Below are 113858 nucleotides of genomic sequence, written 5' to 3'. Positions count from 1 at the left end.
TCAACACCTTGACCGATCAAAGCTTCCACGAGCAAATCAGCGCCTGTTTTCGTTGCGGTTTGCTGCTCCGCACTTGCTTGTGCCTTCATTTTTTTCATCCCTCCTGTGTTGAACCTATCTTTTATGGGAAGCGGCCATTCACAATGAAGTCTCTCCGCTTTGAACCTTTCGCCTTTCGAACAAAAAAGAGACCTTCTTCCTCCTCAAATTCCTGCAACACAACAACAGTGTCGTAAGAACGTGAGGGGTGAAAAGGTCTCTCTTTACTTCCACGGTACCACCCTCATTCGTGAAGCTCTTTTAACAAGCTCCACCTCATGGGATTCAAATCCTGAACCCCTTTTGATAACAGGTGCGGTGAAACACCTGGTCCCGCCTACTGGTAGAAACGTTCAGCGTGGACACTCAAGGATGATGTCAGAATAAGATGTATTTCCGGGCTTCCAGCAACCCCGGCTCTCTGGGAATACATGAACTTATTCCTTTATTCCTTTCATCGTGTTCGTATATTTTAATTATCAAATGCCTCGTACTCCGCTCGGCTTTTCTCTACTAACTTACGTGTGCTTGATTTTTGCTGTACACTTTGTATCCGTCTGTTGTTGTTACTTTTCTGAATTCTGAAAGCAAGTGGTTTGTGACGACACCTGGACTACCATTTCCTACTTTCCGCTGGTCAACTTCCACAACGGCGATTACTTCGGCCGCTGTTCCTGTTAAAAATACTTCATCAGCGACATAAACATCGTGTCTTGTAAACGGCTGCTCCTTGACTTTGTAGCCTTTTTCTTCAGCTATATCAATGATGGCGTTACGAGTGATTCCTTCTAATGCCCCCAAGTATGTCGGAGGGGTTAAAATTGTTCCATTTTTCACGATAAAGATGTTATCAGCAGAACCCTCGGTCACATAGCCTTGATCGTTTAGCATTAGAGCCTCATCAACTCCGGCCTGATTGGCTTCCATTTTCACAAGAATGTTATTCAAGTAATTCAACGATTTCACTTGGGGCGGTAACACGTCCGGCCGGTTTCTTCTGCTCGAAACAGAGGCAAGCCGCACCCCGCGCTCATATAGTTCTTTAGGGAACAAAGCGAGTGCCTCAGCAATGACAACCAAGCGTGGATTTGCACAGCTGGCAGGGTCCAGACCCAAATTGCCGGCGCCTCTGGAAACAACGACGCGAATATAAGCGGTCTCCAACTGGTTACGGCGAACGGTTTCAGCAATAATCTCTTCGAGTTCCTCCTTACTTTGCGGGATCTCGAGCATGATCGACTTCGCTGAATCAAAAAGACGGTTCAAGTGTTCATCCAGCTTAAAAATATTGCCTTCGTAAACACGAATACCTTCGAACACCCCATCTCCATATAAGAAACCGTGATCATATACTGAAACAACGGCCTCTTCTTTCTTTACGTATTCGCCGCTCATGTAAATCCATTGGCTGCTCATTTTCAGCACTCCTTTCTTTTATAAGTTAATGTTTAAAATGGTTAAACAATGATTAAGAAAATATGGCCCCCTCTGGTAAGGAGTGATCTTACATTTTCAGGGCCCCAATCTCAGGTCTTTCGCATGAACCAACCAGACGATGAAAGTCATCGATGTAGTTGATTGAGGACTACTTTAAACCCATTTCAAGGGAAGGTCAACAGGTTTTAAGCAAATTTTCTGAACACTCAAAAGATTCGATAAACAAGTTAAGCGCTTACATCGTTGGGAGGCTTGAGATCCCGTTTCTTTTTCTCTTTTCTTTTTTTCTTTTTTATCTCAAATGAGCGTTGATTCAGGAAACCACCAGCTTTAGAACTAGGAGATCATTCGAGCTTTTTTATGAACAGTTCTTCTCTTTTGATGATTGTCTCAAATCATTAATAGTGGACGTTCGCCCTGCCTCAAAAGCCCGTCCCTTCATACAGTGTCGTATAGGAAAAATAAAGGTGGTGAAAGATATGGGCTGGTATGGTGGCTGCGGTGGATACGGCGGATACGGCGGTGGATACGGAAGCACTTTCGTTTTGATCGTTGTATTGTTCATCCTTTTGATTATTGTAGGAGCTTCTTTCTACAACTAAAACCTTTTCGTGTGAACCACCATTACCCGTAATAAGTGGTTCACACAAAAGCGGTTCGTCAACGATGACCTCCGCTTTTCAGGTGTGCATAAAAAAGAACCAGAGGTCCTCACCACCTTCTGGTTCATTGTTCGTTATCTTTGCAATTGAAAGAATTCGAGAGAACAATTGTTTTCTCAATATAGGTTTGGTTATAATAAACCAGCGAGACATATTTTCTACAACCTCTACCTGTAGTATGTCTCCCTCTTTCAAGACCAGAGCGTATTTGCTCTGGCTTTTTTTACATAAATATTTATTATACATATATAATGAGTATACTCTTTTTTGTGGGCTGGTTTCATCATGTATTTCTTCACTGCACGCCGGCCTGCCTAAACGAAAGTAATTTCAAAAACATGATCTGTTTGATAAAAATCTAATAAACACATCAAAGAAGCGAATCGTCTATGTAAAATAGCCAATTCGCTTCTTTTTTCACTGGGAAGAGTTTCAAGTCGGAATTTCTTCGTATTCATTTTCTAATGCGCACTCTCTTTGATACTCCAAGTTGATAAAAATTTGCTGCAACTCAGGCAAGGTCATCTCAATCGTCCTTTTTCCAAAGGCATCCTCTGTGTAACCTAATTCCCTTAATTGATCAATCAAAAAATACCTGTCCTGATGCGAACCTACTGGTGGATAAACTGACATGAGCATCCAATCAACTCCTGCACAAAGATTATTATACTAATGTCCTTTCTACTCCCATACCCTTTATTCCTCTTTTAAATCCTATAAAATTATCTCAATTGTCTGATTTCAACAAATAAATCGATGATATATTCAAGTAAATACGACATAAAACGAATTTCTGACCTTATTATGCTACTAAAAAAACTAATAGCATTGGGGAGACCAAGAAGATGTGCTGGAAAGACTCCTTAGAAATTAGTTCAAAAACACTTCACCTTTCCATCAGGAATTTACCAGCCCCTTGCACTACAGATGCCACCCCTGTTTATCCAGTAAAAAAAAACGCCCATAACATGGACGTTTTAGCTCTTATTTATATGTTGCCAAAGAACTTCTCCGCTTTTTCTAAATACGGCTCTTCTTCAGGCATCAATTCATACTCCTCCACAATTGCATCTACCGGACATACCGATACACACGCCCCGCAGTCTATACAGATATCAGGGTTGATGTAATATTGGTCTTCCCCTTTTTCAATGCAATCAACAGGACAAACATCAACGCATTCCCCCGCCTGTTCGCCCTCGCATGGTTGTGTAATGACAAAAGCCATATGGATCTCTCCCTATTTCCTTGATAAAACTAGTGTCTCGAATAGTAAGGGGTCTTGTCAATGTTTAAAGAGTTTACTTGGATTTAACTCATATAAGTCCCTGCAAAGAAAGAAGAGGCAGCAGACCATGAACTGTGATCAGTTGGTCGTATGGAAATTTGTGTAGTTGGAAAGCATGAACCCTTCGTCCGATTGTCAAAGGCAATAGTGACAAGTAGAATAGCTACTAACAGATATAAAGTTTTAAAATCTCGGGAACGCATGAAATCTGATTAGATCATCTGGATTTCTTGCGTTTTTTTTTCCAGTAATTGATCTGTCTTTTTGCTAGAAAAGGAAGGAGGGGTTTCCATGACTTCATGGATACGGCCTTTTCGGGGTTTCATCGTTTTGCTTGTTTTTTCGATATTTTTCATGACGGGTTGTACCGAAACCCAGCCTAGAGAAGAACATGTCCAAAACGAAACAGAACAACCACAAGATTCTGAAACAAGTGCTATTGCAGAAAAAGAAGAGGAAACACCTTTAGAAAAGGACGCTAAAGAAGAACAACAGCCTGGAGATGTTGATGCCACCGTTACAAATGTTGTAGACGGAGACACCATTGACATTGAGATGAACGGTAAACAAGAACGCGTCCGTTTGTTACTCGTCGACACACCGGAGACTGTCCACCCTAACAAACCTGTCCAGCCTTTTGGACCAGAAGCAAGCGATTTTGCAAAAGATCGATTGTCGGGTGAAAAGATACGATTCGAATATGACGGACCTAAGCGGGACCATTATGATCGTCTTCTTGGCTATGTTTGGATTGACGGAGAGAATTTCAATCAGCAACTACTAGAGGAAGGTTTCGCCCGCTATGCTTATGAGTATGATCCCCCCTACACTCATGAAGCGACCATGAAAAATGCTCAAACCCGTGCTAAACAACAAGGAAAAGGGATTTGGAGCTTGGACGGTTACGTTACGGACGAGGGATTTCGTATAGATGAATCACTGACTGACGAGGAAACACCTGTCTCTTCTTATGAGGGGCGTCTTCCATTTGATCCTCAAGGACCCGATAGAGACTGTGGTGATTTTTCATCCCAAGAAGTAGCCCAAGCTTTTTTTGAAGCTGCAGGGGGACCTGACCGAGACCCCCATCGCTTAGATGGTCACGATCAGGATGGGCTCGTTTGTGAGAGTTTAGAATAAAATTGAAACATCCCATATACTCCATGAGTCATACTTGGTTTGTTAAAGAGGGTTTCCTAGAAGGGACCCTCTTTTGTTTTGTCATTCCCACCTGTAATCGTTTCAATTTTTGCAATATTATTGTAATTATTCCATAAACAGGGTAAAATTATGTAACTATAAGGGGTTTTTTGGATTAATTGGATAAATATTCACTAATCCATCCAATTTTATAATAGGGGGTCTTCAAATGAAAAAGTATTCATGGTTGATGTTCATTCTCCTCTTCACTGTAAGCCTATTCTTAAGTGCTTGTGGCGAAAGTGGGACAAGCGGTTCAGCAGGAGAAGACGGTGGAAGTGATGGTGGAGAAGAAATGACAAACCTGACCATGGGCACAGGTAGTGTCGGCGGTGTCTACTATCCTTTAGGTGGAGAAATGGCAAACCTTTTCGCTGACAATATTGATGTTGAGGGTTTTGACATGAGTTCCGTGGAATCTGGAGCTTCTGTTGAAAACATCGCCAAAATTCAATCCGGAGATTTCCAGTTGGGGATTGCCCAGAATACGACCATGATCAATGCGGTTGAAGGAGTGGGTGATTTTGAAGGAAAAGATGTCGGAAATGTCGGGGTGATCGGTTCCCTTTATCCAGAGGCACTTCAAGTCGTCACCCTGGATTCGACAGGAATTGAGTCCATTGAAGATCTTAAAGGCAAAAAAGTAGCTGTTGGACCTCCAGGTGGAGCGACACGCGAGGCTGCTGAGATGGTCCTCTCCGCTTATGGCATTGAAGAAGGGGACTATGAAGCGTTTGAAGAAGGATTCGGCGACGCGAAAAGCAAACTTCAAAATAACACCATTGATGCTTCCTTTGCAGTTGTGGGGGTTCCATCATCAACAACAGATGAATTAGAAGCGGCTACTGGAGAAGTGAAATTCCTTAACATTGAAGGAGACGCTCTTGATGAAGTCGTCGCCAACAGCCAATACGAAGCGTACACGGTGGAACCAGGTACGTATGAGTGGCAGGAAGAACCTGTCGAAACCATTACGGCAATGGCGCTTCTTCTTGGTTCCACAAGCCAGGTCAGTGAAGACCTAGCGTACGAAATGACGAAAACTCTTTATGAAAATGCTGGCGATATGTCAATCGCTCAAGCTAAGCTGATCACGAAAGACAGTGCCTTAACTGGTGCTCAAGACCTTCCGCTTCACCCTGGAGCAGAGAAGTACTTCAAGGAAGCAGGCATATTAGAATAAAGGATAAAACGGAACCGGACATTGTTTTTGTCCGGTTCTTTAAAGCGCTCAATAAAGATCAGAATGGAGGTAAGAAGCGTGACGAAAAAAGATAACAAAGAAATCGACAAGCAGGAAATGATGAAAAAATACGATAAAGAGAGCACATTCCGTACAAACCTCGGGACGTGGGGCTGGCTGACATTGATTCTTGGTAGCGCACTAACCATTTTTCAGCTATATACAGCTTACCGCGGAGCTTACGTTTCTCTCATCCAGGGGGCGATTCACCTGGGCGCGGCGCTATGCTTAGTCTATCTTCTCTATCCGATCAAATCTTCTTTGACAAGCAAACGTGGCATTCCATGGTATGATCTTATCTTTGCTGCGGTCGCCCTTTATTCAAACTTTTACATCATTCAAAATTATGACCGCCTCATCAATGAAGCGATTATCTTCGGATTCACCTATATGGACCAAATTGTCGCGACAGCCGGCATTCTTTTGCTACTTGAAGCGACAAGGCGAGTCGTCGGCCTCCCTATTGTCATCATAGCTATTCTCGCGCTGCTTTATGGGATGTTCGGAAACTTCATCCCTGTGATCGGTCACGCCGGGAATGACTGGCCAACGCTCGCAACGAAGATGTTTTTCAGTTCCAGCGCTATTTTCGGTATTCCAATTCAAATATCTTCGACCTATATTTTCCTATTCCTATTTTTCGGAGTCATTCTCGTCAAAACGAATATTGGTCAGTTTTTCAACGATCTCGCCCTCCGTTTAACAGGAAAATATACGGGGGGAACGGCAAAAGCTGCAGTTGCAGCGAGTGGTCTTCAAGGCATGGTAAGCGGAAGCTCTGTTGCCAATACTGTAGGATCTGGATCATTTACGATCCCAATGATGAAAAATGCAGGGTTTAAACCGCACTTCGCTGCCGCCTCAGAAGCCTCTGCCTCAACTGGAGGACAGCTCATGCCGCCGATCATGGGTGCCGCAGCATTCATCATGGCATCTTATACGGGGATTCCTTATAACGAAATTATCGTCATCGCGATTATCCCTGCCCTCTTATATTTTTCAGGCGTCTTTTTAGGGACTCACTTTGAAGCAAGGAAACAAAACATCCGTGGTCTTTCTAAAGAAGAACTTCCTCAGACAAATAAGCTGGTCAAAAGGCTGGACTTGTTCCTTCCGCTCGTCATTATTATCGGATTTTTACTTGCGGGACGTACACCGACATATGCGGCATTATTTGCAATCGTAACCGCTTTTGTCATCAGTTTCTTCCGTAAAGAAACACGAATGTCCTGGAAAGGGATCATCAAACTGCTCGAAGAAGGAGCGCGCGTCGCCCTCCCTGTCATTGCTGCCTGTGCGACTGCAGGAATCATTGCAGGTACAGTAACGACTACAGGACTAGGACCTAAAATTGCCGGAGGAATCATCGATCTTGCCCAGGGTCAATTTTTCCTTGTTATGTTCTTCACCATGATTGCCTGTATTATTTTAGGTATGGGACTTCCTACGACAGCGAACTATGTCGTAACCGCTACAATGGCGGCACCTGCCTTGTTAGCTTTTGATGTTCCGGTCATTGCTGTTCACATGTTTGTCTTTTATTTCGGGATTGTTGCAGACATCACCCCACCGGTTTGTCTCGCTGCTTATGCCGGTGCAGGAATCGCTGGAGCTAATCCGATGAAAGCTGGAGTAACCGCAGTAAAACTTGCCATTGCTGCGTTCATCATTCCATATGTGTTCGTGACCAACCCGTTATTACTGCTGCAGGGAGACGTCAATGCAATCAACTTGTCCATAAGTGTCATCACAGCATTACTAGGGATGGCGGCCATCAGCTCCGCGCTGATCGGATATTTCGCCACAAAAGTCACCTGGATCGAACGAATTGCCCTCGTCATTTGTGGACTTATGCTCGTTTATCCAAACCTGATCATATCCCTCATCGGGTTAGGAGTGTTTGGAGCTATTGCTGCCTTCCAATATGTAAAAAACAAAAAAGAGGATTCCTCGAAACAACAAGCTGTCGTATGATCCGGAGCCAGGCCTTTCATTTCAAGGTCTGGCTTTTTCTTGCCGATCTTCCTTTTAAAAATAAACTTCCCCACTCATTGATAAAAATAGCTGCAACGATCAAAATCACCCCTAGCCACTGAATCAAGGTAACAGATTCAGAAAGAATGATCATCGCTGAAACGATCGCCACTGGTAATTCAATAGAACTCAGGACATTTGCAAGCCTTCCAGAAATCAAAGGGGCCCCTTGTGCAAAAAATAAAGGTGGGATGACTGCCCCGACTAAAGCGACTCCTGCCCCAATACTCCACAGCTGGATATCGAATAGTGGGAGTGTTGGAAGATCTTGAACAAATACCAGCAACACAAGGATGAATGAACCGGTCACCATTAGCGCACTTCTTGCAATCGGATCGGTTTTTGTTGCGACCTGTCCGCTAAAAAAAACAAAACCTGCATAAGAAAATCCTGAAAGCAGTCCAAGCAAAAGACCTGCGAGTGGAAGATCAAAAAACCCACCCCCGATCACACCCGAAGCGCACACAACCCCTAAGAGGGTCACAACTAAAGAAAGAGCATTGATTTTTGTAGGAATAACTTTCTCAAAGATCCATTCGTAAATCATACCAATCCATACGAATTGGAAGAGAAGAATAATGGCAATCGAGGCTGGCAAAAATTGCATCGCCCCATAATAAAAGATACTGGTCAATCCAACGGACGTGCCCGTCAACATGATTTTAAACAGATCTCTCCTTCTTGTCCCTCTTAGAGAAATCCTTTTGAAGAGACTGATCCCCCATAAAAAAACAAAGGCAATCAACATTTGGATAATGTTCAATTCCCCAAGCGTGTAGCCAAAAGAAAAGCCTGTTTTCACGAAAATGGGCGTGAACCCAAAACTCGCCGCCCCAATCAATACAAGCGTTATCCCTTTTCCCTTCATGCGTTCCCCTCCCCACATTTCCACCCTTCATTCCACTCTCATTATTCTAACATTCTCATCCATACGAAAAGGGGCCCTCTACAAAAGAGCGCCCCTTCCTATGTTTTTGAATTATACAATTCTCTTAATCAATTTTCCTAACGTACGCGGAATGAATAAGAGAATATCTACGATTGTATGGATTAACGAGCGGATCATATTCATTTTCATTCCTCCTTTTTTGGTATATAAATGGATACCTCAAAAGCCGAAGAATTAAACTACTCTATTTAAGATGTATGGAAAACCATTTAAATGTTCGTAAAATTTCAACATTCCTTATTCTGTTGTTTCTACTCTCCATATCGAGTATGATAGAAATAGCGATTTTTTTTAAAGAGGAGCGTATTTATGAAACGATCCATTTACGGATTGACGTTTGACCAACTGACAGCTTGGCTTATAGATCATGGTGAGAAAAAGTTCCGCTCCAAGCAAGTATGGGACTGGCTCTACCAAAAACGTGTAACAGACTTTTCACAAATGAAGAACGTGAACCAATCCTGTATTGACCTTCTTCATGAACACTTTACGATTGAGACACTTTCTGAAGAAATTAAACAAGAATCACAGGACGGTACCGTTAAGTTTCTATTTAAATTGGAGGATGGAAACGTTATTGAGACCGTACTAATGCGATTCAACTATGGGTTGTCCGTATGTGTAACCACACAAGTGGGCTGTAACATCGGCTGTTCCTTCTGTGCGAGTGGAATTCTCCGCAAAAACCGAGACCTTTCCAGTGGCGAAATTGTTGAACAAATCATGCAGGTCCAACAACACTTGGATAAACAAGGGAACGATGAACGCGTCAGCCACATCGTGGTTATGGGGATCGGCGAACCGTTCGACAACTATGAGAACCTCATCGATTTCTTGAAGGTCGTGAACGATCAAAAAGGGCTGTCCATCGGAGCCCGCCATATTACCGTATCTACAAGTGGTATTGCACCGAAAATGTATGAGTTCGCAGATGAAGGCATCCAGATTAATCTGGCCCTTTCCATTCACGCACCAAACAATGAACTGCGTACCCAAATTATGAAAATCAACCGTGCTTATCCACTAGAAAAATTGATGCCGGCCATTGACTACTATTTAGAAAAAACGAACCGCCGGATTACCTTCGAGTATATTTTACTCAAGGACGTCAACGACCATAAAAAGGAAGCGGAAGAGCTTGCTGACTTATTGAAGGATAAACGCCATTTATCCTACGTCAACTTGATTCCGTATAACCCGGTCGCCGACAACCCTTATGAGCGAAGTGAAAAAGAAGCGATCCTAACCTTCTATCAAACGTTGATGGACCGCGGGATCAAATGTGGCGTCCGTACAGAACACGGAACGGATATTGATGCCGCCTGCGGACAGTTGCGCAGTAAGCAAATCGAAAAAGAAAAGGCACGCAAAAAGAAAAAAATGCCAATGAACGAAAAAGCGTGAGGCTCAAGCCTCACGCTTTTTTTTTGCTTTTAACCATTCAAAGAACTTCTATACTCCAAATCAAGTCTTGAGCGATTAAACCTACCCTTTTACAACGTCAAAACGACCCAAAAGTTTATACAACAAATCACAGTCGTTATAACATTTTACACTTCCTACTATTGTAAATTTGAATCATTGATTGATATAAAACAAAAAAATTGGTTTTAATTGTAAAAATATAGGTTATAGAAGAATATACAAAAATAACCAAGAGGTGATGGGAAATCTATCAAAAAGGAGCTTTTCCAAAATGAAAAAATTCTTAGCTTTCTTGTTCGTTTTGACCTTCACTTTTGGCAGTACAGGTTTTGTAAGTGCGGATAACCATGACGGAGACAAAAACTGCAGCGACTTTGATTCTACAGCAGAAGCTGAGCAATACTGGGAAGAAAATGGGTACGATGAAAACAACGATCCGGATGGTTTAGACAGGGACAAAGATGGTGTTCCATGTGAAAGCCTAGGTAATAGTTCTTCTGATAATAGCTCTGGTGATTCAGAAGCATCTGAAGACGAAGCAATGGAAGATTCTGAAGAGAACGGAACTGAAGAGGAATCCTCTGACGAAGAAGGCGGGGAGCTTCCAGAAACCGCAACGCCGTATGCTACATATGCGTTACTCGGGATGGGGCTGTTTCTCTTGAGCGGTGGACTGTTGTTTGTACGTCGGGAAAATTAAATGACCTTCCCTCATCACCACCACATCAGCGAGCTGTTACAGCTCGCTTTTTTTAACGTTGTTGTCCATAAAAAAAACAGGTCTACCCATTTCAGGGTAGACCTGTTATGATTTCTGTGCTAAACCGTGCATGATGAAGTCAATCGTATAGTCAATTTCCTTATCATCATCCCAATGTAAATCAGGAGCAATAATAAAACGAGTGACCAAAAACCCGACAACGGAAGAGATAATCATACGGATCATGGATGCATTGGGAATTTCCACAAGTTTTCCTTTTTCCTTTAAATGATCCAGGGCCTCTTCAAATTTCGGGAAGATTTCTTCCAAAAACACTTCCTGAAATTTTTCTTGAAGCTCAGGATGAAAAGCCATTTCCTGGATCACGATCCTCAACAGTGGAGCGTTCTCCTTGGCAAATTCGAATCGATTCTTCAAAAGGGTTCTCAATAACCCTTCCAATCCCTCCGGAGGCTCCTCAAAAACCTTTTTGGCAAAATGTGAGGCAAAGAAAGGAAGGGTGAACTTAGTCATAAAAGGGGTCACGATCGATATTAACAATTCTTTCTTTGTCTTATAATGACGGAAAATGGTCCCTTCAGCCACGTTTGCTTTTGCAGCAATTTCACTCGTGGATGAAGAAGCATACCCCTTTTCCGCAAAAATTTCCACAGCAGCCTGCAGAATCTGTGCTTGTTTCGGTGTTAGCTTTTTATCACGAGCCGTTGATTCCTCCAACGCACCCAACAAATCCTCGAATTCGTTCATCTCTGTTTCCTCCTCGACGTTCATTGTACCATTATAAACGCCGGTGCTTCTTCAATGCCAATATGTTCAATGTAGTGAACAGTGCTGTGAACCCGAGTAAAATATAAACTTCCACTTGTATATCTGCTAAGGACGCATCACGCAGCATAATCCCTCTCATCGCTTCTGCTCCATAGGTTAAAGGCATGATGTCTCCTATGACCTGCACCCATGTTCCAAGCCCCTCTGTCGGAAATAAGCCGGAGAAAAACACCTGAGGAACAATGATCAAAGGGATGAATTGAATCATCTGAAATTCATTTTTCGCAAAGGCTGATACCAATGTACCGAGGCTTAAAGCCGTCAGAGCAAGAAGGATAGTGACGATCAATACATAAAAGAAATTTCCTTTCATGAACACATCCAAAATATTAATGGAAAAAGACGCAATGATGAGGGACTGAAGGATTGTAAACAAACCAAACCCCGCTAGATAGCCGAACACGATTTCAGATCGTCTGATTGGAGTAGCCAACAATCTCTCCAATGTTCCTTGCGTACGTTCTCTCAGAAATGAAACACCACCCACAATAAAGACGAAGAAAAAGACGAAAAAGCCGATGAGGACGGGTCCTACGTAGTCGAATAACCCAAGGTCCTCTGATCCATGGTGGTACTGAACGTCAATAGAATTTTGTTGATTTCCCTTCAACGATTGCAATTCTTTTTGAATGGCCCCAGCCGTGTTTGGATCACTCCCTTCAAGAAGCAGTGACAGTTCCTGATCTTCAAAGTATAAAACAGCATCCAGTATTCCCTCTTCGATCTGTTCTTCTGCTTTTGAAGGAGAGAGTGTTTCAATAGCAAGCGTCTCAGAAGACAATTTCTCAAGCACCGATGATGGAACGTTGACGGCGCCCAGTTCCAAGTTACTTTCATCATGATCCAGCACCATCCACATAAGGGATAATACAAGGAGAGGTGCCACCACCATAAGAGCTACGCTTCTTTTATCCCGCCTGAATTGACGAAGGATTCTTTTCATAACATGGAAGGTATTCATGCTGTTCCACCTCCGTAGTGTAAAAATACTTCTTCAATAGACGTAACATTCACCTTTTCTTTCAACCCTTCCGGTGTATCCATGGCAATCATTTTCCCTTCTCTGAGCAGAGCCAGACGATCGCATTTTTCTGCCTCGTCCATGACATGGGTCGTAACGATAATGGTAACACCCTTCTTCTTTAAATGATTTAATTCATCCCATATGGACTGACGCAGAACAGGATCAATGCCAACAGTAGGTTCATCAAGAATGATAAGGCTTGGTTGATGAATGAGAGCTGCCGCTAACGATAACCGCCTTTTCATCCCTCCAGAAAATGTTTCGACAGTCTGATTTTCTGAAGAGGACAAATCCACCATTTCGAGAACTTCTCTGATTCTTTCCCTTCTCTTTTTCCTTGGCAATTTGTAAATGGAGGCAAAAAAATCAAGGTTCTCCCATGCTGTCAACTCTTGATACAAAGCATCCGATTGTGCCATGAAACCAAAACTTTTCATCTGCTTGAGATGACTTAAAGCTGAACCATCAAGTGAAATGCTACCTTCTGTAGGCTGTAGGATTCCTGCCATTAATTTCACCAGTGTGGTCTTCCCTGCTCCAGAAGGTCCTAGCAAGCCAAAAATTTCACCTTTCTGTATGGCAAGGTCCACACGGTCAATGATGGTAGCCTTACCGTATCGGTGTATCACGTTCTTCAATTCAACGATTGCATTCAACTTAACCCCTCCAATGTGAGTGATTACTCACTTTTATTATACATGGGTTGATGAACATGTAAATAGAGATATCACAATTTCCCCAACTATAGAAACCGTTTATTCTGTTCAATCATTATTTATGATTAGATATCCATCCTGCTATTCAACTGCTATAATATTCTCAATCTGCAAAGGGAATGTCTGTTCGATAGGTGAAAGGAGTAAAAAGATGAAAAGCTATGATGATCACCCATACCTCTGTTTCTTCATTTCAGGTATAACGTTCCTTTCTTTTTTGGAGGCATTTTTTTAGCCGGTTGGTTAACAGGTACGGACTGGAGTTCCTATGCCATTAAATTCAGTTGGAGCATGTTGAATACCGAAACGCTGAAAGATATTTTCACAAACTGATTTCAGGTTCTAATATGGGTGCTTGTACGATACAATACATCGATCATCTTTTGGAGGAGAAGTTCATGGAAGAATGGATCATTTGGATGATGGAACAGTTTGGGTATCTTGGCATCTATACATTGATGACGATTGAAAACCTCTTCCCTCCTATTCCCTCAGAAGTTATATTGCCACTCAGTGGGTTTATGACTGGAAGGACGGACATCACAATAATGGGGGTTATCTTTTATGCGACATTCGGTTCTTTGACCGGTTCCCTTCTGTTGTATGGAATAGGAATGGTCATCAGCAGAGACAAACTCGAGGAGTGGGTGGATCGTCATGGAAAATACTTGCGCCTCACGAAGTCGGATGTAGACAAAGCGTTTCACTGGTTTGAATCTTATGGATCTTGGACCATTTTTTTTTGCCGCATGCTTCCGCTCGTCAGAAGTTTCATTTCCCTGCCTGCAGGGATGGCACGGTTCCCCATTGTCCCTTTTCTAATGCTTACCGTTATGGGAAGCTTCATTTGGAATACAGCTTTGATTTATACAGGGGCCATCCTAGGCGACTCCTGGCGCGAAATCGTGCACCATATGAAGGTGTACTCTACTTGGACATATGCCATCATCATCGCTGTCGCTTTTCTTACACTATTGTGGATCCATAAAGGAAAAGGTGCACGCTTATGGCGATGATGGAGTTCATCAAAGTTGTCATCCTTGGAATGTTTGAAGGTTTGACAGAGTTCGCTCCTGTCTCATCTACTGGTCATATGATTCTCGTTGATGAGATGTGGCTAAAGACGGACAGGTTTCTAGGGGACTATGTAGCGAATACGTTTAAAGTGTTTATTCAGCTGGGATCTATTCTTGCAGTGGTTGTCATCTTCCGCGATCGCTTCAGGGAACTATTACACTCATCTGGAAAACGCAAAGGTGTCCGTTTAAAATGGTCACATATCATCATAGGTCTCCTTCCCGGCGCTCTTTCAGGTTTCCTCTTCGAAGATCTCATTGATGAGCATTTATTTACTCTCGAAACCGTTTTGGTTGGATTAGGAGCAGGATCTGTATTTATGATTGCAGCTGATTTGCATCAACCAAAAGACTGGAAGGAAACTGTTGATCAAATCAATCATACCCAGGCTTTTACGATTGGGATTTTTCAATGTTTATCCCTTTGGCCTGGTTTTTCCCGGTCTGGTGCTACGATATCAGCAGGGGTTTTACTGGGATTGAGTCACAGAGCTGCCGCAGATTTCACATTCATCATGGCTGTCCCGATTATGCTGGGAGCCAGTGTCCTGTCCATTATAAATAACCTGGCCTATTTCCAATGGACGGCTGTTCCTTATTTTGCCGTCGGTTTCCTAAGTGCTTTTCTTTTCGCTCTCCTGTCCATCCGTTTCTTTCTGAAGCTGATCAATCATGTAAAATTAATTCCATTCGCAATTTACCGTTTCATCTTAATTGTGGTTATCTGTTTCTTATATTTTTAATGCGAAAAAGGACTAAGCTGTGAGAGCTCAGTCCTTTTCTCCCTCTTCTTTTTTCTCTAAAAAATACTTAACCCCTGCAACTGTACCAATACCAAGCAAAGCATACTTCAACCCTTCCACCGTTGCTGAAGGTGAGATCCCTTGCTGCCAATAGGAAAAGGCGACTCCTAGAACGACAGCGATGATCGGGATGTATCTGTTTGGGACACGCTTTGTCCGCCTCATGGCATACAACAATACGGCGAGTCCAGCATAGGGGGTGAAATCTGCCATGACCGTCATGAAATCCATAGGTCGATCTCCTTTATAATGAATTAAGACCTTATACCATAGTATTCATAACGCCAGAGATGAAGTACTTTCAAAAAAAATAGCGCCTCGCCCTTCCAGGGGACGAGACGCTCTATTCTAATTTATGAAACATAGGACTTCGGCCCGAGAGCTTTCTCCACTTCCAAATAATTTAGTCCATGAGCTTCTGCGACCTCACGGTAAGTCACACTGCCATTTACTACGTTTACCCCTTTTAACAAGGCGCTATTTTCCATACATGCTTTCTGAATACCTTTGTTTGCAATTTGAATAGCATAAGGAACTGTAACATTCGTCAGTGCAAGTGTGGACGTTTGCGGGACAGCTCCTGGCATATTGCCGACCGCATAATGAACCACTTCGTGTTTTACATAAGTGGGATCATCATGTGTTGTAACATGGTCTACCGTTTCGACAATGCCCCCTTGATCAACAGCAACATCAACAATTACACTTCCTCGACTCATCGACTCTACCATTTTTTCTGTTACGAGTTTAGGTGCTTTGGCTCCTGGAATTAAAACCGCTCCGATAACCAAATCGGATTCCTTCACAGCTTCGCTTAAATTCAACGGATTTGACATGAGTGTGTTGATGGAAGAGCCGAATATATCATCAAGCTGCCTGAGCCGGTCCGGATTCAGGTCGATCATCGTCACGTCCGCGCCCAGACCAATAGCAATTTTCGCAGCGTTCGTGCCTACGACACCGCCACCAATGATTGTAACCTTCCCGCGTTTCACACCAGGCACACCTCCAAGGAGAATGCCTTTGCCACCATGGGTACGCTCTAAATATTGCGCCCCTTTTTGTGTGGCCATTCTCCCAGCCACTTCACTCATCGGTGTTAGCAGAGGCAGAGACCCATTCTCAGCCTGGACCGTTTCATAAGCAATGGCGGCCACTTTTTTCTTTGCCAATGCTTTTGTCAATTCTTCATCTGCAGCAAGATGCAAATACGTAAATAAAATCAATCCTTCATAAAAGTAACCGTACTCCTCAGCAAGCGGTTCTTTCACTTTCAAAACCATCTGTTGAGCCCAAGCCTCCGAAGGTGTAGATACAATCTTCACTCCCACCTCTTCGTATTGTTCATCTGAAAAACCAGATCGATCCCCAGCTTTTGACTCGATCACGACTTCGTGTCCTTCATTGATTAGATTAACCGCGCCAGCTGGAGTGATGGCCACGCGGTTTTCATTATTTTTGATTTCTTTTGGTATCCCGATCCGCATTCTAGGAACCTCCCATTAAGGTCATATCGACTGAATCGCTTCTACAACAGTATCTAGTAAGAAAGATAAATCTTCTTCTTCAATAGATAATGGGGGAGATAGTGTAATGACATTGTTGAACCCTGCCACTGTCATTCCATTTTTCCCAATGAGTACTCCTTTGTTTTTGCAATAGGCAATGATTTGGTTGACTTTCTCCACAGCCAGTGGTTCCTTCGTTTCTTTGCTTTCAACCATTTCAATACCGATAAGCAAGCCCTTCCCTCTCACGTTGCCCACATGGGAATGGTTTTGAAGACGAGTGTTCAAATCATTCTTCACTGTTTCTCCCAGTTCATGTGAACGCTCAAATAAATTCTCTCTTTCCATAATTTCAATATTCTTGAGCGCTACGGCACAAGCAGCCGGATGTCCCCCGAATGTATTAATATGACGGAAAAAGTCGTACGTGTCGTCTCCGCAAAACGCTTCATACACTTCCCGTTTAACAGCCGTTGCCGAAAGAGGAAGATACGCACTTGTTATCCCTTTCGCCATAGTAATGATATCCGGCTTCACCCCATAATTCATAAAACCGAATGGCTTACCAGTGCGTCCGAACCCACAAATCACTTCATCTACAATCATGAGGGCCCCGTGTTTTTCACAAATGGCTTGAACCTCTTTCATATATTCTTCCGGCGGGACAATCACACCACCACCTGTAATGATCGGCTCCATGATTACGCCGGCAATAGATTCACTATATTCCCACGTCATCACATCATCGATTTCCTTTGCTCCCCACCGGTCTTTTTCACTGTGCTCATTTCGATAGTCATCAGGCGGTGCCACATGCAAAAATCCGGGGCCGAGAGGTTCATATTTGTATTTCCGCTGCGCCTGACCCGTCGCCGCTAACGCACTCGTGGAATTTCCATGATAAGCTCTATACCTTGATATAAATTTTGTTCGGTAGTGATCCCCTTTTTGCTGATGATATTGACCGACCATCTTAAATGCTGCTTCATTTGCTTCCGATCCACTGTTTGAGAAAAAAACGACATAATCATCGCCCAGCAGCTGATTAATTTTTTCTCCTAATTGAATGGCTGCTTCATGACTTTGTGTAAGCGGCATATAAGAAAGATTCTTGATCTGTTCATAAGCGGCTTCCGCAAGTTCTTCCCGTCCATAACCAATGTTCACACACCATAAACCAGACATCGCGTCCAAGAAACGGTTTCCGTCAATATCAGTGATCCAGGATCCTTTCGCACTTTTTGCCACCATGGTCGCATCAGGGTTATAAGGTTTCATCGAGTGCCAAACATACTTCTCGTCTTTTGAAAGCATTTCGCTTTTTACATCAGCTTTAGTCAACGGAGATTCCTCCTCATTGATTATTAGTTAGAATTATCTTAATTATCTAACATTTTAGACGCCCTTTCATTAGACATTGTGTCAAACAGTCACCTTTCCACTTTCACATAATGACAAGACACCCTCTTCAACAATCTGGCAGGATTGTGTAAGACTTGATTTCGAGACTTTTGTGAGTGTGGATCGGGGCTGCGGGGAATGACTCGCTTTCCGCGGGAGCGCGGTGAGCCTCCTCGGAGCCTGTGGGGTCTCACCCTGCACTTTTTTCCCGCAGGAGTCTCGCCATTCCCCTCCGCCCCTTTACCATCGGAGACTCTCGAAATCACTTCTGGAAGAATCAGCTTGTATGATTGAATAAAGAGGAGAATATTAACCTCTCCGCGCCGGGTATTCAGGACCTAAAAGCTCGATACATAGCGCGTCATGCCTGCGTAGGAGGGAAGAGTGTCCTCTACTACATTGGTGTTAGGAATAATGATTAACACCCTCCTCTCCATGTAGGTAAAGCAGCTTATCTTGGCAGTAGTTTCGAGATCCTCTTATGGTCAAGGGGCGGAGGGAAACGGTGAGACTCCTATGGGACGTGTGGGACAGGTGAGACCCCGGAAGGCGTAGCCTGAGGAGGCTCACCGCCCGCCCCATGGAAAGCGAACGGTTTCCCGGAGCCCCTAAACTCACCCAAACATCTCGAAACTGAGTCTTCCACAATCGGGAGCTATAGTGGGAGAAGGGTAGAAAAAAACACTTATTCGGTAAAAGAATAAGTGTTAAAATGACGATTAAGTAACAGCTCTTTGATATTCGTATGCGAGAAGTGCAAACTCGATGACCTGCCTTTTTTCACATTCCATAAAATCAGGTCCCAACAGTTTTTCTAACTTCTCTAAGCGATGATATAACGTCTGTCGGACAACAAATACTTTGGAAGCGGTTTCTTTCTTAGATCCATTGCATGCCAAATAGACCCTTAGCGTCTCAAGGAGGTTGGTGTTATTCTTTTCATCATACTTGATTATCGGCTCTAAGTATTCTTCCACTAACCCATCAAGGTTGCTATGCTGATGGACGAGTGAGATCAATCGATACATGTGAAGGTCATCGTAAAAAAATTTCGACTGATTATCAGGAAGTTTTTCTTGTAATGTTAAGGTCTCCTGTGCCGTTTGAAAACTTTCATGCAATTTGAAGAGGTCTCTCACGTATTTACCAACCGCGATTTGAAACGATGATATACATGAATCATTCAAGAGACTGATTTTCTGCAAACGCTCGACTCCTCGTTTCACCCGCTTCTTCCAATCTTCTGTTCCTTTTCTGTTCAATAGAATGAAAGTCAGCTGATGCCGCTTCTCTACTGGAAAAACATAATAGCCATTCTGGTCAAAGATATTGTGGATCAGCATATTCATATACGTGACGTCAGGGTTTGATTTCTGTCTGTCTACCATATTCAGCTTAATGGTGAGAACAATCGCCCCTTCGACTGTTTTATCTAGTTTGTAAATGGCCAGCCGATCACGAATTTCCTCTTCTTCGTGCTCTCCCTGCAACCACTCTGTCAGCCACTCTGTTTCTTTTGCTTTCCTTTTTTCCTCAGTGTACAGTTCCCTTAATAAGTATTGCGCAAGGGCAGTCCCAGTTCTGTCCAACAATAAAGATTCAAATTCTCCGAACTCTCGTCGATTGGACAATAAGTAAATGTTCGCAAACTCTCTCTCAAATACTTGTACCGGTTGTTTTAATACCCTTCTTGATCCACCCTCAGGTTTGCTAAGTTCAATTAATACTTCTTCCCGTTCTTTCTCTCTCAATGCCGGGATCGTGACGACCGTATGATCCTTGGCAATATAAACGAGTTGGCAATTGACGTATTGTTGCAAGTTCTTTAAAATATCGAAGTAGTTGTCAATGGATAATAGCCGCTTATTCAACCTTTGAGAATAGTCTTCTAAATTTGTTATGAATTCATATTGCTGGTTAATGAGATCGGCATGAATATCTTGAGTGATTTCCACAAACGACACTTCTTTTTGGAATATTATGATCGGAAAGTTGTTTGTTTCTGCATAGTCGATCGCTTCCGGGCTTATGTAATCTACGAAACTTCCAATTTCTATGCAAATTCCAGCTACTTCTTTCTCAACCAATTGTTTTAATAGATGAAGAAAGAGTTCATCATCATCCTTCCAGCCAAATCCTGTTGAAAGGACAAGCTCTCCACCCTTCAAATTCTTTCTCACTTCGATCATTTCATAAACGTGAACCCATTTGACCAGCCGGTCGATCCCCTTATGACCAGCAATGACTTCTGCAGAAGCGAAATGGTCCCTTTTCAGGATGTTTTCAATCGACAAGTGTTCGTTCATTGAATGACCCCTCTTTTAAAGTACAACAATATTTCAGAAAAATCTAATAGATTGTGAGATTTTCTTACAAAAGAGTTTTATAGTCCTACTCATATCTAACAATTCCCCCAATCTTAACAAAAGAGCTTATTCGGAAGATGTAGATGAAATAAAAAAAAAGAGGATCGGCATGGCCCGCCCGATCCTCTTTCTTCTATTTAACACTCTGTTTTTTCTGTTGCTGAACGAGAATCGTAGAGAAATATTTTCTCGTATCCGGGTGGAGGATATGGAGACGTTCTTTACCATTTTTATCCGAATCATTCCCCTTGTATTCGAACTCCACGAAAGCCCCACTTAAATTTTCAGTGACTCCACTGATGACATACCCCTGCTCCAATAGAAAATCAATTTTTTCACGTTCTGCTTCAAACTCGCGATGGTCTGACATTTCGTTTCCTCCTTGTTACGCATCTATTTTCTGTGGTGACCCTTCTGTACCAGTTTTCTGTCCCAGCTTTTCTTCTACGTATTTCTCACCAATTACCCAATCACGGCCGACAGTGATGCCAAGGTATTCATCGTCACTTGGGTCATCGATTTCTGCTTGTGGATGCTTTTTAAAATACCAATGTTTGGCTAATAAGTAATAGCACAATGCACCTACTCCAAATCCGACAAAGAAAGAATAGGTTGAAAACGTGTAAGCGAAAGCACTTCCGATCACCCAGGAAATGATACCGGCCCAGTTGACACCTCCGTCATATCGGAATTGGCCTCCTTGTTTGTACAAATCGTAAACGTTCATTCTCCGCTTTCTTAATAAGTAATAGTCTGCGAAAATGATTCCGACGATGACAGAGAGAATGGCTGCAGCAATCAATAATACCGGAATCAATAAGTTAAAAATGTTCCATGGCTGGATGACTGTTCCTACGAGACCTGCAATGAAAACACCTGCCCAAAAAGGAAGTTTCGGCCCACCGACATTTGAAAAGATGGTGGCTGCAGGTACAATGTTCGCTGACACGTTGGTTGACCACTGGGCAAGAACGATCATCAGCAAAAGGATACCTAAGACAAGGCCGCTCGCCGACTCCTGCAATGCAACGACAGGGTCGAAGTTGGATACGGCAATATAAGAGACGGCACCGAGAACTACGATGAATGTCTGTGTTAAAGGCAGGGCCACAAGGCTTCCTACGAGAGCCCCTTTGTTCCTCTTCACCCAATTCCGTTCCAGCTTCGGCGCTTTTATAAAACGAGAGATGGAAGATATATCAGCTGCGAGTGTTGACCAATACCCCATGTTTCCAACTACGACGACAACGAATGCAGTAAAAGCTGCTCCACCTGTGACAGGACTTTCCACCCATGCCCAGATGTCTCTGCCCTGCTCCGTTGCTGTTCCAGCCAAAGTGAAATACATCCACACACCAATCAAAATAATGATCGGTGCAGCCAGGTCAGCGAACTTCTCCACCGCTTTGATCCCTAATGCCGTGTTGAATAATTGGAATAAAGCAAAAAGGATGTAACAAACAAACCAATTATCAAAACCAAATAAGATGTTTAGAATACCGTTGATTGCTGTCGATCCAAAAAACGTATTAATCCCGAACCACATCGATGCAGCGACACCACGGACAATCGATGGAAAATGGGTACCCACTGTACCAAAAGGGGCCCTCATATAGACCGGGAATGATATGCCATGTTCAATTCCAATATCCGCCGTGAGCGTAATCGCAAGACCGATTAGAATCGTTCCCAATAATGTTCCAAGTACAACCCAGATCAAAGAAATTTCCTGCACACCCGCTCCACCAATAGCGAAAGCGGCCAATACGACAGCCATTCCGACCCACATGAAGGAAAAACCGAGGGTACTGATTTTTTTCTCATTGTGGGGGATGGGCATTAAATCAGGGGACATTAAATGATTTGTCTTTTTGTCCATGTTTGGACTCCTCCTACCTATACCTGTTTTTTAAAAGGCTGCCTGGCTTTCAGCAAAGCGAGGCAGCCTACATTCCATGGCATACGAACAGGTTACTTTTGATAAAGTTCTTCTCTGGAGGATGTGAGTTCCCCGTAACGGGAGCGTTTCAAGTAGTTTCCTTTGCCAAGTATACCGACAAACTCTTTATTCTTAATGACAAAGTCACCACGGGATAAGACGCTGACTGGCTGTCCTGTCACCTTCATTCCTTCGAAAGGATTGTAGTCGGCAGCCATGTGACTCGTTTCAACGGAAATCGTACGTTCTACATTCGGGTCGAAGATGACGATATCCGCATCTGCGCCGACCGATATCGTTCCTTTTTGCGGGAACAAACCAAATGTCTTCGCGATTTTCGTTGATGTAATGTCTACGAACTCATTTAATGAAATTCTTCCTTTTTTCACGCCTTCAGAGAAGAGAATACTCACACGATCTTCGATGATCGGGCCGCCGTTCGGAATTTTTGTAAAGTCTCCTTTTCCTAAGTCTTTTTGCCCTTTGAAATCAAAGGAACATTGATCTGAACCAAGTGTTTGTAGATCCCCTGTCTTAAGTGCCTTCCACAGCACTTCCTGATGGTGCTTTTCTCGAAGTGGTGGAGACCACACATATTTCGCTCCTTCAAAATCCGGTTTTTCTAAGTAACTTTGATCGAGAACCAAATATTGCGGACATGTTTCTCCCGTGACGTTATAGCCTTTTTTACGTGCTTTCGCGATGGCTTCTACTGCTTCCTCACAAGTTACGTGAACCACATAAAGCTGGGAGTCCGCAAGCCCTGTTAATTCTGCTGCACGGCCTGTCGCTTCTCCTTCTACTTCAGGTGGACGTGTCAGCGCGTGATAAATTGGATCGGTTTGTCCAGCTTCCAAAGCTTTGTTGACTAAATGATCGATTACATCTCCGTTTTCTGCGTGTACCATGACCAAGGCACCAAGTTTTTTCGCTTGTTCTAATGTACGGAAAAGAGTGCCATCATCCGCTTGGAAGACATTTTTATAGGCCATAAAAACTTTGAATGACGTAATGCCTTCGTCTTCGATAACACTTGGCAGCTGCTCAAGGACATCATCGTTCATTTCACCGATCATTAAATGGAAGCTGTAATCGATGACAGATTTGTCTTTTGATTTTGTGTGCCACTGATCAATAGAGTTCTGTAGTGGCTTACCTTTGTCTGTCAAACAGAAGTCGATGACTGTAGTCGTTCCCCCGTGAGCAGCTGCGATGGTACCTGTTTCAAAATCATCTTTACTGACCGTTCCTCCAAATGGCATTTCGAGGTGCGTATGCGGGTCAATCCCTCCAGGGAAAATGTAATGCCCTTCCGCATCCACAACTTCTGCTGCAGAATCGGTCAAATCTTGACCGATCAGAGCAATTTTTCCATTTTCGATAAGAATGTCTGCATTGTACGTATCAGCGGCCGTCACGATCGTTCCGTTTTTGATGATTTTCTTCATCTTATCCCTCCGTTACAATTATTTGATTAAATTGACATCACAAGAAGAAGCGGCACCAATCGCTGCTTGTCTTTCGTTCCATGTCATCGGTGGCTTGCCATTGGCATATTCGACCATGTCAATGGCACCATCTACCGGGCAGACGATGCTACAAAGGTTACACCCGACACAATCTTCTTCACGCACTTTTAAAATGTCGTTGCCATCAGCATCTTTCAACATATCAATACACTGGTGGGAGGTATCCTCACAGGCGATATGGCACTTATTACAATTGATACACACATCGTTATTGATTTGCGCAACGACCTGGTGATTGAGATCTAAATTGCCCCAGTCGCTGTACTTCTCTACAGACTTCCCAACAAGGTCCATCACAGAATCGATGCCTTTTTCATCGAGATAATTGTCAAGACCTTCGACCATATCTTCAATTATGCTGAATCCATGGTGCATCGCAGCTGTACAGACTTGAACCCCAGTTGCTCCCATGAGCATAAACTCGACAGCCTCTCTCCAGCTCGATACTCCCCCCATTCCAGAGATCGGAACATTGATTTTTGGATGACGCGCACATTCAGCCACCATGTTTAATGCAATGGGTTTAACGGCAGGCCCGCAATAACCACCGTGTGCACCTTTACCAGCAACGTTCGGAATCGTATCCCAAGAATCGATGTCAACACCAGCAAGACTGTTGATCGTGTTGATCATACTCACCGCATCCGCACCTCCATTAACGGCCGCTTCTGCTGTGAAAGTAATGTCGGTAATGTTCGGTGTCAGTTTTACGATGACAGGCGTTTGCGCGACTTCTTTCGCCCACGTCGTCTGCTTCTCAACAAGCTCTGGAACCTGCCCGGAGGCTGCACCCATGCCTCGTTCCGCCATTCCGTGCGGACAGCCGAAGTTCAATTCAAGTCCGTCCACCCCGACATCTTCGACACGTTTGACGATTTCATGCCATTTTTCCTGTGTCGGTTCAACCATCAATGAAGCAATGATGGCGTGATCCGGAAACCGTTTCTTCGTTTCATAAATTTCTCTTAAGTTCACTTCTAATGGCCGGTCTGTAATAAGCTCAATATTATTAAAGCCCGCCACTTGTTTTCCATTAAACCCTACAGCAGCAAAGCGTGAAGATACGTTCAAGATCGGTTCACCCAGTGTTTTCCAAACGGCTCCGCCCCATCCTGCTTCAAAGGCACGTTGGACCTGATAACCCGAGTTTGTCGGAGGTGCAGACGCGAGCCAGTATGGATTCGGCGATTTTATTCCTGCTAAATTCAAACTTAAGTCAGCCATGTATGTTCCTCCTTGTTGAAAGGTTTATAGGCATTCGTCGGTTCAGGTGCCAGTTGTTTATGGATCGCCATCGCTGCCTCTTTTCCTTGCTGAGCAGCTGTTACGACCATTGCTTCTCCCTGTCCTTTGGCAAAGATGACATCTCCTGCTGAAAAAACTTTCGGGTTCGATGTTTGCAAGGTTTCTGGATCGACGGTAACAACGCCACCCTCATGATCCAGTCCAAATCCTTCGATTAGATCCGTATAACGGCTCTGCCCGATGGCTTTAATGACAGCATCCACTTCCATGACGAATTCAGAGCTTTCTAAAGGGGAAGGTCGGCGGCGCCCGTCCGCATCAGGTTCACCTAGGGCCATCTTCACACATTTAAGGTGTGTGACCCTTCCGCTTTCGTCTCCAATAATTTCAATAGGCTGTGTGAGCCAGTTGAATTCGACATCATCCTGCTTGGCAAAGTCATATTCGAACTCATACGCCGTCATTTCATTTCTTGTTCTTCGATAGACGATTTTCACATCACCCGCGCCTTTTCTAGCAGCACAGGTAGCTGCATCAATGGCTGTGTTTCCGGCTCCGACAACGACGACATTCTTTCCAAGGAGTTCATCAGTAATCGGTCCAGACTTCGTGCTTTTTACAAACTCAATCGCGTCATGCACACCTACCAGATCTTCACCATCAATGCCAAGCATAGGAACATTTCCCATTCCGATCGTCAACACAATCGAATCATAATTGCTTGTCAACTCCTCAAAAGATACGTCTGTGCCTACGCGTGTGTTGGTCCGAATTTCAACATCCAACTTCTCGACTTGATCGACTTCCCAGCGCGATATATCCTGCGGAAGACGGAAGGAGACAATTCCATAAGTATCAAGGCCGCCTGCTTCTGCCTCTGCCTCAAAGATCGTCACGTCATACCCGAACCTTGCCAGTTCTCTGGCTGCGGACAACCCTGCAGGTCCTCCACCAACAACCGCAACTTTTTTCCCGTTCTTCTTACCAGGTTTGAACAAAAGCTGTTCATTTTTTATTGCCCAGTCTGTAGCGAAACGCTGCAAATCACCGATTAGAATAGGATCTGTCGAATGATTCAAAACACAAGCGCCTTCACACAACTCTTCGGTTGGACAGACCCTGGCGCAAGTCGCACCAACAGGATTGGACGACATGATCGTTGTCGCCGAACCTTTCAGATTACCTGAAGCGATCTTCTTAATAAATTTCGGAATATCGATGCCTGTCGGACAAGCCTGAATACACGGGGCATCGTAACAATACAAACAGCGGTTCGACTCTTCCATCGCTTCCTGAGCATTCAGCCCATCATGGACTTCGTCGAAGTTCACCTTCAAATTTTCCAATGAGATCCCTTTGCTCTTTAACTGGGTCAAGGTGTTTCCCTCCTTTAATTAAAGAGAGGCTGCATCATTAGCCTCCTAATAAAAAAGTTCCACATAGAGAAAATGGTTCATTTTCTTTTGCTCTATGCAGAACTTCTAGTTTGTGTCTGATTGTTCATGTTTAAGGGAGAAGCTCAACCATGTTTTCGTAAGTTTCAGGACGGCGGTCACGGTAGAACTGCCACGTATCACGTACTTCTCGGATAAACTTCTTGTCCATCTCTGCAATAACAACTTCGTCTTGATCACGGCTGGCGGTTTTTACGAAATTGCCGCGTGGATCAACAAGATAGGATTGTCCATAAAACTCACCCATGTTCCACGGTCCTTCATATCCTACACGGTTGATGGCACCAAGATAATACCCATTTGCTACCGCATGAGCGGGCTGCTCGAGTTTCCATAGATATTCCGAAAGTCCAGCTACAGTTGCTGATGGGTTGAAGACCACTTCCGCCCCATTCAAACCGAGTAATCGAGCACCTTCAGGGAAATGGCGGTCATAGCAGATATAAACGCCCACTTTAGCAAAGGCTGTATCAAATACAGGATAGCCTAGGTTTCCCGGCTTAAAATAATACTTCTCCCAGAAACCATGGCCCTTATCCCCTACTGCGACTTGAGGGATGTGATGTTTGCGGTATTTACCTAAGTAAGAACCATCCGCATCTATGACGGCTGCTGTGTTATAGTAAGTCGATATGCCTTCTCTTTCATAGATAGGTAGGACGATAACGACACCCAGTTCTTTAGCCAGTTCCTGGAAACGTTTCGTTGTAGGACCATTTGGAATTTCTTCCGCTGAGTCGTACCATTTTGGATTTTGTTCTGAACAAAAGTATGGGCCATAGAAAATTTCCTGAAGACAGATGATCTGCGCCCCTTTTTCCGCTGCTTCTTTCACTAGTTTGATATGTTTTTCAATGGAGTGTTGTTTATGAACCTCAACAGGTTCACTCCCATCCACATCATGAGAAGCTTGGATCAAACCGATTTGGACTTTATCAGACACTCAAATTCCTCCTTATGTAATGCTTTTTTGGTTGTAAATCCCCTCTGAAATCAAATCCCCCAAGAATTATGATTTCTTGAATCCGCCCCCTTTGATTGAATTTTCTTTATTTACTGAATTTTTAAATAACTACCTATACTTTACATCATAAATTGAAAAATTCCATTATACATAATGTTAAATGTTGCACTTCTCTTTTAGATTTTTTGTAAGATTGGCAGGGAATTTGTGGGATTTATAGTGGGAGGTGCACGAAACATCTAGGATTCCGCGCACCTGTAAAAATCAGTACCAGCGTTGTGTAAGCATTTTGCGCTTCGTATAAAAGTTGAGTCCATCTTTGCCGTTGGCGTGGAGATCGCCATAGAAAGACTTCTTATTTCCAGAGAACGGGAAGAATGCCATCGGGGCGGGAACGTTGACGTTGACACCAAGCATCCCGGCATCCATCTCTTCTCTGAACTGTTGAACCGCTTTTCCACTTGATGTATACAGGACAGCACCATTAGCGAATTCAGATTTGTTAGCCGTTTCAATAGCTTCATCAAGTGTATCTGCACGAACAATACTAAGTACGGGAGCAAAAATCTCATCTTTCCAAATCTTCATTTCGTCAGTAACATAATCGAAAATCGTCGCACCAAGGAAATAACCGGACTCGTTCTCACGGAGCTCCACTCGCCCATCACGGACAAGTTTCGCATTATCCTGCTCCCCTGCTTCGATATAACCGAGAACACGCTCCCGGTGAGAGTCACGGATCAGTGGTCCAAGATTCGTTTCCGCATCTAAACCATTTCCTACATTTAATTGGTCAGCCGCTTCTTTTAATTTGGCAACGAGATCATCCGCCACATCTCCGACAGCTACAACAACAGAACAGGCCATACAGCGCTCACCCGCACTTCCGAAAGCAGCGTTGATGATTCCTTCCACTGATTTGTCTAAGTTACAGTCCGGGAGCACGATGGAGTGGTTCTTCGCTCCTGCTAACGCCTGGACACGCTTGCCGTGGTTGGCCGCAGTTTTGTACACGTATTCCGCAACGGGTTGAGAACCGACAAATGAAATGGCGTCAACGTCGTCATGCTCGAGCAATCCGTTTACGACGTCATGGGCACCATTGACAACATTGAGCACACCTTCTGGTAGCCCCGCTTCATGAATGAGCTCAACTAACATCTTCGCAAGAATCGGTGTGCGTTCAGAAGGTTTCAATACAAATGTATTTCCACACACGATCGCAAGTGGGAACATCCATAATGGGACCATCATCGGGAAGTTGAATGGGGTGATTCCTCCAACGACACCAACGGGATAACGGTACATGCCAGAATCGATTCCTTCAGCAATATCCGGAAGAACGTCGCCCATCATAAGGCTTGGTGCACCTGCTGCGAATTCCACGCACTCTATGCCTCGCTGCACTTCACCGGTTGCATCTTTCATTGTCTTTCCGTTTTCCTGTGTGAGTGCCTTTGCCAACTCCTCCCGATTTTCTACGAGCAGCTGATGATACTTGAACATCACTCTTGCCCGTTTCGGTACCGGGACCTTTTTCCACGTTTTGAAAGCTTCTCTAGCAGATTGGACTGCTTTATCTACATCCTCTTTCGATGAAATGGGAACTTGTGCAATGATCTCTCCTGTCGCAGGATTAGGTACATCCTCCACTTGCCCGCTTACCGACGATACCCATTCGCCTCCAATGAAGTTCTGAATGGTTACCTGATTCTTCTTTGAGAAAGTTGTCTCCATTTTTTCACCTCTACTCGTAGATTCTGTTCCTTTACACCCTTCAAATATAGTATAAATTCAGAAAATTCCTACATCAATGGACGAAGTGTCAAATCAACGCCCTGCGTTTTTGACAAAATGACCTTATGTTGTTGAGGAATATTCTTTTTGGATATTACTGGATGACCTGGACATCCTAAAGTTGGATGACCAGGTCATCCAGTATTTTACATATAGGAGGGTTCAGATGAGCGGTCAGAAGAAGGAAATTCAACCGAAGCAGCACCAGGAACGACAGCCGGGATTTGAATATGAGATGAAACCACTGCCAGAATACGTGGATCCGAACTATAAAGGGAGCGATAAATTAAAAGGAAAAGTGGCCGTAATTACAGGGGGAGACAGCGGGATAGGACGTGCAGTCAGCCTCTATTTCGCCAAGGAAGGTGCGGACATTGCTGTTTTATACTTAAACGAACAGGAAGATGCGGAGAAGACAAAGCAGTTAATCGAAACAGAAGGTCGCACGTGCCATCTTTATAATGGCGATATCGGTAGTGCAGAATTTTGTGTAGGAACCGTAGAGCGAATCAAGAAAGACTTCGGAAAGATTGATATACTCGTAAACAATGCAGCGGTGCAGTTTCCACAGAAAGACCTTCTCGACATTACGAATCAGCAGTTAGAAAAGACGTTTCGCGTGAATTTCTTCTCCTATGTATATATGGCGAAGGCCGTCCTCCCTCACTTACAAAAAGGAAGCACAATCATCAACACCTCATCTGTCACCGCATATGAGGGAAATGAACAATTGATTGACTACTCATCAACCAAAGGGGCCATCACAACATTCACCCGTTCTTTGGCAAAGTCTTTGGTGAAAAAAGGCATACGCGTCAACGGCGTGGCACCTGGACCGATTTGGACACCTTTGATCCCTGCGAGCTTTGATAAACAAAAAGTGGCGGAGTTCGGATCGACAAATCCGATGGCACGTCCAGGCCAACCGTATGAACTCGCCCCTGCATATGTTTACCTTGCTAGCCATGACTCCACTTATGTGACCGGTCAGATGATTCATGTCAATGGTGGTGTCCCTGTGAACGGATAGAGAGAAGCGGCTTTAGGAGCCCTTCTCTTTTTACAAGATGAGCTACCCCAAACCATGATATAATGAGCCAACACTAGAAGAAAAAGGTTGGTGTCATCATGGTCAAAAGTTTTTGTCACTGCTTCAGCAATCAAGAAGAAATCATGGCGGGAATTACCTCAGAAAAATCGTACCACGCTTTCTGTATTGTCTCCGGAGATCAAGGAGCAGTAGAATTCAGTTTTAGGACAGGCTATATCGATCACGAATCAGACGCTCCTTTTGCTACATTCTACAACGTCAAACAAGAATGCGAAGAAGATAACCAAACCTCAAAAAAAATAAGGATTCACAGTAAAGAACCGCTCGCTCCTAACAGTGAAGCCCCTGCAGAAAAACCTTTCTTGAGGAGTCCAGAACGTTTCTACTCCTACAAAATTGCGCTTCACCTACATAAGTTACGCTCTTTCAATGACAACCATGACGCATACTTAAGGACCATTCATTCCAAAGACCTTTACGAGGAAATGAAAGCTGTCTATGCCAACATTTTCAAAGAAGCCCCGAGAGCAACACAAGATAACCATTGGTTAGTCCTAGTAGATTGACTACTCCTTCGCTTTTTTTTAATGCTTGCAGAACCAACCTGAAAAAGGTGGAAGCTTTCACAGGCCAACCTGTGCTGACATAGGCTATTGAGGATATAAAGTAAAGACAGGGGGAAAATGAATGTACTCCAATATTAACCACGGGCCTTATGGTTATCCCTATCCATATGGGGCAAATTCCTACCAACCTTATTCTCGTTATGCCTACCCTCAAACCTATGGAACCCATGCAAACTACTATGGGTATAACCTGAGACAACCGGTGCGCGGCCAGGCCACATGGACAGAAGGTGGAGAAGTGACCAAGTGCGGGATTCCATGGTCGAACAACAGATATATGACGGCTGCTGTTGGTCAGAATTCACCTTACCAATGCGGGCAAACAATAAAAGTTAAGAACGTGTCCAATCAACGTGTCGTCTTAGTCACAGTCGTTGACCAAGTCCCTAATTTCCCGGAAAACAAAATCAATCTTCACCGAAACGCATTCGAAACGTTAGGAGCCAGTATGGATCTTGGTGTCATCAATGTAGAGATCACCCCAAACCCTCAATTAGAAGAAGAAAAATGGGGCAAATACCTCTTAGAGATCGCGCAATCAGCATACCCGAATTACAATGCTACCGATTATAGTAAAGTAAGCCAAACCCAGCAAAATGGGAACGTGAAGGAAGTTTACAAGTTTGTCATGGAATCTCCCCAGGAAAAGATCAGCATTGAAGGAGCGGTCATCTACAATCCTACGACAGACCGAATCATTTCCATCAACGTCAAAGAAGTATCCTAGCGCTTATTCTATTTTTTGAGACAGAACTTTTCTGTCTCTTTTCTTATGAGGGCAACTAGATCAGTTGTCCATTTTTCTGTAATCTCAAAAAAAAAAAAAGAAATGACGCAGCCTCTCCCTGGATGAGAAACTACGCCATTTCGGCACTTAGTATGGATGATTCCGATTGGGCTCGAACCAACGACCTCCACCCTGTCAAGGTGGCGCTCTCCCAGCTGAGCTACGGAATCATATGTAGAATTTTGTCGACTTTTTGCTGACAAATAATAATATACTACGGAACAAAAAAAGTGTCAATGAAATTTTAAGAGTTTTTTAAGTTCTTGTAAAAGCATCTTTTTATCCCTACTCATATCGGTCATACTAAGAATCATACCCCTTACAAGAAAGTAGGTATTTCAATGAACAAAGGAAAGATTTGGATCAACGTCAGGGACAGCTTTTGGTTTCTCCCTACGATATACAGTGTCCTATCAATTGTTGCTGTGGCAATAACCGCACTCATCGATTCATGGATCATATCAGAATATAAAAGCAACATCCCTGCGCTCTTTTTGACGAAGTCGTCTGTTGCTCAAACGCTATATGGTTCAATGGTGACATCCATTTTAACAATGACAACGATTAGCTTTTCAACCATCATGGTTGTCCTGACAACGTACACTACACAATTTTCACCACGCACCCTTCAGGATTTTATGAAGAGTCGTGTGACTCAACATGTCTTGGGCGTATTTTCCTTTGGCTTTATATTTTCTCTTATCAATCTATTCCTATTAGGAAAAGAGCCCGGTTTAGGACTAGTAAGCCCCCTCTTTACAGTCATTGTTTCTATTATTTGTTTAGCCTTTTTCATATTATTCATTCACCATTCATCGCGTTTCCTAAAAGTGAATAATCTAATTGGCGCCATTAGAAAAAGCACCTCAACGCTCATCGCAAAAACATTTAACGAAAAAGATTATCAAACGGCTACTGAATGGGACGACAATAAGCTAAAGAAATTAGACCAATCAACGGCTCACGTGATCCTTGCTGAGAAATCTGGTTATGTTCAAAATGTTCAGTACGGCTCTCTTATTAAGTGGGCAAAAAACCATACACTCGTTCTTGAAACCAGTTTCTTAATGGGAGACTACATTCAAAAAGGAATGCCTCTCTTTTATTATTGGAAAGATGCTGAAGGTGAACTTCAGAACCCAGAAGAATGCACCGCTTATGTTTTAATAGGAAATGAACGGATTGATACCCAGGATGTCGAATTCTCTATACAAAAGCTTGTAGAGATTGCCGTCAGAGCCATCTCACCAAGCCTGAACGATCCCCATACCGCAACGAATTGCATAAACCGGATTGGATCCCTGCTTATAGAACTGGCCTCTGTGTACGAGCCGATCCGGTATTACATTGATAAAGATGAAGAGCTTCGCTTGATTGCACAGCCAAAATCATTTGAAGAGTATCTGTATAAAAGCTTTTATCAAATAAAGATCTATGGGTATCATGACATCTCCGTCATGAATAGTGTGCTTGAATCCTTGTATAAAATCGCAGCAATAAATGACCAACCGGTTCAGGAGGATGTATGGACATTTGGTAAAACCATCATCAATGCAGTAAAAACGGATGATTTGGATGAACTCGATTTCAAAAGGTTCAATAATGAGGTTCGTAAATTAGCTAATGCATGTAACAAAGACTTCACCTTACAGAAGGAATAAAGCATGAGCGTACTGTGGGCACGAAAGGGATAAATACCTTTGTAGAGTGCCCTATGTTCAGAGTTCCTTTGGGGCAAGCACTTTGCTCCAAAGATCACTTGTCCTAAGATTACCCTTTGCCCATATCTAAGACCATAAAAAAAGTGAGCATTCATAATGAATGCTCACTTTTTTATTTAGTGATTCCGATTGGGCTCGAACCAACGACCTCCACCCTGTCAAGGTGGCGCTCTCCCAGCTGAGCTACGGAATCGTATGTAAGAATATTAACTTACTGACAAAGAATACTATACTACGAAATATATACAATGTCAACAAGTTTTCCCTAACTTATCTCCCTCCCCATTCACACTAAAGCTCCCGATTGTGGAAGACTCAGTTTCGAGATGTTCCCGGGTTTCGTTTGCCGTGGTGGGCGCCAGGGGTGGTTGGGAAGCAACTCGCTTTCCACGGGAGCGCGGGTAGCACACACCACGCATGCTTAAAGGCAGCCTTGTCTGGTTGAAATAAAGATTCACAATTCCTGGCCATGGATACGGGGTCAGGGAAACGACGATTTGCAGTGTTTTGGAACAGTCAGTAGAAAGACACACACGTTCGTGTCTCCATTCGGTTTTCATGCGGACGTTTCCCAGACCCTGTTTCCTCGCTCTTATTCGTGCAGAACTCTTGGTTTAAACAACTCTATAACGGCTTGGGTGAGCAGATCTTCATGACAGAACTCGTCAGGTTGCTGTAAAAGGGAATTTTCGAGAACATTATTATAGCAAAGGGGCGGAGGGAAACGGTGAGACTCCTGTGGGAAGTGCGTGGTAGATGAGACCCCGCAGAGCGTTAGCTCGAGGAGGCTCATCACTCGCCCACGGAAAGCGAACCTTTTCCCGGAGCCCCTAACTCCCTCGAAAATCTCGAAATCAAGTCTTATAGAAACCTGCCAGTTAGTGAAACATCCGTAAAAATAGCGTAGAACTTATTGCCTTAAAATCCCACCTATCATCTTTTCAACTTTTTCGACAATTATATGATAAAATATATAATGGAACGTTTACATGAAAAAATTAATGGGAAAGCCTAAATGAACTTTCCATGCTGTGAGGAGGTGGTCGGAAAATGGGTAGAGACGGATCCATGACAGAATATACGATAGATAGTCAATACTTACAGGAGACAATGACACTGAGGGTATACACCCCAAAGAACTTCTCTCCATTATACAAATACCATTTCTGTATCATGCAGGATGGAAACGATTATTACTCAATGGGGCGAGCGGCCACATTAAGTGATAAACTCCATAAAGAGGAAAAAATTGAGAACACGATTTTTATTGGCATTCACTACAACGACAAATATGATCGCCAGGACAAATATCATCCAGATGGCAAAAAACAAGGGGACTACGTCAATTTCCTCATTCGCGAAGTTGTACCTTTCCTGGACGAAGAGTTGCCTGGGTACTGCATGGGGCGCGGACGTACACTTGTCGGTGATTCTCTAGCGGGAACGCTTGCTCTAATGACAGCAGTGAAGTTTCCAAACATCTTCGGGAATGTCATCATGCAGAGTCCTTATGTAGATGAGCATGTCAAAGAGGTCGTGCAATCGACCAAAGACTTTTCTTCCTTGACCATTTATCATACTATTGGATTAGAAGAAACTGATGTTGAAACGACTGAAGGGGCTAGAAAGAATTTTCTTGAGCCTAACCGAGAGCTGCGTGACTTCTTGAATCGCCAACCTCTCGCGTACACGTACCATGAACTAGATGGTGATCATACATGGGGCACATGGCAGAAGGATTTTGAACATGCTTTATTGAAGATGTTTGATAAGGAATAGCGATATAGAAGGAAACAGGAGGGTTAGTCCAATGAGATACGGAATAGCAGTTTTTCCATCGAAAAAAGTACAGGATGTGGCGAATTCATACCGCAAGCGTTACGATCCCCATTATGCGTTGATTCCCCCGCATATTACGATGAAAGAAGCGTTTGAAGCAGAGGAAGATGAAATTGAAAACAAAATCATTCCTGAGTTGAGCGAAATCGCTAAAAATACAGACCCTTTTTCTTATGGCGTTTATAAGGTTAGCTCTTTCTCTCCCGTTACTAATACGATTTACTTGAAAATCGAACCGTCTGATGAAATCTTCGAATTAAATGACAAGCTGCATGCTGGAGAACTCCCCGAGGAAAAAGATTTTTCTTTTGTTCCTCATATCACGATTGCCCAAAAGCTCTCGGATGAAGAATTCTCTGATGTATATGGCAGCCTGCGTATGTTGAAATTCGACTTAAATGACAAAGTCGATCGTTTTCAATTGCTTTACCAGCTTGAAAATGGGGCTTGGAGTGTTTATGAAACATTCCGCCTTGGCAAAGGGTGATGTTCTGTGGACATCGTAAAGGTTAAAAATAATCAGCAAAAAGACGACGCGTTCTACGTAAGACGCGTCGTCTTTGTAGAGGAACAGCAAGTTCCCTTGGAAATAGAATTGGATGAATACGATGATACCTCCATCCATTTTGTTGGATATGAGGACGAGCATCCAGTCGCTGCTTCCCGCCTACGCTTTGTTCAAGGGTATGGGAAGCTTGAACGGATTTGTGTTGTTAAGGAATCCCGTGGTCGTTCACACGGTAAAAAAATCATCGATTCCATGGAACAAGTCATCCGTGACTACGCCTTTGATAAAGCCAAATTGAATGCCCAAACCCATGCGGAGGCCTTCTATGAATCTCTTGGGTATGTAACGATTTCAGATCCGTTCATGGATGCCGGCATTCCACATGTTACAATGGTAAAAAAATTATAATGCGATAGACAAAAAGAAACTCCGGGCTCCCGGAGTTTCTTCGTTTATCTTGCCGTCCTTTTGTCTAGAATGAAACGTATAGGCTACAGGTAAGGATCGTGAAACGCAATGGAGTACTTACAAATTACTGTGGAAACACTTTTTGGATTTGTTGCACTTTTTGTTATGACGAAAGTGCTTGGAAAATCCCAGATCACTCAAATTACCGCTTTCGATTTCATCGCTGCTCTCGTCCTTGGTGAGTTAGTCGGTAATGCACTCTATGATGAAGATGTGGGAATTCTTGATATCGGCTTTGCCATTATGTTGTGGAGTATCCTCATTTATACGACTGAAATGATTACACAAAAGTTTAAAGGTACAAGGAAAATGTTGGAAGGCAGTCCTTCTCTCGTCATTTATAAAGGGAAAATTGATCGCGAACAGCTTAAGAAAAACAAGTTAGATCTTAATCAACTTCAGCATTTATTACGTTCGAAAGATGTTTTTTCAATTCAGGAAGTTCAATACGCCGTCCTAGAAACAGACGGAACCATTTCTGTCCTCAAATCTTCCCAATACCAAAATGTTACACGTGAGGATATGAAGTTATCCCCCCATCATGTCCCTCTCCCACGAACCATCATCAGTGATGGCGAGGTTATTTGGGATAATCTCAGGGAAGCAGGTTTTGATGAGAAGTGGCTGAATGACCAGTTGAAAGCTCAACACTTCAATAATCCTTCGGAAGTCATGTACGCTGAGCACAAGGAAGGCGATCCGGGGTTATTTGTTATTGGTCTGTAACATAAAAACTCCATGTGTTGTTCATGATGCGGTCCTCCACGAGGCCCGCTTTTTTTAATCCAATCAAATAAGCGGTCACCGCTGTTCTAAATAAAAGCCATTGGGATAAACCTAGGGCCTCCACTTTATAATGTTCACACATGGCTGACACGATGACTTCATGCGCCACCGGTCCCTCTTCCGTAAGGTATTGATGCAGCCATGCGGACAGCTGCTCATGATAATCCATATTGTTTTGAATGGTCAAAGAAGGAGATGTCTCAAATTTCCCATGACCAGGAACGGACCCTTTGCAAGAAATTTGAGAGAGATGACCCAAACTATCTAATGCTAAACTGACATCTGTCATAAAAGGAATCTTGTGTTTCCTTAGTGTCTCCATACTAAAATAACTGTCAGCAGCATAAAGGATATCCTTGATTTTCAAGGCCAACTGATGATAACTGTGACCAGGAAGATGATACGCTTCTGCTTGTATAGAGCCAAAATGGACCTCCCCTTCTTCCACGATTTCATCAATCCGTAAAGCAGGCCCCTCTAAAAATTTATTATGCAACTCCGGCAGAGGTTCATTGCCCCCGAATAAATAAAGAGGTTCCAGACCAGGATTCCTTAATATGGCTTCTTCAAACTTTGGTGCGACAGTATGTAGATCATAGTTCTTCTGAACAAAACCAGCCCCTCCGTAATGATCAGCGTGGGCATGGGTAATAAAAAGGTGCGTCAAAGGGAGCTCCCGTTTCTCAAGCTCTTTGAGCACCTTTTTCACGGATGAAGCATCAATTCCTGCATCGATGAGCACCCCATCCTCCCCTTGATGAACGTATCCGATATTGACGGAACTATGAAAGTAATAACAACATTCACTTAGCTGTCGAAAAGACATATCCACGACTCCTTTAGCTTTTTCATACAGTTTCGCTAAAGTGACGCCCTTTTCCTGTCATGTTAGAAAGAATCTTCTCTGTACCAATCTGTGATACAGGATGGAGGTTATTCAGCGCATGGGCACTCCTAGGTATATGGATGGATCTAACACGTTGGTCTTCCACACGTTCCTGATCAGAAGAGTGATTGTGCTTCATTTTATTATCAAGCGTAGCTTTGAACACTTTTTCAAGGGCAAAAGGTGATCGATCCTTCTGAGTAATCCGGGTTTGATAATCCTGATACTGATAATGATTTACAGGCAGAATATATCCCATAGTGACTCCTCCTTCTCTGATCTATACCCTTTTTTCCTATTCAAAGAAACGTTCCATCTTTCCCATCTGTTTGGTCAAAAACTTTTCCATATCCGTCATCCGTTTTGAGAAACGACGGTCCCACGCCTGAAAATCTTTTTCCCACTCGTTGAATTTCTTTTCAGGCTGTTTAATGATTCCATTCATTTTCGACGTTTCTACCTCAATTTCCTTTAATACGTCAAATAAAGATTTTTCCTTCTTATCTGTCATCTTCGATCGACCCACGTGTAAATGATGGACTGCAGCCCGGCAAGAGCGAGCAATAACACCAACCACTCCCCATATGGAACGATGATATAAAAGAAAAGCATGATTAAAGCAGACCATACACCGACACACCACTGACAACTTAACCCTTCACCGATAAAACCCTTCGGCTCCACCCATTCCTCTTCAATCCCGTTTTCGTTTTGAATCACCTTCACATCTATAAAAGGTCTCCGCAACCATTCCATGATGTAATCTCTAACAATGAGACGCGTCAATCGGAAGGTGGCAAGCGCCAGCAAGATTATTTCCATCACACTTAGCATCATTCAACCTATCTCCCATGAAGAAAAAGCCACTACGTACCTTGTAGTGGCTCACTCTTTATTTTCTTAAAACCAACGAAATTCTCCGCGGCGATCGGAAGATTCATCATGATGGCGGCTTCTTGAACTGCTTTCATCTCTTGACTCATCTTCTCTACGCCTTCTCGGTCCGCCGAAAAATGGATCGACTCGGTCATCTCGGTCATGGCGATCATAACGCTGGGGCTCGATAATGACGTTATCCGCTTTGATGACAAGGTCCTTCACGTGGATGACCCTTTTTTTATCAGACATTCCATTCACTCCTTATTCGAATTCACTTCTAATCTATGGTGTTTGCCCCAGTTGGGTATAGTCTCCTGCCCAGTATGGACAAAAAAAGTATGGTTTGAGAGAAAAGAGACAAATGCCCACACCGACAAGAACACAATTCATATTCTAGTAAAGACAATACGTCAATACGTATGGAAAGGGGAAATTAGAAAATGAGCTGTGGAAAAAGATTCGATTCAGGTTCATGTGTGATTGATATTCTAAAAGATATCGTCGATGCTCAAAATGATGTTCTGCACGATTGCACAACAAGCTGTGAGCGTTCAATCGCAGACCTTTTAGGTGATACTGGTGGAGGTTCCGGCTTCGACACTGTACCAGTCATCCTTTACTGTAAAGATGGATGCACACCTTTTAAAGGTTTCGGTTCAAAACGAAGCGGCGAAGATTGCAGAGTGAAAGGAAGCTTCTTCTTCAGAGTTAAATCTGTAGACGACGATGGTTGTGCTATCCTTGAACTTCTTTTTGCTGAACGCCGTCATGACGGTGACGACGAGGATGAGGTTGAAGGCTCACATCATCACAGAAGATTCGATCCAAAATCACCGGCTGATCAAAGCTGCAGAAACCTTCGCGCTTCAGGAATTTGCATCACAGTAGATTTGAACTGCTTCTGCCACGTCACATGTCTTCCTGCAGCAGCAACTCTATAAGGTTTATAAAAACCGCGCACAGATGCGCGGTTTTTTCATCACTATCCTAAAACCCTAGGAGTCGAATATCCTTAATGGATTCAAAAGCTACTTCCCTCTGAAATGGGCGCTGAAAAACTTTCATATGGACAATACCATCTACATAATCCGTAATGTACCCCCTGTAGTTTTCTTCTTCTGTCGATACTTCACACTTCATTTTTGGAACGTGCGGGGAGAGATTGAAGAAATATAGAACTTTTTCCTCGAGCGTCATGTCATGAAATCGTTGTCTTCGATCTCGAGGCGCATCCTTTTCTACCTGATCTTCTGAATTTATAGCAGAAGCATCTTCGGTACCCTCTTCTCCTTCCACCTCATCAGGTGTATTCAACTTGGCTAGCTCTTGACGGTGTGGGGAGTTTTGTCTTCGCATCCGTATTTCACGCTCATTCGATGGAGCTTCGGTCGGTGGCTTTTCTGTCTTCTCTTCTGGTGTAGAAGTACGCTGACTTCGAAAGCTTGTTTGCATGGGAACTTCTGCTGGTTTCAAACCTTTAGGTTGGACAATATAAAGCATCGGCTGCTTAGCAAGTCGCTTTTCATCTGCCATCAAGATCTCTCCTTTTCCATTCGGTCATCATTGTATATATATGTATGAGTCACAAACCATGTTCACTTTTGTCCTCATTTGACAAAACCTCTCATGATTTTACACAAATTTTACAGAACCTGGCGATTCATTTATTTTACGATTGTTATGATAAAGATAGACCATTGATTAGGAGTGTTTTCATGAGCCTTGCTCAACAACGAGAGCGCAAGTCATCTGAGGATGTACTAGCTTCATATATGAATGAGGACAAACTTTTTATCCATTACCAACCGATTATCGACATTCATAAAGAAAGCGTCATCGGTTTTGAAGCACTGACAAGATTTCCTCCAAGTGCGTATTTTGAAAACCCTGTTGAACTTTTCGAGTTTGCCGATCAGACGAACCGTTTATTTCAACTGGAAAAGCATACACGTGAACTTGCTATTGATTCGATCGCTGACCATTTACAAGAAAAACAGCAGTTGTGGGTGAATTTGACGCCTAATGTTATTCATGACCATTCATTCACTCCAGGCTTCACTCATACCGTTTTAAAAAACACAAGGTTGAACCCGGACCAGATTGTCTTTGAAATCACTGAGCACTCTGCCATTTCTGATTTTCAAAGCTTCCGAAAACTTCTGGAACATTACAGGTCGCAAGGATTTAAAGTAGCGATTGATGACGTCGGTGCAGGTTATTCCTCGCTGCAGATGATTTCTGAATTAAAACCCGACTATATGAAAATAGATCGATCCTTGATTACTGATATCCATCAATTCCGTGAAAAACAATACATGGTAGAAGCGTTACAACATATCGGAAAGAAGTTAGGGGCAGGGATTATAGCCGAAGGGGTAGAAACTGAAGGTGAGTGCCTTCAGTTGACTCAGATGGGGATCTCTCTCATGCAGGGATATTACTTTGCAAAACCAGGCTATCCCCCACCACCGCTACCAACATCCATTTCCAAACAACTAAAGCAGCAAAGAAGCAGTAAAATGTTCCCGTTAAAAATTGGGGAGCAGACCACATTTTCTGAACTGATAACATGGATCGCAGGTTATCAAGGCAGCTATGATGATCATTACGCACTGTTATGTGGCCCTAACGGAAAAGCCGTACTACCATTAACAGAAGTGGTAAGGTTTGCTGCATCCTATAGTACAAAAAAAGAAGAATCCGTTTGGACATATCTACAATTCTGGATGAAATGACAAACCCCGCTACTACACATGTAGTAACGGGGTTTTGATTAAATTAATAGGCTACGATGCTGAATCCAGAGTCCACGTGAATGACTTCCCCAGTCACTCCGCGTGATAAATCACTCATTAGATAATAACCCGTGTCGCCGACTTCTTCTTGAGTAACAGGACGGCCCAGTGGCGCACGTTCTTCAATTACTTTAAGAATTTGATTGAAATCACCAACACCTTTAGCAGAAAGTGTACGGATCGGGCCAGCAGAGATGGCATTAACCCGAATGTTATGTTTACCAAGGTCATTCGCTAAGTATTTGACGCTTGCGTCCAGGCTCGCTTTCGCTACACCCATGACGTTATAATTTTTCACGACTTGCTCTCCACCAAGATAAGTAAGTGTTACAATACTTCCTCCATCTGTCATCAACGGTTGAGCTGCACGAGCGACAGCTGTCAGAGAATAAGAGCTGATGTTGTGTGCGGTAAGAAAACCATCGCGACTTGTGTTTAGGAACTCATCTTTCAATTCTTCCCGATTGGCGAAAGCGATACAGTGCGCAAGTCCATGGATCGTTCCTACGTCTTTGCTGATTTGTTCAAATGTCTGGATAATCGCTTCATCATCCGTCACGTCACATTCATATACGAGTGACTCCTCGCCACCTTCTAAAGTATCGGCAAGGTCCTGAACCGACTTTTTGAAGCGCTCAGATGCAACGGTAAAAATCAAGCGCGCTCCAGCGGAATGTAGCGAGCGGGCAATTCCCCAGGCAATGCTTCGTTTGTTCGCCACTCCCATGACGACATACGTACGTCCTTCTAATGAAAAGTTCATATTAAGTACCCTCCTTGAGGTAGTAGGATCTGAATTAGTATTTGTTATTAGTACCTGCTCCTATTTTAAACCATACGCTTTTGAAAAACAAACTTCCCTTTATCCTTTCCCTATTTCCACTCACATAAGCCCCTTCTCTATCCAAAATCAGGATATCGAACGATGTTATTCAATATAATGGCAGGATTGTGCAAGACTTGATTTCGAAACTTTTGTTGAGTGGGTAGGGGCGGAAGATTCTCGAAATCACTTCTGGAACAATCACCTTGAATGACTGAGGAGACTGAGGGAAGTGGATCATATAACCTCTCCACAAGCAGGCACTCAGTATTTATAAGCTTGATACAGAGCGCTTTATGCCTGCCTTTGGAGGTGAAATTGGAGACACTTCCTCTAGGTATAGGGGTTCGTTTCTCTTTACTATGAAAGGGGTGGTTGGGAAGCTGCGAGACTCCCGTGGGAGAAAGGAGATCGGCGAGATCCCTTAGTGCGGCAGACCGCCCGAGAAAGCTCGCCACTCCCCCACAGGAAAGTGTTCAAATGCGGAATCGCCCTGGTAGACACGACTGGCATAAGCAGAACAGCAACGGAATGTGCCCTTTCATTCCTTTGCTGTTCTGCTTATGACGCGAGTGTCTGGGCGATGGAGCTAGACGAGTTGCTTCCCAGCCACCCCTAACGCTCAACCAGGCAACGAACCCCGGGAACATCTCGAAACTGAGTCTTCCACAATCGGGAGCGTTTGTGGAAGAACAGGAATATAAAAAACCGCTCCTTCTCGTGATGAGAAGGAGCGGTTGAGGGTTAACACCATTCACAATATTCTAGTTCCATTTTCAGTTCATCTACATACTCATGAGAACCGGTTACGATCAGGCGGTCACCCATTTTCAACTCTGTATCCCCGTGAGGAACGATGGAATCTTTTCCACGGAAGATACGAACCATGATGACATCTCCAGTGAAAGGAAATTCACGGAGGTGGATGCCATTATAGACGGAGTTGTTCATGTTGATTTGATAGAGCGCGCTATCTTGTTTCGTTAAGATATCTACAACATTTGGTGCTTCAATCATAGCTTTAAGAAGCGCTTTTGAAGACAAGAACACGGAAAATACATTAATATTGAGATCTTTCATTTCCTGCGATAAGTCCGGGGACTCTACTCGGACAATGACACGTTCTACCCCTTGTTCTTTCGCATAACGGGCAATCTCTGCATTTCGTTCTTCGTCACCGGTAGAAGCAACAATCAAGTCGACTTCAAAGACTCCAAGGTCCCGCATCTTTTCAACATCATAGCCATCCAGCTCTTTAATATCAAAGCAATTACGACTGATGCGTTCATCAATTTTATCCATTTTTGTATGGTAGAGGTGGGTTTCATATGCATGAATGTCCAACTCTCGCACAACAGGTAAGGTCATTCGATTGGAACCGATGAAAGATACGACCGTCTTATGGTCTTCGTCTTCAAATCGTCCATAAATCTTTTTAAACGTGATTGGTGCCACTAAACATGTCAGGACGGCCACTAAGATAAGGGCCCCTTCCATTTGATCATCAATCATCCCTTCCCGCTTACCAATGGCGGCTGCCGCGATGACAAGAGAGAGGGTGGAAGTCAGAATGAAACCTGACCCAAAAACTGTTTTCTTATCATACCACTTACTCAAAATTAAGGCTGGTACAATCTTCGAGACGAGTAAAGCGATAAATAACAGTGGAATCAAGATGAGCACACGTGAGTCTGTAAATAGACTCCAAATGTCAATTTCCACCCCAACCATGACGAAGAAGATGGGAATTAAAAATCCATATCCAAAACTGTCCAGTCGCTTCACCATCTCCGGGTTTGGAGACAATAAAGATACGAGTGTACCTGCTAAGAAGGCACCAAGAATATTCTCCGCTCCAACTGTTTCAGACAAGGCGACGAGCAGGAGGATAAGCGTGAAAACAGCACGGGTATCGATCTGGATTGTCCCCTTGGCCATTGTCTCAACGAATGATTGATGACGGAACTTTTTGCCGATGTAATAAAAAAGGACACCCGCTACAAATAGAAGAAGCAGGAACCATGTGTTTCCACCGCTCTCTCCATAAATGGATACGAAAACAGCGAGCAAGATCATGGTTACGAGGTCAGCTATGACGGCAATAAGCAAAATCGTCTGACCAATCGTTGTCTTCATCATTTGTGCGTCCTTCAACGTCGGTACAACCACACCAAGTGAAATGGTGGAAATGATCAGCGTCATCAAGAAGGCATTGTCGATGAAACCTGCCAATACGAATAGATAAGAAAGAGCCAGGGATATAACGAAGATACCGATGAACACGGTCGTCGCCACCCAAACCGGGTTTGGAGCACCGGTCCCCTGGTTTTCCGGCTTAGCTTTCTTCTTTCGACTTGCAAAGATAGAGAAATCAATTTCTAAACCACTGAGGAACATCAAGAAAATGAATCCTAATGTAGACAGGATCTCTAACCAGCTTCCTTGCTCTACAATATCAAATCCACTTTGACCGATGATTAATCCTACGATGATTTCTGCTACTACAACCGGGATAATATTCAATTTAAAACGGTGTAGTAAGATGGGAGTAATGAATGCTGCAATAATTACAATAACTAGAGAAGTTACTGAAGCACCATGTTCCATACTCGCCCTCCTTCCTTAAATCAATAAATTCATGAACGCTGTCGCGAGCCCAAAGTAAATTAAAATGGAGATCAAGTCATTCACTGTTGTAATGAACGGACCTGAAGCAACAGCAGGGTCGATCTTTAAACGATGCATAAGAAGGGGAACGAGAGAGCCAGCCAATGTTGCTACAACCAAGGTCATAAAGATGGACAATCCGACTAATATGCCTAAAAAGAAGTTTTCATGCCATATATATACAATGAGAGTGATCAATACACCGCAAGATAGTCCTGTAATGATACCCGTTCCTGCTTCTCTCATCATCATTTTCCATTTTCCTTGCTTATCGATCTCCCCGGTAGCGATACCGCGGACAGCAACGGCTAGTGCCTGCGTTCCTGTATTTCCCGCCATTCCTGCAATCAAAGGAATAAAAATAGCGAGAATAGCTACTTGATCCAAGGTGTCCTCAAAACGCCCGATAAGACTTGCAGTCAGACTCCCTAAAAAGAGAAGAATGACAAGCCAAGGCAATCGCTTTTTAGCTGATGCAAAAGCATTATCATCAGGGCTGTCGACATCAGACACAGCAGCAAGTTTAGAATAATCATCACTTGCTTCTTCTTCCATGACGTCCATAATGTCATCGACGGTGATGATTCCAAGGAGATGTTCCTGGAAATCAACAACCGGCAAGGCAAGAAAGTCATAGTCACGCACCATGCGTGCCACTTCTTCCTGATCTTCTCCGACTGAGACCGATACCACTCGTTCATTCATTACGTCGGAAATCAACCATTCTTCTTCTGAAATAATCAAATCCCTCAACGAAATAACACCGACGAGCCGTTTATCTTCATTAATGACATACGTGTAATAAATCGTCTCAGCGTCCGGGGCTTCTGTTCTCAGATGAACCATCGCTTCCTTGATCGTCATACCGGCCTTAACGACAACAAATTCTGTCGTCATAATGGAACCGGCAGTTTTCTCTTCATAATGAAGCAGGTCTTTAATTTCGTCAGCTGCATCATCATCCATGATCGTCAAGAAACTCGCCACTTTATCTTTATCTAATTCGTTTAAAATATCAACGGCATCATCCGTCGACATTTCAGCGAAGACTTGCGCAGCGAAAGCCGGGGTCATTTCAGTAAAGAAGGGTTCAATCTCATCATAATCGATGTGTTCCATGAAATCTGCAACCTCTTCTGGTGAGAGGTAAGTATAGATTCGCATCCGAATATCTTCGTCCAAACCTTCAAATATCCTGGCCTGGTCATAAGGGTGCAATTCAAGAAATTCCGCTCGGAACTGGTCGATATGATCGTTGAACAAGGCATCTTTAATATTCGTCCAAACTTCTTGGCGCTCCTGGTCATCTAAGTGTTCCATAAGCAACCCTCCCCAGTGTCTATTTCGTTTTTGACCGTTTAATCTTAATGGCGAAATACGTGTTTGTCAACGAAAGTCCCTCAATTTCTAACAGCCAAATTCATCACATAAATGTAGTTTAACAGAAGAAATCAACCTTAGGGAATATGCTCTCCTTATGTTTAGTATTTCGAAGGCTTGGGAAAAATATCTTCCATATATAGGAGAGCCTCAAATTCCTTCAAATTAAGCCCATCATTGCAAGACAAAAAGGAGAATGACCATGAACTATGACATAATCGGAGACGTCCACGGCTGCTTCGATGAATTAAAACTTTTATTTGATGAACTCGGTTATGAATGGAGGGATGGCCTCCCTCAACACCCAGATGGACGCACCCCTGTATTCGTCGGAGATATTACAGACCGAGGCCCCTCTTCCATTGAATGCATCACTTTCGTTTATCGTTTAGTTACGGAAAAAGGGGCTCATTATGTCCCGGGAAATCATTGCAATAAATTGTATCGCTTTTTCTTAGGCAATCCCGTCCAAGAAAAACATGGATTGGAGACAACCGCTGCGGAATTTCGTGCCCTGTCTAAAGAAGAACAGAAGCATGTGAAACAGCAATTCAAACACTTGTATGAGGAAGCACCACTACACAAGATATTGAAGGATGTCAATGCAGTAGTTGCTCACGCTGGGATCCGCGAAGAAGATATCGGACATAAAAGCAAAAGTATCGAAACCTTCGTTCTCTACGGGGACATTACGGGCGAAAAGCTTCCGGACGGTCGTCCTGTCAGACGCGACTGGGCACAGCATTACACGGGGGAGCGATGGATTGTCTATGGACATACGCCCGTTCGTGAACCCCGTTTCGTAAACAAAACGGTGAATATAGATACGGGATGTGTATTTGGAGGGAAGCTTACCGCTTTTCGCCTGCCAGAAAAAGAAATCGTCAGTGTACCATCAAGCATGCCTTTTGTAGAAGAAAAATTTAGATATTAAAAAGCAGGAGCACTCTAGCTCCTGCTTTTTTTCAGTCGGTTTTTCAAAACACAAGGTTCTGCTTATTCAAGCAAATTCCTTCCAGGCCTTTGGCGGTTCTGATGTGAAGGTCATTTTTTTCTTCGTCCATGGATGGATGAAGAAAAGCCGCTCACAATGCAAGGCCTGTCCATTCAGTCCTTCTATATTGCTTCCGCCATATAACGTGTCTCCGGCTAAAGGGTACCCCATGTGAGCCATATGGACACGAATTTGGTGCGTTCGCCCGGTGAGTAATTTAAAGCGGACTCGAGAGAAATTTTCTTCCGTGTTTATCAGAAAGAACTGGGTTTTTGAAGGCTTTCCTTCCGGAGATACTACCCTTCGAATGATGGAGTCTTCGGCACGGCCGATTGGCTCCTGAATGAGACCTTCCTTCTCGTCAAACTCTCCTTCGACAATGGCTACATACTGCCGGGAAATCAAGTCCACGTTTTTGGTAAGGAGACTATGGCTGTAGGCGTGCTTAGCAACGAGCATTAATCCAGAAGTATCTCTGTCCAGCCTTGTGACAATATGGGCCGTACAAGGGTATCCTCTTCTTTCATATTCGAACAGCAAATGGCTTGCGATCGAAGGCTCTTTTTGATCAAACGGAGGAACCACTGGAATGCCTGCCGGTTTATCAAGAACGATGACGTCATCATCCTCGAACACAATAGATAGAGCCCCCTGCTGAGGGAGAATCGCACCTCTTTCTTCTTTAGGAAAAATGATGGTGACCTCATCGTCCTTGTCCAAAGGTCGCCACATTTCCTCTTGAGAACCATTGATGAATACAGTACCGTCCATACGAACCTTCTTTAACAATTGGCGGGAAAAATCCCCCGCCTGCAATAAAAAATCACGGACGGAATGACCTACGTAAGCTTCCGTCACCCGCCACTTTTTCATTACATCAGTCTGAATAGTCATCAGCTACGAAAGAATCGTGGACGCGTTTCCAGAAAGGAAATGGGCGGAACCTTGCAAACCGCACTTTTTCCTCAGCCACGCGGCATTGGATTGATTTCACGTCTTTATACGTACGGGTAATGTGGTCGATGGTAAAAAGAAAACTACGGTCATGCTTCGGTTTGAACATGCACGTGTGGTGACTAGGCAAAATCAATGGAGAACCGATCGTACGGAACACTCGATTATTGATTGAAGCCATTTCAGCAATTTGGAAAGCTTCAAGAGATGGGTGTAAAATCGCTCCCCCCAACGCTTTATTATAGGCTGTACTTCCCGATGGTGTAGATACACAAAGTCCGTCTCCACGAAACGTCTCAAAATGGTCGCCTTTAATTTCGATATCCATAACCACTGAACCTTCTGATGTTTTGATCGTACATTCATTCAAGGCAAGGTAGCGGTCTTCTTCCCCTCCATTTTTCGGGCGTATCGTAACTTCAAGGAGCGGATACTCAACCACCTGAAACGGGGTCTTCGCAATTTCAATAATTAACTTTTCCAGTTCTTCAGGCATCCAATCCGCATAAAAACCGAGGTGGCCGGTATGTATCCCAATAAAAGCGGTTTTATCCAAGCGGTGGACATAGGTGTGGAATGCTTCCAGCAATGTACCATCCCCACCCACAGATATGGCAAGATCCGGCTCATCTTCATCATACTCCAACTTGAACTCCGTTAAGTAGTTCTTAATTTTCGAACGGATTTCGTTCGATTTTTGATCACCTTTTGAAAGGATCGAGAACTTCATCGGTCCACCCACTCCTCTATGTTTTTCTAGGATTCTTTTTTTGCTCTTCTTTTCTTCTGAATGCTCGTTGTGCTTCTTGAATTTCACTTTTTATTTTTGACATTTCTTCATCTAGCTGAAAAGCAGCTTCTCCTGCTCGCTTTAGCCGGGATTTGATCTCTGTTGGTATTTTCCCCGAATACTTATAATTTAATGAGTGTTCATTCGTTGCCCAAAAATTCATCGCAAGGGTACGAATTTGAATTTCGGCCAGCACTTTTTTCTCACCGTGAATCGTTTCTACAGGGTAACGAATAATGACATGAAAAGACCTATACCCACTATCCTTTTTCCTCGAAACATAATCTTTTTCTTCAATAATTTCAAAATCATGTCGGTTCCTAAGCATAGTCACAACAGCATAGATGTCATCAACGAATTGACAGACGACTCTTACTCCAGCAATATCTTGTAGTTCTTCTTCAATGTTTTCAGGGTTAATGGCTTTTCGTCTAGCCTTTTCAATTATGCTTGATTTCGGTTTCACACGTCCGGTTACAAATTCAATAGGAGATTGTTCCTCTTCATATTCAAATTGCCGGCGCATGCCTTTTAATTTTATTTTTAATTCTTCTACTACTTGCGCATAGGGTGCTATAAATATATCCCAATTCATCAAGCAACCACCTTTATGTATCCGGTATCCATAGTAAATATGTGCGTTTTGTTCATCATTCATTGTATCATAAAGTTAGGCTGCTGAATAAGCAGAGCGCCTGACATTATACTACGATCAGGAGGTCTTAACTATGGCACAGGAAATTGAAATCGAGTTTAAAAACTTATTAACAGAAAAAGAATATGAAAAAGTTTATCATTTTTTACCATTCAAATCAGTTGAACTCATGGAGCAAACCAATTATTATTTTGAAACAGAAGACCTAAACCTTAAGAAACAGGGAGCTGCTTTAAGAATCCGTCATAAAAATGATCAATGGACATTGACAATGAAGCAGCCACACACCGAAGGCCTGTTAGAAACCCATGATTCACTGACAGAAGAAGAAGCCAACCTTTGGATACAGAACAAAATGACAAAAAAGCCTCATGTATCCAAACAGCTGGATGGTCTTGGGGTTTCTATGGAAGACCTGCATTACCTTGGTTCCCTTACAACAAGACGAAAAGAACTTGAATATAAAGAGGCACTCATTGTCCTTGATCACAGTCTGTATTATGACAAGGAAGATTATGAGCTCGAAGTAGAAGCACGTTCCAAAGAGACCGGCAAAGATGTAATCAAAGAAATCTTGAATGCATGCAATATTCCTGAACGCGAAACAGATAATAAAATCAAACGTTTCTACGACAGAAAACGGCTGCAATCAGAATAGTTGCCGTTCTCTTACCCTCATTGCTAAAATGATGAACAGACAGGAAGGGATGTTATGCAACAACGAGAAACGTTTTTCGAGGAAATTGGGAAAGAAAAAATCGATGAGCTTGTCGAAGCTTTCTATAAACGTGTGAGTGAGCACCCGGATCTCATACCGATTTTTCCAAACGACCTTACAGAAACGATACGAAAACAAAAACAATTTCTTACCCAGTTTTTCGGTGGGCCGCCCCTTTATGTTGAGGAACACGGCCATCCGATGTTACGGGCAAGACACCTGCCTTTCAAAATCACCCCTACAAGAAGGGATGCATGGTTATCCTGCATGTCCGGGGCTATGAATGAGGTAGATATCCAAGAGCCTCATCGTACGTTTATGTTTGAGAGGCTTACAATGACAGCAAATCATATGATGAATTCACCAGAAGATGAGAAAGGAGAATCGATGTGAGTTGGAAAAGTTTAAACAGTGACAGCGAAACCACAGGAACAGCAAGCGGTTTTTTCGATCTACTGAAAAGACCCATTGAGATCTATGTTTTCATTGATCCCCTATGCCCTGAATGCTGGTCACTGGAACCCTTCCTCAAAAAGCTCACGATCGAATACGGACGTTTTTTCACTCTCCGACCGATCATCAGCGGGAAGCTTGCTTCTTTACACCAGAATAAAATAAAGAAACCCGAAAACTTGAAAGCGGCATGGGACAAGACCGGTTCACGTACAGGCATGTGTTGTGACGGGGATGTATGGCTAGAAAACCCTGTATCCTCCCCGTTGGCTACAGCTCTTGCTGTGAAAGCGGCTGAATTACAAGGGAAAAAGGCTGGCATGCGCTTCTTGAGAAAAGTCCAAGAATACGTATTCTTGGAAAAACAAAACATTTCAGATGAAGCGGTATTAATTGAGTGTGCCGAAAAATCCCGTCTTGATGTTTCTGAATTTAAAAAAGATCTTCATGGAGAAGCTGCAAGAAGAGCTTTGCAGTGTGATTTGAAATTAGCTCATGAGATGGATGTGGATTCGACACCTACCATCGTTGTCTTCAACGAATCAGAAGAAGATGCAGGCTTGAAAATTACTGGATTGTATACGTACGACGTTTATGTGAAAGTGTTGAAAGAAATGCTACAAAAAGATCCAAAGCCAGGCATAAAACCAGTTTTGGAGGATTTCTTGCACCACTATCGCTTCGTCGCCAATAAAGAGATTGCGGTCGTATATGACTGGACTGAACAAGAAGCCAAAAGAGAAATGAAAAAACTTGTACTCAAGCAGAAGGTGCGAGAAATTCCTGTTAAACACGGGGCCTTCTGGCAATATATTGAAAATTGATCAAACTCCCGTCCCCGGGAGTTTTTTCTTTGCAAGGAGTAGTCATGTTCATCCTTTTTTCTCCATAAAATGATTCATGGAGGTGTGTGGACATGAAAATTTGGGTCATCCTTCTCTTTGCGATCAGCCTTGTATTTCTGGCAGGATTTCATCTGTTTGCACTCATGAAATTATATCCTATATACATTAGTTCACCCTTATTGTTCATTGCCATTTACCTGATCGTATCCTTACCATCCCACAAGAAAACATTTCGCGGTTTCAAATAAATTACAAAGCAAGGCTCCTCCCTGACTCCCATGTCGACCGTCCATATAGAATTAAAAAATTATAATACCCCCACAGAACCGGAGGTCTCTGTGAGGGTATTTTTGTTATTTCTTCAAAAGTTGTTCCATCTCATTTAGTTTTTCTTCAAACACATCCAAAGCAGATAAGATCGGATCTTTAGAAGTCATATCGACTCCGGCCTGCTTTAGAACTTCAATTGGGTAGTCACTGCTGCCCGCTTTCAAGAAGTTTTTGTAACGTTCTACAGCAGGTTCGCCTTCTTCAAGAATTTGCCCCGCCAATGCTTGTGCTGCTGCATAGCCCGTGGAATACTGGTACACATAATATCCCATATAAAAGTGTGGGATACGTGCCCACTCAAGACCTATTTTCTCATCAATGACAATGTTATCTCCAAAGTACTTCTTGTTGAGATCATAATAGATCTCTGTCAGTTTTTCCGCAGTTAAAGCTTCGCCGTTTTGTGCTTGCATGTGGATCTCATGTTCAAATTCTGCAAACATTGTCTGACGGAACACCGTCCCACGGAATCCTTCCAAGAAGTTATTCAATAAATAAAGCTTCTCTTTTTCACTGGTCGTTTTCTTAATCATATAGTCATTCAGAAGAGCCTCATTACATGTAGAAGCTACTTCTGCCACAAAAATGGAATAATTCCCATAACGGTAAGGCTGGTTTTTGTGCGTATAATAGCTATGGAGAGAGTGTCCAAGTTCATGAGCTAACGTAAATAGATTGTTCACATTGTCTTGCCAGTTCATAAGAATATATGGATTCGTTCCATAGTGGCCGGATGAATAGGCCCCGCTTCGTTTCCCTTTATTCTCCTCTACGTCAATCCAGCGATTTTTAAAGCCTTCTTTGACGATGTTGACGTACTCTTCACCTAGCGGCTCCAGACCTTTAGTGACCAGGTCCTGAGCTTCTTCGTATGAAACCTCCATTTCAGCTTCCTTCACAAGCGGAGTGTACAAGTCATACATATGAACCTCATCTAGGTCTAGTACTTCTTTACGGAGCTCAGCATAGCGATGCAGAAGAGGCAGTCTCTCGTTTACTGCTTCCAGCAGGTTATCATAAACCGACTCTGGAATATTGTTGCTATCCAGTTTTGCCTGCCGAGCCCGGTCATACTTCCTTACAGACGCGTTGAAATTGTTCTTCTTCACATGCCCACCCAGTGTAGAGGCAAATGTATTCTTAAAAGAACCAAACGTATCATACATCGCATCAAAAGCAGACTTTCTAACATCCCTGTCATCGGACTTCAAAAAGTTGATGTAACGTCCGTGGGTTAAATCTACTTCTTCTCCCTTTTCATTTTTAATGGTTGGAAAAGTGAGATCCGCATTATTTAAAGCGCCGAACGTTTGGGAAGGATTTGCACCGATCTCAGAGAAACCTGCCAACAATTTTTCTTCTTTTTCACTCAACACATGAGCCCGTTGTCGAGTGATTTCATCAAGGGTATGTTCATAAAGTTCTAAGGGCTCATAAGATTCAATAAAACTTTTCACTTTCCCTTCAGGAAGGGCAAGAATTTCAGGAACAATAAAGCTCATAGCCGATGCAATTTTTGTGTACAAATTCTCAGCCTTTGCATTCATCTCCTGATAATGAGCATTCGTTGTATCTTGGTCATTTCTCATATGGGCATAGGTGTACAACAAGCCGATTTTATTAGAGATCTTATCTTGAAAAGAAAGAAGTTCGTACAACTGCTCTGCCGACTCCCCAAGCTTACCTTGGAATTTTTCTAATTCAGGCAGCAACTCCTTCGCTTCTTCTAATTCTTTATACCATTCTTCATCTGTTGCGAACATGGCCTCAAGGTCCCACGTTTTCTCAACAGGAATTTCTTCTCTTTTTGGTAGCTCTTTCGCAGACGACATCCAACATCCTCCTTCAAAATAATTCGTCACCCTAAAAATTTCTCGATAAAGGGGCAAATCCCTTCCTAAATCTTAATTCTTTGTAAATTTTTCAACTGTTCCAACGTTCTCCGGTCATCTTCCAGTGCATCTTCCACTCGTTTATGAAAAGGGACCTGTTTCATCTTGATATAAATATTCTTCCCTGTTTTTTCTATGATATTTAAATGAGTAAGTAACTCTATATATTGTTGACTTAAGTGGGGGACATAGCCGTTCGGAGTCGAAGGGATCTTGATAAATGGGAATTCAATGATGGAACCAACAGGAAGATGAAAAAAATGATTGAGAAACAGCCTGGTTTGCCAAATATACGGCCTCGTTCCAGCTTGGACTTGGCCAGGAACAGGCAAATAACAAATACTCGGGATCATTGAAAAATGAAACCCCTTCAAGTAAAGAAACTGACGATATTGTCGTTCCTCAGAACTTACTTGACTCTGATAAACGGTTCGATTTTTATACCATAACCTTCCCACTTCTCTTAAGAAGGCATCTTCTCCGTGATTATAAAATTGAGGTGAGAATAACTGCGGGAAACGAAGGTTGGTTATTTGTGAGGATAAAGTATTCGCAAAGATTTTGCGTCCACCTGCGGATTTCACATTGGAAACTATACAAATAGTATCTCTTAAAGCATGATAGAAAAATATGTGGTAAACATCGTTGAAGTAATAAAGAAAAGAACGAGTGAAATCACTGAGAGAATACTGGTTGGAGTTAATAGAAGGAAGATGCTTGGCACCAAGGATCCAGAGAGGGAAAATTCCTGCATCCCGGTAGGCGTGGGTTCGTTTTTTGATTTCCTCTTTGGGGACAGAAGCACACTGATACTCCATTGCTATTCTTTTTTCGTTGACCAATAAATATAAATCCGGCCGTTGTCTAATCTCTGGAAGATATCGTTCCAAATGTACATCATATCCTTGATTTCTTAACCATGTAAACAACCTCCACTTTCCTCGATCATGTTCGACACTCTCCCCTCCTCTCGACACCGTACAATCGCTTTTAGGAAAATGAGAAAAATGCGGAACGGTCCGTGTTCCAGAACGTATTTGCAATGTTTCATGACAGACAGGACAAAAGTAAGGAGTTTTCCTTGCCAGATCTATTTCTGATTTGTTCAGCTGATACAACGATTGTAATTCACCATACTTATCCAAAGCATACAACACCTGCTTCATCACCTCCTGCCCCCAATATTCGACATATACCCCCAAAAATCCTGCTTGCATATCCTCATCCTCCATAAAGCAGGACTTATTAAACAATATTTATGATAATAAAATTCCTAAAGATATGGCAGGATTGTGGAAGACTCAGTTTCGAGATGTTTCGGGGTTCGTTTGCTATGGGGGGCGTCAGGGGTGGCTGGGAAGCTACTCCTCTAGCTCCATCGCCCAGACACTCGCGTCATAAGCAGAACAGCATAGGAATGAAAGAGCACATTCCTATGCTGTTCTGCTTATGCCAGTCGTGTCTACCAGGGCGATTCCGCATTTGAACACTTTCCTGTGGGGGGGCGAGCTTCCTCGGGCGGTCTGCCGCACTAATGGAATCTCGCCGATCTCCTTTCTCCAGCGGGAGTCTCGCAGCTTCCCAACCCCCCCCCATTCGATATTGTGAGAAACGAACCCCTATACCAGGAAGGAGCATCTTCCACGATAAACTACCTTATGTAAGAAAGCGCTCTATAACAAGCGGTTATGATCTCTATCCATACGATAGAGATTTTGTGCTATTGCTCCTAATCCGAATAAAGCACCTAATTCTGGAAGTAGTTTCGAGATACTTATATGGCAGAGGGGCGGAGGGGAATGGCGAGGCTCCTACCTTAAGTGTGCAGGCGCCTTGATCAGCGGCGTATGGACTGGACTGAGCTGGCGGAGATAAAGGAAACACGAAGAACGGAGTGATTCGATGTTGACTTATCGTACAGAAGCGAGGGAAGTCTCACTAGCCGCTTGGCGCCGGAACCGGATATCTACGAGAAAAAAGTGCAGGGTGAGACCCCACAGGACGCAGTCCGAGGAGGCTCACCGCGCTCCCGCGGAAAGCGAGTCATTCCCCGCAGCCCCCATCCACTCACCAAACGTCTCGAAACTGAGTCTTCAAGAAAAGGGAGCTTTAGTTACAGTGAGATGGATTTATTTTAAGACAAAAAAAATAAGCACACATATGTGTGCTTGTCGAATTAATCCACAGGGAAATATTTTTTAACCGAATTTAATGCATCCTCGTCGAATATCGTTTTTCCGTATTCCTCCAAACGATGAATCGTAAGGGATGACTCATAGCCATATTCCATAAGTTGACTTAACACATTTTCTTGCTCATCATCACTCATATTCTCATCATTGAATTGAATATATAAATAGTAACGGTCTTCAAAATGGAATAAGCGCTGTTCCATGGATTCAGTTGGTAATACGTAATGACTCAGTTGGATCACATCTTCAAAATCATTGAACTTGAGTGTGAATGTCAGAGGTTCATCAGAATCCTCCTGATCCTCTTCATACTCATTTCTTTGATCATAGTCTTCCGAAGACTGAAATTTATCATCAAGCAGTGACTCAAGTTTTTCATCCACTGGAACATCAATTGCCTTACCATCCTCATTCGGAAGTTCAAGCTTTTGGCCATCCTGGGACACTTGTGCTTTCGTCACGATCACTTCAAGTCCTTTGTCCATTGCCTGGACCTGGATCCACAATGGACCGTCAGCCTGGAAGTTTTCCTGATCGTTCACTTCATCCATCATTTCCCAGAAAAGCTGTTCACTACGTTCGCGGTTATACCAGATTTCTTCTCTGTCAAAACCTCTTTGTTCCACATCTTGATATGTTACGTAAAATTTAACGGTATTTTCATTAATGCGTTCGATTTCCATACGTTTCTCTCCCTTCTTGTCATGTTTTAAGGGGGAAGGGAACACTCACCCTTGCGTCGCTTATAAAACCTTACCCGTTAGGCCAAAGCTTCAACCGTCATGATGTGTATAAGGGTTGATGTACTTCTATTGTATGACAGCAAAGGCTGTTTGGAAAACAAAATGCTCGATTTCAGCATATAACCATTTGTGTCATGAATAAACATGGAAATAGGCCCTCATTTGGTTGATTGACTTTATATTTTAGCTTATTCCCTTTAGATTGTCACTACATAGCAGGAGGATTTTTTAATGAACTGGGACTTGCTAGAACCATTACTTATCATTATTAGTATTGATATTATTCTTGGCGGTGATAATGCCGTAGTCATCGCACTAGCCAGCCGAAATTTGCCACCCGAGCAAAGAAACAAAGCGATTTTCCTCGGGACAGGCTTAGCCATCGCTGCCAGGGTCCTTTTGACTATGGTTGCTCTTTATCTTCTCCAAATCCCCTTCTTACAATTAATCGGAGGATTGCTTCTCTTTTATATTGCCATGAAATTGCTAACTGATACAGAAGAGACCGAGCATATCAAAGCAGGGGACAGTTTGGCAGCAGCTGTAAAAACAATTGTCTTTGCAGATATTGTCATGGGTTTTGACAATGTTCTGGCTATAGCTGGAGCTTCTCACAATAACATCATTCTCGTCATCATTGGTCTCCTCGTGTCTGTCCCAATCATTGTTTGGGGAAGTCGCATAATCCTCGTGCTCATGGACAAGTTTCCACTCCTCATTTATTTCGGAGCTGGGATCTTGACATACACAGCTGCCGAAATGGTCATGGAAGACCGCTACATCCTCCAATATATGGAGGATTACCCATTCATCCATCAGTGGTTTGCAGTGGTTATGGTTATCGCAGTCGTTACTTTAGGTTATTTTTCAAACAAAAGAAAAGGCACGGCAGTCTAATGAAAAAAACACCCATTTTCAATGAATAAGGGAATAAAAAAAGCTGAGATGGTTTAGTTCCATCACAGCTTTTTCATTTATTAATTGACTAAGCGTTGCGCTTCTTTCAGTTGGAATGTACGTACACTTCGAGGCAAGAAACGTCGAATCTCGTCTTCGTTGTAACCGACCTGCAACCGTTTGTCATCCAAGATAATTGGACGGCGTAACAAACCAGGGTTTTCCTGAATCAAGTCAAAAAGATCTTGCATTGGCAACTGATCAAAGTCCACTTTTAATTTCTGGAACACTTTTGAGCGTGTGGAGATGATTTCTTCCGTTCCATCTTCAGTCATACGGAGGATTTCCTTAATCTCATCCAATGTTAATGGTTCAGAAAAAATGTTGCGTTCCGTATAAGGGATATTGTGTTCTTCAAGCCATGCTTTAGCTTTTCGACATGATGTACAACTTGGTGAGGTATAAAGTGTTACCATACAGAAACTTCACTCCTCAATATTTTATGGTAGAGCTTTAATTGCTTTTTTTATTTGTAATCAATATAATCTAACTATGATTCTACTATAACACACCTGTCAAGTATTTTCTATAAAAACACGAACATATGTTACAGAAAGCAATTATAAATCGTTTCCATCTACTATTACCACGTTATCTAAAGGGTTAAACATCTTTTTTAAAGAAGATACGAAAACATTCTATTTTCAACTAATCGACAACCATTGAAAATACCCACCTAAAGAAGAGGCGGGTATTTGTGATCAATTTTTGGTTTTATCCAGTTCTTTTAAAATGTTTTCCGTATCCCGATCTTCATCATGAGTCAGCACTTCATCTACAGGCTGATAGGACTTTCCGTAGAATTCTTTATCCTTATACGTATGAATTTCAGTATACATTTCTTTCATTTGCTCATAGATCTTTTCTTCAGATGCATCCTCAGGAGACCAGTAAAGGATTTCCATCTGATTGAGTTCGTCTGTAATAACCGAACGTCTCGTGTAACCGATGGATTTTGCATGTTTGAATCCTTCACGCTGATAAAAGCGGAGTCTTGCTTCGGTATCCGAGTCCTCATAGTCGACAGGTTCGACTTCAAGAATAATCGGCTTCCCTTTCGCTTTCATTTTTTCGATGAGTTTATGACCAAGTCCTTGTCCACGCGAAGCAGTGGAAACGTATACATAGTCGATAAAAAGAAAAGAATCAAATTCAGCGTACATCAGGACGTGATTCTCTCCCTCATCTTTGTAATATACGTTCCCTTTTTCTTTCAATAAAGCTTCCATGTGTTCTCTCGATTTCATTTCCTCTACTGGAAAATACTCGTTCAATTTCTCATACCAATTCATTGATCTACTCCCTTATCATTAGTCACCTTTTATTATATCGAATAATCATTCCGTTGTTAAATGCTATTCTACACACTTTCTTTCACGTTTCTAAAGTCCGTTGTTTATAGAGTGCGGAAGATTACTCTAAGGTATGCCTTATTCATACATTTCCTAATTTTTCATTTAAAAAACATTCTTCCCCCCTACAAGTATTTCAACTATGTGATATTAGGATAGCATTTTCCCTTGATCACATAGACAAAAGAAGGTGTGAGATCTATATGACCTCACACCTATTTACTAATTTAAGGGGGTATAATCTACGTTCTTCGTATAATTATTACCTGCATTCCATAGGAGAAATTCATTAATACCATTTTCATTTAAGGCGCGGATTTGAGCTTCGACCTCTGCTTTTCCATACTGTTTCGTAGGGCCAGAGTATAGCCATGGCGCTTCAAAATCCTGCAGCCATGGACGGGAGGTTGGCTGATTTTCCAACGCGCCCAATACTTCATTCTCCACTTTAGCATATTCACTGACCAGACGGTAAGGTTCGGTATCCGGTTTGGAAATACCAAAATACGGCCCCCAGTGACTTGGATAAATCATAGAAGAGATGACGTCTACGTTAGATGATATTTTCGAAAAGTTTTGTCCGATATTCGGCGCTTCTGTAATGGTCGCGGCATAACCAAAAATATCGACGGAGACATCTACCCCATAGTACTCTAATTCTTTACTTGCGTATTCAACAAAGTCTGTGACGGCTTGCACGCGTTTTTGGACGTTATCCATATCCATATCGCCATATTTCCCTTGACCATATTCCAACACATCATCACGGCTTCCGAAGCCTTCAGGGAAGCGGACATAATCGTACTGAATTTCTTCAAAACCCATCTCTGCTGCTATCTTTGCAAGCTCTACGTTATATTCCCAAACTTCTTCCATAAATGGGTTAACAAACGCTTCACCTTTTCCATTTTTCCAAACTTGACCGTTCTTCGTGAACGATAAGTCTGGACGTTTTTCGGCTAACAAACTGTCCTTGAACACAACGACTCGAGCAATTGGGTAGATTCCTTTTTCCTCAAGCTCTTCTAACATAGCGCGCGGATCATCGATGAACCCTTCGGCAACGTCAGCATAAGGGGAACCCTCTTCGGGTTCAAACGTAATGTTTCCTTTGTCTTCCTTGATATCAATGACCATAGCATTCAGTTCTGTATCTTCAACAAGCTTCGTAAGTTCCGCCATTTTAGCTCCACCGGCGGAAGGACCTGTTACAAAAATACCTCGAACAGCATCCGGGTATTCAAAAGTTAGTCCGGAGTTATATGTAAATCTTGCGGCTGGACTAGGTACAGCTAATTCCTTTAAACCCATTCGCTTTTTTGTAAGCATCGCGACCTCTTTTGTTTCTCCTCCATCTTCAGCCTTTACGTTATGTAATGAACCCATCATCCCGAAAAGGAGAAATCCTGCGAAGACCATCATCCATAGTTGTCTTTTCCCCATTTGCATCCTACTCCTATCCTAATTCTTCTAATCTTAATTATAAAAGAGGAAAGCTGTTAATAACAGGTCTGTATGCTACTTTTTCATAAATTTTCCCTACAACACAACCTTTTTCCTACACACATAAAAAAAGGCTCTGTCATCTAGACAGAGCCTTTTCTACATTATTCAGCTGTACCGTGCTCACGTTGGTACTGCTCGAACTCTTTTGTCGTACAAAGAACAAAGTGACCGGGACGTACCTCCCGAAACTCTGGTTCTTCACTAGTGTCATGTTTTGAAGGGTCATAAGTGAACCTCTCACGAGAACGCTCATAATCCGGATCGGGTAATGGTATAGCAGATAATAGCGACTGTGTATACGGATGAATAGGGTGCTTGTACAATTCATCTGCATCTGCAAGTTCAACCATTTTACCGAAGTACATGACTCCGATTCGATCACTGATGTATTTGACCATCGACAAATCGTGGGCGATGAACAAATAAGTTAATCCTTTTTCCTCTTGAAGCTTTTTCAATAGGTTAACGACTTGTGCCTGAATGGAAACATCTAGAGCAGAAATCGGCTCATCCGCGATGATGAAACTTGGATCTACGGCAAGCGCACGAGCAATCCCAATACGCTGACGCTGTCCACCACTGAATTCATGCGGATACCGGTTGGCATGCTCTTTGTTCAAACCCACCGTTTCTAAAAGCTCGTGAACTTTGGCTTTACGCGCTTTGTCATCTTTCGCAAGTCCGTGGATATCCATTCCTTCTGCAATAATATCTTCAACCTTCATACGAGGGTTCAAAGATGCATAAGGATCCTGGAAGATCATTTGCATTTCACGGTTGAACTTTTTTAAATCTTCACGAGATTTTTTCCCATGAACGTTTTCTCCGTCAAAAATGACCTCTCCATCTGTCGCATCGTACAAACGGATGATGGTACGACCGGTTGTAGATTTCCCACAACCAGATTCGCCAACAAGTCCGAACGTTTCCCCTTTGTAGATGTTGAAATTCAAACCGTCAACGGCTTTAACTACACTATGACGTCCTGTTTTGAAATGCTGTTTTAAGTTTTTAATTTCGACTAGTTTTTCTTGACTCATACTCGTTCACCTTCCGAACTGCTGGATGAATTCGCCATGCCTTCCATACGCTTTTTCACCGCTGCTGGTGGTTCAACCTTTGGTGCATTTTCATGAAGCAACCATGTGGCTGCGTAATGCGTATCACTAACCTTAAACATTGGTGGCTCCTGCTCAAAGTCGATCTTCATTGCGTATTGGTTACGTGCAGCAAAAGCGTCTCCTTTTGGTGGGTCCAACAAATCTGGTGGTGTACCAGGAATGGCGAACAGCTCTTCATCTGCACTATCCAGTGAAGGCATGGAACCTAATAATCCCCATGTGTACGGATGTTGTGGGTTGTAGAAAATATCATCGACCGTACCAACTTCAACAATTTTACCCGCATACATAACCGCTACTCGATCAGCTACGTTTGCAACAACACCAAGGTCGTGCGTGATAAAAATCGTCGCTGAGTCAGTTTTCTTTTGAATATCCTTCATGAGTTCCAAAATTTGTGCTTGAATCGTTACATCCAAAGCAGTCGTTGGTTCATCAGCAATTAAAAGCTTAGGATTACATGCCAAGGCAATTGCAACAACGACACGCTGTCTCATACCGCCTGAGAATTGGTGAGGATACTGTTTAATACGGTTTTCAGCATCAGGAATACCTACAAGCTCCAACAATTCAATCACACGTTTTCGTGCTTGAGGCTTCGACATTTTTTGGTGTTTAACGAGACCTTCCATAATCTGATTTCCGACTTTCATCGTCGGGTTTAGAGACGTCATCGGATCCTGGAAGATCATAGAGATTTCTTTACCACGAATCTTTTGCATCTGTTTATCCGTCATCTTCGCAAGGTCACGACCTTCAAAAAGGATTTCCCCTTCTTTAATACGACCTGGCGGCTTAGGAATTAAATGCATAAGCGCCTTGGTTGTTACAGATTTACCAGACCCAGATTCTCCTACAATTGCAAGGGTCTCTCCTTTTTTTACATCAAAATTAACGCCACGTACAGCTTTGACTTCACCGCCGTAGGTGTCAAAGGACACGTGTAAGTTCTTAACATCTAGTAGCTTTTCCATATTGTACACCTACCTCCTATTCACGCATCTTCGGATCGAATGCATCACGAAGACCATCTGCTAAGACATTAAAGGCAATCATAATTAAGGATATAATAATCGCCGGGAACAATAAAATATGTGGATAAATTTGCAATGAATCGAAACCTGCATCGATGAGCGTACCTAGAGAGGCCATTGGAGTAGGAAGACCCAATCCGATGAAACTAAGGAATGCTTCAAAGAAGATTGCAGACGGAATCGAAAACATCGTGTTGATAATTATTAACCCTAATGTGTTGGGAATTAAGTGTTTCTGTAAAATTCGTGCATCTTTCGAACCTAATGTCCTGGATGCTAGTACGAATTCCTGGTTTTTCAACTTCAGTATTTGTCCGCGGACAATCCGAGCCATGGCTATCCACCCTGTTAAAGCGAGTGCGATTGTGATGGATATGATTCCTGGTTCTAAGATCAAGATCATCAAAATAATCAAAACCAAGTTCGGGATACCAACGAGAATTTCTATAAAACGCTGCATGTAGTTGTCTACACGTCCGCCATAATAAGCAGAGATACCACCATAAGCGACACCAATGACCATATCAATAGCTGCAGCTAGCAATGCGATATATAGAGAAACTCTGGTCCCCATCCACGTCCGGGACCACTGATCACGCCCAAGACCGTCTGTACCAAACCAAAAATTTTCATCCATGTCCTTGGCACCATACACGTCAAATGTAGCTCTTACTTCAGCTGGTTCGCCATTTTTACCATCATTTAATACTTCAGTTGTAATAAACTCTTCCTGGTTGTTAAAGCGCATTAAAGCTTTTGTTTGAGCTTGCTCAAGTGTATCTGCAGACTGAACATCACTCAGTGTACCATCCATACCTAACCATCCTAATCCTTCAACCTTAGGAGGCATTTTAGCACGTGATAGGTCTTGTTCGTACTGTCCATAATCGTTCATATAAGGGCCGAATGCGGCCATTAAAGCTAATACAATTAAAACGGCTAGTCCAATCATCGCTCCTACGTTTTTTCGCAGACGGATAAAGGAATCCTGCCAGAATGACAAGCTTGGCCGTGAAATCTTTTCTATTTCAGTTTCTTTCGTTTCAACGGGCACAAATAAATCTTTCGATGGTTTCTGGTTGTCCATAATTGATTACTCTCCTTCCGCCAGACGTATTCTAGGGTCAATGACTCCATAAAGCAAGTCGATGACCAGGATGATGAAAATGAACAGGAAAGCGATTAAAAGGGTTGTACCCATTATGATTGGGAAATCATTCATATTGATCGCTTTTACGAACTGTTCACCAATACCAGGTACAGCAAAAATGTTTTCAATAACTAGTGTACCTGTCATCAATCCTACAGCCAGCGGTCCTAACACTGTAATCAAAGGAATTAAAGCGTTTCTTAAACCGTGCTTAAATACAACACCGACTTTATTTACACCTTTTGCACGAGCGGTCACGATATAATCAGAGCCCATAACTTCTAGCATTTCAGTTCTCATGAAACGGGCAGCAATTGCAATTGGGAAGATGGCCAACGAGATGGTTGGTAGTATGGTATATTCCCAGCCTTCCCACAAGGCAACTGGTAACCAGCCAAATTTAGCTCCGATATAAAACTGTAATAAACCTGCAAATACAAACGATGGGATCGACTGTCCTAATACAGCCAAAAATGTAGAAGTATAGTCCAACACACCATTATGATAGATAGCTGATACTAAACCTAATAACATCCCCAGTATTGTTCCGATAATCATCGCTTGAAAGCCTAACTGCATCGACGGACCGATACGCTCCATGATAATCGTTGTCACTTCACGGTTATCGAACTGGAAGGAAATACCCAAGTCACCCTGAGCCAGGTTGACCATATAGTTAAAATACTGCACGGGAACTGGATCATTCAATCCATACTTTTCTAGAACTACCGCTTGTTGTTCATCTGATAATTTATCTGCAGCACTTAGGGGAGTACCTGGTAAAAACTTCATCAGAAAGAACGTTAAGGTAGCAATCAAAAACATCGTTATAACCATGTATATTAAGCGTTGGATAATATAACGAGTCATTTTAACACCTCCGAATGTGTAAACCTACAAACTATCTTCTCTTGTTGTAATTGACAGAAATTTGCCTAAAATCTGAATAATTTGATGGCAGGGAAAAAGAGAGCATACGCCAACACGTTGGACATATACTCTCTCCCCTGTAAAGCAAGCCTATATGTGGTTGGAATTGTTATTTCAATTATTTACCTTCGATATAAGCATACTTGTAAGTGAAATCAGGACCCATTGGTTGAGTGATTACACCTTTAACATAAGGCTTCCAAAGTCTAGCTGTTGCACGCTGATAAAGTGGAGCAAGAACAGCATCTTCTTGGATTAGAAGTTTTTCAGCTTCTAGGAAAGTCTCAAAACGCTGAACCGGCTCTTGAGCAAGCTCAGTATTCGCTTTTTCAATTAGACCATCGTAAGCTTCAGAAGCGTAACCAGTCTTGTTGTTTCCACCATCTGTCACGAACATGTTCAAGAACGTGTTCGGATCGATGTAGTCAGGACCCCAACCAGAGTTTTGGATGTCATATTCCATGTTTTCATCACGCTGAAGGCGCTCTTTGAAAGGTACGGATTGAACTTTGATAGACAAACCTTCAAGTTGCTCAAGCTGGTCCTTAAGGTAAGCATCCATGTTCATAGCTACTTCACTGTCGCCACCAAGGTAACCAAGTTCAACTGTGTCCATGCCAAGCTCTTCTTTAGCTGTAGCCCAAAGCTCTTGAGCTTGTTCAACATTTGTTTCAATTAGATCACCGTTAAGCTCACGGAAATCTTCTTCTGTTTCAGGGTGTTTCGCAAAGTTCTGTGGTACGTGACCAACAGATGCGATCGATCCGTTGTTCAAGATAACATCAACCATAGATTGACGATCGATGACCATTTGGATTGCTTTACGTGCGTTCACGTTACCCAATACTTCGTTTTCTTGGTTCATCTTCAAGTAGAACAATACAGGCTCTTCTTCGACTACGAAATCATCAGAAGTACGGTATTGGTCTACGAACTCTGCTGAAAGACCAGCACGATCAATTTCACCAGTGTCATAAAGGTTAACAGCTGTAGATGTTTCTTTAACAACGTTAACGTTGATTGTTTCAAGTTTTACATTTTCTGCATCCCAGTAATCCTGGTTCTTTTCAAGCGTCCAGCCTTCGCCGTGGTTCCACTCAGTTAGAACGAAAGGACCGTTGGAAAGAAGCGTGTCCGCTTCAAGAGCGTACTGATCACCCTGCTCTTCAACGAATGCCTGGTTCAACGGTAGGAAAGTACCGAAAGTTGTCAAGGATTCGAAGTAAGGAACTGGTTTTTCAAGCTCTACAACTAGTGTGTAGTCGCCATCAGCAGTAACACCTAGCTCTTCTACAGGAGCATCACCGTCAACGACAGCTTGTGCATTCTTGATTACGCCACCCATCATGTAAGGGCCGTACTCAGAACCTGTATCCGGGTTTACCGCACGTTGCCAAGCGTAAACGAAATCGTTCGCTGTGACAGAGTCGCCGTTTGACCAAACAGCGTCTTCACGAAGGTTGAACGTCCAAGTAAGGCCGTCTTCACTTACTTCGTGGTCTTTAGCAATTCCTGGTTCTGGCTGAGCGTTCTCACCAAGACGATAAAGACCGTCTGTTGTAGAACCCAACCATTGGAATGCTACTGCGTCAGTTGCTAGAGATGCATCCATTGTAGGGATCTCTGCACTGTCTGTAATGTTAAGTACTTGTTCACTGTCTCCTGTAGCTTCTCCATCCTCACCTGAAGAATCTCCAGTATCTGTTGTTTCCTCGGAGTCAGCACCGTCACCGGAATTAGACGTATCGTCTGATCCACCAGAACAAGCTGCGAGGAACATGCTAAGTACCAATACAAGTACTAGCATTAACCAATTTGTCTTTTTCATGATAGAAAATGACCTCCCCTAAAAATTTTCTAAAAATTTGTTGTGGCTTGTTGTCCACATATCGAATTATACAAGTTTTCTAACTATTTTGCATTACCTTTTTTTCCGCAAACGCTTGTGATTCCCACCATTATTACGTTTCAGTAACACAAAATAAGACTTAATACCTAGTTTATTTTACATTAATTTAGGTTCTAACTTATTATTTATAAGCTCATATGCATAAAAAAAGATATGGGATTTTCAAACATTGTTATTTATCACGGTCATACGTTAAAGCGTTTGAATAGGCTATTCAATATTTCACCAAAGCTGAATTTTCAGTTTATTTATGTTGTTAACAATACCTTCATACTTGATAAACATGATATAATATAGTTCGAGTTTGTTGGAAAGGTGGAAATGACGTGTCCATTATTAAAAATAAGTGGTTGATGTTTGGGATGAACATCGCAATCGTAACGATCCTGTTTATCTCTCTCGCCCCTGCTTACGATTTGTTTCATTATATCAACCAGCTCTTCTATATCGCTTACTTCTATGTCTTCATTGGTATAATCATGTGGGTCGTGCGTGGTGGATTCTTCGATGGAATTACTTACGGATTCAGACGGTTCTCGAACCGGATGTCCAGACAAAAAGATTATTTGGATGATTGGAAGGAGAAACCCCTCCCCTCTCAAACGGTCCACCAATCCTTGCCGAAGTTCTTCTTAATCCAAGGGACATTGTTAAGTATAAGTTTACTCGCTTTACTTTTCCTTTACTATTCAGCATAAAATCTTGCATACGATAAAGGAATCCGTTATAATACTGAATTACTAATATAGTGCGAAAAGCAATGAAGAAGGATGAGTACGTAAGATGGACCCTTTACAGAGAGGCTGTGGACGGTGAAAACAGCTGAGGACATCATACGGAATTGGGCCTTCCGAGCTTCAAATGACGTATATCGGCGTTAACGGTTCAAGACGACTTCTATTTTATTAGAAGTAATAAGGGTGGCACCGCGGATCATTCGTCCCTTCCATAAAGGAAGAGATGAATGATCTTTTTTTGTTCAATAATAAACGTTGAGGTGATAATGATGACGAAGACAATTTTTTCCGGCATTCAACCAAGTGGTACATTAACGCTTGGAAACTACATTGGAGCTATGAAACACTTTACAGACTTGCAAGATGATCATAACTGCTACTTTTGTATAGTCGATGAGCACGCGATTACCGTTCCGCAGGAGCGCTTAAAACTGAGGGAAAATATCCGTTCCCTGGCAGCTATCTATTTAGCTTCAGGAATTGACCCTGATAAAGCCACTCTTTTCATTCAATCCGAAGTCTCTGCACACACCCAGTTAGGCTGGATGCTACAATGTGTCAGCTACATCGGTGAACTAGAACGAATGACACAGTTTAAAGACAAATCTGCGGGCGGTAAAGAAGGTGTATCTTCCGGTCTTCTTACCTACCCCCCATTAATGGCAGCCGATATTCTCCTTTATAAAACGGATATTGTACCTGTTGGAGATGATCAAAAACAGCACCTGGAACTGACAAGGAACTTAGCTCAGAGATTCAACAATAAATTCAACGACATCTTCACCGTTCCTGAAGTAAGGATTCCTAAAGAAGGTGCACGCATTATGTCCCTTCAAGAGCCTACCAAAAAGATGAGCAAGTCAGATGAAAATCAAAAATCATTCATCTCCATGCTGGATGATGAAAAGAAAATCATGAAGAAAATTAAAAGTGCCGTCACCGATTCGGAAGGCGTTGTAAAATATGATAAAGAAAACAAACCGGGTGTCTCCAATCTGCTAACCATTGAATCAGCATGTTCGGGTGTTAGTATTGAAGAGTTAGAGCAAAAGTATGAAGGTAAAGGATACGGAGACTTCAAATTAGGCGTGGCAGAGGCAGTCATTGCTGTTCTGAAACCAATTCAAGAACGCTACGAAACATTGATTCATTCAGATGAACTGGACGATATATTAGATGCCGGCGCTGACAAAGCTTCTTTTGAGGCGAACAAAATGATCCGCAAAGCAAAAAAAGCAATGGGCCTCGGCCGAGTAAAAAAGAAGAAATAACAAAAAGCCAGAATTGAGTGATTTTCCTCAATTCTGGCTTTTCATATGTTGAGAGACCCCTTCGTTCTCTCCTTGCCATATGGTCTCAAAGAAAGGCTGTCCTTTCACCATCTTTTTGCAAAGTTCTTCATGAGCCTTTGACCATCCATTACAAGTCCCTTCATATAAACACTCCCAAGCTTCGTCGTTTGAGAATTGTTTGATCGTTGGGTATTGTGCAGGATTCCACTCCGTCAACCAATAGCGGATTTCTTCTGGGTGGTCGGATTGTTTCAACTGATCAAGAGCCATCATCAATAACTGCTTTAATTGCCGTTCTCTCCGCGTCAATCCAGACATTTTCGTTGGATTCAATGATAAAATATGATGTTCTTTCAGGATTCTTTCTTCTATTAAATAATGTTCAGGTTCTTTTCCTTGTACCATTTCAAATACGAGACGCTCTTGCCTGGGAATCAAACGGCTCTTTTTAACAGGAAGCGTGTATCCAATCGTATCAAATACAATGACATCTTTCCCGTTTGTTACAACCGCTGCATATTCGACCGTATGACGTTCTTGATTTTTCTTCATGTACGTTTTCCGGTGTACATCCTGAAGCAGCGATGCCGGCAGGTCTTGCAGATCATTTTCAATAAAATTGAATAATTCATCACTAACTAACACTAAAGGAATTTGATCAATCAGCTCAATTCCATCCTCTTTGCGCCATTCATGAAAACGACAGACGTTATACCCATTCTCTTCACCTTCAAACCAGTTCACCCACAGATCATGCATGTATAACATTTCGCACCCTCACTTTCACTCGGTGATCTCTTTTGGTTACATTATGACCAATGCTGGCTTTTTTATTCTTTCAATCCATTTTTTAGAAAATTAATCTTCCATTAAAAATAAGGCTGTTGTGATCAAAATCAAACCGATAGGAAAAAGATAGCACTCAACCCGAGTGCGAATCAGGATAAAAAATTCGATCCAACTCAACCCGGCAGGAACGAGATTCAAATACGTGATTGTTACCGTTCCTCCTGCGACAGCAAAACCGAAACCTGTCAAAAGCAGCATCCAGTACCACATAACATCATCTCCTCCTGCTCGTCCTCCTACTGCTATCTTATGAAAGCAAATGCCGTGTCATGCGGTGAATTGCCTTTAAATCCTAGTCTTTACTTCCCTGGAAAGAACAGGTACATTTAATAACATACAGAATGTAATAAGGAAGCAATATCAAGTGAGATAAGTTTGAAAGGATGATGACGTTGTCGCAGTCAAGGTCCTTGCGGAAACGCAACAGGAAAAGGCGAAAACGCAAGCTATTTATTGGAATGTACGCTCTTATCTTTATCCTATTGTTTGGTTACTCCGGGTACGAATACTTAGCTGGCAAACATCAAGCCCTGAACCAACAGGCTTCTGCCGCTGAGAGTATCACTCAAAAGGTAGAAACAGTGGAAAGTGTGTATAAAGAAGATTTCAAGGGAAGAGATAACGGGGACGGAAAGATGACCGTCCTGCTATTAGGGGTTGACCAGCGAGGGAAAGAGGTATCAAGGACCGACACGATCATGATTGCAGAATATGATCCCACATCGAAAAAAGCGAAAGTTGCTTCTTTAATGAGAGATCTTTACGTTGATATCCCCGGACACGGCTACAATAAGCTCAATGCTGCCTTCGCTTTAGGTGGACCAGAGCTTCTTCGTGAAACTATTGTGTTGAATTTAGGTATAGAAACAGAATATTACTCCATCGTTGACTTTCAAGGATTTACGCGAATCGTAGATACTTTATCACCAGATGGGATGCAAGTAAATATAGAGAAGAACATGCAATATCGCTCTGGAGATGGCACGACAGATATCCAGTTGCAAAAAGGGGCACAAACCTTAGACGGGAAAGAGCTTCTTGGTTATGTAAGATATCGAAGTGATGCCAGAGGGGATTTTGCTAGAGTAGAGAGGCAACAAAAGGTGATTCAATTAATGAAGGATGAACTCCTCTCTTTTCAAGGAGTTCTTAAAGCTCCACGTTTGATTGGGAACATTCAGCCCTATATCGATACAAACATTGGCGGAAGTAAGATGATCCAGACTGGAAAAGATCTTTTGCTTCATCCTGTTGAATCCATCGACATGATCAGCATCCCTACAACAGAGAACGTATGGGATGAACGAAAGCCTTATCCGATCGGCCTTGTGCTTAACCATGATGAGGAAACTACGAGACAAACATTGCAGCAATTTTTCGAGCAAGAATAAGAAAGCCCGGTGGTCTGGAGTCCCAGACACCGGGCTTTTTTTTACTCTTCGTACTTTTGGAAAATAAGACTAGCGTTATGACCACCGAACCCGAGTGAGTTACTCATTACGGTAGTGACGTCTTGTTTACGCGCCTCATTCGGAACATAATCAAGATCACATTCCGGATCAGGTGTTTCATAATTGATTGTTGGAGGCAGAATTCCTTCATTGATAGCTTTCAGAGAAATAACTGCTTCAACCGCACCGGCAGCACCTAGAAGGTGACCTGTCATGGATTTCGTTGATGAAATCGCAAATTTATGCGCATGGTCCTGGAAAACCGTCTTGGCTGCGTGTGTTTCAAATTTATCATTCAGCTCTGTCGATGTTCCGTGAGCGTTCAAGTAATCGATATCTTCCGGCTTCAACCCTGCATCATCAATCGCTTGTTGCATCGCTCGCGCCGCACCATCTCCTTCAGGGGCTGGAGAAGTGATATGGTAAGCATCTCCTGTAGAACCATATCCTTTCAACTCACCATAGATTTTCGCTCCACGTTTTTTCGCGGATTCCAGCGTTTCCATAATGAGAATACCTGCTCCTTCACCCATGACGAAACCATCGCGGTTTTTATCAAATGGACGGCTCGCTGTTTGTGGATCTTCATTCAGGGATAGGGCACGTGCAGAAGCAAACCCTGCGAATGACATTTTATTCATCGGGGCTTCTGTACCGCCGGCAATCATAATATCGGCATCTCCGCGTTGAATGACTTTGAAAGCATCACCAATTGAATTTGCACCAGAAGAACAAGCGGTAACAGTACAGGAGTTGATTCCCTTAGCACCGAGAGCAATGGAAACCTGACCAGCCGCCATGTCTGGAATCATCATAGGAATGAAAAACGGGCTGACACGGCGGTAGCCTTTTTTCTGGAACGTCTCAAATTGAGACTCATATGTTCCCATACCACCAATTCCAGAGCCTATCCATACACCTGTTCGATGAGCAATATCGTCTGTGATTTCAAGGTTTGCATCCTCTACAGCCATATGAGAAGCGACCATAGCGTATTGGACAAATGGGTCCATGCGACGCGCATCTTTACGATCCACATAATCAGAAGGATCAAAATCTTTTACTTCTGCTGCCACGTGGACCGGATAGTCTTCCTTATTGACTTTCGTGATCTCCCCGACTCCGGAGACACCATTTTTAATACTTTCCCACATTTCTTCTACTGTATTTCCAACAGGAGTAACTGCTCCCATTCCAGTAATAACTACACGATGTTTATCCATCATTCCATACCTCCTTGATTACTTCCCCCATCGAAGTGCAACGGCTCCCCAAGTGAGTCCGCCACCGAATCCGACAAGAACGACTAAATCATTATCTTTAATTTTACCTGCCTTCACGTCCTCTGACAAAGCAATCGGAATAGACGCTGAAGAAGTATTTCCATAACGCCTCACCTGCGTAGACATTTTTTCTTCAGGAATTCCTAAGCGTTGTCTGGCTGCTTCCATGATTCTTATGTTCGCCTGGTGTGGCACTAAATAATCAACATCCTGTTCACTCAAGCCGATTTTTTTAACCACATTAACCGAAGATTCCGGCATTTGTCTCACGGCGAATTTGAACACTTCACGACCATTCATGAACAACGTGTCTTCCGGAGTCTGATACAAATGTGGGCCACCTTGCCCATCCGAACCTAATTCAAAGGAGAGGATTCCCTTATCCTCACCAACGGGGCCGATGACTGCAGCACCTGCTCCATCACCAAAAAGGACACAAGTATTACGATCTGTCCAGTCAGTGATTTTAGAAAGTTTCTCAACTCCTACGACAAGAACATTCTTATACGCATTCGTTTCAATGAACTGTTTGGCTGTGATGACTCCATACATGAACCCGGCACAAGCTGCACTTACATCCATTGCAGCCACTTTATTCGCGCCCAATCGATGTTGAAGCATCGCTGCAACCGATGGAAAAGGCGTATCTGGCGTTACGGTAGCGACGAGAATCATATCCAGATCTTCTGCTTTCATATCCGCATCTTTTAAAGCTTCTTCTGCTGCACGGAAAGCTAAATCAGAAGTATCCATTTCGTCTGAAGCGATTCTTCTTTCTTCAATCCCCGTACGAGTGCGAATCCATTCGTCACTCGTATCCACTATTTTCTCTAAATCTTTATTCGTCAGCACTTTTTCCGGCGCATAGTGTCCAACGCCTAAGAATCCTGCGTTCATATATTCATCCCCTTAAAGGTAATATCTAATATCAATTCTTATGACTTGGTACTAATTTTAATTCATCTGGGTGGAATCTGCAAGTATTGCAAATGCCCCCTCAACTTGTACTTCTTTTTAACTTTGTTGCAGCTGCCTACAAAATATATAGGGAACCTTCATAAATTGTATCAGAGGGGGTGTGCTTGTAATGGGCAAAAGAAAGTCTTCCCCATTTGATAATTTTTGGGGATTCAGTCAGCAAGAAGAAAACGAAGAGGAGAAAGGATCGCAACCGAAACTTAATGACATTTTCCAGGAAGCTACGAAGACATGGAAGTCCGTTTCACCGATGATCAAACCCATGATTGATAAGTTTAAAAAATAGAATCTTCTTCATTATATGGATGGGGATAACTAGAAAATCGTGATATTCGATTGTATAGTAACACTCTGAAGACTTATTATTAGAGGTTCAGCCATGAAAAATGGGGGGCATTTTTAGGATGAACGATTTTCTGATATGAATGCATAAAAGACCTCTGAAGCTGTTTGTCTGCTTCAGAGGTCTTTTATGGGAGCTCTCCTGTTTCTTTATAATCTTTCACGACTTCTTCCATTTTGGTACGGAATTCTTCTGAAATACTCGGGCTGTAGTCACCCATTTCAATGGCACCTTCCTGAAAATCGAACGTCAGCATTTCTCCAGGTAAGTCATCATTCATATAACGCTCCATTGCTAGTTTGTATACTTCATCTACCTTTTGAACGGTACTCGTAAGCACCGTATTTTCAGCGACTGAAGATTGATCCTGTACATAACCGATCGCATAATTCCCATCGTTTTGTGCCTGTTCAATGACCGCGACATTAAAAACATCCCCTGCTGGATAAAATACATCCACACCCTCATCTCTCATCGATTTATAATACATGAGGGCCATCTCAGTATTTTCCCAGCTGTTGGTAAGTGAAATGTCCACCTCAGCCTCCGGGTTTTGATATATGACACCTTCATAGAACCCTTCCACTTCTGGCTGCCATTCAAAAACTCCAATGATCCCCACGCGGTCCGTTTTGGTCATTTCTCCTGCTACCATGCCTGCAAAAAACCCCATGGCCTGCGCATCAAAATTGAGACTCGTCACATTATCTGCAGAGAATTGTCCGTTGAAATAAACGAAATTCATCTCAGGATAAACCTCATGTAACTCTCTGAAATGATTGCCGTATAAGCTACTATGACCGAAGATGATGTCAATACCTTTTGCTGCAAACTCATCAATAGCCTTGGCTGTATGTTTATATGTGCGTATACCTTCTTTAAAGTAAATATCTACTCCATATTCCTCTTGGATTGCCTGCAACCCTTTGTATCCCTGCTGCCCCCATGCTTTGTCATGGATGGTCGTTTCTACAAGCATTCCGACCTTTATATCTTCTTTATACTCCGGAAGACCTTGACATGAGACAAGGAAAAATAAAAGAAAGAGGATCATGATGGACTGTAATTTCACATTCAAGCACTCCTAAGTACCTACTTATATCCTCTCCCTATTCTACATTTTTTTTATAACAAAAGTAAATGACCAACATGGAAAGCTCTACTTTTTGCGAAGCAGCTGTTCACACCTCCACAAAGCATCCACTCTTTCCTGGATGATCGTCTCCTTTTGTTCACGTGGTTCAAAGCTAAACGGTTGTGGATCAAGTAAACTCCCTAGAAATGCCTCCATAAAATCTCCTATATAGACGGCTCGGTGCTCAATGATCCATTGAACAAGCTCACCTTTCTCTTGCACTCCTGTCCCCCGGATATCCATCCATTCCCCATAAAGCAGCGGGAGTTTAATCCATTTCTTTTCCTTATCCACCTGACTGACCAGGATTCCGTCATCAACCAAGTCCACTTCCCATTCATCTTCGGATTGCTGGATGTGGTTCTCTTTATCCTTCCTTTGAAAAAAATGCTGAAAATTGCTGTTCCTCCCGACATACATATATAAGAGATCGCTCTTCGAATCCACAATGGGGTCTATACCAATGACTTCAATACCTTCTTGAAGAAGACATGAGGTCAAATGATACCCTATCCAATGAAAGCAAGGGTTAACGGTCACCATCATAGGCTATCCTCCTCTTCCTTGTCTTCCTACATATTATTCAATGGAAACATTATTCATGAAGCGATTTCATATTTCCTTTTTCTGTACTCTCTGATAAGATAAGAATAGATTGTGTAAAAAATGAGGTGAATAATGATGCGGATGATTTGGACAATCATTTGGGCTTTACTATTGAGCTTCATGTCCGCTTATGTGGTCAGCAATATGGCTGGGAGCAGCTTCGCTATCTCTCAAGTCATCATTATGACAATTCTTTTCACTCTAGCTGCAGTTGTTCTTGGGGAAGGAATTATCAAAGAAGAAGAAGCATAAGCCACACTCAAGCGTTGCTATCCTTCGGGAGGCAACGTTTTTTATTTGGAAAATGATGAAATCCTCCTCTAGTCACAAGGACGAGGTTCCTTTATAATCGTAGGGTGCGTGAACACTGTCACAATTGTTCTATCAACACAAACATAAAATATAGTTATAAAAAGGAATACAGGCAGGAGGAATACATAATATGGAACAACTATGGTTGATTCTAAAATACTTATTTTTGGGGATATTTCAAGGGTTTACTGAACCGATACCGATTTCATCCAGTGGTCACTTGGTCATTGCACAGGAATTATTAGGGATTAAACTTGAAGGACTGACGTTTGAGGTGCTTGTGAACTTTGGTTCGCTTGTAGCGGTTCTAATCATCTATCGGGAAGACCTCCTTCGACTCATTCAGAATGGTTTTGGATACTTATTTAATCGCAGCCAACGCAATCAACGCCAGAAAGATGATTTTGATTTTATTATCTATCTCATAATAGGAACCATACCCGCCGGGGTGTTGGGCGTTCTTTTAGGAGATGCTATCGAAAGCTTATCTACCGTTCAAACGGTAGGCATAACTCTGATCATTACAGGTATCGCCCTTTGGCTGATTCGTAACCTGAGAGGACGTAAAGGTGATGGTCAATTAACGTGGAAAGATGCCTTAATCGTTGGAATTGGACAAGCAGTCGCTCTCATTCCAGGAATTAGCCGTTCTGGTGCAACCATTGTTGCCGCCATGTTTTTAGGGATGAAACAAGAAACAGCTCTTCGTTTTTCCTTTTTACTTTTTATTCCTGTTAGCCTTGGTACCATGCTTCTATCGGTAGAAGAAGTCATTTACCATGCAAGTGAAGAAAACGCATGGTTTGCTTATATTATGGCCTTTGCAGGATCTGTTGTAGCTTCCTATTACTCCTTAAGATGGTTCATGGGAATTATGGCTCGCGGGAATTTGAAATACTTCGCGTTTTATTGTTTTATCGTCGGCGGACTGGTCGTTCTATTCTTATAAATGTAAAAAGCCAGTACAACCATTAATGGTTGTACTGGCTTTTTTGTAAAGGAAATACCGAATTAAATTATCCACCACTGACTGGAGGAATAAATGCAATCGTGTCTCCCTCTGCAATTGTTGTATTCTCAGGAGCAAATTCTTCATTAACAGCCATCATACAGCTGTTCAATTGGTCGAGGGAATATTCACTACGGACTTTTTCTTTCACTTCCCCCAGAGTCATCCCTGCTGCTGCTAGTTTTACTTCATCCGTTCCTATCGCTTCCTTCAAACCTGCAAAAAATAAGAGTGTATTCAATTGATTTCCTCCTTCCTTGGAATTCCTGGTCGAACCTCCCTTTGGTCTCCAAGCCACGCTTCCCCATCCTCCCAATGCTCTTTCTTCCAAATGGGGACAATCTCCTTAATTCTTTCGATTGCATAACGACTTGCTTCATACGAGTCGTTCCGGTGTGGAGTGGAGACAGCGATGATTACAGCAATATCTGAAATTTCAAGACGTCCAATACGGTGAACAATGACTACTTCTGCTTCCGGCCATCGCTGATCGATTTCTACGGCGATTTGTTCCAATTTCTTTTCTGCCATCTCTTTATATGTCTCATACTGTAAATATAGCGTCCGTTTACCTTTGGTGAATTCTCTCACTGTGCCGATGAACGTATTTACAGCACCTGCCCCTCTTCTGATTACCCGCTTTGTAACTTCTTCAATCTCAAGAGGTTCTGTCGTAATCCAACACCGTTGGTTCATCATGCCCCCTCCTTCGCTAAACGGTAGACTTCAGGTAAGCGCTTTCTCCACTCTCTAAGTGATATGGCAGGGAAAGATATTCGATCAATCATATGCTCCTCCCAGCAAATAACCAATACAATATTCGTAAGCTGGTCAAGCAACGGCAGATCTCCTTCCCTTTTGATGATCACAGCCTTAGGAAAGTGCTCCTGCTTGTATCCTTCCACAGCAATTAAATCTGGAGAAAAATTCCGGTATATGTTCACAAGTTGCGTGAGCGGAAAGCCATCTTCATGAGACAATTCAAGCTGAAATCTTCTAGGACTATCCACTCCTGTCAAAAAAGCTCCCGATTCATGCAGGCGATAACTATCTGTATCAAGGTGCATAACTTTCAGAGGTTCCTCATGACCGTGGTGCTTAATCGCAGCCACCTTTTCTCCACGGTCCGTTCCGTAGGCGATCAAATCTGAAAGCAATGATGTTTTTCCACTATTTTTATACCCGACAATCTGAAAAACCGGCGTTTCGGTCATTCGTCTTCCCTCCTTGGTAATCATTCGCACACGTTCAATAACAATGGGGCTTGGATGATGTGTACTGGACCGCGAACGGAACAGAAAAGACAACGCTCTTCGCCGGATCAATCTCCTTTTGTTATGTAAAAACCCCTACCGTCGTTCACACGGCAGGGGCATAGCTTCCATAAATTAATCTGGAATTCCAAGAGCTATCTTCGCATAACGGCTCATACGATCTTTAGTCCATGGTGGATTCCAAACGATGTTGACTTTTATTTCATTCAATTCAGGCAAGTCAGCAAGGGATCGTTTGACATCCTGTTCGATATGACCCGCAAGCGGGCAACCCATCGCCGTCAATGTCATCGTTACCGTTGTATCGCCATTGTCATCTATATCGACGCCATAGACTAAACCTAAGTTGACGATATCAATGCCGAGCTCAGGGTCAATGACATTCTCAAGGGCACCCATTGCATTTTCTTCAAGTGCAGTTGTACTCACATTAGTTCCCCCTTCACATTTCTTCAAACTCTATTATAAACAAAATTCCAAAGAGAATAAAATATTCCCTCTGGTTACAATACTAACTCCAACCAATTAATCATTTCGAGAACGGCAAATCGACTGACTTTATGGTCCCGGCCGACCTCTCGCAGAAAACGAATATTTTCAGGGTTTTTATATTGCTCGATGGCATCGTTATAAAAATCATAGGAATGTTCGAATGGAACAACCGGATCCGCATCGCCGTGCCAGAAAAACAGCGGACGACCATAAAGCTTATCCATTTGCTTAGAAAGGTCTATACCTTCAAGAGACCTGTAAAGCTCATCAAGATCCTCTTCATTTAGAGGTAGCGACATGCCGGTTTTTTCTGCGTCTTGTATGAGCTTTTTAGCAAACTCTACCGGTTTGGGTGAACCCATCATAACAGTAGATGCTTGAATCCAAGGATACATCGTCAAAGCAGCACTTGTTGTAATTCCACCCATAGATGTTCCGCCGACACCGACGCGACGATCTTTGATTAAGTCCTGTCGATCGAGTTCGTCTTTTATATCTTGAAGCTCTTTCAGATTTTGATACACGATGTCCCAAAACTTGAAGTTGAGTTCCTGTTTCTGCAGTTCCTCATCTCGTTCTCCATGATAAGCACTATCAGGAAGGATGACGCGATATCCCTTTTGAGCAAGCAGGAAAGCTTGAGGTAAATTATGCTCTTTTGCGGAAGTAAACCCATGAAAGTAGATGAACACGGGTAAGGGCTGGTCTTGTTTCGTTGAATCTACTACAGTTAAAACAGGTACATTTTTGTAAGTATTACGGTAAATCCCAATCATTGTTCCTATTTCCTTTCTGCAAAAACTTTACGTTTCATTTAAGGTGAGTTTATAAATGGTTTATATAATATGTATCGTAACACTGCCATCTTTAATTGGAAAGTGTTAGGTTAACACATGGGAAATTCTTTACAATCCACCTTCCTTCCCGCTAAACTATACATACAAATGAGGTGAAGATTATGGAACAACATTTGATTGCTCTAGATTTAGATGGAACATTATTAACTGATGATAAAGTCATCAGTGAAAAAACAAAAGACACTGTCCTTAAAGCTATGAAGCAAGGTCACATCGTAGTTATAGCCACAGGCAGACCTCACAGGGCAAGTATCGATTATTATCATGAGCTCGGCCTGGAAACACCCATGGTCAATTTCAATGGGGCATTGATTCACCACCCGAAAGACCATCGTTGGGATGCCATTCACTCTCCTTTAGGTATCCGTACAGCTCATAAAATCATTCACACCTGTCAGGAACTGGGTGTCAAAAACATTCTGGCAGAAGTAAAAGATAAAGTGTATTTGGATCAATACGATGAAGAAATCATGAGTATTTTCCAAACGAAAAACGATCCCATCACTGTCGGCCGCCTTCAATCGAACTTGAAGGAAGACCCGACATCCATCCTCATCCATCCTGAAGAAGAAAAGATCCAGAGGCTCCGGGATGAACTGGACGATCACGCATCGCTTATTGACCATCGTAAATGGGGCGCGCCGTGGCATGTTATTGAAATCGTACGTGCTGGCATGAACAAAGCCGTCGGTTTAGATAAGATTGCCCGATACTTCCACATCCCGAACGAAAGGATCATTGCCTTTGGAGACGAAGACAATGATTTTGAGATGATTGATTATGCCGGTGTGGGCGTAGCGATGGGAAATGCCATCAATGAATTGAAGGACCTTGCCAACCACGTCACCCATACGAATGAAGAAGATGGAATCGGCGCATTCCTTGATGACTATTTAAAAATAAACAAGCGGGCGATCTAAGGTACATTTTTCCTCGGGTAAAAAACGGCCCTCCTGCCATACTAAGCTTGAACGTGAAAGCGTTCAGGCTTTTTTATGACAGGAGGGTCTTGTCATGGAGCAGCAAAAGAAAACCAATCGTAAACAGGATCGCTGGACAGAGGTTCGAAAATTCGACGAGAGCGAGATGGAGCCCAAAAGGCTTTCAGAAGCGAATCGTAAAGAAATTGAATCCGACCAGCATACGGTAGGAGGGTTTTAACCATGGAGAAAAACCTTTTTCAAAACGCGCGCGAAGCGGTAAACCGTTTCACTCAAAAGCGTGGGGGCAAACACGACGCGACTAGCCAACATGATATGGAAGCCGCGAAACAAGCCATTCAGTCTGCCTATAGCCAATGTTCTCAAGAGGAGAAACAACAGCTACAGCAGTTTGAACAAGAAGTGGAAGCTCACCACAACAACTTACGATAAACATCGTAGAGGATCAGGCCGTCACCAAACGGCCTGATCCTTTTTCAATTACAGCTCCCTTTAGCGGAAGACTCAGTTTCGAGATGTTCCCGGGCTTCGTTTGCCGTGTTAGGTGTTAGGGGTGGTTGGGAAGCAACTCGCTTTCCTGCGGGGATGACGGCAAGCCTCCTCGGACTTCGTCCTGTGGGGTCTCGCCAGCCAATCCATTCCCGCGGGAGTCTCGCAGCTTCCCAACCACCCCTTTCATAGTAAGGAGAAACGAACCCCTATACCTAGAGGAAGTGTCTCCCATTCCCCCCTCCTAAGGCAGGCATAAAGCGTTCTGTATCAGGCTAATAAATTCTTAATGCCTGCTGTGGAGAGGTTATATAATTCACTTTCCTCAGTCATTCAAGCTGATTGTTCCAGAAGTGATTTCGAGAATCTTCCATGGCAAAGGGGCGGAGGGGAATGGCGAGACTCCTGCGGGAAAAAAGCGCAGGGTGAGACCCCACAGGACGCAGTCCGAGGAGGCTCACCGCGCTCCCGCGGAAAGCGAGCTATTCCCCGCACCCCCGATCCACAGCACAAAAGTCTCTAAATCAAGTCTTATAGAAACCTGCCATTTTGTTGAAAAACTATAAGTAATATGAAGTGTTTTCATTCGAGTGTGGTTTTGGAAGTTATAAACTGGTCTTTTCGGGTATATAATGAGTACCCCCTAATGATTTTCTAAATACATCGAAGCGCCCGATTGAGTGCTCAATCGGGCGCTTCGGTGTATTTATGGACAAATTTCTTCTAGACTTTTGACTACTTGAAGATTTGGATCCTCAAACTCTACATCCGTCGGCTGAACATAAACAGCTTTCATCCCCATATTCAACGCAGGAGCGATTTCATTTAGAAAATTATCACCTATCGAGACCACACCTTCAGGGGCTAAATTGTAACGATCCAATATAGACTGGAAGTGTTCTTCTGTTTTTTGGGGTTTGGATGCTGCAGGAATATGATCATGGAATAAATCCAATAGTTCGATTCTATTCAATATATTCTCTACATCATAATCCTCACTGTTCGTTAGGAGAACAAGAAGCTTCTCCTCTTTCCAACTTTCAAGTGCTGTCTTCAACCCTCTTGTTTTACTCATGAGAAACTCCTCTGTTGCCATGAAATCCTTCGTCTTCACATAGCATGTATGGGCTTCGTCCCTTGTAACTCCATAGTGCATAGCAACAGCAAAAGGTAACCACCATCCATCCCCGATAGCTATGAGCTTTTCAAAATCGTATTGTAGCGGATCTGGGTACTCCTTTTTCACCTCTTCTCTTCCCCATAAGTCCCCATTCCATGAGGTGACTTTTTCCACAAGATTCGTGAATGGATTTACAGACACTATGGTATCGCGGTCCAGATCATAAACTTTCCCGATGGATAGTACATGTTTCCCATTTAATATAGCCTTATATTCTTCATCAAAATTTTGTTTATAATCATGACCCACCCGTTCTCTTAACAGGTCCGCATAATATTGAAAATGTTCGACATCCTCATATAATGTTCCATCAAGGTCAAAAATTAAACACTCCGCTTTTTCAATCACGTGCCTCGCCCCTTTCACTTACTTGTCATTATTGTAAATCCATGTAAATCAAGTTTGCGAATATTGTTAACAATTGTAATGGTCTGGTTAATCGTATTGTTTTCCATTCAAAGATTTTTAATAATGAACATGTCCTACAAAAATACTATTCATTGAAAAGGGGTCGAGAACGTATGAAGAAATTCCTATCTGTTCTTTTTCTTATGAGCATGCTTTTTATTTTAGCAGCTTGTGGATCTGAAGAAGGAGACGCTGCAGAGACAAGTGGCGAAAAAAGTGACGAAACAACAGAAGAATCGAAAGAAGAGACTAAAGATACACCAGAGAAATTGGTCATGGGTTTCGTACCTTCCCAGGACTCTGACAAAATCGCAGACACGGTTCAACCTCTTGCTGACAAGTTATCAGAAGAAATCGGTATTCCTGTAGAAGGAAAAGTGATGAACAACTATTCCGCTGTCATCGAAGGTATGGGTAGTGGTCAAATACATATCGGTTTTCTTCCAGCATTCGCTTATGTTCTTGCTGAAGAGAAATATGACATTGAAGTCCAAATGAAATCTGAAAGATATGGCAGTGATCAATATCGTGCACAATATGTAGTGAAAAAAGATTCAGGAATTGAGTCCCTTGCAGACTTGGAAGGGAAAGTATGGGCAGTTCCTGATGTTACATCAACTTCAGGATTCCTTTTCCCAGCGAACGAAATCATGGAGAAATTCGATGTGAAAGATGTACAACAGGAATTCTTCTCTCAAACCATTTCAGCAGGTGGTCACGATAACGCCATCGTTGCACTCCTTGACGGTAACGCAGATGTGGCTACTACATTCGAAGATGCTCGCGGTAACCTTGAAGAAGAATATCCAAATGTTATGGAAGATACCAAAATCTTAGGTTATACCGAGTGGATTCCAAACGATACCATTTCCGTCATTCCTTCACTGAGCGATGAGTTGAAAAAGGATATCCAGGAAACTTTCCTTTCTTTCAATGATGATGAAGAAATGATCAAAGTAATGAACGAAGTTTACAGCTGGGACGCGATTGTAAAAGCTGAGAGTGAAGACTATGAAATCGTACGCGACACTTATGATAAGTTCAAAGATTCCATCAATGTAGATGACATGTAAGATTATCGAATGAAAAGCAAGATATTTCATGAATAACAAATGATTATCCCCTAATAATCATATAAGAAAAAAGAAAGGGAGAATTCATTTTCTCCCTTTTTCTATTGCTTAAGGAGTGAATATCCATGATTGAATGTAGAGATTTATCCCTTGTATATCCTGATGGTACAGAAGGATTGAAAAATGTAAACCTGACGATCAACCCTGGAGAATTTGTAGTCATCGTCGGTCTGTCTGGAGCTGGAAAATCCACGCTGATCCGGAGCATGAATCGTCTGGTGGAACCAACAAGTGGCGGTTTGTATATGGATGGAGAAAACATCCTCACCCACCACTCCCGTAATCTTCGCCGCCTACGCACAAAAGTCGGGATGATCTTTCAACACCATAACCTCGTCAAAAGGCATACGGTTATGAAAAACGTGATATCCGGGAGACTTGGGCATACATCAACCCTACGTACTTTGCTCAATGCCTACTCAAAAGAAGACAGAGCTCTTGCTTTTGAAAATATGAAACGTGTATCTATTGAAGAGAAAGTACATACGCGTGCAGACCAACTTAGTGGAGGGCAGCAGCAACGTGTTTCCATCGCTCGTGTCCTTACTCAACAACCGCAGGTCATCTTAGCGGATGAACCGGTTGCTAGCCTCGATCCACCAACATCCCATCAGGTAATGACCTATTTGAAACAAATCAACCGAGAGGATGGCATTACAACACTTGTTAATTTGCACTTCATTGATATGGCCATGGAATATGCGGATCGAATCATTGGTATGCGTTCTGGGGAAGTGGTTTTCGACGGCCCTGCATCTGAAGTTAGTGAAAGAACATTCGAAGATATCTATGGTAGAAAGATCAAAGATGATGACTTACGCGGAGGCGGGGTGAATCATGATGAGTCAAAAGAAGCTATCCTCTCCTGAATTAAACAACACTGCCGTTCCTGGATTAGTTTCTCAAAGAAAAAAGTGGACAAATTTGATCATAGGCCTCATTGTCCTTGTTCTATATTTATGGAGTTCCATACATACCAACTCTTCTCTGTTTCGATTCAACGGGGATTTCTTCTCCAATGTAGGAAGAATGATTAGTCAGATGTGGCCGCCTCAGCTAGCCTATGCTCCTGTGGTATGGCCAAAACTTGTGGAAACCATTCAGATGGCCGTCTTAGCAACAACTTTGGCATCGCTCCTCTGTATCCCTTTGTGTCTGCTTTCAGCTCAAAATATCGTTAAAAATCGCTGGCTTTATAATAGTGTAAAAACGTTCCTCAATATTTTAAGAACCATTCCTGAACTGATTCTTGCTGTTTTATTTGTGGGTTTGTTCGGAATTGGCATATTTTCAGGCATCCTTGCTTTGTTCATTTTTTCGTTAGGGATCCTGGCAAAATTAATGAGCGAAACCATAGAAGGAATTGATGCTCACCAATTAGAAGCAGTGGAAGCTAGCGGTGGCAACCGTCTCCAAGTGATCTGGTATGCTGTGATTCCACAAATCCTGCCTCAATTTGCTTCTTTTTCATTATATGTTTTTGAAATTAATGTGAGGGCCTCCATTATTCTAGGGTTCGTAGGAGCTGGCGGGATCGGACTCCTCATTCAACAACAAATCAATTTTCTAAATTACCCAGCTGCCATGGCTGTGGTCATGATTGTTTTCATTGTTGTCCTCATCATCGACTTTTTAAGTAATCGTTTAAGGGAGGCCTTTCTATGAGTAAAACAGACCTAACTCTTCCGCCGAAGCAGGAAAAAACATGGACACAAAGAGTTTTCCCTATCTTAGGAGCACTCCTGTTTTTCAGTCTGCTTGCCTGGTCAGTGTGGGGAGTCCATGATCAAATGAATTTGGACAGAGTATTCAGCGAGCGCACCATTGAACGGACTCAAACGGTTATCCCTCAACTATTTCAACTGAACTACGATCAGTTCGGTCGAATCTTGATCCTGATACTAGAAACATTAGCTATTGCTTTTGCAGGCTGTCTTATGGCCACCATCCTTGCTGTCCCTCTTGGTTTTCTAACAGCTAAGAACATGATGGGACATACTTGGATAGGAAAGGTGGTCCACGCCTTTTTCAAACTTTGGCTAAATGCAACACGAACTTTTCCCGAAATCCTATTGGCCCTTATCTTCGTAGCGTCCATCGGTCCATCAGCTTTTGCAGGTGTTTTGGCCATTGCAATCGGGTCTACAGGAATGCTCGGGAAGCTTTACGGTGAAACCATCGAAACCATTGATATGAGTATCGTCGAAGCCATGGAGGCTAATGGCGCCAACAAAATCCAAACCCTTTTTAAAGGCATCCTTCCTCAAGTCGTGCCGGAATTTCTAAGCTATGCGATCTACCGGTTTGAAATTGATGTTCGTGCGTCCACCATTTTAGGAGTGATTGGTGCAGGAGGAATTGGAACTTTAATTGTCATTTCGGCCGCCAATCGTAATTGGGGCGAAGTCGGTTTGATTGTACTATCCATCATAATCATTGTTACCATCATTGACTATTTCAGTGCCTTTATTAGAAAAAGAATCGTTTAAATCCGCTACCTTCCTTGAATGGAGGGTAGTTTTTTTGAAAGAAAAGCTTATTTATATCAATGACCCTCCGGCTTCTATCCGTGAGAATCCTCTTTTATCAGTGGTTTTCGACCTTTTCTCGACGACTTCCCCAAATCAGCCATTCAAAGAGTGGCTCAAAATGGAACCTCTCTTATTTCTAATCCTTATCACCTTTCGAGCTTTCTCGAGTACCATAAAGAGAGGAGGAATGACCATGGGCGAAAAGAACAACCAATCTCTAATAGGTTCCTGGATTGTTGCAGCAGGGACCGTTGCTTCAGCTGTAAATGCTTCAATTAATGCCAATACAGGTAACGATGATGAAGGTCTAAACCTTATCGGGAATACACTGCAGGCAACTGGCAATGGAGTTGTTGCGAACGATGCAGCGTCCATCTTCTCTGCTTCAGGTAATATCATACAGGCATCAGGAAACTCAACCATCATTTACAGCATATTAGCTGACATAGATAAGAGAGAAGACCTCAACCTAATTATAAAAGGAAATTTGTTACAAGCATTAGGCGGACTTATTGGATTTTCTGAAACATACGAATCGGATCCTTCTTTGACGAACGTGTACAAATTGAATGGGGAATTATTAGAAGTCGTTGGGAATTCTATTCAAGCTATCGCAGCAGGACAGGAGTTGGATGGGATCGATGCTGGTCATTTTTCTGCTCTTGGAAGCTGGGTACAAGCCATCGGAGCCATTATTGTAGCCCTTAGCATCACTAAACAGGAACGGAGTAAAGCATAAATACATAAAGGCCGGGAGAAACCCCGACCTTCTACTCAAATCGATAATAAGACTTTTTCAATGTGAATGCGTAAAGGGCGTGACCGATCAGCCAAAACAAAATAGACGTCCCATCTGTCAAAGCAGGGGTCTCTTTAATGGCTAAAATGGTAAGAGGTACGTAGGTGGTAGCAGCAAAGGCTGTAAGGATGATGGCAAGCCACCATCGGTTGCGGTTGGTTTCTCTCAACTTTCGCATAAAAGCATAACTATAAAGAATCCCAATGATCCAGGATATGATCATATGGAAAAACCACTCCATTAAGACAGGCCAGTCAATATCTCCAATGACGGGGATAAAGTCTACATTCATAAGCAATGTGTACACTTTCTTCCCCGTTATTTTCTCTACAAACCACATATATAAACCAAGTACAATTCCTGATGTTGTCCCTATAAAGATTCCCCATCGAAACATAAACATCCTCCAAGATTTTAGTAGGCTTCCTGTTTCCTAAGTTCCCTTAACAACATCTCTAAAACCTGTCGGAGCTCTCGATAATCCCCTTCGAGCATACGGAAATAAAGAGCTCTCATGAAATGCTTACTGTTATTGATGATGATATCTTCATTCGGATCCTGCCAGCTGTCACGGATATAAAGCAATGTTTCCAACCATTCGACCCGCTCTGCATGGCTGATTTTACCGAACATTTTCATAACCGCTGTTACCATCCGCTCCTCTTCATCAAAAAGATAAGGATGGTCAATAAGGAATTGCTCTCTGATAACAGGCAGCATTTCCAGAATTTCTTCTTTTGTAATTTCATCACAGGAAGCTACACTGTAAATAGCGTCTGCTGCATGCGCCATCGCATGCGCCCAACCTTTATCTTTTACATATCCCCGGTGATCTTTTTCCTGCTGCATGTATTTTTTCAAGTGATCCCACACACGATGGACTTCTTCCTCTTTCAAAAATGGAGCATGTCTGTGTTTTTCCATAATGGGAGGAATCAACAATACAGAGAAACTACGTTTAAACACAGCATCCTCTTCTTTTTTTGAAGTTCCGATGCGGTAGAATAAATAATTCTTGTTTAACACGGATTGCAGAATGTTTTTCAACTGTTCATTTGTATAGTGACCTCGTTCAATAAAGGTCGTAAATATGGAATGGATCAAATCATCTCTCAATACAGGATGGACAGATCCTATTTTTTGTAGCATCATAGTGGTGAGCTCTTGTAAGTTTTGACCTTCAGGTAGCGTGTAATCATTGTCTTTAATCGGCTGCAACACTTCGATCAATCTTGATTCCATCGCATACACCTCCTAAACATTGCTCTCATTGTACCACAGTTATTGGTAAATCATGTATCATGAGGTTCAGAGTTTTGAAGGTTATTATTTTTTGATAAAATAAAAAGAGACGTAACAGAGGAGGATACTATTATGGCAATTCAAGTACAAGAAACACCGAACCCGAATGCACGCAAATTCACGACGGAGTCTATGATTTTTCAAGGGGACGGCAGCGTGTCTGTCATGCCTGGCCAAACAAGTGAGCACAAAATCATGAATGACTTGATGGAACTTGACGGCGTCGATAACGTTTTCGGTTTCCAAAACTTCATCACAGTTAATAAGCTTCCTCAAGCAGAATGGGACGAGTTGACTCCTAAAGTGATGAGTACATTAGAAGAATACGGCTATTAAAAAAATCCGCCAATACGGCGGATTTTTTTATTGCTGTGATTGGAAGTTTTCTAATGGAATGTAGTTGACGTTCGTTGGACTTCCATCTTTGGCACTTTCTTCAAACAACGTGAGGGTCAGGGTCCCAAAGTCAGGTAGTTTATCTTCAGGAATATCAACGTTAATATCAAAAGTTGACCATGACGGCGCCCCTTCATCGACCTGAACTGGGGTTGGTTCCACTTGCACGTGATGTCCGTCTTCGACACTGTACATAAAGCTGCCTTCAAAGACACGTGCTTCACCTTTCACGACGTATGAACCTTTTTCTCCAGTGACCGTAATATCTCGGAAAGCCTGGCCATCTCCATCATGGTGAGACGTTGCTGTTTCCTGACCTGAACTTTCCTCCTTTGTCTCCTCTTCCTTCTCTTCAACTGTAAAGCTTTGAGTCACTTGGAACGGGTTTGCTTCCAGAGGCTGGTCATTGATTGTATTCACAAGAAACGTCATCGTTACTTCATAGTTTCCAGGTTTCTCAATCCCAGTCCAGGTTTCTTTCGCATCAAAGACATCCCCTTGCTCCAACTCTTCTGTCGTCAGTTCCTGTGTGAACATTTTATCAGCAGAGAAAGTGTACACGCTCTCTCCTGCTTCATCCTTCACCTGTACTTCATATTTCTGACTGGAAGTAAAGCCAAGCGTGACCGGCTCTTCTCCTACATTTTCTAAAGAAAAGTTAAAGGTTGCAGTATCTGTTGTCGCATCCACCGTGGCATCCATGGCTATTTGTTCAATAAGTCCTTCCATATCGACCTCCGGTTCCTGTTCAGATGGTTCTTCTGTCATCTGATCCACCTTTTCTTCTCCACTCGCTTCATTCTCAGGTTCATTTCCACATGCTGCCAAGAAAAGCATCATGGTCCCTAATAAGATGACTAAAAACTTTTTCATCACGCCACTCCTCTATTTTTTCTATTTATTACATGAGTCGTTTTTTCATGAAAAAGGTTACACTATTGGTCATCTTTTCTAAAGAACCCGAAAATACCGGTCGTTTGAACGATATTCGTGAACGCTTGAGGATCCACTTCCTGAATAATATGCTGCAGGTCATAAAGCTCATATCGTGTGATGACCATGACGAGCATATTTTTGTCCTGCTGCGTGAATGCACCCCTTGCCGGTAAGGTTGTAATTCCACGTACCATGTGACCATGGATGGCTTTTTCCAAATCCGCTGCCTTCGACGTGATGATCATCGCTGTCAGTTTCTCGTGGCGTGTATGGACAGCATCAATGACCCTCGTCGTCACATACAACGTCAGTAATGTGTAGAGCGCATTTTCCGGCTTATACAATAAACCCGCAATAGCGATAATGGCACTGTTAAGTATAAGAAAATAAATACCAATCGGCCGATCTTTCATCCTGGACAGAACCATCGCAACGATATCGAGACCGCCCGTGGAAGCCCCCCATTTCAAAGTAATCCCAACGCCCATTCCGCCGATGACTCCACCAAACACAGCATTCAAGATAATATCTTCTGACAACTGTTGGACAGGAATCAATTCAAGAAATAGTGTGGTAAAAGCGACTGATATGGCACTATAGACGGTAAAACCTCTTCCTACCTTCAGCCACCCAAGAATGGCTACCGGAATGTTAAGTAAGAATAGTAGAATACCTGTACTGACTGGTATACCAGCAAAATCGTTCAAAATACTTGTGAGCAACTGGGCAACCCCTGTAAACCCACTCGCATAAACATTGGCTTCGATTAAGAATAAATTCAGTGAAACCGCATTTAAAACGGCACCGAACAGAACAATCAAGATCCGTTTAATTTCAACTGTAAACACAAGCCGACCTCCTTGCCTAAATTCATCTATTCATTTTTATCACCGGTGTAGAGTAAAATCAAGATAATTTTGGTAGAACCATGTAAAGTTTTGTCGAATAGTTTGCAAACAGTATATTTTGACTATCTTACGGTTTGTGCCTAAACTAAAAGTACATCCTAAAAATAGAAGGTGACGATTATGCATGTACAAGTATTGTGTGATTCTGCAAGTGATTTGAACCAAGAAACGTTCCAGCAACTGTCCGTCCACTCCCTTCCATTAAAAGTCATCATTAATGAAGAAGAATATGAAGACGGAATTGACATCACTCCAAAAGAAGTTTACGAACGGATGCGGAATGGAGAAGCACCTAAAACGGCTCAAGTTTCCCCTCATGCTTTTCGAGAAACGTTCACGACGTTAGCTGAAAAAGGCCAACCTTTCATTTATTTCGCTTTCTCTTCCGAACTTTCAGGTACATACCAAACTGCAAAAATGATCGAACAAGAAGTTAAAGAAGAATATGAAAACGCCCAATTTGATGTCATAGATACGAAAGCCGCTTCCCTCGGTTATGGACTTGTTGTTCTAAGAGCTGCAGAAATCGCAAAGGATGGCGGTTCTTATAAAGAAGTGCTTGAACTTGGCCAATACCATGCCAATCATATGGAACACATCTTCACGGTCGATGACTTGGAATACCTTCAGCGCGGTGGCCGTGTAAGTCGAACGGCCGCATTTGTAGGAGGGTTGCTGAAGATCAAGCCTCTCTTGCATATGGAGGAAGGAAAACTGATTCCACTTGAGAAAATTCGCGGCTCAAAAAAAGTTCTGAAGCGCATGCTCGAAGTTATGGATGAGCGTGGAGCTGACCTGCAAAACCAACGAATGGCCATCAGCCATGGTGACGACCTGGAACGAGCAGAACAACTGGCAGAAATGATAAAAGAAACCTATGGAACGAAAGAAATCCACATTGATTATGTGGGAGCAACGATTGGAGCCCACGCAGGCCCAGGAACCATCGCCCTATTCTTCCTAAATGACACTTATAAATAAACATTCCCAAATAAATGTAACCCTACTCCCTTAATTACGACTAATAAATTAAGTGCGGAAGTGTCCGGGTAGACACGACAAGCATAAGTCAGACCACGTCGTGGCGGTTTTTGCCACAGAGTGGAATGACTTATGTCTCGAGTGTCTGGACACTGAAGCCGGATGGATCTAAAGGCGCAGGGAGGTTGGGAGACCTGACTCGCATAAGCAAGACATCGGAGTGAAGTTCATTTCCTTCACGCAGATGGATTGCTTATGTCGCGAAGGTCTACCTCCCGGAGCTGGATATCCATTAAGTGCGGAAGTGTCCGGGTAGACACGACAAGCATAAGTCAGACCACGCCGTGGCGGTTTTTGCCACAGAGTGGAATGACTTATGTCTCGAGTGTCTGGACACTGAAGTCGGATGGACCTAAAGGCGCAGGGAGGGTGGATGTTCATTGCCCCCCTCCACTCACCTTACTATGTCTAATTAAGGGGGTCTTTTTATGTACAGAAAAAGAAAAACACTCTTACTTATGTTTACCTTCATCATGTTGCTTGCCGCATGTAGCGGAGAAGACAGCAGCGGAGAATCCACAAGTGAAGGCAGTTTAGACAGTACCAATGACTCGGCGAACACAGAGGAAGCCTTAAAAAACGGAATAACGGATGCACCTGAAGCAGTTGAAAATGAAACGGAGCAAGCGGAGAACGTCCAGGAAGAAAGAATGATGATCTATGAAGCCCATATCGATCTTGAAACGAAAGATTTTGACAAGTTTCAAAAAAACCTACAAAAACAAATGAATGAGCACGGGGCTTACATGGTGGAAACGAATGTTCAAAGGAGTGAACGCGGAAACAGACAAGGACATATTCGAATTCGCGTCCCTCAATCGAATTTTGAAGGTTTATTAAGTGGTTTCGAGACCATATCTGACCAAATTAAATCCAGAAATATCAACAGTAGAGACGTGACGAAAAATTACGTGGACCTTGAATCCAGGTTAAAGGCAAAGGAAGAAATTGAAGCAAGGCTTCTCAGTTTTTTAGAGGAGGCAAGCGCCACGGAAGACTTAGTGAAAATATCTCAGGACCTTGAACGAGTGCAATCGGACATCGAATCCCTAAAAGGGGAAATGAACTATCTAGAAAATCAAAGTGACTTTTCCACCATAACCATCTCCTTTACTGAAACCAAAGTCGTGGTCGGCGGAGTCGATCAACAAGACTTGAACACATGGGAACGAACAAAGCAAGCCTTCTTTAACAGCATCAATGGGATAGCAAATGTTGCTTCCTGGTTGTTCGTAGCGGCCGTAGGTTATTCACCCGTACTTGTTCCCGTGCTCATTATTATCGCCCTATGGTACTGGCGCCGAAAGAAAACAAAGAACAAGGATAATGATCAGTAGTTATCTAAGTGTAGTTAATGAGATGGATTAGTCTCAATAGAAAAAACAGGCCAGACTTGGCCTGTTTTTTGTTTATCCTTTATCTGCTCTACGATTTTTTAAGCTGATTGCTGTAACCGCTATGACAAACAAAGAGAGGACTCCACCAACAAATCCGATGAACAACCAGTTGTATCCGCTATTGGGTTCAACAATGAAGACATCCGCCGTTTCACGTTCCATTCCAAGACGGTACGAGCCATCGCTTTGCTGGCGAACAAGACCATCGTGTAAAAGGCCTCTTAATTGGTGATCATCCTCCATGCCAACAAGGTTCATTGTGCGAGTCTCTTCGGCATTATTGATAGCAACAATCATTTCGTTTCCATCAACCGTGCGTTTGAAAACAGCAAGCCCGTCCTCATTATACATTTCATGATAATCCCCTCTGGTTAGAGCCGGGAATTGTTTCCTCATCGAATTCAATTTTTCTATCCGTTTTTTCAACTTTTCATCCCCGGCCTTGAAGTTCATCATCGGCAGGTTTTGAGGATCTCCTCCATCATCAATAGGTGTTTCTGTTCCGTAATACACGACTGGAACGCCTGGAGCCGTAAACATATACGTTAGAGCAAGCTGCCACCTTGTGATAGGGTTTTGTCCTTCTATGACAGCTTCGTGTGTGAAACGGGGCACATCATAAAAATCCAGCTGGAGCGGCTGTGTAAGATTCTCTTCTGTTAAAAGATCGTTCAATGAGTTTCCTGATTGACTAAAAGCATTCCTCGTTACTCTAGTGAACGTGTGATCTTCTTTTATAGAGGAAGTGTGCACGATTAGCGGATCATTTTGTAATGTCGATCCACTTAAATCCGCCCCATTCGTAATGATTCTGAAGCCATCCACCCCAGTTTTTTCTTTCCAAAAATCCATTGTCTCTTTGAAGTAAGTGCCAACACTTTCATTATTCACATGAACTTGAGGCAATTGATTGAACCAAGGATGCTCGCTCGTTATCTCTTCACCAGTCAACCACTCGGACCTAGTATTATCCTTCAACCACGGATGGTTGTCAGATACAAACCCGATTGGAAGATCAAAAATCACCTTCAAATCACGAGCATGGGCTTCTTCCACAACGGTTCTCGCTTCTTCCATTGTCCCGAAGTGTTCTTCAACGTTACGAAAGTCCGAAACATGGAAACCGTGGAAGCTACCTTCATCATTTTGCATGATCGGTGACAGTTGGATCGTGGTAAAACCCAATTCTTTTATGTAATCCAATTGATCGACAATCCCTGATAAGTCACCACCATGATATGCTTTTGGATCCTCCAGATTTACACTCTCATTTTTGTTCATATCTCCGTTCATAAATCGATCGACAACAATATAATAAACGCTTTCATCCTGCCATTGCCTCTCTCCGTTTTGTTCAGCTTCTACCACCATAGGTAACCCTGTCAAAAACAGGAGGCATGCCAATAACATAATTATTCTTTTCATCCTCTGTGTCCCCCTTACCGATATCCTGCCTCATTCTAGAGTAGCCCTTCTAACCTTCCTCCGTCAATCTCCCTCTCGATTCTCCATCAAATTGACACAGACCATCCTCTAATCTAAAAAAACAGACCAATAAAAGGTCTGTTTTTAATCTCATTCATTTCCTGATCATACGGCTGAAATCCCGCAGGAAAAGAGGTTAGGCAAGTCGCCCCCTTATTTTTCCAACTACCCCGAAGTGAAGTCTACAACACTCTTGCCCCATTGTTGAAGTTGGCAACAAATAGTTTTAGAAAGAAATCCGTTTATAAGCTTGCATCATTTGATAATTATGTTCGTCGGAGCCGTCGACATTTCCACTTTTAAAGACTGCAGGCATTTCGCCAGTTGCTGCGATTTTTTCGATTATTCTCGTCATTAATTCGTGTAACATAGCAGTTCCTAATATAGAGGAAACAGGTGAATAAGTTAGATTTCCCTTCTGCATGAGTGTATCTCCTACGGGGACTTGCATGTCGAGCACATCATCTACGACATCCTCAAGTCTTTGGTTGCTACTATGACGTGAGGGCTCGCTTTGTGCATAATTGAGTGAGGTCAACCCCACGGTGTACAAACCTTTTTCTTTGCAGTAGGCAGCTGTTTCTATAGGAGCAGGATTTCGACCAGAAGTAGAAATAATGAGAACAGCATCTTGTTCACTCAAGTGTTCCTTTTCCAAATATTTATGCACAATCCCTGATTTGCGTTCGTTTTCACTGGACTTCATTGCGCCTCGATGGAGCATCAGCTCTTCGATCCATATAGGTTGAACGGGGACAAGTCCTCCTGCACGGTAAAAAACATCCTGAGCGAGCAAGCTAGAATGACCACAACCAAACGTATGGAGGATTCCTCCTTTTTGAATAACCTGGAAGAGGCTTTCACTAATCTTATCGAAGGGATCGGACTGAGAAGATTGAACGTCCATCAATTTCTGAGTAATTTTTGATATATAGCTCATGTCCATCTCCTTAACGATCTATATCCGTGATGAATTTATACCGATCTGCACGGTAAGTGGAGGTAACGACCTCAAAAGGAACACTTTGAGAAAGAAAACTTTTCCGTTCAATATGAAGCACGGGGGAATGGGGCAAAATGTTCAACAGAGCAGCTTCTTCCTCATTCGCCGCCCGTGCCTCGATGACTTGGCGGGCTTGACGAATGGACATGCCCAAATCTTGCTCTACATATTGATAAATCGACCCTTGCACAATGTCTTCGGTTAACTTAGGCAGCAATGTCTGAGGCATAAAAGTAGTTTCTATTGCCATCGGTTTCTCATCCGCAATCCTTATACGCTGGATACTGTACACTTTTTCCTTTTGATCCAAATCCAGCTTTTCACGAATTTCCCTAGGTGCTTCCATGACATCAAATGCTAACAGTCGGCTACTTGATGTCATTCCTCTCTGCTTCATATCTTCTGAAAAACTCGTCAACCCCTTAAGTGGCTGTTCGATTTTCTTTTCGGCCACATACGTCCCTTTGCCTTTTTCACGATATAAGACCCCTGCGTTCACTAAATTTGTCACTGCTTGTCTTACAGTCATTCGACTAACTTCAAAACTCTCGGAAAGCTCCCGCTCAGACGGAATCATGTTACCGACTTCGAATTCTTCTTCTTCTATTTTCCGCTTCAAATACTCTTCAATCTGATAATACAAGGGTAATGGGACATTTTTCTTTAACAAGGGATTCATCCTTTCCATTGGACTTTTTTATACGCATCCTCATCAACAATTAAAGTAAGGTCCTCATGTTCTTTCAATGAAGAGGCAGGAAACTGTTCATCCTTCTCCCCATGAATGAGTTCGTGAATGGCATCCGCTTTTCGTTCACCAGATGCCAAAAGTAAGATTCTTTTACTTTTCAATATCGATTGGATCCCCATCGTAATCGCCTTCGTCGGTACTTGTTCCATAGATTCAAAGAAACGGGCATTGGCTTCTCTCGTTGAATCTGTCAGGTGCACAATATGTGTCTCACTTTTAAATGAAGTGCCTGGTTCATTAAAACCGATATGACCATTTTCTCCAATTCCAAGGAGCTGTAAATCAGGGGGGCCGACCTGATCAATGATTCCTTCATAGCGTCTACATTCTTCTTCTAATTTCCTTGCTTTTCCAAAGGGAATGTAGGTGTTCCCTTGATCAATATTCAGGTATTGGAAAAGGTTTTGGTCCATAAAGTAGCGGTAACTCTGATGATGCTCAGGGTCTAGACCTACGTATTCATCTAAATTAATGGAAGATAGTAAGCGATAATCTGCACGCCCCTCTTTGAAACCTTGGATTAATTCTTTATAGGTACCAAGAGGCGTGCCACCTGTAGCTAAACCTAGCACAGCATCCGGCTTGTTTGTGATATGTTCTTCAATCATTTGGGAAGCGGCCTGACTCAATTGTTGATAATCTTTTGCAACGATGACGTTCATGATGCTTCCTCGTTCCTATTATAACTAATGATTCCACCGCAAATCGTTGTAACTACACGCCCCTCTTCATCCAAAAGGACGAGATCTGCATCTTTCCCTTTCGCAATGCTCCCTTTCCGGTCATAGACTCCTAGTTCACGTGCTGCATTGGCAGACGTTATTTTAACCAAATCATTGAAATCAATTTGTGCATGTGTGCGCATTTTCCGAGCGGCTTCTTCTAGGGTTAGTATACTTCCCGCAAGTGTACCGTCTGAGAGGCGGGCTTCCCCATGATTCACCGTTACATTTTGTCCGGCAAGATCATAGGTTCCTGCAGGCAGGCACTTGGCCCTCATTGCATCTGTAATTAAGATCGTCCGTTCACTTCCAAGGATCTGATAAGCTAATCGGACCGCTTCCGGATGGATATGGATGTGATCGACAATCATCTCAACGAGGAGGTCAGGATTTGTAAAAGCAGCTCCAACTAAGCCTGGTTCTCTGTGATGCAGTCCACTCATTTGATTGTATAAGTGTGTGACATGGCTCGCTCCTTTTTCGACCGCATCATTGGCCTGCTTCAAGGTGGCTTCGCTATGTCCCAAAGAACAGATGACGCCCTTCCTTCTGACCTCTTCAATAAATGGTAGCGCTCCTTCCAATTCAGGAGCCAACGTGACCAGTTTGATCTGCTGTTGACTTTCGTTTTGCCATTGTTCAAATAAAGCAAGAGATGGTTCCATCACATGCTCCACTGGCTGAGCGCCTGCTTTACCAGGTGATATAAAAGGCCCTTCAAGGTGGATTCCCAGTACTTCTGCCTGTCCATTTCTCTTCTGCATTTTCATATACACACCAGTGTTTGTGACTGCCTTGGAAATCTTCTCCTTGGATTGCGTCATTGTTGTCGCCAGAAAACTCGTCGTTCCTTCGTGAGGGAGCTGAACGGCCACACCTTGTAAAGCTTCCGGAGTTGAGTCCATCACATCATGACCGTTCGCTCCATGAATGTGTACATCAATGAAACCTGGCAGGAGTGTAAGGTTTCTACCTTTTCCATCAACGATAGAGCTCCCCTCCTTGACCATATAACCTTCATGAATTTCTGCGATTTTTCCGCCCTTCACTGTGACAGAACCTGAGGGAATGATCCCATCTTCCGTTACAACCGTTACATCAGTAATGATTAAATCACTCATACCCTTTGCCTCCTTCCTCTACTTTCATTACCCGTTTTCGACCTTGTTCCATAGATCTTTCTTTCAAAAGTTCTACCTTTGATCCTTCATCATCTGTGAAAATGATCGGTGTCAAGACTTAGAGAAAACGCTTCCTAAAGTCATCTTACCACCGTGTTTTATAGTTGTCTATACCAGTATATATAATTATGTGCAGATCCAATCTCTTTTCTACACTTTTTAACACATCTCCCTGAATCCCCCCTTTAAGCTTTATAGCAGGATTGTGGAAGACTCGATTTCGAGACTTTTGTTGAGTGGATGGGGGCTGCGGGGAATGACTCGCTTCCCAACCACCCCTGGCGCCCAACACGGCAAACGAAACCCGGGAACATCTCGAATCTGAGTCTTCCACAATCGGGAGCTTATGTGGGATTAAGAAAAATGAAAAAACCGCCCGAGTGAGGACGGTTTCGTTAGAAGGTGACTTTGTAGGTTCTGAGCCAGTGGTCAATTTGGCATAGATGAGCAATGAGCTGCGGCCCTGTCATGAGCTGACCAAACCAAGGTGTATCAATCGATTTTCCTTCTGAATCATTCAGCTTCCTCACCTGTTCACGATTGAAAATATCAAAAAGCGGCGCATTTGGATCCGCAAGCGTTTCCTCCATCCATGTACAAACCGCCTTTGTATAGTCAGGGTGGAATGTTTTCGGGTAGGGGTTCTTTTTCCTGAAAAGAACCTTATCTGGTAATATTCCACGTAGTGCTTGGCGCAGAAGCCCTTTCTCCTGATCATTATGAAACTTCATGTGCCACGGCACATTCCACACATACTCAACGAGACGATGGTCGCTGAATGGTACGCGCACCTCAAGACTTGCCCCCATGCTCATTCGGTCTTTCCGCTCCAGTAAAGTCTGCATAAACCAGTTCATATTCAAGTACGACATTTGCCTGTGTTTCTTGCTATCTTCATCCTCACCTGCAAGAAGCGGTGTTTCTGCCACAGTCTCCTGGTATCGCTTCAACATATACCATTCAATATCAATATCTCCTTTTAAATCTTGACGGACAAGACTCACCCGCTCATTGAGAGATCGAATCCATGGAAATCCTTTTCTCTCTTTATCTTCTTTGCGGTAAAACCATGGATACCCACCGAAGATTTCATCCGCACATTCTCCGGAAAGGGCAACGGTCACATGGTTTTTTATTTCCTCACAAAACCACAATAACGAAGAATCGACATCTGCCATCCCGGGCAGATCACGTAGTTCCACCGCCCGTTTCAAACGCGACACAAGGTCCTCCGTCTTTGCTTCCATGACAGAGTGCTTCGTTTGATTCTGGGCACTGACAAGATTGATAAACGCTTCGTCGCGATCCGGTTGAAATGCATTCTTTTTGAAAAATTTCTCTTGATCTTTGTAATCGATGGAAAACGTCTGAAGCGCACCTAACTGATCCTGTTTATATTTTTCAGCGGCAACAGCTGTGATAGCACTTGAATCAACGCCTCCCGATAAAAACGTTCCCAGTTTCACATCAGAAACAAGCTGACGCTGAGAAGCATCCATAAATAACTCGCGAACACGCGAGACCGTTTCATCGAAAGAATCTTCGTGTGGTGCACTCGTTACGTTCCAATACCGGTCGATTTTTAATTTTCCTTTTTCAAAAACCGCTCGATGACCAGGGCGAATTTCATTGATCTCCTGGAAAATTCCTTCTCCTGGGGTTCGAGACGGGCCTAAGGATAGGAGTTCATGCAGACCATCACTGTCTACATCTGATGAAACTTCAGGGTGGGCTAACAGGGCTTTCATTTCGGAGGCAAACATGACCCCTTGGCCTCTGTCACTGTAAAAAAGCGGCTTAACTCCCAGCCGATCACGAGCTAGAAAAAGTCGTTCTCGTTTTTTTTCCCAGACACTGAATGCGAAGATTCCATTCAAATAGTCTACACAAGATGCTCCCCACTCCATGTAACTGACGAGAACCACTTCAGTATCAGAATGGGATTGGAACGTCCACCCTTTTGCCTTCAACTGGTCTCTCACTTCATCTGTATTGTAAAGCTCACCGTTATAGCATAAAATGTATTCTTCTTCCCTTGCCTTTCGGACCATAGGTTGTTTACCTCCGGCAGGGTCTACAACGATCAAACGTTGGTGACCGAACGCAGCCGCTCCTTCAATCCATTTCTGGTAATCATCAGGTCCGCGGTGCTGCAACGTGTTGGCCATGCGATCCAATATCGAAGCTTTTTCCTCTGTTTTATGTGCTGCATCGATCCATCCGACAATTCCACACATCTAACCTCACCATCCTTTTTCAATGCGAAATGCGCAAGTCATGCTTCCCCGCTGGAGTTTCACATAAAAAAACCATCATGACTCACTATATGACGGCACTGTTTTTCTTATGAAGCTCTCCCCCACATTCCCAGCACTATTAAAGAAAATGGCAGGTTTCTATAAGACTTGATTTCGAGACTTTTGTTGAGTGGGTAGGAGCTGCGGGGAATAGCTCGCTTTCCGCGGGAGCGCGGTGAGCCTCCTCGGACTTCGTCCTGTGGGGTCTCACCAAGCACTTTTTTCCTCGTAGATATCCGGTTCCGGCGCCAAGCGGCTAGTGAGACTTCCCTCGCTTCTGTACGATAAGTCAACATCGAATCACTCCGTTCTTCGTGTTTCCTTTATCTCCGCCAGCTCAGTCCAGTCCATACGCCGCTGACCAAGGCGCCTGCACACTTAAAATAGGAGTCTCGCCATTCCCCTCCGCCCCTTTGCCATGGAAGACTCTCGAAATCACTTCTGGAAGAATCTTCTTGTATGATTGAATGAAGAGGAGAGTATTAACCACTCCACGTCTGGTATTCAGGACGTAAAAGATCGATACATAGCGCTTCATCCATGCGTAGGAGGGAAGAGTTTCCTCTCCTGCATTGGTGTGGCAGGCATAATGAGTTCTATACCACGCTTCGTATTCAGAATAGTATCCATGGAAGTTAACATCATCCACTCCTTGTGGGTAAAGCAGCTTATCTCGGAAGTAGTTTCGAGGTCCTCTTACGGTCAAGGGGCGGAGGGAAACGGTGAGACTCCTATGGGACGTGTGGGACAGGTGAGACCCCGGAAGGCGAAGCCTGAGGAGGCTCACCGCCCGCCCCATGGAAAGCGAACGGTTTCCCGGAGCCCCTAAACTCAGCCAAACATCTCGAAACTGAGTCTTCCACAAACGGGAGCTTTTATGAAAGAGAAAAAAGTATACAAAATGTGTTGACATATGAAATGAGAATGATTATCATTATAGTTGATAATAGTTATCACCGTTATCCCCCCAAAATAACGGACGAACATCAGACACAGAAACACAGCCCCCTTTTTTCGATAATAAAAAGCTGCATGCGATCGTCGCATGCAGCTTTATTTTTATGCTGGCAGAATTCCAGCTGGTAAGAAGCCAAACCCGAGAATGATCGCGATGATCCCAGCGATGACAAGCTGAGCCCACCAGATGCCTGTAGGTTTCTTCTTTTTGTATTTGACCGTTACCATTTCCATCGAAGCAATGGTCCATAGACCGACGAGCAGTTTAATGATGATAAGCGCGCCGTATTCGGCATAGCTTGCAAACAACGAACCACCGGAATAAAGAATAAGCAAATAAAAAAGCCTCAAAATCATGTGAGAAATTTTTGCCGCTTTTTCACTGCCTTTGCGGGTGAACATGGTAACAAGACCAACAAGTACAAATGCGATAACCCATGAAGTAATATGTAAGTGCGCCATATTTTGTAATCCTCCTTTTCATATGAATCTACGGTTATGATACCACGAGTCTTCCTTATATTCCTATCATTTTGATGATGGACTCATTTTCTAAATTATGAGAAAACATTGTGCAAACCTGTTATAATGATGAAAGAATGAAATGAAAATGGAGGGATTGCATGTCTGTAATTAGTAGTCAGAACATTATTGATCAAACCCAGGAATACGGTGCGAAGAATTACCACCCACTTCCAATCGTCATTGCTAAAGCGGAAGGCGTATGGGTTGAGGATCCTGAAGGAAATCGTTATATGGATATGTTAAGCGCTTACTCTGCTGTGAATCAGGGACACCGTCATCCAAAAATCATTCAAGCGCTGACAGACCAGGCGAACCGTGTAACCTTGACTTCCCGTGCCTTTCACAATGACCAGCTCGGTCCTTGGTATGAGAAGATTTGTAAGCTGACAAATAAAGAGATGGCTCTTCCGATGAACACGGGAGCTGAGGCTGTCGAAACGGCAATCAAATCGGCACGACGCTGGGCTTATGATGTGAAAAAAGTGGAAGAGGACAAAGCGGAAATCATCGCCTGTACAGGTAACTTCCACGGGCGGACCATGTCAGCTGTTTCCCTTTCTTCCGAGAAAGAATACAAACGCGGTTTCGGACCGATGCTTCCTGGCATTAAACTTGTTCCTTACGGAGATCTTGATGCTCTGAAAGAAGCCATTACGGAAAATACGGCTGGATTCATTCTAGAACCCATCCAGGGAGAAGCCGGCATTGTTATGCCACCGGAAGGCTTCCTTGAAGAAGCCTATGAGGTTTGTAAAGAGAAAAATGTATTGTTCATTGCTGATGAAATACAGGCAGGCCTTGGTCGCAGTGGTAAAATGTTCGCTTGTGACTGGGAAAATGTCAGTCCTGACATGCTCATCCTTGGTAAAGCTCTAGGCGGCGGTGTCTTCCCAATCTCCTGTGTGGTTGCAAACAGGGAAGTCCTCGGTGTCTTTAATCCAGGCTCCCACGGTTCCACTTTCGGTGGTAACCCACTCGCTTGTGCGGTTTCAGTCGCCTCACTTGAAGTGATTGAAGAAGAAAAACTGGCAGAGCGTTCACTTAAGCTAGGAAACTATATGATGGAAGAACTCAAATCCATCGACAATCCGAAAATTAAAGAGGTCCGCGGAAAAGGTCTCTTTATTGGTGTAGAAATGGCTGAACCTGCACGCAAGTATTGTGAAGAGTTAAAAGAAAAAGGACTCCTCTGTAAAGAAACACATGAAAATGTCATTCGCTTCGCTCCTCCTCTCATCATTGAGCAGGACGATCTGGACTGGGCCATCAGTCAAATCAAAGCTGTTTTAAGCTAAATATGAAAAAAAAGACGGCAGTCCTTCTGGGCTGCCGTCTTCATTATTTAAGAGATGCGATTTTCTTTTGTTTCCAAGGGGCGAGAACAATCTCTACCTCCCGCTCCTCCCTCTGCTCCCAGAACGTTCCTGTGTTTTCTTCAATGTAATACCGTCCAAGACCAATATCTACTTGATATTGTTGGAGTGACGAGTCAGACCACTGGAATTTTGAAGAAAGAACCACTTGATCGACCCCCGTATCCGGCCATAGAGTAGAAGCTTCTACAAGTTCGTAGATTTCTTCATCACTTTTCTCAAGCAACAAAAATACTTGTTCTCCCCTACTCAAAGGTTCTTCAACCTTCCATTTGTCTTCAGGAATTTGTTCAATGGCATAATCGAGAATGACATAATCCCCGTAAAATGGATCACGCGGGTCCACGGGTGCCGTTTTCAGTGTGATCTTCTCCCCCCAGATATCCATCGCATAATAAGAGGCAGACATTAGAAGCAGAAATACGACTTGGAGAGTGATTAGTCCATAAAACCACCAGCGCTGTTTCATTTCTCTTCCCCTCCTTTATGAATCGTCCGTCGTTTTTTCTCGAGGAAGTAACTAAGAGCAAACAGTGAAACCCCGCCGATAAAGAAGAACAAAGAACGATCCATGAAATCCCAGGCAAGCTGAAAGTAAGCAATGAAAGTAGTTAGAAGAAAAGCCACCGTCCCTTTGTTCACCCACCTTGACACTTCCTGCTGATAACCTGAAACCAACCACAGAAGGGCATAAAGAAACAGGATGAGGAGGGAGAGCATATCTCCAAATTCAAAACGGAAGACAGGAACAAACAAAAGCAAATCAATCCAGTAGTAGTTCGTCGAACTCATGGCAGACCTTACTACAGCGAAAACGAACAAGATCGCCCAGACTAGGAAGAAATAGAGAGAGGTTTCCGTTAATTCTCCCACATACTCATTTCCGAGGAAAAACACTTGCAGGGTCAGCATCGTGAATACAGACAGGATGCTCAGCGTTTTGAACACCCGAACGTTCCCTTTTTCAAGTATGAAGTCTTCCACTACATACAGCAGTAAGAAAAACGCAATCAACCAATAGTAGGGCATTCCTTCACTGAACACAAGAATAACAGCGTGCAGCGTGTAACTCACCCCGAATGCGGCTAGTTGAGTCACCTTACGTGACTTCAATACGAACCATCCGATCCCGAGGATGAACAAAAGACCCAGCCATATATGAAAATCTTGGTAGACCAAACCGCTGTACATCTGTCCCACCGTCATAATGACTAGTGTCGCGTAAAAGAAAGAGTTGTCTTTGAATATCATAAACAAACCAAAAGCCACGATGGACCATAAGAAAAATGGAAAGGCACTATAGGATGTATAGTGATACATTTGACCGACAAGAAAGATACTGGAACCAAATATGAGAAGGGCTATCAGGATGAGATTAACCCCGACACGTTTGGATTTTTTCCTGTACACCCAGTCCCCGCACAAATAAAAAGACGTCAGTGAAGCAAGAAGAATCGCCATTCTACCGAAATCCGTCAAATAAGACCAGTTGGATGCGACGAAAGTTAAAAACGCAAGACCTATAAAAAGAGCTGCAAACGTCAGTAGCACGGGTTTGTTCTGTTTTTTAGGGTAGCGTTCCAGCAATTGTTCCCGTTGGCCTTCACTAATAATCGCATCTTCTACCCATTTCCTGCTTTCTTTAATAAGGTGATCACGATTCAAGACATCTGCCCCCTTCTCTTATGAAGCCGCCTCTCTTTTCCTTTTCAATGGCTGCTTCTTCCCGTATGTCAACGTCCGCCATAACCATTCAAGCGGACCATATCGGAACTTCTTCAACCAAGCCTTGCTTACAAAGACCTGGCCAGTAAATATGACGATAACGATGATCAAGCTTCCCATTGGTGGAACGTTACCATATAACCCAAAACCGACGGAATAAAAAAGGATAAAACTGATCAAGGACTGCAAGATGTAATTAGATAAAGACATCCGGCCGACCCATGTTAAAGGATAAACGATACGGGCACCAATTGACGTCCGGAACAATAGAGTAATAGATAAGACATAAAAAATGGCTGAAGCTGAACCACCAATGCTGTCCTGAGCGAGCTGAAACCATTCCGGGTTTCCAAAGAAATGGGGGCCGGCTTTGAATATAAGAAACAGACCACCTGTCAGCACCCATATTTTATTGATTGAACCGGAATGACCTTCTGGATCATGAAGCCAGCGTTTTCGACAGAAATACATGCCGAATAAAAACATTGGAATTAAACTCAGAGCTAGAAACGGAAGGTTCCCCCATTGGTTGGCATACAGCCAATCAGCTAAGTTTTGCCCCCAAATATCAGTAAGCGATCCGCTTCCATAGTTCGACAATGCTTCCTGAATGGCTGGGCGATTAACAATGCCCTGTAATTGGTCCCTGATAAGAAACAGGGCAAAGGTAAGAGGTAGCACGAGGATGGCAAGCATTCCAAATGCCCAATTCACTAACGTTTTTTCTTTCACATTAAAAAAGGCCAATAATATAAGTCCGAGTACTCCATAGGAAAGCAAAATGTCCCCATGCCAGATCAAAAAAGCATGGATGAGTCCAAACCCAGTGAGTACAAGGAGACGCCTGAAAATGACACGTTGATATGAAATCTGCTTTTCAACAAGACGATCCTTCATCATTTGGATCCCAAAGCCGAACATGAAAGAAAACAGTGTATAAAAACTAGCTTGAAAAAAAATATCAATAAAATTTTGCACCGTATGACTAAGCGACGATGGCCAAAATTCTGCTGCTCCCCCGTATAAAAAATACGGAGCGTTAAACGCAGGTACATTGACCATAAAGATTCCGAGAATCGCAAGCCCTCTGGCTGCATCGACCCAGTCGAGACGGTCCGATTCGCGGAGAGGTGAACCTTTCATTTTCATATGTATTCCCCCTATGATAGTTATTTTACTTTTCTTACGTCATTTAGACAATGAAGTTTCATAAACTGTAGAAAGGAGTTTTTCGTTATGCCAGCAAAAGTCGGAGCCGTTAAAGTCATCTCGCTCTCTTCTTCGAGTATTTTCAATATTGGTGATGTATACAACATGGCTCCTTTTGCTTCTGCGAAGACCTTTGCTGGGGGCGGATCTTTTAATACCGGTGACGGCATTCGAATTCGACTGAATCGGGCAGATACGTTTGTCAACGATTCAGAGGTAATTGATCAGCCTATCGTCAATAACGCTTAGGAGGGTTTTCAATGAATCTCACCGTCCACCAATCCATCTATATCCATGTCCTGCGTATCGGTTCGGTTGCGAATTCTTCCATTGTGCAAATTGGAAGCTCAGGAGTCATTCAAGCAAAAGCGGACCTTTATAACACAGGCGGATACACCCAACCTGCTGCCCAAGCTCAGCCAATAGATGGTGAAGTTGTCGTACCGGAGGCAGGTGGCGCCACGCTTGTTCCCCTTTCCATAACATAGATGTCCCCCTTTTTTCATAAAGATAGGATAGGGGGTGAGCGGACTTGAACCAATACCATTCTTGGCAATCATGGATCCAGCAGATGATGAATCAAATGGAACAGCAACAGCAAATGATCAATCAATTGCAAAAGAAAATTGAAGAACTTCAATCTGTCGAACACCCACCTAGGACAGTAATCGAAAAAATCGAATATAAATTTGATCAACTAAAAATCGAGACGCTCGAAGGAACCCTGCAGATCGGCCTTACTCCGAACGGATCTGATCTTTCTGAAATTGGAGACTTATACAGCAATCAAAACAAACAAATCCCCCAAACCGATGATCAGGCCCTGCATTTCCTCCAGGAGTATATGACATCAGATGTTCCTGGATGGATGAATCAATATGTACGGGACCACGATATTGAGGTCAGTGACCAACATAAAGAGCGAATGATTGCAGATATACGAAAACAACTGCCTCAGCGACTTGAATTTTATCGAAATGAAAACCCTGAGGCACCGCCAGAAAACCTGTTGCATCAAATTCAAACGGAAATTCAACACTCCATTGCCCAGTATTTCGAAACTTTTGAAGGAGAGGGATAAGAATGAACCATATTGTTCATAATTATGGCCTGCACGTCGGAAGTATCCGTGTGACAGGTGTTGCGGGTTCTTCTTTGTTTTTGATCGGCGACAATAAAACGGTTCGCTTACAGTCTTTTTTTGATACCCCACCAGAATCATTGATTGTCAGGCCTGAGGGGACAGTTGTAGCAGAAGCCAATGCGAATGTTGAAGGTCAAGAAGGAAACGAAAACGACCAAGATGATTAAACGGATGGTTTATGTTGATGAGATTGAAACCCAGTCTTTGGCTATCGGCTCTATCATGGATATCGGAGATGTTCATCGTGCCGCCCCCTACTCCAAAGTCTTAGCCGTGCAAAAAGAAGGGGGCATCTTCTCTGACGTTTATGATTTTGATGACTACTCCATTTTCTCATTAAAAAGCTCACCTCCCCTCTCCCCTGTCCAAATCGAATCGTTCAATTACAACAACCGCCCTATTCAAGTTGACCAAATACGTGTCATTGGGGTATCAACAGCAGGTATTTTTCAAGTAGGTGGAATCGATCACATTGATGCCACCAACTACACGAAACACTTCCGTGTGCTCGAGGATGAAGAACAATAATGAACCGTCGTGCATACGTTGTAGGGATAAGGCTTGAATCGCGCCAAAAAGGAGGCGATTGCGATGCCGGCTATTGTCGGTCCTGTCAGTATTAACAGCGTCGGTGGTGGTGTCGTTAACTTCGGAGACTCTTTCTACCTGTCACCTAAAGCTACATCTAAAACGAATGCCGGATCCGGAGCTTTGAACACTGGAAACTGGATCATTACAAACAACGGACTAAGCTCCACAAACCCCTTTGATCCAGACTTTGCCGACCAAAATATTACAGCAAATGCATAGCGGTACTGGAAGCGCCCTTCTCTTTGAGGGTGCTTTTCTGTTATTTAGCAGGGCATTCGGGATGGAGCCAGTTGTCACCTTGCGTTAGGAAGTCGTCCACCCGCTTGAAGTCGTTAGGGACTATTTACTAGAGCCGGGGCGCTATCCACCTCACTCACCCTCTACCTAAAAAAAGAAACTGGACATGTCGTCCAGTTTCCTCACTTTCTTTTCCTTCGATTCGGTTTTTTTGTCGTAATTTTCTTCTCCGGGTCCTGCTTTTTCACCCAGCGTAAATATTTTTGCATATCCGGGTGGTCTTTCAAGCGTTCGACACTATGATAAAAAGCAGCCAATTCTTCATTTGTAAATAACGCATGGATTTGACGGTGACAGGCACTGCACAGCATAGCCGTAGGCCCTTCCACGCCACCGTATTGTTTCGGAATCAAGTGATGTTCTGTCGTTTTCACCGGTGAACGAAAACATAGATCACACGTTTCTCCCATTTGTATCGACCTCCACCATGAACGATCCTTCAAAGAAGTACAAACAACTCCTGCGAACAGGCTGTTTCCATATCTTTTCGAGAGCCGTTTGGTACAAGCTTAATTGTGTGCGGTATCTGTCTGCCAATTTCGATGCTGCATCTTCCGCTTCGCCCGGAATGGCATCAGATTTATAATCTAAAATCATCCACCCGTCTTCATATGGAATCATAGCGTCAATGACACCCTGGATGAAGACTTGCTCTTCTGTCGATTCTTCCCAGTCTGCATAAACTTCATCGGCAGGCAAGGTCAGGCTGAACGGGACTTCGCGTTCGATCTGTTCCGTTTTCAAAACATAAGTCCCTATATCGGTTTCAAAAAAGTCTGCAATGGCTTGAAAGTCAATCACATCTGTCTCTTCACGCCGGAGCACTTCTTTCTGAACCAAGTGTTCTACGTACTCCTCCACTTCCTCTCGCGCCCACTTTTTTGTAAAAGGTAAGTGTTGCATCACGGTGTGCATCGCTGTCCCACGTTCCGCTGCTGTCAGCTGTTTTTCCTCCTGCATAAACCGAGGGCGTTTCACAATGGGAGCACGGTAAGGGACAAGGAGCTGGTCACTAGAGTACTCGTCCTTGGTCTCGCGCTGACGTTTGATTTCAGTGACCGTCTGCTTAGCGCGAGTACGGGCCGCCTTCTCATGCGGATACACAAAGTCGAGGCGCTTCACATAAGCTTCATCCACTGTTTCAGGGACTGCGACCGGTTTCCATTCCTCCACGGCCTGCTGCAACTGTTCATCCCGTTTTTCTTTCACTTCATCAAGAACACTAAATTCACTTCCGTGAGCAATGTGGATCCGCCACTGAGATTCGTCATAATGGATCTCTTCAGCTGTCATCACTTCCACATCTCCACGAAGATCTGCCGTGTACTGGTGACGGATCAACGCGGGGCCGACCCAGTCGAGGTAAGACTTTGCCTCCAACCGGTCGTGTGGTGGAAGCACCCAGTTACGTGCGTCCACAAAGGTCTGCCACTTCTCCTGTTTTTTTTCGAAAGAGGCGACATTGCCGACCATGACGAGTTTTTCCTTTGCTCTAGTCAAGGCTACGTACAGGACTCTCATTTCCTCCGCTAAAAGCTCTCTACGTTTGGCTTCTTTCAGGGCGTGATAGGCAAGGGTCGGATACATCAGCCTTTTTTCCGGATTGATGTAGCGGGAACCGAACCCATAATCTTTATGCAGCAAGTACCGGTTTTTCAAGTCCATCATATTGAACTGCTTGTCCATGGCCCCAAGAATGACGACTGGAAATTCCAAACCTTTACTCTTGTGAATCGTCATGATCCGGACGACATCTTCCTGCTCACCAAGTGCACGAGCCGCTCCGAGGTCATCCCCACGTTCTTCCATCCGCTCTATAAAACGCAGGAAGCGGAATAACCCACGGAAGGAAGTGGACTCATAGGAGCGGGCGCGATCATATAAAGCTCTTAAATTCGCCTGACGCTGACGCCCTCCCGGCATTCCACCGACAAAGTCGTAATAGCCCGTTTCACGGAAAATATCCCAAATAAGTTCGGACAAGGCCCCTTGACGCGCCCGTTCCCGGAAGCTTCTCAACAATCCTAGGAACTCATCCACTTTGCGCCCAAGGTCATCTTTGGCCACATAAGCCTGCATCGCTTCGTAATAGGTTGCCCGCTTCTTCGTAAGACGCACTCTTGCCAGTTCATCCTCATTGAGCCCTACAATTGGTGATTTCAGAACAGAAGCAAGCGGGATATCCTGCATGGGGTTATCAATGACTTTGAGTAAACTGAGCATCACTTTAATTTCAATCGCTTCGAAGTACCCTGTCGAGAGCTCTGCATAAATCGGAATCCCTTGCTGCTTCAGTTCATCCACGATGGTCGGAGCCCATGTCATTGAGCGCATGAGGATGACAATATCCCTGTACTGCAATGGACGTTTCGTTCCGGTTTCCTTATCCACCACTTGAAGCGGTTCCCCATCTTCATATCCGAGCCATTTTCGAATCATTTTCCCGTAGGCGCGAGCTTCGAGCTGGGCTTTTTCCAGATCTTTATACCCCTCATCCTCTTCCCCGTCGCTTTCCTGGGATTCCCGGTCAATAAGGAACAGTTCGGCATCAGCATCATCAGCGGTTAACTCATCATAAATTTTGTTGCTGTAAATGAGCTCGGCTTCCTTTTCATACTCCATCTCTCCAACTTCCTCATCAAGCACTTGGCGGAAGATATAATTCGTCGCATCCAGCACTTGTTTACGGCTTCTGAAGTTGCGGGCCAGGTCAATCCGTTCTCCATGATTTTCTTCATTTCCATAAAGCTTGTATTTGTTTAAAAATAAAGAAGGTTCTGCATGGCGGAAGCGGTAGATGCTCTGCTTCACATCTCCGACCATAAATAAGTGACCCGCGTCTTTCCCTTCCGTCAACAGCCGCAGGAGCGTTTCTTGTACGAGGTTCGTATCTTGATATTCATCAATCAACACCTCAGAGAACTGCTTTTGGAAGCTTTCTGCAACCGATGAAGGTACAAGATCGACAGGTGTCGCAGTTTCATCAAGTAGAATATGCAGGCAGTAGTGCTCCAAATCGGAAAAATCAACAATTGCTTTTTCCTTTTTTAGCTGTTCGTACCGACCTTTAAAATCTTTCACGATGACTGCGAGCTGCTCCATGACGGGATGCAGGTCCTGCATATCTTTTAAATAGCTTTCAAGTGAACGAGAAAACCATTCATCACGGACCTCATTCCAACGTTTTTTATAACGGTCCCGAATCTTTTTTGCCTGTTCCTTTTTGTCCGCGTTGCAATCCATCTTCTTCCGGGACAACGTAGCGAATTTCTGCCCTGCCATAAAGCTCTGCATCTCTGACCAGGAATGCGCAAGTGCCCCTTTGGCCTGCTGAATCAACTCAAGGTCCGACTCAGCGGTTTCCGCATACGCATAGGGTCCATCCGGTTCTCTAGTAAGATCCAATACTTGCTGCGCTTCTGTCTCCATCGCCTTGAGTTGGCTCTTCACCTCTTGTTTTAACAGGTTGAGCCACGGAAGGTCCGCCTCACTTTCGACATGACCTACGTTGTACATTTCTACCATTTGATCGATCCAGGCGTCCGGCCACGGGTTTTGTGTAGCAAACGTGTACAGATCAAGCACCAGTTTCTCTACATCCAAGTCACTCCGATCGCTTGAAAACCGTTCAACGACATCGAAAAAGCGCTGCTGTTCTTCTCCTTCTTTTCCGTACCAGTCTTCAAACAGCTCTTCAAGCACTTCTTGCTGGATCAAATCCGACTCCACTGTGTCGGCAATTCGAAAACCAGGATCCAAATCAAGCAGATAGGCATACCGCCGTACCACTTCCATACAGAACGAGTGAAGCGTAGAGATGGAAGCGTTTTGCAGTAGTGATAGCTGTTTCTTCAAATGATGAGACCCTGGGTTTTCTTCCAGAGCTTTCGCTAACGCGTGTCCTACACGATTCCTCATTTCTTGTGCAGCGGCATTCGTAAACGTCACGACAAGCAAGGAGTCGATATCGACAGGGTCATCTTTGTGAAGGAGTTTTTGAATAATACGCTCTACGAGAACCGCGGTTTTTCCTGAACCGGCAGCCGCGGCCACGAGGATGTTCGATCCATGAGAATAGATCGCCCTTTCCTGTTCTTTTGTCCAGCTTACCATTAGGCATCCTCCTTCCCTTTCGTCAGTCTCTCCAGCACATCTTCATCTTTCATGTCCTGTAGTTTCCGGTAGTTGTGTTCTTCAAGTGTCGGGTCAAACTGACAGACGGAACGGTACGAACAATATTCGCAGGCGACCTGCTGATTTTTCTGAAACGGGTCGAGATCGACCGCTCCATCCGTAATCTTCGTTCCTGCTTCTGTCATCAACCCGCGGATGTAGTGTTTTAATTGATCAAATCGCTCCTCATCCGCTGTTTTTGAACTTTTATAAAATCCGCCCTTCGCTTTCAGAGCAGCCGGCACAATCTGACTGTATCCTTTATCAAGACCGGTATCCATCATCTGAACCACGCGTTCATTTTCCAAGAGCAGGCCTTGCATTTTAAACTTCTTGAAAATCTCTTCTTCAATCTGCTCGTCCTGAAGCAGCTGTTTCCCTGTGATCATCGGGTTGTGCACATGGAAATAAAGCACACCTCCAGGGAATGCATTTTTTCCGAGCCAATGCTCAGCGTTCGTCAGTACAACATCTAAATAAGCGAGCATCTGTAGCGACAAACCATAAAAGACATCAACGAGACTCAAACCTTTACTGCTCGATTTGTAATCGATGATCCTTAAAAACAGGTCTTCCTCTGAAAGAGCTTTATCTACTCGGTCAATACGCCCGCGAAGCATAAGTTCATACCCATTCGGCAAGTCGAAAGACAACGGTGGAAGTTTCGCATCGCCCCCCGTACCGAAGCCAAGTTCCAGCCCGACAGGAGAAAATTGGCTCTTCCTAGCCTGCTCACTCAGTACGAAAGTCGCTCTCGCAATGACTTGCTGCAGTTTCTTCTGAATATATTGATAGCGGTTCGAACTTTTCAAGATTTGATTTTGTAAAATCGGTGCTAGTTCATTGGTCGCTTTTTCTGCGTAAAGATTCGTTTCCTGACGGCCCAGTTGAGAAAAATCACGACCTTCCGCTTGCACCCATTCCGTGATTTGCTTGAGTGCTTCGTGGAAGAGCTGC

General features: G+C 43.2%; 119 protein-coding genes, 2 tRNA genes and 1 other annotated feature (2 of these 122 only partly in view). Of the genes, 48 read left to right on the top strand and 73 right to left on the bottom strand.

Annotated features, from left to right (window positions below; genetic code table 11):
* A protein-coding gene (ilvB, locus tag ACXACN_RS01560; RefSeq protein ID WP_474961766.1) for a biosynthetic-type acetolactate synthase large subunit crosses the window boundary here: on the bottom strand, positions 1-89 show its beginning. 1627 nt of this gene lie to the left of the window's left edge; the window shows 89 of its 1716 coding nt (coding positions 1-89); the start codon lies at positions 87-89; the stop codon falls past the left edge of the window.
* 463 nt (positions 90-552) lie between these two features.
* Entirely contained in the window at positions 553-1455 is a 903-nt protein-coding gene (ilvE, locus tag ACXACN_RS01555) for a branched-chain-amino-acid transaminase (RefSeq protein WP_474961765.1), read from the bottom strand.
* Positions 1456-1955: 500 nt separating this feature from the next.
* On the opposite strand from ilvE, the gene ACXACN_RS01550 reads away from it, so the two are divergent.
* The gene (locus tag ACXACN_RS01550; protein WP_474961763.1) at positions 1956-2078 is read left to right on the top strand and encodes a YjcZ family sporulation protein; all 123 of its coding nucleotides are present in this window, start codon (positions 1956-1958) and stop codon (positions 2076-2078) included.
* Between the two features lie 492 nt (positions 2079-2570).
* Here ACXACN_RS01550 and ACXACN_RS01545 read toward each other — a convergent pair whose 3' ends face one another.
* On the bottom strand, positions 2571-2777 hold the full coding sequence (locus ACXACN_RS01545; RefSeq protein ID WP_474961762.1) for a hypothetical protein: 207 nt from the start codon (positions 2775-2777) through the stop codon (positions 2571-2573).
* A gap of 349 nt (positions 2778-3126) precedes the next feature.
* Complete coding sequence (locus ACXACN_RS01540; RefSeq protein WP_474961760.1) at positions 3127-3366, bottom strand: indolepyruvate ferredoxin oxidoreductase subunit alpha; 240 nt, start codon at positions 3364-3366, stop codon at positions 3127-3129.
* A 351-nt stretch (positions 3367-3717) separates the two neighbouring features.
* Here ACXACN_RS01540 and ACXACN_RS01535 point away from each other — a divergent pair, with 351 nt between their 5' ends.
* The 3 genes from ACXACN_RS01535 to ACXACN_RS01525 all read left to right on the top strand — a co-directional run bounded on the left by ACXACN_RS01535 (position 3718) and on the right by ACXACN_RS01525 (position 7843).
* Complete coding sequence (locus ACXACN_RS01535) at positions 3718-4566, top strand: thermonuclease family protein (protein WP_474961758.1); 849 nt, start codon at positions 3718-3720, stop codon at positions 4564-4566.
* A 229-nt stretch (positions 4567-4795) separates the two neighbouring features.
* Positions 4796-5809, top strand: a complete 1014-nt coding sequence (locus ACXACN_RS01530; protein WP_474961756.1) for a TAXI family TRAP transporter solute-binding subunit — start codon at positions 4796-4798, stop codon at positions 5807-5809.
* 63 nt (positions 5810-5872) lie between these two features.
* A complete protein-coding gene (locus ACXACN_RS01525) occupies positions 5873-7843 on the top strand; it encodes a TRAP transporter permease (protein ID WP_474961755.1) in 1971 nt (656 codons plus the stop codon).
* Between the two features lie 16 nt (positions 7844-7859).
* Here ACXACN_RS01525 and ACXACN_RS01520 read toward each other — a convergent pair whose 3' ends face one another.
* Positions 7860-8771, bottom strand: coding sequence for an EamA family transporter (locus ACXACN_RS01520; protein ID WP_474961753.1), 912 nt, complete (start codon positions 8769-8771; stop codon positions 7860-7862).
* A 390-nt stretch (positions 8772-9161) separates the two neighbouring features.
* Between ACXACN_RS01520 and rlmN the strand changes: the two genes are divergently transcribed.
* Together rlmN and ACXACN_RS01510 are read left to right on the top strand one after the other, a co-directional pair.
* A complete protein-coding gene (gene rlmN / locus ACXACN_RS01515; RefSeq protein WP_474961752.1) occupies positions 9162-10256 on the top strand; it encodes a dual-specificity RNA methyltransferase RlmN in 1095 nt (364 codons plus the stop codon).
* A 292-nt stretch (positions 10257-10548) separates the two neighbouring features.
* A complete protein-coding gene (locus ACXACN_RS01510; RefSeq protein ID WP_474961750.1) occupies positions 10549-10977 on the top strand; it encodes an excalibur calcium-binding domain-containing protein in 429 nt (142 codons plus the stop codon).
* Positions 10978-11082: 105 nt separating this feature from the next.
* Here ACXACN_RS01510 and ACXACN_RS01505 read toward each other — a convergent pair whose 3' ends face one another.
* The 3 genes from ACXACN_RS01505 to ccmA are packed head-to-tail and all read right to left on the bottom strand — an operon-like array spanning position 11083 to position 13506.
* On the bottom strand, positions 11083-11745 hold the full coding sequence (locus ACXACN_RS01505; RefSeq protein WP_474961748.1) for a TetR/AcrR family transcriptional regulator: 663 nt from the start codon (positions 11743-11745) through the stop codon (positions 11083-11085).
* Positions 11746-11776: 31 nt separating this feature from the next.
* Complete coding sequence (locus ACXACN_RS01500) at positions 11777-12787, bottom strand: ABC transporter permease (RefSeq protein WP_474961746.1); 1011 nt, start codon at positions 12785-12787, stop codon at positions 11777-11779.
* A complete protein-coding gene (ccmA, locus tag ACXACN_RS01495; RefSeq protein ID WP_474961744.1) occupies positions 12784-13506 on the bottom strand; it encodes a heme ABC exporter ATP-binding protein CcmA in 723 nt (240 codons plus the stop codon). The genes ACXACN_RS01500 and ccmA overlap by 4 nt, the downstream gene beginning before the upstream one ends.
* A 458-nt stretch (positions 13507-13964) precedes the next feature.
* On the opposite strand from ccmA, the gene ACXACN_RS01490 reads away from it, so the two are divergent.
* Together ACXACN_RS01490 and ACXACN_RS01485 are read left to right on the top strand one after the other, a co-directional pair.
* A complete protein-coding gene (locus tag ACXACN_RS01490) occupies positions 13965-14582 on the top strand; it encodes a DedA family protein (RefSeq protein WP_474961742.1) in 618 nt (205 codons plus the stop codon).
* Positions 14573-15385 carry an undecaprenyl-diphosphate phosphatase gene (locus tag ACXACN_RS01485; RefSeq protein ID WP_474961741.1) on the top strand — a complete coding sequence of 271 codons (813 nt, stop codon included), beginning with the start codon at positions 14573-14575 and terminating at the stop codon, positions 15383-15385. Before ACXACN_RS01490 ends, ACXACN_RS01485 begins: the two co-directional genes overlap by 10 nt.
* A gap of 27 nt (positions 15386-15412) precedes the next feature.
* Here the strand turns inward: ACXACN_RS01485 and ACXACN_RS01480 are convergent, their stop codons facing one another.
* From ACXACN_RS01480 to ACXACN_RS01430, 11 genes are all read right to left on the bottom strand, one after another.
* On the bottom strand, positions 15413-15676 hold the full coding sequence (locus tag ACXACN_RS01480) for a phage holin family protein (protein ID WP_474961739.1): 264 nt from the start codon (positions 15674-15676) through the stop codon (positions 15413-15415).
* A 122-nt stretch (positions 15677-15798) separates the two neighbouring features.
* Complete coding sequence (gene ald, locus ACXACN_RS01475; protein ID WP_474961737.1) at positions 15799-16932, bottom strand: alanine dehydrogenase; 1134 nt, start codon at positions 16930-16932, stop codon at positions 15799-15801.
* Between the two features lie 21 nt (positions 16933-16953).
* On the bottom strand, positions 16954-18294 hold the full coding sequence (locus ACXACN_RS01470; RefSeq protein WP_474961735.1) for an aminotransferase: 1341 nt from the start codon (positions 18292-18294) through the stop codon (positions 16954-16956).
* 779 nt (positions 18295-19073) lie between these two features.
* Positions 19074-20660 (bottom strand): PucR family transcriptional regulator, encoded by a 1587-nt coding sequence (locus tag ACXACN_RS01465; protein ID WP_474961733.1) that lies wholly within the window; start codon positions 20658-20660, stop codon positions 19074-19076.
* A 193-nt stretch (positions 20661-20853) separates the two neighbouring features.
* Positions 20854-21090, bottom strand: coding sequence for a hypothetical protein (locus ACXACN_RS01460; protein ID WP_474961731.1), 237 nt, complete (start codon positions 21088-21090; stop codon positions 20854-20856).
* A gap of 15 nt (positions 21091-21105) precedes the next feature.
* Complete coding sequence (locus tag ACXACN_RS01455) at positions 21106-22599, bottom strand: NCS1 family transporter (RefSeq protein WP_474961729.1); 1494 nt, start codon at positions 22597-22599, stop codon at positions 21106-21108.
* 92 nt (positions 22600-22691) lie between these two features.
* On the bottom strand, positions 22692-24107 hold the full coding sequence (gene hydA, locus ACXACN_RS01450; RefSeq protein ID WP_474961727.1) for a dihydropyrimidinase: 1416 nt from the start codon (positions 24105-24107) through the stop codon (positions 22692-22694).
* 18 nt (positions 24108-24125) lie between these two features.
* Complete coding sequence (gene preA / locus ACXACN_RS01445) at positions 24126-25412, bottom strand: NAD-dependent dihydropyrimidine dehydrogenase subunit PreA (protein WP_474961725.1); 1287 nt, start codon at positions 25410-25412, stop codon at positions 24126-24128.
* Complete coding sequence (locus ACXACN_RS01440; protein WP_474961723.1) at positions 25400-26809, bottom strand: NAD(P)-dependent oxidoreductase; 1410 nt, start codon at positions 26807-26809, stop codon at positions 25400-25402. The genes preA and ACXACN_RS01440 overlap by 13 nt, the downstream gene beginning before the upstream one ends.
* Positions 26810-26939: 130 nt before the next feature.
* A complete protein-coding gene (locus tag ACXACN_RS01435; protein WP_474961722.1) occupies positions 26940-27830 on the bottom strand; it encodes a nitrilase-related carbon-nitrogen hydrolase in 891 nt (296 codons plus the stop codon).
* Positions 27831-28115: 285 nt separating this feature from the next.
* Positions 28116-29588, bottom strand: coding sequence for a CoA-acylating methylmalonate-semialdehyde dehydrogenase (locus ACXACN_RS01430; RefSeq protein WP_474961720.1), 1473 nt, complete (start codon positions 29586-29588; stop codon positions 28116-28118).
* 226 nt (positions 29589-29814) lie between these two features.
* On the opposite strand from ACXACN_RS01430, the gene ACXACN_RS01425 reads away from it, so the two are divergent.
* From ACXACN_RS01425 to ACXACN_RS01415, 3 genes are all read left to right on the top strand, one after another.
* A complete protein-coding gene (locus ACXACN_RS01425; RefSeq protein ID WP_474961718.1) occupies positions 29815-30678 on the top strand; it encodes an SDR family oxidoreductase in 864 nt (287 codons plus the stop codon).
* Positions 30679-30776: 98 nt separating this feature from the next.
* Positions 30777-31265 carry a hypothetical protein gene (locus ACXACN_RS01420; protein ID WP_474961716.1) on the top strand — a complete coding sequence of 163 codons (489 nt, stop codon included), beginning with the start codon at positions 30777-30779 and terminating at the stop codon, positions 31263-31265.
* Between the two features lie 121 nt (positions 31266-31386).
* Positions 31387-32052, top strand: coding sequence for a DUF3889 domain-containing protein (locus ACXACN_RS01415; protein WP_474961715.1), 666 nt, complete (start codon positions 31387-31389; stop codon positions 32050-32052).
* Between the two features lie 157 nt (positions 32053-32209).
* On the opposite strand, the gene ACXACN_RS01410 is transcribed toward ACXACN_RS01415, so the two are convergent.
* Positions 32210-32282: transfer RNA gene (locus ACXACN_RS01410), tRNA-Val, on the bottom strand.
* Positions 32283-32453: 171 nt separating this feature from the next.
* Between ACXACN_RS01410 and ACXACN_RS01405 the strand changes: the two genes are divergently transcribed.
* Positions 32454-33773 (top strand): DUF2254 domain-containing protein, encoded by a 1320-nt coding sequence (locus ACXACN_RS01405; RefSeq protein ID WP_474961713.1) that lies wholly within the window; start codon positions 32454-32456, stop codon positions 33771-33773.
* Positions 33774-33953: 180 nt separating this feature from the next.
* On the opposite strand, the gene ACXACN_RS01400 is transcribed toward ACXACN_RS01405, so the two are convergent.
* Positions 33954-34026: transfer RNA gene (locus ACXACN_RS01400), tRNA-Val, on the bottom strand.
* Between the two features lie 857 nt (positions 34027-34883).
* On the opposite strand from ACXACN_RS01400, the gene ACXACN_RS01395 reads away from it, so the two are divergent.
* The 4 genes from ACXACN_RS01395 to ACXACN_RS01380 all read left to right on the top strand — a co-directional run bounded on the left by ACXACN_RS01395 (position 34884) and on the right by ACXACN_RS01380 (position 37374).
* Positions 34884-35612 carry an alpha/beta hydrolase gene (locus ACXACN_RS01395; RefSeq protein WP_474961712.1) on the top strand — a complete coding sequence of 243 codons (729 nt, stop codon included), beginning with the start codon at positions 34884-34886 and terminating at the stop codon, positions 35610-35612.
* A gap of 31 nt (positions 35613-35643) precedes the next feature.
* The gene (locus ACXACN_RS01390) at positions 35644-36159 is read left to right on the top strand and encodes a YjcG family protein (RefSeq protein WP_474961710.1); all 516 of its coding nucleotides are present in this window, start codon (positions 35644-35646) and stop codon (positions 36157-36159) included.
* Positions 36160-36165: 6 nt separating this feature from the next.
* Positions 36166-36588: a GNAT family N-acetyltransferase gene (locus ACXACN_RS01385; RefSeq protein WP_474961708.1), complete on the top strand. Its 423-nt coding sequence runs from the start codon at positions 36166-36168 to the stop codon at positions 36586-36588.
* 108 nt (positions 36589-36696) lie between these two features.
* Positions 36697-37374 carry a DUF421 domain-containing protein gene (locus ACXACN_RS01380; protein ID WP_474961706.1) on the top strand — a complete coding sequence of 226 codons (678 nt, stop codon included), beginning with the start codon at positions 36697-36699 and terminating at the stop codon, positions 37372-37374.
* Here ACXACN_RS01380 and ACXACN_RS01375 read toward each other — a convergent pair.
* The 5 genes from ACXACN_RS01375 to ACXACN_RS01355 all read right to left on the bottom strand — a co-directional run bounded on the left by ACXACN_RS01375 (position 37361) and on the right by ACXACN_RS01355 (position 39448).
* Positions 37361-38260 carry an MBL fold metallo-hydrolase gene (locus ACXACN_RS01375; protein ID WP_474961704.1) on the bottom strand — a complete coding sequence of 300 codons (900 nt, stop codon included), beginning with the start codon at positions 38258-38260 and terminating at the stop codon, positions 37361-37363. The two genes, ACXACN_RS01380 and ACXACN_RS01375, sit on opposite strands and share 14 nt — an antisense overlap.
* A gap of 22 nt (positions 38261-38282) precedes the next feature.
* On the bottom strand, positions 38283-38579 hold the full coding sequence (locus ACXACN_RS01370) for a hypothetical protein (protein ID WP_474961702.1): 297 nt from the start codon (positions 38577-38579) through the stop codon (positions 38283-38285).
* A gap of 36 nt (positions 38580-38615) precedes the next feature.
* The gene (locus ACXACN_RS01365; protein WP_474961700.1) at positions 38616-38831 is read right to left on the bottom strand and encodes a hypothetical protein; all 216 of its coding nucleotides are present in this window, start codon (positions 38829-38831) and stop codon (positions 38616-38618) included.
* Positions 38828-39157, bottom strand: coding sequence for a DUF1360 domain-containing protein (locus tag ACXACN_RS01360; RefSeq protein ID WP_474961698.1), 330 nt, complete (start codon positions 39155-39157; stop codon positions 38828-38830). The genes ACXACN_RS01365 and ACXACN_RS01360 overlap by 4 nt, the downstream gene beginning before the upstream one ends.
* 63 nt (positions 39158-39220) lie before the next feature.
* On the bottom strand, positions 39221-39448 hold the full coding sequence (locus ACXACN_RS01355; protein ID WP_474961696.1) for a hypothetical protein: 228 nt from the start codon (positions 39446-39448) through the stop codon (positions 39221-39223).
* A 191-nt stretch (positions 39449-39639) separates the two neighbouring features.
* Between ACXACN_RS01355 and ACXACN_RS01350 the strand changes: the two genes are divergently transcribed.
* A complete protein-coding gene (locus ACXACN_RS01350) occupies positions 39640-40140 on the top strand; it encodes a CotY/CotZ family spore coat protein (RefSeq protein ID WP_474961694.1) in 501 nt (166 codons plus the stop codon).
* A 46-nt stretch (positions 40141-40186) separates the two neighbouring features.
* Here the strand turns inward: ACXACN_RS01350 and ACXACN_RS01345 are convergent, their stop codons facing one another.
* On the bottom strand, positions 40187-40732 hold the full coding sequence (locus tag ACXACN_RS01345; protein ID WP_474961692.1) for a CotO family spore coat protein: 546 nt from the start codon (positions 40730-40732) through the stop codon (positions 40187-40189).
* A gap of 182 nt (positions 40733-40914) precedes the next feature.
* Here ACXACN_RS01345 and ACXACN_RS01340 point away from each other — a divergent pair, with 182 nt between their 5' ends.
* Positions 40915-41934: an EAL domain-containing protein gene (locus tag ACXACN_RS01340; RefSeq protein WP_474961691.1), complete on the top strand. Its 1020-nt coding sequence runs from the start codon at positions 40915-40917 to the stop codon at positions 41932-41934.
* 43 nt (positions 41935-41977) lie between these two features.
* Here ACXACN_RS01340 and fabI read toward each other — a convergent pair whose 3' ends face one another.
* From fabI to mgtE, 3 genes are all read right to left on the bottom strand, one after another.
* On the bottom strand, positions 41978-42757 hold the full coding sequence (fabI, locus tag ACXACN_RS01335; RefSeq protein WP_474961690.1) for an enoyl-ACP reductase FabI: 780 nt from the start codon (positions 42755-42757) through the stop codon (positions 41978-41980).
* Between the two features lie 804 nt (positions 42758-43561).
* Complete coding sequence (locus tag ACXACN_RS01330) at positions 43562-45424, bottom strand: monovalent cation:proton antiporter family protein (protein ID WP_474961688.1); 1863 nt, start codon at positions 45422-45424, stop codon at positions 43562-43564.
* Positions 45425-45439: 15 nt separating this feature from the next.
* Positions 45440-46804 (bottom strand): magnesium transporter, encoded by a 1365-nt coding sequence (mgtE, locus tag ACXACN_RS01325; protein ID WP_474961686.1) that lies wholly within the window; start codon positions 46802-46804, stop codon positions 45440-45442.
* Between the two features lie 262 nt (positions 46805-47066).
* Between mgtE and prpE the strand changes: the two genes are divergently transcribed.
* Complete coding sequence (gene prpE, locus ACXACN_RS01320) at positions 47067-47798, top strand: bis(5'-nucleosyl)-tetraphosphatase PrpE (RefSeq protein ID WP_474961684.1); 732 nt, start codon at positions 47067-47069, stop codon at positions 47796-47798.
* A gap of 66 nt (positions 47799-47864) precedes the next feature.
* On the opposite strand, the gene ACXACN_RS01315 is transcribed toward prpE, so the two are convergent.
* From ACXACN_RS01315 to yjbM, 3 genes are read right to left on the bottom strand one after another with little or no spacing between them, the layout of a single operon-like run.
* Complete coding sequence (locus tag ACXACN_RS01315) at positions 47865-48731, bottom strand: RluA family pseudouridine synthase (protein WP_474961682.1); 867 nt, start codon at positions 48729-48731, stop codon at positions 47865-47867.
* A gap of 4 nt (positions 48732-48735) precedes the next feature.
* Positions 48736-49542, bottom strand: coding sequence for an NAD kinase (locus ACXACN_RS01310; RefSeq protein ID WP_474961681.1), 807 nt, complete (start codon positions 49540-49542; stop codon positions 48736-48738).
* A 16-nt stretch (positions 49543-49558) separates the two neighbouring features.
* Positions 49559-50197: a GTP diphosphokinase gene (gene yjbM, locus ACXACN_RS01305; RefSeq protein ID WP_474961679.1), complete on the bottom strand. Its 639-nt coding sequence runs from the start codon at positions 50195-50197 to the stop codon at positions 49559-49561.
* Between the two features lie 133 nt (positions 50198-50330).
* On the opposite strand from yjbM, the gene ACXACN_RS01300 reads away from it, so the two are divergent.
* From ACXACN_RS01300 to ACXACN_RS01285, 4 genes are all read left to right on the top strand, one after another.
* The gene (locus ACXACN_RS01300) at positions 50331-50915 is read left to right on the top strand and encodes a CYTH domain-containing protein (RefSeq protein WP_474961677.1); all 585 of its coding nucleotides are present in this window, start codon (positions 50331-50333) and stop codon (positions 50913-50915) included.
* 54 nt (positions 50916-50969) lie between these two features.
* Positions 50970-51368, top strand: a complete 399-nt coding sequence (locus ACXACN_RS01295) for a globin domain-containing protein (RefSeq protein ID WP_474961676.1) — start codon at positions 50970-50972, stop codon at positions 51366-51368.
* A complete protein-coding gene (locus tag ACXACN_RS01290; protein ID WP_474961674.1) occupies positions 51365-52252 on the top strand; it encodes a ClpXP adapter SpxH family protein in 888 nt (295 codons plus the stop codon). The genes ACXACN_RS01295 and ACXACN_RS01290 overlap by 4 nt, the downstream gene beginning before the upstream one ends.
* Positions 52253-52344: 92 nt before the next feature.
* Positions 52345-52521, top strand: a complete 177-nt coding sequence (locus tag ACXACN_RS01285; RefSeq protein WP_474961672.1) for a hypothetical protein — start codon at positions 52345-52347, stop codon at positions 52519-52521.
* A 105-nt stretch (positions 52522-52626) separates the two neighbouring features.
* Here ACXACN_RS01285 and pepF read toward each other — a convergent pair whose 3' ends face one another.
* The 3 genes from pepF to mecA form a co-directional block, all read right to left on the bottom strand.
* The gene (pepF, locus tag ACXACN_RS01280) at positions 52627-54435 is read right to left on the bottom strand and encodes an oligoendopeptidase F (RefSeq protein ID WP_474961670.1); all 1809 of its coding nucleotides are present in this window, start codon (positions 54433-54435) and stop codon (positions 52627-52629) included.
* 65 nt (positions 54436-54500) lie between these two features.
* The gene (locus tag ACXACN_RS01275) at positions 54501-55712 is read right to left on the bottom strand and encodes a competence protein CoiA (RefSeq protein ID WP_474961668.1); all 1212 of its coding nucleotides are present in this window, start codon (positions 55710-55712) and stop codon (positions 54501-54503) included.
* Positions 55713-56671: 959 nt separating this feature from the next.
* Complete coding sequence (gene mecA / locus ACXACN_RS01270) at positions 56672-57370, bottom strand: adaptor protein MecA (RefSeq protein ID WP_474961666.1); 699 nt, start codon at positions 57368-57370, stop codon at positions 56672-56674.
* A gap of 291 nt (positions 57371-57661) precedes the next feature.
* Here mecA and ACXACN_RS01265 point away from each other — a divergent pair, with 291 nt between their 5' ends.
* Positions 57662-58327, top strand: a complete 666-nt coding sequence (locus tag ACXACN_RS01265) for a TerC family protein (RefSeq protein WP_474961664.1) — start codon at positions 57662-57664, stop codon at positions 58325-58327.
* An 80-nt stretch (positions 58328-58407) separates the two neighbouring features.
* On the opposite strand, the gene spxA is transcribed toward ACXACN_RS01265, so the two are convergent.
* The 8 genes from spxA to ACXACN_RS01225 form a co-directional block, all read right to left on the bottom strand.
* The gene (gene spxA / locus ACXACN_RS01260) at positions 58408-58803 is read right to left on the bottom strand and encodes a transcriptional regulator SpxA (protein ID WP_035510192.1); all 396 of its coding nucleotides are present in this window, start codon (positions 58801-58803) and stop codon (positions 58408-58410) included.
* 285 nt (positions 58804-59088) lie between these two features.
* The gene (locus ACXACN_RS01255) at positions 59089-59679 is read right to left on the bottom strand and encodes a GNAT family N-acetyltransferase (protein ID WP_474961663.1); all 591 of its coding nucleotides are present in this window, start codon (positions 59677-59679) and stop codon (positions 59089-59091) included.
* Between the two features lie 282 nt (positions 59680-59961).
* The gene (locus tag ACXACN_RS01250) at positions 59962-61182 is read right to left on the bottom strand and encodes a putative glycoside hydrolase (protein WP_474961661.1); all 1221 of its coding nucleotides are present in this window, start codon (positions 61180-61182) and stop codon (positions 59962-59964) included.
* A gap of 164 nt (positions 61183-61346) precedes the next feature.
* Positions 61347-62285 (bottom strand): ABC transporter ATP-binding protein, encoded by a 939-nt coding sequence (locus tag ACXACN_RS01245; protein ID WP_474961660.1) that lies wholly within the window; start codon positions 62283-62285, stop codon positions 61347-61349.
* A complete protein-coding gene (locus ACXACN_RS01240) occupies positions 62282-63340 on the bottom strand; it encodes an ABC transporter ATP-binding protein (protein ID WP_474961658.1) in 1059 nt (352 codons plus the stop codon). Before ACXACN_RS01240 ends, ACXACN_RS01245 begins: the two co-directional genes overlap by 4 nt.
* A 16-nt stretch (positions 63341-63356) precedes the next feature.
* The gene (gene opp3C, locus ACXACN_RS01235) at positions 63357-64487 is read right to left on the bottom strand and encodes an oligopeptide ABC transporter permease (RefSeq protein ID WP_474961656.1); all 1131 of its coding nucleotides are present in this window, start codon (positions 64485-64487) and stop codon (positions 63357-63359) included.
* 6 nt (positions 64488-64493) lie between these two features.
* Entirely contained in the window at positions 64494-65420 is a 927-nt protein-coding gene (gene opp3b, locus ACXACN_RS01230) for an oligopeptide ABC transporter permease (RefSeq protein ID WP_474961655.1), read from the bottom strand.
* Between the two features lie 178 nt (positions 65421-65598).
* Entirely contained in the window at positions 65599-67308 is a 1710-nt protein-coding gene (locus ACXACN_RS01225) for a peptide ABC transporter substrate-binding protein (RefSeq protein ID WP_474961654.1), read from the bottom strand.
* A 407-nt stretch (positions 67309-67715) separates the two neighbouring features.
* On the opposite strand from ACXACN_RS01225, the gene ACXACN_RS01220 reads away from it, so the two are divergent.
* Positions 67716-68087, top strand: a complete 372-nt coding sequence (locus ACXACN_RS01220; RefSeq protein WP_474961652.1) for a DUF3899 domain-containing protein — start codon at positions 67716-67718, stop codon at positions 68085-68087.
* Positions 68088-68140: 53 nt separating this feature from the next.
* Positions 68141-68337: a binding site (T-box leader), on the top strand.
* 58 nt (positions 68338-68395) lie between these two features.
* Positions 68396-69397, top strand: a complete 1002-nt coding sequence (trpS, locus tag ACXACN_RS01215; RefSeq protein ID WP_474961650.1) for a tryptophan--tRNA ligase — start codon at positions 68396-68398, stop codon at positions 69395-69397.
* 27 nt (positions 69398-69424) lie between these two features.
* Here the strand turns inward: trpS and ACXACN_RS01210 are convergent, their stop codons facing one another.
* Both ACXACN_RS01210 and ACXACN_RS01205 read right to left on the bottom strand, forming a co-directional pair.
* Entirely contained in the window at positions 69425-70186 is a 762-nt protein-coding gene (locus tag ACXACN_RS01210; protein ID WP_474961649.1) for a DUF3603 family protein, read from the bottom strand.
* 90 nt (positions 70187-70276) lie between these two features.
* Positions 70277-70477: a YuzI family membrane protein gene (locus tag ACXACN_RS01205; RefSeq protein ID WP_474961648.1), complete on the bottom strand. Its 201-nt coding sequence runs from the start codon at positions 70475-70477 to the stop codon at positions 70277-70279.
* A 182-nt stretch (positions 70478-70659) separates the two neighbouring features.
* Here ACXACN_RS01205 and ACXACN_RS01200 point away from each other — a divergent pair, with 182 nt between their 5' ends.
* The gene (locus tag ACXACN_RS01200) at positions 70660-71658 is read left to right on the top strand and encodes an LCP family protein (protein ID WP_474961646.1); all 999 of its coding nucleotides are present in this window, start codon (positions 70660-70662) and stop codon (positions 71656-71658) included.
* Between the two features lie 41 nt (positions 71659-71699).
* Here the strand turns inward: ACXACN_RS01200 and fabF are convergent, their stop codons facing one another.
* Positions 71700-72941: a beta-ketoacyl-ACP synthase II gene (gene fabF / locus ACXACN_RS01195; RefSeq protein WP_474966777.1), complete on the bottom strand. Its 1242-nt coding sequence runs from the start codon at positions 72939-72941 to the stop codon at positions 71700-71702.
* A gap of 18 nt (positions 72942-72959) precedes the next feature.
* Entirely contained in the window at positions 72960-73898 is a 939-nt protein-coding gene (locus ACXACN_RS01190; RefSeq protein WP_474961645.1) for a beta-ketoacyl-ACP synthase III, read from the bottom strand.
* 190 nt (positions 73899-74088) lie between these two features.
* On the opposite strand from ACXACN_RS01190, the gene ACXACN_RS01185 reads away from it, so the two are divergent.
* Positions 74089-74265 carry a hypothetical protein gene (locus ACXACN_RS01185; RefSeq protein WP_474961644.1) on the top strand — a complete coding sequence of 59 codons (177 nt, stop codon included), beginning with the start codon at positions 74089-74091 and terminating at the stop codon, positions 74263-74265.
* 184 nt (positions 74266-74449) lie between these two features.
* Here ACXACN_RS01185 and ACXACN_RS01180 read toward each other — a convergent pair whose 3' ends face one another.
* Together ACXACN_RS01180 and ACXACN_RS01175 are read right to left on the bottom strand one after the other, a co-directional pair.
* Positions 74450-75394 (bottom strand): BMP family ABC transporter substrate-binding protein, encoded by a 945-nt coding sequence (locus ACXACN_RS01180; protein WP_474961643.1) that lies wholly within the window; start codon positions 75392-75394, stop codon positions 74450-74452.
* An 87-nt stretch (positions 75395-75481) separates the two neighbouring features.
* A complete protein-coding gene (locus ACXACN_RS01175) occupies positions 75482-76003 on the bottom strand; it encodes a hypothetical protein (protein WP_474961641.1) in 522 nt (173 codons plus the stop codon).
* A gap of 132 nt (positions 76004-76135) precedes the next feature.
* Between ACXACN_RS01175 and ACXACN_RS01170 the strand changes: the two genes are divergently transcribed.
* Complete coding sequence (locus ACXACN_RS01170) at positions 76136-76315, top strand: DUF2929 family protein (RefSeq protein WP_474961640.1); 180 nt, start codon at positions 76136-76138, stop codon at positions 76313-76315.
* 190 nt (positions 76316-76505) lie between these two features.
* Positions 76506-77324 carry an undecaprenyl-diphosphate phosphatase gene (locus ACXACN_RS01165; protein ID WP_474961639.1) on the top strand — a complete coding sequence of 273 codons (819 nt, stop codon included), beginning with the start codon at positions 76506-76508 and terminating at the stop codon, positions 77322-77324.
* 67 nt (positions 77325-77391) lie between these two features.
* Here ACXACN_RS01165 and moaD read toward each other — a convergent pair whose 3' ends face one another.
* The 5 genes from moaD to ACXACN_RS01140 all read right to left on the bottom strand — a co-directional run bounded on the left by moaD (position 77392) and on the right by ACXACN_RS01140 (position 79926).
* Entirely contained in the window at positions 77392-77625 is a 234-nt protein-coding gene (gene moaD / locus ACXACN_RS01160; RefSeq protein WP_474961637.1) for a molybdopterin converting factor subunit 1, read from the bottom strand.
* The gene (locus ACXACN_RS01155; RefSeq protein WP_474961636.1) at positions 77622-78083 is read right to left on the bottom strand and encodes a molybdenum cofactor biosynthesis protein MoaE; all 462 of its coding nucleotides are present in this window, start codon (positions 78081-78083) and stop codon (positions 77622-77624) included. Before ACXACN_RS01155 ends, moaD begins: the two co-directional genes overlap by 4 nt.
* The gene (gene mobB, locus ACXACN_RS01150; protein ID WP_474961634.1) at positions 78080-78598 is read right to left on the bottom strand and encodes a molybdopterin-guanine dinucleotide biosynthesis protein B; all 519 of its coding nucleotides are present in this window, start codon (positions 78596-78598) and stop codon (positions 78080-78082) included. Before mobB ends, ACXACN_RS01155 begins: the two co-directional genes overlap by 4 nt.
* A 174-nt stretch (positions 78599-78772) precedes the next feature.
* A complete protein-coding gene (locus ACXACN_RS01145; protein WP_089654274.1) occupies positions 78773-79057 on the bottom strand; it encodes a metal-sulfur cluster assembly factor in 285 nt (94 codons plus the stop codon).
* 104 nt (positions 79058-79161) lie between these two features.
* Positions 79162-79926: an alpha/beta fold hydrolase gene (locus ACXACN_RS01140; protein WP_474961633.1), complete on the bottom strand. Its 765-nt coding sequence runs from the start codon at positions 79924-79926 to the stop codon at positions 79162-79164.
* A 182-nt stretch (positions 79927-80108) separates the two neighbouring features.
* On the opposite strand from ACXACN_RS01140, the gene ACXACN_RS01135 reads away from it, so the two are divergent.
* From ACXACN_RS01135 to ACXACN_RS01125, 3 genes are all read left to right on the top strand, one after another.
* Positions 80109-80927: a Cof-type HAD-IIB family hydrolase gene (locus ACXACN_RS01135; RefSeq protein ID WP_474961631.1), complete on the top strand. Its 819-nt coding sequence runs from the start codon at positions 80109-80111 to the stop codon at positions 80925-80927.
* Between the two features lie 94 nt (positions 80928-81021).
* Positions 81022-81168, top strand: a complete 147-nt coding sequence (locus ACXACN_RS01130) for a hypothetical protein (RefSeq protein WP_220583813.1) — start codon at positions 81022-81024, stop codon at positions 81166-81168.
* 2 nt (positions 81169-81170) lie between these two features.
* A complete protein-coding gene (locus ACXACN_RS01125) occupies positions 81171-81380 on the top strand; it encodes a DUF3813 domain-containing protein (RefSeq protein ID WP_474961630.1) in 210 nt (69 codons plus the stop codon).
* Positions 81381-82143: 763 nt separating this feature from the next.
* Here the strand turns inward: ACXACN_RS01125 and ACXACN_RS01120 are convergent.
* A complete protein-coding gene (locus ACXACN_RS01120; protein WP_474961629.1) occupies positions 82144-82965 on the bottom strand; it encodes an HAD family hydrolase in 822 nt (273 codons plus the stop codon).
* Positions 82966-83138: 173 nt separating this feature from the next.
* Here ACXACN_RS01120 and phnD point away from each other — a divergent pair, with 173 nt between their 5' ends.
* The 5 genes from phnD (at position 83139) to ACXACN_RS01095 (ending at position 87428) form a co-directional block, all read left to right on the top strand.
* On the top strand, positions 83139-84098 hold the full coding sequence (gene phnD, locus ACXACN_RS01115; RefSeq protein WP_474961627.1) for a phosphate/phosphite/phosphonate ABC transporter substrate-binding protein: 960 nt from the start codon (positions 83139-83141) through the stop codon (positions 84096-84098).
* Between the two features lie 125 nt (positions 84099-84223).
* Complete coding sequence (phnC, locus tag ACXACN_RS01110) at positions 84224-85027, top strand: phosphonate ABC transporter ATP-binding protein (RefSeq protein ID WP_474961626.1); 804 nt, start codon at positions 84224-84226, stop codon at positions 85025-85027.
* Entirely contained in the window at positions 84996-85823 is an 828-nt protein-coding gene (phnE, locus tag ACXACN_RS01105) for a phosphonate ABC transporter, permease protein PhnE (RefSeq protein ID WP_474961625.1), read from the top strand. The genes phnC and phnE (ACXACN_RS01105) overlap by 32 nt, the downstream gene beginning before the upstream one ends.
* Positions 85820-86647, top strand: coding sequence for a phosphonate ABC transporter, permease protein PhnE (gene phnE, locus ACXACN_RS01100; RefSeq protein ID WP_474961624.1), 828 nt, complete (start codon positions 85820-85822; stop codon positions 86645-86647). The genes phnE (ACXACN_RS01105) and phnE (ACXACN_RS01100) overlap by 4 nt, the downstream gene beginning before the upstream one ends.
* 235 nt (positions 86648-86882) lie before the next feature.
* Entirely contained in the window at positions 86883-87428 is a 546-nt protein-coding gene (locus ACXACN_RS01095; RefSeq protein ID WP_474961622.1) for a DUF6944 family repetitive protein, read from the top strand.
* 31 nt (positions 87429-87459) lie between these two features.
* On the opposite strand, the gene ACXACN_RS01090 is transcribed toward ACXACN_RS01095, so the two are convergent.
* Together ACXACN_RS01090 and ACXACN_RS01085 are read right to left on the bottom strand one after the other, a co-directional pair.
* Entirely contained in the window at positions 87460-87885 is a 426-nt protein-coding gene (locus ACXACN_RS01090) for a hypothetical protein (RefSeq protein WP_474961621.1), read from the bottom strand.
* Positions 87886-87902: 17 nt separating this feature from the next.
* Positions 87903-88730 carry a DUF2785 domain-containing protein gene (locus ACXACN_RS01085; RefSeq protein WP_474961620.1) on the bottom strand — a complete coding sequence of 276 codons (828 nt, stop codon included), beginning with the start codon at positions 88728-88730 and terminating at the stop codon, positions 87903-87905.
* A 132-nt stretch (positions 88731-88862) separates the two neighbouring features.
* Between ACXACN_RS01085 and ACXACN_RS01080 the strand changes: the two genes are divergently transcribed.
* Positions 88863-89126 (top strand): NifU N-terminal domain-containing protein, encoded by a 264-nt coding sequence (locus tag ACXACN_RS01080; protein ID WP_160911972.1) that lies wholly within the window; start codon positions 88863-88865, stop codon positions 89124-89126.
* A 27-nt stretch (positions 89127-89153) separates the two neighbouring features.
* Here ACXACN_RS01080 and ACXACN_RS01075 read toward each other — a convergent pair whose 3' ends face one another.
* Positions 89154-90059, bottom strand: coding sequence for a BsuPI-related putative proteinase inhibitor (locus ACXACN_RS01075; RefSeq protein ID WP_474961618.1), 906 nt, complete (start codon positions 90057-90059; stop codon positions 89154-89156).
* 62 nt (positions 90060-90121) lie between these two features.
* The gene (locus ACXACN_RS01070) at positions 90122-90970 is read right to left on the bottom strand and encodes a YitT family protein (RefSeq protein WP_474961617.1); all 849 of its coding nucleotides are present in this window, start codon (positions 90968-90970) and stop codon (positions 90122-90124) included.
* Between the two features lie 180 nt (positions 90971-91150).
* Here ACXACN_RS01070 and ACXACN_RS01065 point away from each other — a divergent pair, with 180 nt between their 5' ends.
* Positions 91151-92011: a DegV family protein gene (locus ACXACN_RS01065; RefSeq protein WP_474961616.1), complete on the top strand. Its 861-nt coding sequence runs from the start codon at positions 91151-91153 to the stop codon at positions 92009-92011.
* 488 nt (positions 92012-92499) lie between these two features.
* The gene (locus tag ACXACN_RS01060; protein WP_474961614.1) at positions 92500-93408 is read left to right on the top strand and encodes a DUF4349 domain-containing protein; all 909 of its coding nucleotides are present in this window, start codon (positions 92500-92502) and stop codon (positions 93406-93408) included.
* A 72-nt stretch (positions 93409-93480) separates the two neighbouring features.
* Here ACXACN_RS01060 and ACXACN_RS01055 read toward each other — a convergent pair whose 3' ends face one another.
* The 7 genes from ACXACN_RS01055 to ACXACN_RS01025 form a co-directional block, all read right to left on the bottom strand.
* The gene (locus ACXACN_RS01055) at positions 93481-94893 is read right to left on the bottom strand and encodes an alpha-amylase family glycosyl hydrolase (RefSeq protein WP_474961613.1); all 1413 of its coding nucleotides are present in this window, start codon (positions 94891-94893) and stop codon (positions 93481-93483) included.
* Positions 94894-95179: 286 nt separating this feature from the next.
* Entirely contained in the window at positions 95180-95893 is a 714-nt protein-coding gene (locus tag ACXACN_RS01050) for a sugar isomerase domain-containing protein (protein WP_474961612.1), read from the bottom strand.
* A 10-nt stretch (positions 95894-95903) separates the two neighbouring features.
* Complete coding sequence (locus ACXACN_RS01045) at positions 95904-96626, bottom strand: GntR family transcriptional regulator (RefSeq protein WP_474961610.1); 723 nt, start codon at positions 96624-96626, stop codon at positions 95904-95906.
* Positions 96627-96631: 5 nt separating this feature from the next.
* Complete coding sequence (gene nagB / locus ACXACN_RS01040) at positions 96632-97369, bottom strand: glucosamine-6-phosphate deaminase (RefSeq protein ID WP_474961609.1); 738 nt, start codon at positions 97367-97369, stop codon at positions 96632-96634.
* On the bottom strand, positions 97366-98550 hold the full coding sequence (nagA, locus tag ACXACN_RS01035; RefSeq protein ID WP_474961607.1) for an N-acetylglucosamine-6-phosphate deacetylase: 1185 nt from the start codon (positions 98548-98550) through the stop codon (positions 97366-97368). Before nagA ends, nagB begins: the two co-directional genes overlap by 4 nt.
* 455 nt (positions 98551-99005) lie before the next feature.
* Positions 99006-100847 carry an asparagine synthase (glutamine-hydrolyzing) gene (gene asnB / locus ACXACN_RS01030; RefSeq protein WP_474961606.1) on the bottom strand — a complete coding sequence of 614 codons (1842 nt, stop codon included), beginning with the start codon at positions 100845-100847 and terminating at the stop codon, positions 99006-99008.
* A 1119-nt stretch (positions 100848-101966) separates the two neighbouring features.
* Positions 101967-102326 carry a YisL family protein gene (locus tag ACXACN_RS01025; RefSeq protein ID WP_474961605.1) on the bottom strand — a complete coding sequence of 120 codons (360 nt, stop codon included), beginning with the start codon at positions 102324-102326 and terminating at the stop codon, positions 101967-101969.
* 161 nt (positions 102327-102487) lie between these two features.
* Between ACXACN_RS01025 and ACXACN_RS01020 the strand changes: the two genes are divergently transcribed.
* Positions 102488-103684: an ornithine--oxo-acid transaminase gene (locus tag ACXACN_RS01020; RefSeq protein ID WP_474961603.1), complete on the top strand. Its 1197-nt coding sequence runs from the start codon at positions 102488-102490 to the stop codon at positions 103682-103684.
* A gap of 43 nt (positions 103685-103727) precedes the next feature.
* Here the strand turns inward: ACXACN_RS01020 and ACXACN_RS01015 are convergent, their stop codons facing one another.
* Genes ACXACN_RS01015 through ACXACN_RS01005 form a run of 3 tightly spaced genes read right to left on the bottom strand, consistent with a single transcriptional unit; the run spans position 103728 to position 106636 of the window.
* Positions 103728-104231, bottom strand: coding sequence for a GDYXXLXY domain-containing protein (locus ACXACN_RS01015; RefSeq protein WP_474961602.1), 504 nt, complete (start codon positions 104229-104231; stop codon positions 103728-103730).
* Positions 104228-105427 (bottom strand): DUF2157 domain-containing protein, encoded by a 1200-nt coding sequence (locus ACXACN_RS01010; protein ID WP_474961601.1) that lies wholly within the window; start codon positions 105425-105427, stop codon positions 104228-104230. The genes ACXACN_RS01015 and ACXACN_RS01010 overlap by 4 nt, the downstream gene beginning before the upstream one ends.
* Positions 105428-105445: 18 nt before the next feature.
* Positions 105446-106636 carry a DUF418 domain-containing protein gene (locus ACXACN_RS01005; protein WP_474961600.1) on the bottom strand — a complete coding sequence of 397 codons (1191 nt, stop codon included), beginning with the start codon at positions 106634-106636 and terminating at the stop codon, positions 105446-105448.
* 87 nt (positions 106637-106723) lie between these two features.
* Here ACXACN_RS01005 and ACXACN_RS01000 point away from each other — a divergent pair, with 87 nt between their 5' ends.
* From ACXACN_RS01000 to ACXACN_RS00975, 6 genes are all read left to right on the top strand, one after another.
* Entirely contained in the window at positions 106724-106945 is a 222-nt protein-coding gene (locus ACXACN_RS01000) for a spore germination protein (protein ID WP_474961598.1), read from the top strand.
* An 11-nt stretch (positions 106946-106956) separates the two neighbouring features.
* On the top strand, positions 106957-107184 hold the full coding sequence (locus tag ACXACN_RS00995) for a spore germination protein GerPB (RefSeq protein ID WP_474961596.1): 228 nt from the start codon (positions 106957-106959) through the stop codon (positions 107182-107184).
* A 44-nt stretch (positions 107185-107228) separates the two neighbouring features.
* Positions 107229-107777, top strand: coding sequence for a spore germination protein GerPC (gene gerPC, locus ACXACN_RS00990; RefSeq protein ID WP_474961595.1), 549 nt, complete (start codon positions 107229-107231; stop codon positions 107775-107777).
* Positions 107778-107779: 2 nt separating this feature from the next.
* Positions 107780-108007, top strand: a complete 228-nt coding sequence (locus ACXACN_RS00985; RefSeq protein WP_474961594.1) for a spore gernimation protein GerPD — start codon at positions 107780-107782, stop codon at positions 108005-108007.
* Positions 107964-108368 carry a spore germination protein GerPE gene (locus tag ACXACN_RS00980; protein ID WP_474961592.1) on the top strand — a complete coding sequence of 135 codons (405 nt, stop codon included), beginning with the start codon at positions 107964-107966 and terminating at the stop codon, positions 108366-108368. Before ACXACN_RS00985 ends, ACXACN_RS00980 begins: the two co-directional genes overlap by 44 nt.
* A 63-nt stretch (positions 108369-108431) precedes the next feature.
* On the top strand, positions 108432-108650 hold the full coding sequence (locus tag ACXACN_RS00975; RefSeq protein WP_474961591.1) for a spore germination protein: 219 nt from the start codon (positions 108432-108434) through the stop codon (positions 108648-108650).
* A 200-nt stretch (positions 108651-108850) separates the two neighbouring features.
* Here ACXACN_RS00975 and ACXACN_RS00970 read toward each other — a convergent pair whose 3' ends face one another.
* The 3 genes in view from ACXACN_RS00970 to addB are tightly spaced (each overlapping or abutting the next) and all read right to left on the bottom strand, a layout consistent with a single transcriptional unit that may run on beyond the window.
* On the bottom strand, positions 108851-109138 hold the full coding sequence (locus tag ACXACN_RS00970; RefSeq protein ID WP_474961589.1) for an HNH endonuclease: 288 nt from the start codon (positions 109136-109138) through the stop codon (positions 108851-108853).
* Complete coding sequence (gene addA / locus ACXACN_RS00965; RefSeq protein WP_474961588.1) at positions 109122-112841, bottom strand: helicase-exonuclease AddAB subunit AddA; 3720 nt, start codon at positions 112839-112841, stop codon at positions 109122-109124. Before addA ends, ACXACN_RS00970 begins: the two co-directional genes overlap by 17 nt.
* A protein-coding gene (gene addB, locus ACXACN_RS00960) for a helicase-exonuclease AddAB subunit AddB (RefSeq protein WP_474961586.1) crosses the window boundary here: on the bottom strand, positions 112841-113858 show its 3' end. Its footprint extends 2483 nt past the window's final position; only the last 1018 of its 3501 coding nucleotides appear in the window; its start codon lies off the right edge, out of view — the gene reads right to left on this strand; its stop codon occupies positions 112841-112843. Before addB ends, addA begins: the two co-directional genes overlap by 1 nt.

It is taken from the genome of Halobacillus sp. AWM4_238 (assembly GCF_056158265.1).
Note: the sequence above shows the minus strand (reverse complement) of the source record. Positions and strands in the feature narration are given on the sequence as shown.

What these genes read in the sequence shown, in the direction of transcription:
- ACXACN_RS01375 (WP_474961704.1), bottom strand. Translation starts at nt 38,260, where the DNA reads ATGTCTTTTCGACAGCTAAGTGAATGTTGTTATTACTTTCATAGTTCC.
- ACXACN_RS01525 (WP_474961755.1), top strand. Translation starts at nt 5,873, where the DNA reads ATGGAGGTAAGAAGCGTGACGAAAAAAGATAACAAAGAAATCGACAAG.
- ACXACN_RS01015 (WP_474961602.1), bottom strand. Translation starts at nt 104,231, where the DNA reads ATGAAACAGCGCTGGTGGTTTTATGGACTAATCACTCTCCAAGTCGTA.
- ACXACN_RS01455 (WP_474961729.1), bottom strand. Translation starts at nt 22,599, where the DNA reads ATGGACAAAAAGACAAATCATTTAATGTCCCCTGATTTAATGCCCATC.
- ACXACN_RS01510 (WP_474961750.1), top strand. Translation starts at nt 10,549, where the DNA reads ATGAAAAAATTCTTAGCTTTCTTGTTCGTTTTGACCTTCACTTTTGGC.
- ACXACN_RS01545 (WP_474961762.1), bottom strand. Translation starts at nt 2,777, where the DNA reads ATGCTCATGTCAGTTTATCCACCAGTAGGTTCGCATCAGGACAGGTAT.
- mobB (WP_474961634.1), bottom strand. Translation starts at nt 78,598, where the DNA reads ATGACCGAAACGCCGGTTTTTCAGATTGTCGGGTATAAAAATAGTGGA.
- ACXACN_RS00995 (WP_474961596.1), top strand. Translation starts at nt 106,957, where the DNA reads ATGAATCTCACCGTCCACCAATCCATCTATATCCATGTCCTGCGTATC.
- mgtE (WP_474961686.1), bottom strand. Translation starts at nt 46,804, where the DNA reads ATGGAACACTTAGATGACCAGGAGCGCCAAGAAGTTTGGACGAATATT.
- ACXACN_RS01085 (WP_474961620.1), bottom strand. Translation starts at nt 88,730, where the DNA reads ATGGAATCAAGATTGATCGAAGTGTTGCAGCCGATTAAAGACAATGAT.
- ACXACN_RS01055 (WP_474961613.1), bottom strand. Translation starts at nt 94,893, where the DNA reads ATGAAAAGAATAATTATGTTATTGGCATGCCTCCTGTTTTTGACAGGG.
- ACXACN_RS01165 (WP_474961639.1), top strand. Translation starts at nt 76,506, where the DNA reads ATGGAACAACTATGGTTGATTCTAAAATACTTATTTTTGGGGATATTT.
- ACXACN_RS01535 (WP_474961758.1), top strand. Translation starts at nt 3,718, where the DNA reads ATGACTTCATGGATACGGCCTTTTCGGGGTTTCATCGTTTTGCTTGTT.
- ACXACN_RS01065 (WP_474961616.1), top strand. Translation starts at nt 91,151, where the DNA reads ATGCATGTACAAGTATTGTGTGATTCTGCAAGTGATTTGAACCAAGAA.
- ACXACN_RS01205 (WP_474961648.1), bottom strand. Translation starts at nt 70,477, where the DNA reads ATGTGGTACTGGATGCTGCTTTTGACAGGTTTCGGTTTTGCTGTCGCA.
- ACXACN_RS01155 (WP_474961636.1), bottom strand. Translation starts at nt 78,083, where the DNA reads ATGATGAACCAACGGTGTTGGATTACGACAGAACCTCTTGAGATTGAA.
- ACXACN_RS01060 (WP_474961614.1), top strand. Translation starts at nt 92,500, where the DNA reads ATGTACAGAAAAAGAAAAACACTCTTACTTATGTTTACCTTCATCATG.
- ACXACN_RS01190 (WP_474961645.1), bottom strand. Translation starts at nt 73,898, where the DNA reads ATGAACGCAGGATTCTTAGGCGTTGGACACTATGCGCCGGAAAAAGTG.
- ACXACN_RS01505 (WP_474961748.1), bottom strand. Translation starts at nt 11,745, where the DNA reads ATGAACGAATTCGAGGATTTGTTGGGTGCGTTGGAGGAATCAACGGCT.
- ACXACN_RS01365 (WP_474961700.1), bottom strand. Translation starts at nt 38,831, where the DNA reads ATGACAGATAAGAAGGAAAAATCTTTATTTGACGTATTAAAGGAAATT.
- ACXACN_RS01275 (WP_474961668.1), bottom strand. Translation starts at nt 55,712, where the DNA reads ATGCAAGCAGGATTTTTGGGGGTATATGTCGAATATTGGGGGCAGGAG.
- fabI (WP_474961690.1), bottom strand. Translation starts at nt 42,757, where the DNA reads ATGAACTTTTCATTAGAAGGACGTACGTATGTCGTCATGGGAGTGGCG.
- ACXACN_RS01490 (WP_474961742.1), top strand. Translation starts at nt 13,965, where the DNA reads ATGGAAGAATGGATCATTTGGATGATGGAACAGTTTGGGTATCTTGGC.
- ACXACN_RS01485 (WP_474961741.1), top strand. Translation starts at nt 14,573, where the DNA reads ATGGCGATGATGGAGTTCATCAAAGTTGTCATCCTTGGAATGTTTGAA.
- ACXACN_RS01425 (WP_474961718.1), top strand. Translation starts at nt 29,815, where the DNA reads ATGAGCGGTCAGAAGAAGGAAATTCAACCGAAGCAGCACCAGGAACGA.
- opp3b (WP_474961655.1), bottom strand. Translation starts at nt 65,420, where the DNA reads ATGACTCGTTATATTATCCAACGCTTAATATACATGGTTATAACGATG.
- hydA (WP_474961727.1), bottom strand. Translation starts at nt 24,107, where the DNA reads ATGAAGAAAATCATCAAAAACGGAACGATCGTGACGGCCGCTGATACG.
- ald (WP_474961737.1), bottom strand. Translation starts at nt 16,932, where the DNA reads ATGCGGATCGGGATACCAAAAGAAATCAAAAATAATGAAAACCGCGTG.
- ACXACN_RS01405 (WP_474961713.1), top strand. Translation starts at nt 32,454, where the DNA reads ATGAACAAAGGAAAGATTTGGATCAACGTCAGGGACAGCTTTTGGTTT.
- ACXACN_RS01250 (WP_474961661.1), bottom strand. Translation starts at nt 61,182, where the DNA reads ATGGGGAAAAGACAACTATGGATGATGGTCTTCGCAGGATTTCTCCTT.
- ACXACN_RS01140 (WP_474961633.1), bottom strand. Translation starts at nt 79,926, where the DNA reads ATGATTGGGATTTACCGTAATACTTACAAAAATGTACCTGTTTTAACT.
- ACXACN_RS01480 (WP_474961739.1), bottom strand. Translation starts at nt 15,676, where the DNA reads ATGGATTTCATGACGGTCATGGCAGATTTCACCCCCTATGCTGGACTC.
- ACXACN_RS01340 (WP_474961691.1), top strand. Translation starts at nt 40,915, where the DNA reads ATGAGCCTTGCTCAACAACGAGAGCGCAAGTCATCTGAGGATGTACTA.
- ACXACN_RS01130 (WP_220583813.1), top strand. Translation starts at nt 81,022, where the DNA reads ATGGAGCAGCAAAAGAAAACCAATCGTAAACAGGATCGCTGGACAGAG.
- ACXACN_RS01460 (WP_474961731.1), bottom strand. Translation starts at nt 21,090, where the DNA reads ATGTCAGACCATCGCGAGTTTGAAGCAGAACGTGAAAAAATTGATTTT.
- ACXACN_RS01075 (WP_474961618.1), bottom strand. Translation starts at nt 90,059, where the DNA reads ATGAAAAAGTTTTTAGTCATCTTATTAGGGACCATGATGCTTTTCTTG.
- ilvE (WP_474961765.1), bottom strand. Translation starts at nt 1,455, where the DNA reads ATGAGCAGCCAATGGATTTACATGAGCGGCGAATACGTAAAGAAAGAA.
- ACXACN_RS01370 (WP_474961702.1), bottom strand. Translation starts at nt 38,579, where the DNA reads ATGGGATATATTCTGCCTGTAAATCATTATCAGTATCAGGATTATCAA.
- ACXACN_RS01025 (WP_474961605.1), bottom strand. Translation starts at nt 102,326, where the DNA reads ATGGCGCACTTACATATTACTTCATGGGTTATCGCATTTGTACTTGTT.
- ACXACN_RS01315 (WP_474961682.1), bottom strand. Translation starts at nt 48,731, where the DNA reads ATGAAAAAGTGGCGGGTGACGGAAGCTTACGTAGGTCATTCCGTCCGT.
- ACXACN_RS01050 (WP_474961612.1), bottom strand. Translation starts at nt 95,893, where the DNA reads ATGAGCTATATATCAAAAATTACTCAGAAATTGATGGACGTTCAATCT.
- ACXACN_RS01500 (WP_474961746.1), bottom strand. Translation starts at nt 12,787, where the DNA reads ATGAATACCTTCCATGTTATGAAAAGAATCCTTCGTCAATTCAGGCGG.
- ACXACN_RS01550 (WP_474961763.1), top strand. Translation starts at nt 1,956, where the DNA reads ATGGGCTGGTATGGTGGCTGCGGTGGATACGGCGGATACGGCGGTGGA.
- phnE (WP_474961625.1), top strand. Translation starts at nt 84,996, where the DNA reads ATGATGAGTCAAAAGAAGCTATCCTCTCCTGAATTAAACAACACTGCC.
- pepF (WP_474961670.1), bottom strand. Translation starts at nt 54,435, where the DNA reads ATGTCGTCTGCGAAAGAGCTACCAAAAAGAGAAGAAATTCCTGTTGAG.
- mecA (WP_474961666.1), bottom strand. Translation starts at nt 57,370, where the DNA reads ATGGAAATCGAACGCATTAATGAAAATACCGTTAAATTTTACGTAACA.
- ACXACN_RS01295 (WP_474961676.1), top strand. Translation starts at nt 50,970, where the DNA reads ATGCAACAACGAGAAACGTTTTTCGAGGAAATTGGGAAAGAAAAAATC.
- addA (WP_474961588.1), bottom strand. Translation starts at nt 112,841, where the DNA reads ATGGTAAGCTGGACAAAAGAACAGGAAAGGGCGATCTATTCTCATGGA.
- ACXACN_RS01255 (WP_474961663.1), bottom strand. Translation starts at nt 59,679, where the DNA reads ATGAATTGGTATGAGAAATTGAACGAGTATTTTCCAGTAGAGGAAATG.
- phnE (WP_474961624.1), top strand. Translation starts at nt 85,820, where the DNA reads ATGAGTAAAACAGACCTAACTCTTCCGCCGAAGCAGGAAAAAACATGG.
- ACXACN_RS01090 (WP_474961621.1), bottom strand. Translation starts at nt 87,885, where the DNA reads ATGTTTCGATGGGGAATCTTTATAGGGACAACATCAGGAATTGTACTT.
- asnB (WP_474961606.1), bottom strand. Translation starts at nt 100,847, where the DNA reads ATGTGTGGAATTGTCGGATGGATCGATGCAGCACATAAAACAGAGGAA.
- ACXACN_RS01265 (WP_474961664.1), top strand. Translation starts at nt 57,662, where the DNA reads ATGAACTGGGACTTGCTAGAACCATTACTTATCATTATTAGTATTGAT.
- ACXACN_RS01095 (WP_474961622.1), top strand. Translation starts at nt 86,883, where the DNA reads ATGGGCGAAAAGAACAACCAATCTCTAATAGGTTCCTGGATTGTTGCA.
- ACXACN_RS01465 (WP_474961733.1), bottom strand. Translation starts at nt 20,660, where the DNA reads ATGAACGAACACTTGTCGATTGAAAACATCCTGAAAAGGGACCATTTC.
- ACXACN_RS00970 (WP_474961589.1), bottom strand. Translation starts at nt 109,138, where the DNA reads ATGGGAGAAACGTGTGATCTATGTTTTCGTTCACCGGTGAAAACGACA.
- preA (WP_474961725.1), bottom strand. Translation starts at nt 25,412, where the DNA reads ATGGCTGACTTAAGTTTGAATTTAGCAGGAATAAAATCGCCGAATCCA.
- ACXACN_RS01225 (WP_474961654.1), bottom strand. Translation starts at nt 67,308, where the DNA reads ATGAAAAAGACAAATTGGTTAATGCTAGTACTTGTATTGGTACTTAGC.
- ACXACN_RS01145 (WP_089654274.1), bottom strand. Translation starts at nt 79,057, where the DNA reads ATGGGTGCCCTTGAGAATGTCATTGACCCTGAGCTCGGCATTGATATC.
- ACXACN_RS01430 (WP_474961720.1), bottom strand. Translation starts at nt 29,588, where the DNA reads ATGGAGACAACTTTCTCAAAGAAGAATCAGGTAACCATTCAGAACTTC.
- ACXACN_RS01330 (WP_474961688.1), bottom strand. Translation starts at nt 45,424, where the DNA reads ATGGAACATGGTGCTTCAGTAACTTCTCTAGTTATTGTAATTATTGCA.
- ACXACN_RS01380 (WP_474961706.1), top strand. Translation starts at nt 36,697, where the DNA reads ATGGAGTACTTACAAATTACTGTGGAAACACTTTTTGGATTTGTTGCA.
- ACXACN_RS01390 (WP_474961710.1), top strand. Translation starts at nt 35,644, where the DNA reads ATGAGATACGGAATAGCAGTTTTTCCATCGAAAAAAGTACAGGATGTG.
- ACXACN_RS01350 (WP_474961694.1), top strand. Translation starts at nt 39,640, where the DNA reads ATGAGCTGTGGAAAAAGATTCGATTCAGGTTCATGTGTGATTGATATT.
- rlmN (WP_474961752.1), top strand. Translation starts at nt 9,162, where the DNA reads ATGAAACGATCCATTTACGGATTGACGTTTGACCAACTGACAGCTTGG.
- ACXACN_RS01170 (WP_474961640.1), top strand. Translation starts at nt 76,136, where the DNA reads ATGATGCGGATGATTTGGACAATCATTTGGGCTTTACTATTGAGCTTC.
- spxA (WP_035510192.1), bottom strand. Translation starts at nt 58,803, where the DNA reads ATGGTAACACTTTATACCTCACCAAGTTGTACATCATGTCGAAAAGCT.
- nagA (WP_474961607.1), bottom strand. Translation starts at nt 98,550, where the DNA reads ATGAGTGATTTAATCATTACTGATGTAACGGTTGTAACGGAAGATGGG.
- phnC (WP_474961626.1), top strand. Translation starts at nt 84,224, where the DNA reads ATGATTGAATGTAGAGATTTATCCCTTGTATATCCTGATGGTACAGAA.
- ACXACN_RS01125 (WP_474961630.1), top strand. Translation starts at nt 81,171, where the DNA reads ATGGAGAAAAACCTTTTTCAAAACGCGCGCGAAGCGGTAAACCGTTTC.
- ACXACN_RS01530 (WP_474961756.1), top strand. Translation starts at nt 4,796, where the DNA reads ATGAAAAAGTATTCATGGTTGATGTTCATTCTCCTCTTCACTGTAAGC.
- ACXACN_RS01210 (WP_474961649.1), bottom strand. Translation starts at nt 70,186, where the DNA reads ATGTTATACATGCATGATCTGTGGGTGAACTGGTTTGAAGGTGAAGAG.
- ACXACN_RS01300 (WP_474961677.1), top strand. Translation starts at nt 50,331, where the DNA reads ATGGCACAGGAAATTGAAATCGAGTTTAAAAACTTATTAACAGAAAAA.
- ACXACN_RS01355 (WP_474961696.1), bottom strand. Translation starts at nt 39,448, where the DNA reads ATGTCTGATAAAAAAAGGGTCATCCACGTGAAGGACCTTGTCATCAAA.
- ACXACN_RS01240 (WP_474961658.1), bottom strand. Translation starts at nt 63,340, where the DNA reads ATGGAAAAGCTACTAGATGTTAAGAACTTACACGTGTCCTTTGACACC.
- ACXACN_RS01245 (WP_474961660.1), bottom strand. Translation starts at nt 62,285, where the DNA reads ATGAGTCAAGAAAAACTAGTCGAAATTAAAAACTTAAAACAGCATTTC.
- ACXACN_RS01420 (WP_474961716.1), top strand. Translation starts at nt 30,777, where the DNA reads ATGGTCAAAAGTTTTTGTCACTGCTTCAGCAATCAAGAAGAAATCATG.
- trpS (WP_474961650.1), top strand. Translation starts at nt 68,396, where the DNA reads ATGACGAAGACAATTTTTTCCGGCATTCAACCAAGTGGTACATTAACG.
- ACXACN_RS01310 (WP_474961681.1), bottom strand. Translation starts at nt 49,542, where the DNA reads ATGAAGTTCTCGATCCTTTCAAAAGGTGATCAAAAATCGAACGAAATC.
- ACXACN_RS01285 (WP_474961672.1), top strand. Translation starts at nt 52,345, where the DNA reads ATGAAAATTTGGGTCATCCTTCTCTTTGCGATCAGCCTTGTATTTCTG.
- ACXACN_RS01415 (WP_474961715.1), top strand. Translation starts at nt 31,387, where the DNA reads ATGTACTCCAATATTAACCACGGGCCTTATGGTTATCCCTATCCATAT.
- yjbM (WP_474961679.1), bottom strand. Translation starts at nt 50,197, where the DNA reads ATGAATTGGGATATATTTATAGCACCCTATGCGCAAGTAGTAGAAGAA.
- ACXACN_RS01345 (WP_474961692.1), bottom strand. Translation starts at nt 40,732, where the DNA reads ATGGCAGATGAAAAGCGACTTGCTAAGCAGCCGATGCTTTATATTGTC.
- nagB (WP_474961609.1), bottom strand. Translation starts at nt 97,369, where the DNA reads ATGAACGTCATCGTTGCAAAAGATTATCAACAATTGAGTCAGGCCGCT.
- ACXACN_RS01135 (WP_474961631.1), top strand. Translation starts at nt 80,109, where the DNA reads ATGGAACAACATTTGATTGCTCTAGATTTAGATGGAACATTATTAACT.
- ACXACN_RS01175 (WP_474961641.1), bottom strand. Translation starts at nt 76,003, where the DNA reads ATGATGGTGACCGTTAACCCTTGCTTTCATTGGATAGGGTATCATTTG.
- ACXACN_RS01080 (WP_160911972.1), top strand. Translation starts at nt 88,863, where the DNA reads ATGGCAATTCAAGTACAAGAAACACCGAACCCGAATGCACGCAAATTC.
- ACXACN_RS01020 (WP_474961603.1), top strand. Translation starts at nt 102,488, where the DNA reads ATGTCTGTAATTAGTAGTCAGAACATTATTGATCAAACCCAGGAATAC.
- ACXACN_RS01360 (WP_474961698.1), bottom strand. Translation starts at nt 39,157, where the DNA reads ATGATGCTAAGTGTGATGGAAATAATCTTGCTGGCGCTTGCCACCTTC.
- prpE (WP_474961684.1), top strand. Translation starts at nt 47,067, where the DNA reads ATGAACTATGACATAATCGGAGACGTCCACGGCTGCTTCGATGAATTA.
- ACXACN_RS01005 (WP_474961600.1), bottom strand. Translation starts at nt 106,636, where the DNA reads ATGAAAATGAAAGGTTCACCTCTCCGCGAATCGGACCGTCTCGACTGG.
- fabF (WP_474966777.1), bottom strand. Translation starts at nt 72,941, where the DNA reads ATGGATAAACATCGTGTAGTTATTACTGGAATGGGAGCAGTTACTCCT.
- ACXACN_RS01395 (WP_474961712.1), top strand. Translation starts at nt 34,884, where the DNA reads ATGGGTAGAGACGGATCCATGACAGAATATACGATAGATAGTCAATAC.
- ACXACN_RS01520 (WP_474961753.1), bottom strand. Translation starts at nt 8,771, where the DNA reads ATGAAGGGAAAAGGGATAACGCTTGTATTGATTGGGGCGGCGAGTTTT.
- ACXACN_RS00985 (WP_474961594.1), top strand. Translation starts at nt 107,780, where the DNA reads ATGAACCATATTGTTCATAATTATGGCCTGCACGTCGGAAGTATCCGT.
- opp3C (WP_474961656.1), bottom strand. Translation starts at nt 64,487, where the DNA reads ATGGACAACCAGAAACCATCGAAAGATTTATTTGTGCCCGTTGAAACG.
- ACXACN_RS01540 (WP_474961760.1), bottom strand. Translation starts at nt 3,366, where the DNA reads ATGGCTTTTGTCATTACACAACCATGCGAGGGCGAACAGGCGGGGGAA.
- ACXACN_RS00975 (WP_474961591.1), top strand. Translation starts at nt 108,432, where the DNA reads ATGCCGGCTATTGTCGGTCCTGTCAGTATTAACAGCGTCGGTGGTGGT.
- ACXACN_RS00980 (WP_474961592.1), top strand. Translation starts at nt 107,964, where the DNA reads ATGTTGAAGGTCAAGAAGGAAACGAAAACGACCAAGATGATTAAACGG.
- ACXACN_RS01185 (WP_474961644.1), top strand. Translation starts at nt 74,089, where the DNA reads ATGGGCAAAAGAAAGTCTTCCCCATTTGATAATTTTTGGGGATTCAGT.
- ACXACN_RS01000 (WP_474961598.1), top strand. Translation starts at nt 106,724, where the DNA reads ATGCCAGCAAAAGTCGGAGCCGTTAAAGTCATCTCGCTCTCTTCTTCG.
- phnD (WP_474961627.1), top strand. Translation starts at nt 83,139, where the DNA reads ATGAAGAAATTCCTATCTGTTCTTTTTCTTATGAGCATGCTTTTTATT.